At 39.3% G+C, this 115,343-nt stretch carries 110 protein-coding genes, 1 pseudogene and 2 riboswitches (2 of these 113 running past the window's edge); of the genes and pseudogenes, 78 read left to right on the forward strand and 33 right to left on the reverse strand.

Going from position 1 to position 115,343, the window contains the following annotated elements:
• The 10 genes from ilvB to J7E77_RS14395 form a co-directional block, all read right to left on the reverse strand.
• Positions 1-1,369 carry the 5' portion of a biosynthetic-type acetolactate synthase large subunit gene (ilvB, locus tag J7E77_RS14350; RefSeq protein ID WP_214715229.1) on the reverse strand. It extends 359 nt beyond the left edge of the window, so only the first 1,369 of its 1,728 coding nucleotides appear in the window; it begins with the start codon at positions 1,367-1,369; its stop codon lies beyond the left edge, outside the window.
• 573 nt (positions 1,370-1,942) lie between these two features.
• A complete protein-coding gene (ilvD, locus tag J7E77_RS14355) occupies positions 1,943-3,613 on the reverse strand; it encodes a dihydroxy-acid dehydratase (protein ID WP_214715231.1) in 1,671 nt (556 codons plus the stop codon).
• Between the two features lie 13 nt (positions 3,614-3,626).
• Entirely contained in the window at positions 3,627-4,535 is a 909-nt protein-coding gene (gene ilvE, locus J7E77_RS14360; protein ID WP_214715233.1) for a branched-chain-amino-acid transaminase, read from the reverse strand.
• Between the two features lie 410 nt (positions 4,536-4,945).
• The gene (locus J7E77_RS14365) at positions 4,946-5,677 is read right to left on the reverse strand and encodes an exonuclease domain-containing protein (protein ID WP_214715235.1); all 732 of its coding nucleotides are present in this window, start codon (positions 5,675-5,677) and stop codon (positions 4,946-4,948) included.
• Position 5,678: 1 nt separating this feature from the next.
• The gene (locus J7E77_RS14370; protein ID WP_214715236.1) at positions 5,679-6,635 is read right to left on the reverse strand and encodes a DUF294 nucleotidyltransferase-like domain-containing protein; all 957 of its coding nucleotides are present in this window, start codon (positions 6,633-6,635) and stop codon (positions 5,679-5,681) included.
• 75 nt (positions 6,636-6,710) lie between these two features.
• Positions 6,711-7,970, reverse strand: a complete 1,260-nt coding sequence (locus J7E77_RS14375; RefSeq protein ID WP_214715237.1) for an ammonium transporter — start codon at positions 7,968-7,970, stop codon at positions 6,711-6,713.
• Between the two features lie 236 nt (positions 7,971-8,206).
• Positions 8,207-8,533, reverse strand: a complete 327-nt coding sequence (locus J7E77_RS14380) for a MerR family transcriptional regulator (RefSeq protein ID WP_214715238.1) — start codon at positions 8,531-8,533, stop codon at positions 8,207-8,209.
• A 145-nt stretch (positions 8,534-8,678) separates the two neighbouring features.
• A complete protein-coding gene (locus J7E77_RS31740; RefSeq protein ID WP_214715239.1) occupies positions 8,679-8,843 on the reverse strand; it encodes a Fur-regulated basic protein FbpA in 165 nt (54 codons plus the stop codon).
• Between the two features lie 25 nt (positions 8,844-8,868).
• Positions 8,869-9,006 (reverse strand): hypothetical protein, encoded by a 138-nt coding sequence (locus J7E77_RS14390; RefSeq protein ID WP_166256179.1) that lies wholly within the window; start codon positions 9,004-9,006, stop codon positions 8,869-8,871.
• Between the two features lie 187 nt (positions 9,007-9,193).
• A complete protein-coding gene (locus tag J7E77_RS14395; RefSeq protein ID WP_214715240.1) occupies positions 9,194-9,577 on the reverse strand; it encodes a hypothetical protein in 384 nt (127 codons plus the stop codon).
• Between the two features lie 260 nt (positions 9,578-9,837).
• On the opposite strand from J7E77_RS14395, the gene J7E77_RS14400 reads away from it, so the two are divergent.
• The 3 genes from J7E77_RS14400 (at position 9,838) to J7E77_RS14410 (ending at position 12,138) form a co-directional block, all read left to right on the forward strand.
• Entirely contained in the window at positions 9,838-10,659 is an 822-nt protein-coding gene (locus J7E77_RS14400) for a basic amino acid ABC transporter substrate-binding protein (protein WP_214715242.1), read from the forward strand.
• 103 nt (positions 10,660-10,762) lie between these two features.
• Complete coding sequence (locus tag J7E77_RS14405) at positions 10,763-11,419, forward strand: amino acid ABC transporter permease (protein WP_214715244.1); 657 nt, start codon at positions 10,763-10,765, stop codon at positions 11,417-11,419.
• On the forward strand, positions 11,416-12,138 hold the full coding sequence (locus J7E77_RS14410; RefSeq protein ID WP_214715245.1) for an amino acid ABC transporter ATP-binding protein: 723 nt from the start codon (positions 11,416-11,418) through the stop codon (positions 12,136-12,138). The genes J7E77_RS14405 and J7E77_RS14410 overlap by 4 nt, the downstream gene beginning before the upstream one ends.
• Positions 12,139-12,169: 31 nt before the next feature.
• Here J7E77_RS14410 and J7E77_RS14415 read toward each other — a convergent pair whose 3' ends face one another.
• Complete coding sequence (locus J7E77_RS14415) at positions 12,170-12,436, reverse strand: zinc ribbon domain-containing protein (protein ID WP_214715246.1); 267 nt, start codon at positions 12,434-12,436, stop codon at positions 12,170-12,172.
• A gap of 17 nt (positions 12,437-12,453) precedes the next feature.
• Positions 12,454-12,960, reverse strand: coding sequence for a hypothetical protein (locus J7E77_RS14420; protein ID WP_214715247.1), 507 nt, complete (start codon positions 12,958-12,960; stop codon positions 12,454-12,456).
• Positions 12,961-13,117: 157 nt separating this feature from the next.
• On the opposite strand from J7E77_RS14420, the gene J7E77_RS14425 reads away from it, so the two are divergent.
• The 3 genes from J7E77_RS14425 (at position 13,118) to J7E77_RS14435 (ending at position 19,320) form a co-directional block, all read left to right on the forward strand.
• A complete protein-coding gene (locus J7E77_RS14425) occupies positions 13,118-14,797 on the forward strand; it encodes an acyl-CoA dehydrogenase family protein (protein WP_214715248.1) in 1,680 nt (559 codons plus the stop codon).
• 430 nt (positions 14,798-15,227) lie between these two features.
• Complete coding sequence (locus J7E77_RS14430; RefSeq protein ID WP_214715249.1) at positions 15,228-17,981, forward strand: dynamin family protein; 2,754 nt, start codon at positions 15,228-15,230, stop codon at positions 17,979-17,981.
• 112 nt (positions 17,982-18,093) lie between these two features.
• Positions 18,094-19,320 carry an RtcB family protein gene (locus J7E77_RS14435; RefSeq protein WP_214715251.1) on the forward strand — a complete coding sequence of 409 codons (1,227 nt, stop codon included), beginning with the start codon at positions 18,094-18,096 and terminating at the stop codon, positions 19,318-19,320.
• A gap of 72 nt (positions 19,321-19,392) precedes the next feature.
• Here the strand turns inward: J7E77_RS14435 and J7E77_RS14440 are convergent, their stop codons facing one another.
• A complete protein-coding gene (locus J7E77_RS14440) occupies positions 19,393-20,349 on the reverse strand; it encodes a D-2-hydroxyacid dehydrogenase (protein ID WP_214715252.1) in 957 nt (318 codons plus the stop codon).
• A 250-nt stretch (positions 20,350-20,599) separates the two neighbouring features.
• Between J7E77_RS14440 and J7E77_RS14445 the strand changes: the two genes are divergently transcribed.
• The 8 genes from J7E77_RS14445 to J7E77_RS14480 all read left to right on the forward strand — a co-directional run bounded on the left by J7E77_RS14445 (position 20,600) and on the right by J7E77_RS14480 (position 31,738).
• Positions 20,600-21,808 carry an MFS transporter gene (locus J7E77_RS14445; protein WP_251026937.1) on the forward strand — a complete coding sequence of 403 codons (1,209 nt, stop codon included), beginning with the start codon at positions 20,600-20,602 and terminating at the stop codon, positions 21,806-21,808.
• A gap of 223 nt (positions 21,809-22,031) precedes the next feature.
• Positions 22,032-22,799 carry a 3-hydroxyacyl-CoA dehydrogenase gene (locus J7E77_RS14450; protein ID WP_214715253.1) on the forward strand — a complete coding sequence of 256 codons (768 nt, stop codon included), beginning with the start codon at positions 22,032-22,034 and terminating at the stop codon, positions 22,797-22,799.
• A gap of 131 nt (positions 22,800-22,930) precedes the next feature.
• On the forward strand, positions 22,931-24,676 hold the full coding sequence (locus J7E77_RS14455) for a sigma-54-dependent Fis family transcriptional regulator (protein WP_214715254.1): 1,746 nt from the start codon (positions 22,931-22,933) through the stop codon (positions 24,674-24,676).
• 175 nt (positions 24,677-24,851) lie between these two features.
• On the forward strand, positions 24,852-26,387 hold the full coding sequence (locus J7E77_RS14460; protein WP_214715255.1) for a long-chain-fatty-acid--CoA ligase: 1,536 nt from the start codon (positions 24,852-24,854) through the stop codon (positions 26,385-26,387).
• Between the two features lie 210 nt (positions 26,388-26,597).
• Positions 26,598-27,743: an acyl-CoA dehydrogenase family protein gene (locus tag J7E77_RS14465; RefSeq protein ID WP_214715256.1), complete on the forward strand. Its 1,146-nt coding sequence runs from the start codon at positions 26,598-26,600 to the stop codon at positions 27,741-27,743.
• 14 nt (positions 27,744-27,757) lie between these two features.
• Positions 27,758-28,915, forward strand: coding sequence for a thiolase family protein (locus tag J7E77_RS14470; RefSeq protein ID WP_214715257.1), 1,158 nt, complete (start codon positions 27,758-27,760; stop codon positions 28,913-28,915).
• Positions 28,916-29,053: 138 nt separating this feature from the next.
• On the forward strand, positions 29,054-30,628 hold the full coding sequence (locus J7E77_RS14475; protein WP_214715259.1) for a fatty acid--CoA ligase: 1,575 nt from the start codon (positions 29,054-29,056) through the stop codon (positions 30,626-30,628).
• A gap of 15 nt (positions 30,629-30,643) precedes the next feature.
• Entirely contained in the window at positions 30,644-31,738 is a 1,095-nt protein-coding gene (locus J7E77_RS14480) for a CaiB/BaiF CoA transferase family protein (protein ID WP_214715261.1), read from the forward strand.
• Between the two features lie 177 nt (positions 31,739-31,915).
• Here the strand turns inward: J7E77_RS14480 and J7E77_RS14485 are convergent, their stop codons facing one another.
• Positions 31,916-32,560, reverse strand: coding sequence for an HAD family hydrolase (locus J7E77_RS14485; RefSeq protein ID WP_214715263.1), 645 nt, complete (start codon positions 32,558-32,560; stop codon positions 31,916-31,918).
• A 225-nt stretch (positions 32,561-32,785) separates the two neighbouring features.
• Between J7E77_RS14485 and recQ the strand changes: the two genes are divergently transcribed.
• Complete coding sequence (gene recQ / locus J7E77_RS14490) at positions 32,786-34,918, forward strand: DNA helicase RecQ (protein ID WP_214715264.1); 2,133 nt, start codon at positions 32,786-32,788, stop codon at positions 34,916-34,918.
• A 156-nt stretch (positions 34,919-35,074) separates the two neighbouring features.
• Here recQ and J7E77_RS14495 read toward each other — a convergent pair whose 3' ends face one another.
• The gene (locus J7E77_RS14495) at positions 35,075-35,875 is read right to left on the reverse strand and encodes a formate/nitrite transporter family protein (protein ID WP_214715265.1); all 801 of its coding nucleotides are present in this window, start codon (positions 35,873-35,875) and stop codon (positions 35,075-35,077) included.
• A gap of 216 nt (positions 35,876-36,091) precedes the next feature.
• On the opposite strand from J7E77_RS14495, the gene yfkAB reads away from it, so the two are divergent.
• Positions 36,092-37,210: a radical SAM/CxCxxxxC motif protein YfkAB gene (gene yfkAB, locus J7E77_RS14500; protein ID WP_214715266.1), complete on the forward strand. Its 1,119-nt coding sequence runs from the start codon at positions 36,092-36,094 to the stop codon at positions 37,208-37,210.
• A gap of 53 nt (positions 37,211-37,263) precedes the next feature.
• On the opposite strand, the gene J7E77_RS14505 is transcribed toward yfkAB, so the two are convergent.
• Positions 37,264-38,439, reverse strand: a complete 1,176-nt coding sequence (locus J7E77_RS14505) for an MFS transporter (protein WP_214715378.1) — start codon at positions 38,437-38,439, stop codon at positions 37,264-37,266.
• A gap of 276 nt (positions 38,440-38,715) precedes the next feature.
• A riboswitch (SAM riboswitch) is annotated at positions 38,716-38,823 on the forward strand.
• 129 nt (positions 38,824-38,952) lie between these two features.
• Between J7E77_RS14505 and J7E77_RS14510 the strand changes: the two genes are divergently transcribed.
• The 9 genes from J7E77_RS14510 to J7E77_RS14550 all read left to right on the forward strand — a co-directional run bounded on the left by J7E77_RS14510 (position 38,953) and on the right by J7E77_RS14550 (position 48,233).
• Entirely contained in the window at positions 38,953-40,068 is a 1,116-nt protein-coding gene (locus J7E77_RS14510) for a sugar ABC transporter substrate-binding protein (RefSeq protein ID WP_214715267.1), read from the forward strand.
• Positions 40,069-40,137: 69 nt separating this feature from the next.
• On the forward strand, positions 40,138-41,640 hold the full coding sequence (locus J7E77_RS14515) for a sugar ABC transporter ATP-binding protein (RefSeq protein ID WP_374102975.1): 1,503 nt from the start codon (positions 40,138-40,140) through the stop codon (positions 41,638-41,640).
• A gap of 1 nt (position 41,641) precedes the next feature.
• Positions 41,642-42,646, forward strand: a complete 1,005-nt coding sequence (locus tag J7E77_RS14520; RefSeq protein ID WP_214715269.1) for an ABC transporter permease — start codon at positions 41,642-41,644, stop codon at positions 42,644-42,646.
• A 120-nt stretch (positions 42,647-42,766) separates the two neighbouring features.
• Positions 42,767-42,997: a hypothetical protein gene (locus tag J7E77_RS14525; RefSeq protein WP_088085742.1), complete on the forward strand. Its 231-nt coding sequence runs from the start codon at positions 42,767-42,769 to the stop codon at positions 42,995-42,997.
• Between the two features lie 205 nt (positions 42,998-43,202).
• On the forward strand, positions 43,203-44,192 hold the full coding sequence (locus J7E77_RS14530; protein WP_214715270.1) for an SIS domain-containing protein: 990 nt from the start codon (positions 43,203-43,205) through the stop codon (positions 44,190-44,192).
• A 68-nt stretch (positions 44,193-44,260) separates the two neighbouring features.
• Positions 44,261-45,553 carry an ABC transporter substrate-binding protein gene (locus J7E77_RS14535; RefSeq protein ID WP_214715271.1) on the forward strand — a complete coding sequence of 431 codons (1,293 nt, stop codon included), beginning with the start codon at positions 44,261-44,263 and terminating at the stop codon, positions 45,551-45,553.
• Between the two features lie 74 nt (positions 45,554-45,627).
• A complete protein-coding gene (locus J7E77_RS14540; RefSeq protein WP_214715272.1) occupies positions 45,628-46,509 on the forward strand; it encodes a carbohydrate ABC transporter permease in 882 nt (293 codons plus the stop codon).
• Positions 46,502-47,395 carry a carbohydrate ABC transporter permease gene (locus J7E77_RS14545; RefSeq protein WP_374102976.1) on the forward strand — a complete coding sequence of 298 codons (894 nt, stop codon included), beginning with the start codon at positions 46,502-46,504 and terminating at the stop codon, positions 47,393-47,395. Before J7E77_RS14540 ends, J7E77_RS14545 begins: the two co-directional genes overlap by 8 nt.
• Positions 47,396-47,411: 16 nt before the next feature.
• On the forward strand, positions 47,412-48,233 hold the full coding sequence (locus J7E77_RS14550) for a PfkB family carbohydrate kinase (protein ID WP_214715273.1): 822 nt from the start codon (positions 47,412-47,414) through the stop codon (positions 48,231-48,233).
• A 43-nt stretch (positions 48,234-48,276) separates the two neighbouring features.
• On the opposite strand, the gene J7E77_RS14555 is transcribed toward J7E77_RS14550, so the two are convergent.
• Positions 48,277-49,005 (reverse strand): UTRA domain-containing protein, encoded by a 729-nt coding sequence (locus tag J7E77_RS14555; RefSeq protein WP_214715274.1) that lies wholly within the window; start codon positions 49,003-49,005, stop codon positions 48,277-48,279.
• A 221-nt stretch (positions 49,006-49,226) separates the two neighbouring features.
• On the opposite strand from J7E77_RS14555, the gene J7E77_RS14560 reads away from it, so the two are divergent.
• From J7E77_RS14560 to J7E77_RS14575, 4 genes are all read left to right on the forward strand, one after another.
• Positions 49,227-49,988 (forward strand): threonine/serine exporter family protein, encoded by a 762-nt coding sequence (locus J7E77_RS14560; RefSeq protein WP_214715275.1) that lies wholly within the window; start codon positions 49,227-49,229, stop codon positions 49,986-49,988.
• 17 nt (positions 49,989-50,005) lie between these two features.
• Positions 50,006-50,452, forward strand: coding sequence for a threonine/serine exporter family protein (locus J7E77_RS14565; RefSeq protein ID WP_168242171.1), 447 nt, complete (start codon positions 50,006-50,008; stop codon positions 50,450-50,452).
• 180 nt (positions 50,453-50,632) lie between these two features.
• Positions 50,633-51,382 (forward strand): C39 family peptidase, encoded by a 750-nt coding sequence (locus J7E77_RS14570; RefSeq protein WP_088085750.1) that lies wholly within the window; start codon positions 50,633-50,635, stop codon positions 51,380-51,382.
• A 558-nt stretch (positions 51,383-51,940) separates the two neighbouring features.
• Positions 51,941-52,969 carry a potassium channel family protein gene (locus tag J7E77_RS14575; protein ID WP_214715277.1) on the forward strand — a complete coding sequence of 343 codons (1,029 nt, stop codon included), beginning with the start codon at positions 51,941-51,943 and terminating at the stop codon, positions 52,967-52,969.
• A gap of 93 nt (positions 52,970-53,062) precedes the next feature.
• Here J7E77_RS14575 and J7E77_RS14580 read toward each other — a convergent pair whose 3' ends face one another.
• From J7E77_RS14580 to J7E77_RS14590, 3 genes are read right to left on the reverse strand one after another with little or no spacing between them, the layout of a single operon-like run.
• Positions 53,063-53,449: a DUF350 domain-containing protein gene (locus J7E77_RS14580; protein WP_088085752.1), complete on the reverse strand. Its 387-nt coding sequence runs from the start codon at positions 53,447-53,449 to the stop codon at positions 53,063-53,065.
• Positions 53,446-54,681, reverse strand: coding sequence for a glutathionylspermidine synthase family protein (locus tag J7E77_RS14585; protein WP_214715279.1), 1,236 nt, complete (start codon positions 54,679-54,681; stop codon positions 53,446-53,448). The genes J7E77_RS14580 and J7E77_RS14585 overlap by 4 nt, the downstream gene beginning before the upstream one ends.
• Before the next feature lie 2 nt (positions 54,682-54,683).
• A complete protein-coding gene (locus J7E77_RS14590; RefSeq protein WP_214715281.1) occupies positions 54,684-54,995 on the reverse strand; it encodes a hypothetical protein in 312 nt (103 codons plus the stop codon).
• Between the two features lie 97 nt (positions 54,996-55,092).
• On the opposite strand from J7E77_RS14590, the gene J7E77_RS14595 reads away from it, so the two are divergent.
• The 21 genes and pseudogenes from J7E77_RS14595 to J7E77_RS14695 all read left to right on the forward strand — a co-directional run bounded on the left by J7E77_RS14595 (position 55,093) and on the right by J7E77_RS14695 (position 75,530).
• Complete coding sequence (locus J7E77_RS14595; protein WP_214715283.1) at positions 55,093-55,545, forward strand: hypothetical protein; 453 nt, start codon at positions 55,093-55,095, stop codon at positions 55,543-55,545.
• A gap of 153 nt (positions 55,546-55,698) precedes the next feature.
• Positions 55,699-56,970, forward strand: coding sequence for an ATP-binding protein (locus J7E77_RS14600; RefSeq protein ID WP_214715284.1), 1,272 nt, complete (start codon positions 55,699-55,701; stop codon positions 56,968-56,970).
• A gap of 85 nt (positions 56,971-57,055) precedes the next feature.
• Entirely contained in the window at positions 57,056-58,834 is a 1,779-nt protein-coding gene (locus tag J7E77_RS14605; protein WP_214715285.1) for a sensor histidine kinase, read from the forward strand.
• Positions 58,809-59,555, forward strand: a complete 747-nt coding sequence (locus tag J7E77_RS14610; protein WP_214715381.1) for a LytR/AlgR family response regulator transcription factor — start codon at positions 58,809-58,811, stop codon at positions 59,553-59,555. The genes J7E77_RS14605 and J7E77_RS14610 overlap by 26 nt, the downstream gene beginning before the upstream one ends.
• A 141-nt stretch (positions 59,556-59,696) precedes the next feature.
• On the forward strand, positions 59,697-61,490 hold the full coding sequence (gene cstA, locus J7E77_RS14615) for a carbon starvation CstA family protein (RefSeq protein WP_214715286.1): 1,794 nt from the start codon (positions 59,697-59,699) through the stop codon (positions 61,488-61,490).
• A 323-nt stretch (positions 61,491-61,813) separates the two neighbouring features.
• Positions 61,814-63,229 (forward strand): branched-chain amino acid transporter BcaP, encoded by a 1,416-nt coding sequence (gene bcaP / locus J7E77_RS14620; RefSeq protein ID WP_214715287.1) that lies wholly within the window; start codon positions 61,814-61,816, stop codon positions 63,227-63,229.
• Between the two features lie 184 nt (positions 63,230-63,413).
• Positions 63,414-64,661 carry an ATP-binding protein gene (locus J7E77_RS14625; RefSeq protein ID WP_214715288.1) on the forward strand — a complete coding sequence of 416 codons (1,248 nt, stop codon included), beginning with the start codon at positions 63,414-63,416 and terminating at the stop codon, positions 64,659-64,661.
• Positions 64,662-64,857: 196 nt separating this feature from the next.
• Positions 64,858-66,021, forward strand: coding sequence for an HD-GYP domain-containing protein (locus J7E77_RS14630; protein ID WP_214715289.1), 1,164 nt, complete (start codon positions 64,858-64,860; stop codon positions 66,019-66,021).
• A 139-nt stretch (positions 66,022-66,160) separates the two neighbouring features.
• Positions 66,161-67,342: a hypothetical protein gene (locus J7E77_RS14635; RefSeq protein WP_214715291.1), complete on the forward strand. Its 1,182-nt coding sequence runs from the start codon at positions 66,161-66,163 to the stop codon at positions 67,340-67,342.
• Positions 67,343-67,443: 101 nt separating this feature from the next.
• Positions 67,444-67,491 (forward strand): annotated as a pseudogene (locus J7E77_RS31745) (hypothetical protein); the annotation flags it as partial.
• Between the two features lie 13 nt (positions 67,492-67,504).
• Positions 67,505-68,587, forward strand: coding sequence for a hypothetical protein (locus J7E77_RS14645; RefSeq protein ID WP_214715293.1), 1,083 nt, complete (start codon positions 67,505-67,507; stop codon positions 68,585-68,587).
• Positions 68,574-70,763, forward strand: coding sequence for a molybdopterin oxidoreductase family protein (locus tag J7E77_RS14650; RefSeq protein WP_214715295.1), 2,190 nt, complete (start codon positions 68,574-68,576; stop codon positions 70,761-70,763). The genes J7E77_RS14645 and J7E77_RS14650 overlap by 14 nt, the downstream gene beginning before the upstream one ends.
• Positions 70,764-71,324, forward strand: coding sequence for a 4Fe-4S dicluster domain-containing protein (locus tag J7E77_RS14655; RefSeq protein WP_075687583.1), 561 nt, complete (start codon positions 70,764-70,766; stop codon positions 71,322-71,324). It begins immediately after the preceding gene.
• Positions 71,325-71,335: 11 nt separating this feature from the next.
• On the forward strand, positions 71,336-71,860 hold the full coding sequence (locus J7E77_RS14660; RefSeq protein WP_168242184.1) for a QcrA and Rieske domain-containing protein: 525 nt from the start codon (positions 71,336-71,338) through the stop codon (positions 71,858-71,860).
• The gene (locus J7E77_RS14665; RefSeq protein ID WP_214715297.1) at positions 71,850-72,041 is read left to right on the forward strand and encodes a hypothetical protein; all 192 of its coding nucleotides are present in this window, start codon (positions 71,850-71,852) and stop codon (positions 72,039-72,041) included. The genes J7E77_RS14660 and J7E77_RS14665 overlap by 11 nt, the downstream gene beginning before the upstream one ends.
• Positions 72,034-72,345 carry a hypothetical protein gene (locus tag J7E77_RS14670; RefSeq protein ID WP_214715299.1) on the forward strand — a complete coding sequence of 104 codons (312 nt, stop codon included), beginning with the start codon at positions 72,034-72,036 and terminating at the stop codon, positions 72,343-72,345. The genes J7E77_RS14665 and J7E77_RS14670 overlap by 8 nt, the downstream gene beginning before the upstream one ends.
• Positions 72,332-72,613 (forward strand): hypothetical protein, encoded by a 282-nt coding sequence (locus tag J7E77_RS14675; protein ID WP_214715301.1) that lies wholly within the window; start codon positions 72,332-72,334, stop codon positions 72,611-72,613. The genes J7E77_RS14670 and J7E77_RS14675 overlap by 14 nt, the downstream gene beginning before the upstream one ends.
• A 38-nt stretch (positions 72,614-72,651) precedes the next feature.
• Positions 72,652-73,317, forward strand: a complete 666-nt coding sequence (locus J7E77_RS14680) for a sensor histidine kinase (RefSeq protein WP_214715303.1) — start codon at positions 72,652-72,654, stop codon at positions 73,315-73,317.
• Positions 73,318-73,330: 13 nt separating this feature from the next.
• Positions 73,331-73,984 (forward strand): response regulator, encoded by a 654-nt coding sequence (locus J7E77_RS14685; RefSeq protein WP_088085771.1) that lies wholly within the window; start codon positions 73,331-73,333, stop codon positions 73,982-73,984.
• 15 nt (positions 73,985-73,999) lie between these two features.
• Positions 74,000-74,449 carry a GAF domain-containing protein gene (locus J7E77_RS14690; RefSeq protein ID WP_214715305.1) on the forward strand — a complete coding sequence of 150 codons (450 nt, stop codon included), beginning with the start codon at positions 74,000-74,002 and terminating at the stop codon, positions 74,447-74,449.
• Positions 74,450-74,480: 31 nt separating this feature from the next.
• Positions 74,481-75,530, forward strand: a complete 1,050-nt coding sequence (locus J7E77_RS14695) for a PAS domain-containing sensor histidine kinase (RefSeq protein ID WP_214715382.1) — start codon at positions 74,481-74,483, stop codon at positions 75,528-75,530.
• A 40-nt stretch (positions 75,531-75,570) separates the two neighbouring features.
• On the opposite strand, the gene J7E77_RS14700 is transcribed toward J7E77_RS14695, so the two are convergent.
• Positions 75,571-77,226 (reverse strand): glutamine--tRNA ligase/YqeY domain fusion protein, encoded by a 1,656-nt coding sequence (locus J7E77_RS14700; RefSeq protein WP_214715306.1) that lies wholly within the window; start codon positions 77,224-77,226, stop codon positions 75,571-75,573.
• 204 nt (positions 77,227-77,430) lie between these two features.
• Between J7E77_RS14700 and J7E77_RS14705 the strand changes: the two genes are divergently transcribed.
• The 5 genes from J7E77_RS14705 (at position 77,431) to J7E77_RS14725 (ending at position 83,032) form a co-directional block, all read left to right on the forward strand.
• Positions 77,431-78,414 (forward strand): Gfo/Idh/MocA family protein, encoded by a 984-nt coding sequence (locus tag J7E77_RS14705; protein WP_214715383.1) that lies wholly within the window; start codon positions 77,431-77,433, stop codon positions 78,412-78,414.
• A 195-nt stretch (positions 78,415-78,609) separates the two neighbouring features.
• Positions 78,610-79,623, forward strand: a complete 1,014-nt coding sequence (locus tag J7E77_RS14710; protein ID WP_214715307.1) for a 4Fe-4S binding protein — start codon at positions 78,610-78,612, stop codon at positions 79,621-79,623.
• 85 nt (positions 79,624-79,708) lie between these two features.
• Entirely contained in the window at positions 79,709-81,688 is a 1,980-nt protein-coding gene (locus J7E77_RS14715) for a WG repeat-containing protein (protein WP_251026934.1), read from the forward strand.
• A gap of 102 nt (positions 81,689-81,790) precedes the next feature.
• Positions 81,791-82,411, forward strand: a complete 621-nt coding sequence (gene kynB / locus J7E77_RS14720; protein ID WP_214715308.1) for an arylformamidase — start codon at positions 81,791-81,793, stop codon at positions 82,409-82,411.
• Positions 82,412-82,780: 369 nt separating this feature from the next.
• Complete coding sequence (locus J7E77_RS14725; RefSeq protein WP_214715309.1) at positions 82,781-83,032, forward strand: amino acid decarboxylase; 252 nt, start codon at positions 82,781-82,783, stop codon at positions 83,030-83,032.
• Here the strand turns inward: J7E77_RS14725 and J7E77_RS30605 are convergent.
• Both J7E77_RS30605 and J7E77_RS30610 read right to left on the reverse strand, forming a co-directional pair.
• Positions 83,025-83,363, reverse strand: coding sequence for a Crp/Fnr family transcriptional regulator (locus J7E77_RS30605; RefSeq protein WP_251026933.1), 339 nt, complete (start codon positions 83,361-83,363; stop codon positions 83,025-83,027). The two genes, J7E77_RS14725 and J7E77_RS30605, sit on opposite strands and share 8 nt — an antisense overlap.
• A gap of 42 nt (positions 83,364-83,405) precedes the next feature.
• Positions 83,406-83,729, reverse strand: a complete 324-nt coding sequence (locus J7E77_RS30610) for a Crp/Fnr family transcriptional regulator (RefSeq protein WP_251026932.1) — start codon at positions 83,727-83,729, stop codon at positions 83,406-83,408.
• Between the two features lie 156 nt (positions 83,730-83,885).
• On the opposite strand from J7E77_RS30610, the gene J7E77_RS14735 reads away from it, so the two are divergent.
• The 5 genes from J7E77_RS14735 (at position 83,886) to J7E77_RS31180 (ending at position 87,134) form a co-directional block, all read left to right on the forward strand.
• A complete protein-coding gene (locus J7E77_RS14735; RefSeq protein ID WP_088085779.1) occupies positions 83,886-84,095 on the forward strand; it encodes a heavy-metal-associated domain-containing protein in 210 nt (69 codons plus the stop codon).
• A gap of 154 nt (positions 84,096-84,249) precedes the next feature.
• Positions 84,250-85,098 (forward strand): MBL fold metallo-hydrolase, encoded by an 849-nt coding sequence (locus tag J7E77_RS14740; RefSeq protein ID WP_251026931.1) that lies wholly within the window; start codon positions 84,250-84,252, stop codon positions 85,096-85,098.
• 157 nt (positions 85,099-85,255) lie between these two features.
• A complete protein-coding gene (locus tag J7E77_RS14745; protein ID WP_214715310.1) occupies positions 85,256-85,555 on the forward strand; it encodes a DUF5658 family protein in 300 nt (99 codons plus the stop codon).
• 107 nt (positions 85,556-85,662) lie between these two features.
• The gene (locus tag J7E77_RS14750) at positions 85,663-86,808 is read left to right on the forward strand and encodes a DEAD/DEAH box helicase (RefSeq protein WP_214715312.1); all 1,146 of its coding nucleotides are present in this window, start codon (positions 85,663-85,665) and stop codon (positions 86,806-86,808) included.
• Between the two features lie 191 nt (positions 86,809-86,999).
• Entirely contained in the window at positions 87,000-87,134 is a 135-nt protein-coding gene (locus tag J7E77_RS31180; protein ID WP_282599650.1) for a hypothetical protein, read from the forward strand.
• Positions 87,135-87,222: 88 nt separating this feature from the next.
• Here the strand turns inward: J7E77_RS31180 and J7E77_RS14755 are convergent, their stop codons facing one another.
• The 3 genes from J7E77_RS14755 to J7E77_RS14765 form a co-directional block, all read right to left on the reverse strand.
• Positions 87,223-88,758 (reverse strand): FAD-dependent oxidoreductase, encoded by a 1,536-nt coding sequence (locus J7E77_RS14755; RefSeq protein WP_214715313.1) that lies wholly within the window; start codon positions 88,756-88,758, stop codon positions 87,223-87,225.
• 246 nt (positions 88,759-89,004) lie between these two features.
• Positions 89,005-89,151 carry a hypothetical protein gene (locus tag J7E77_RS14760; RefSeq protein WP_214715314.1) on the reverse strand — a complete coding sequence of 49 codons (147 nt, stop codon included), beginning with the start codon at positions 89,149-89,151 and terminating at the stop codon, positions 89,005-89,007.
• Positions 89,152-89,265: 114 nt separating this feature from the next.
• Positions 89,266-89,640, reverse strand: a complete 375-nt coding sequence (locus tag J7E77_RS14765; protein WP_214715315.1) for a DUF1360 domain-containing protein — start codon at positions 89,638-89,640, stop codon at positions 89,266-89,268.
• A gap of 119 nt (positions 89,641-89,759) precedes the next feature.
• Between J7E77_RS14765 and safA the strand changes: the two genes are divergently transcribed.
• The 12 genes from safA to J7E77_RS14825 all read left to right on the forward strand — a co-directional run bounded on the left by safA (position 89,760) and on the right by J7E77_RS14825 (position 102,026).
• Positions 89,760-90,374, forward strand: a complete 615-nt coding sequence (gene safA, locus J7E77_RS14770) for a SafA/ExsA family spore coat assembly protein (RefSeq protein ID WP_214715316.1) — start codon at positions 89,760-89,762, stop codon at positions 90,372-90,374.
• A gap of 149 nt (positions 90,375-90,523) precedes the next feature.
• Positions 90,524-90,871, forward strand: coding sequence for a lmo0954 family membrane protein (locus J7E77_RS14775; protein ID WP_214715317.1), 348 nt, complete (start codon positions 90,524-90,526; stop codon positions 90,869-90,871).
• Between the two features lie 21 nt (positions 90,872-90,892).
• Positions 90,893-91,537, forward strand: coding sequence for a PspA/IM30 family protein (locus J7E77_RS14780; protein WP_088085787.1), 645 nt, complete (start codon positions 90,893-90,895; stop codon positions 91,535-91,537).
• Positions 91,538-91,692: 155 nt separating this feature from the next.
• Positions 91,693-92,427, forward strand: a complete 735-nt coding sequence (gene liaF / locus J7E77_RS14785; protein WP_214715318.1) for a cell wall-active antibiotics response protein LiaF — start codon at positions 91,693-91,695, stop codon at positions 92,425-92,427.
• Positions 92,424-93,482 carry a sensor histidine kinase gene (locus J7E77_RS14790; protein ID WP_214715319.1) on the forward strand — a complete coding sequence of 353 codons (1,059 nt, stop codon included), beginning with the start codon at positions 92,424-92,426 and terminating at the stop codon, positions 93,480-93,482. Before liaF ends, J7E77_RS14790 begins: the two co-directional genes overlap by 4 nt.
• A complete protein-coding gene (locus J7E77_RS14795; RefSeq protein WP_088085790.1) occupies positions 93,475-94,107 on the forward strand; it encodes a response regulator transcription factor in 633 nt (210 codons plus the stop codon). The genes J7E77_RS14790 and J7E77_RS14795 overlap by 8 nt, the downstream gene beginning before the upstream one ends.
• Positions 94,108-94,248: 141 nt before the next feature.
• Positions 94,249-95,100, forward strand: coding sequence for an iron uptake system protein EfeO (gene efeO, locus J7E77_RS14800; RefSeq protein WP_214715320.1), 852 nt, complete (start codon positions 94,249-94,251; stop codon positions 95,098-95,100).
• On the forward strand, positions 95,101-96,393 hold the full coding sequence (gene efeB / locus J7E77_RS14805; protein ID WP_214715321.1) for an iron uptake transporter deferrochelatase/peroxidase subunit: 1,293 nt from the start codon (positions 95,101-95,103) through the stop codon (positions 96,391-96,393).
• Between the two features lie 31 nt (positions 96,394-96,424).
• Positions 96,425-98,179 carry an FTR1 family iron permease gene (locus J7E77_RS14810; protein WP_214715322.1) on the forward strand — a complete coding sequence of 585 codons (1,755 nt, stop codon included), beginning with the start codon at positions 96,425-96,427 and terminating at the stop codon, positions 98,177-98,179.
• 105 nt (positions 98,180-98,284) lie between these two features.
• A complete protein-coding gene (locus tag J7E77_RS14815) occupies positions 98,285-99,619 on the forward strand; it encodes a polysaccharide biosynthesis protein (RefSeq protein WP_214715324.1) in 1,335 nt (444 codons plus the stop codon).
• A gap of 87 nt (positions 99,620-99,706) precedes the next feature.
• Positions 99,707-100,234: an RNA polymerase sigma factor gene (locus J7E77_RS14820; RefSeq protein WP_251026959.1), complete on the forward strand. Its 528-nt coding sequence runs from the start codon at positions 99,707-99,709 to the stop codon at positions 100,232-100,234.
• Between the two features lie 43 nt (positions 100,235-100,277).
• On the forward strand, positions 100,278-102,026 hold the full coding sequence (locus J7E77_RS14825) for an aromatic amino acid hydroxylase (protein ID WP_251026958.1): 1,749 nt from the start codon (positions 100,278-100,280) through the stop codon (positions 102,024-102,026).
• Positions 102,027-102,215: 189 nt separating this feature from the next.
• Here the strand turns inward: J7E77_RS14825 and J7E77_RS14830 are convergent, their stop codons facing one another.
• From J7E77_RS14830 to J7E77_RS14840, 3 genes are all read right to left on the reverse strand, one after another.
• Positions 102,216-102,851 carry a Bax inhibitor-1/YccA family protein gene (locus J7E77_RS14830; protein ID WP_214715326.1) on the reverse strand — a complete coding sequence of 212 codons (636 nt, stop codon included), beginning with the start codon at positions 102,849-102,851 and terminating at the stop codon, positions 102,216-102,218.
• A gap of 48 nt (positions 102,852-102,899) precedes the next feature.
• Positions 102,900-103,295, reverse strand: coding sequence for a large-conductance mechanosensitive channel protein MscL (mscL, locus tag J7E77_RS14835; protein WP_214715328.1), 396 nt, complete (start codon positions 103,293-103,295; stop codon positions 102,900-102,902).
• 72 nt (positions 103,296-103,367) lie between these two features.
• A complete protein-coding gene (locus tag J7E77_RS14840; RefSeq protein ID WP_214715330.1) occupies positions 103,368-104,870 on the reverse strand; it encodes a LuxR C-terminal-related transcriptional regulator in 1,503 nt (500 codons plus the stop codon).
• A gap of 201 nt (positions 104,871-105,071) precedes the next feature.
• Here J7E77_RS14840 and J7E77_RS14845 point away from each other — a divergent pair, with 201 nt between their 5' ends.
• Genes J7E77_RS14845 through J7E77_RS14855 form a run of 3 tightly spaced genes read left to right on the forward strand, consistent with a single transcriptional unit; the run spans position 105,072 to position 107,255 of the window.
• Positions 105,072-105,647 (forward strand): DUF6230 family protein, encoded by a 576-nt coding sequence (locus J7E77_RS14845; RefSeq protein WP_214715332.1) that lies wholly within the window; start codon positions 105,072-105,074, stop codon positions 105,645-105,647.
• A gap of 17 nt (positions 105,648-105,664) precedes the next feature.
• Positions 105,665-106,051, forward strand: a complete 387-nt coding sequence (locus J7E77_RS14850; RefSeq protein WP_214715334.1) for a DUF6114 domain-containing protein — start codon at positions 105,665-105,667, stop codon at positions 106,049-106,051.
• 13 nt (positions 106,052-106,064) lie between these two features.
• Positions 106,065-107,255 carry an exocyst complex component Sec6 family protein gene (locus J7E77_RS14855; RefSeq protein WP_214715336.1) on the forward strand — a complete coding sequence of 397 codons (1,191 nt, stop codon included), beginning with the start codon at positions 106,065-106,067 and terminating at the stop codon, positions 107,253-107,255.
• Between the two features lie 37 nt (positions 107,256-107,292).
• Here J7E77_RS14855 and J7E77_RS14860 read toward each other — a convergent pair whose 3' ends face one another.
• Positions 107,293-108,525: an aminopeptidase gene (locus J7E77_RS14860; protein WP_214715338.1), complete on the reverse strand. Its 1,233-nt coding sequence runs from the start codon at positions 108,523-108,525 to the stop codon at positions 107,293-107,295.
• Between the two features lie 536 nt (positions 108,526-109,061).
• Positions 109,062-111,152 (reverse strand): DNA topoisomerase III, encoded by a 2,091-nt coding sequence (locus J7E77_RS14865; protein ID WP_214715339.1) that lies wholly within the window; start codon positions 111,150-111,152, stop codon positions 109,062-109,064.
• A gap of 345 nt (positions 111,153-111,497) precedes the next feature.
• Between J7E77_RS14865 and hutH the strand changes: the two genes are divergently transcribed.
• Positions 111,498-113,024, forward strand: coding sequence for a histidine ammonia-lyase (gene hutH, locus J7E77_RS14870; RefSeq protein WP_214715340.1), 1,527 nt, complete (start codon positions 111,498-111,500; stop codon positions 113,022-113,024).
• 32 nt (positions 113,025-113,056) lie between these two features.
• Here hutH and J7E77_RS14875 read toward each other — a convergent pair whose 3' ends face one another.
• On the reverse strand, positions 113,057-113,260 hold the full coding sequence (locus J7E77_RS14875; RefSeq protein WP_088085800.1) for a hypothetical protein: 204 nt from the start codon (positions 113,258-113,260) through the stop codon (positions 113,057-113,059).
• 371 nt (positions 113,261-113,631) lie between these two features.
• Positions 113,632-113,721: riboswitch (cyclic di-GMP riboswitch) on the forward strand.
• A 30-nt stretch (positions 113,722-113,751) separates the two neighbouring features.
• On the opposite strand from J7E77_RS14875, the gene J7E77_RS14880 reads away from it, so the two are divergent.
• Positions 113,752-113,883: an anti-repressor SinI family protein gene (locus J7E77_RS14880; RefSeq protein ID WP_214715341.1), complete on the forward strand. Its 132-nt coding sequence runs from the start codon at positions 113,752-113,754 to the stop codon at positions 113,881-113,883.
• Between the two features lie 104 nt (positions 113,884-113,987).
• On the opposite strand, the gene J7E77_RS14885 is transcribed toward J7E77_RS14880, so the two are convergent.
• Positions 113,988-114,317 (reverse strand): helix-turn-helix domain-containing protein, encoded by a 330-nt coding sequence (locus J7E77_RS14885; RefSeq protein ID WP_214715342.1) that lies wholly within the window; start codon positions 114,315-114,317, stop codon positions 113,988-113,990.
• 279 nt (positions 114,318-114,596) lie between these two features.
• On the opposite strand from J7E77_RS14885, the gene map reads away from it, so the two are divergent.
• A protein-coding gene (gene map / locus J7E77_RS14890) for a type I methionyl aminopeptidase (protein WP_214715343.1) crosses the window boundary here: on the forward strand, positions 114,597-115,343 show its 5' portion. It continues 3 nt past the right edge of the window; 747 of the gene's 750 nt are visible here — the first part of the coding sequence; the start codon lies at positions 114,597-114,599; its stop codon lies off the right edge, out of view.

Here is a 115,343-nt window from a genome sequence, read left to right on the forward strand (position 1 = left end):
CGCCATCTCCAACAATTGCAACAACGGTACTATCCGGTGCGGCAATTTGTGCGCCAATCGCAGCAGGGAAGCCAAAGCCCATTGTTCCAAGTCCGCCAGAGGTAATCCAGCGGTGCGGCTCTTTAAAAGTGTAATACTGTGCTGCCCACATTTGGTGCTGCCCTACATCGGTTGCGACGATGGCGTCACCGTTAGTTACTTTATGGACTGCTTCAATGACCCATTGCGGACACATTCCGTTTGGATCATGCTTATACCAAAGCGGATATTCCTGCTTGTTTTGGCTCAGTTTTTCCAGCCACTCAGCAGAATTTGGTGATTCAATCGCTTGATCAAGCAGTTCAGTAAGTGCCTCTTTCGTATCAGAAACGATTGGGAGATTTGTTGGAATATTTTTACCAATTTCGGCTGGATCGATGTCAATATGGGCAACCTTCGCAAAAGGTGCGAAGTGTTTAAGATTACCTGTTAGTCTGTCATCGAAGCGGGCTCCAAAATTGATAAGCAGATCACATTCGTAAATGGCCATGTTAGCTGCATATGTTCCGTGCATTCCACCCATTCCTAACGAGAGGGGATGATCTGCCGGAAAAGTACCAAGTCCAAGTAAAGTTGTGACCACCGGGATCTGGTGTTTTTCCGCCAAAGCTGTTAGTTCAGCAGAGGCTTTCCCATGGAGAACACCTGCGCCTGAAAGAATTACAGGCTTGATCGCCTTTGAAATCGAATCGGCAAGCTTTTTAATTTGTAATGGATTTGGCTTTGTTGTTGGCTGGTATCCAGGTAAATTAATGCTCGCTTCTTCTGGTTCCTCAGTTAAAAATCCTGCGGAAATATCTTTAGGGACATCGACTAAGACGGGCCCTGGTCGTCCGGTAGAAGCGATATGAAAAGCTTCCTTGACGATGCGTGGTAAGTCCTCGATAGATTGTACCTGATAGTTATGTTTAGTGATTGGTGTTGTAATCGCCATAACATCAGCCTCTTGGAAGGCGTCAGTTCCAATGACACTTCGTGCAACCTGACCTGTGAATATAACAAGCGGCAGGGAATCCATCATCGCATCAGTTATTCCTGTCACAAGGTTGGTTGCCCCAGGTCCTGATGTGGCAAGAACGACTCCAGGTTTCCCTGTAACTCGGGCATACCCTTCAGCTGCATGGATCATTCCTTGTTCATGTCGGAAGAGAACATGCTTGATTGTACCCTGGGCGCGGTAAATGGCATCATAGATTGGAAGGACGGCACCCCCGGGATATCCAAACAGCGTTTCCACACCTTCTTTTTTCAGTAAGTCGATGAGAAGGTCTGCACCGGTTCTCGGCTCTGTTGTAGTTTGGACCTCAAGCTTTTTTGCTTCTACTTTCACGTCATAATCCCTCCTTAAGGGTAAAAATTGAATGTAGATGTCGGAAAATAGTGATTTGTCATTTTTGTATTATAATATAGAAATTTGTAAATAAACAGAAAATTTTGTTGGAAAAACGTCGGAATTTGACAATAAATCTTTATGCATAGTCAAAAAGGCCCATTCTCCACGAATTAACTGCAAAAACGAAAACATAAGCAGAATAATCGGGGAGAAAAGGCCTTTCATTTTCTCGGTACCACCCGGTTTTACAGTATCCTTACGAATACTGCCTTATGAAGCGATCCACTAAAACATAGAACGCTTCTTTTTGTAACAGGTGCTCTAAGATATGCACCCGACTGAGCCTACTAAAGTCAGGACCGTTCGGCTCAACACTCAGGGATGATGTCGGAATAAGTTGTATTACTGGGCTTCCAGCAACCCCAGCTCTCTGAAAATACTAAATCTTATTCCTTTATTCCCGTCATCGATTTATTCGCTATTTTTTTGTCAAAAGATCTTCATTTAACGCTTTTAGTACCTTAACTTCCTTAGGAAGGGGAGGGGTACTACGAATTCCCATTGGTATTTCTAAAATTTCATAATGCCGCCAGTATTGGCAGATGTAACGAGTTTTGCATATTTTGCAAGGTAACCTGTTTTGATTTTTGGTTCAGGTTTCACCCATGCCTTACGTCTTTCTTCTAAAACTTCGTCATCAACTAGTAGTTGGATGGAGCGTGCTTCTAGCTCGATTAAGATTTTGTCACCATTTTCAACAAGGGCGATCGGACCGCCTTCAGCTGCTTCTGGTGAAATATGACCGATGGAGATTCCGCGGCTGGCACCAGAGAAGCGGCCATCAGTAATCAGCGCAACTTCTTTACCTAATCCACGACCCATAATAGCGGAAGTTGGAGCAAGCATTTCAGGCATTCCAGGACCGCCTTTTGGACCTTCATAGCGAATAACGACAACGTGTCCCGCTTGGACAGTGCCATTATTTATATTTTCTTGTGCTTCTTCCTGGGATTCAAAAACAATTGCTTCACCCAAGAATGTTTTAATGGATGGATCAACAGCACCAACCTTGATAACTCCACCATCTGGAGCAATGTTTCCATAAAGGATGGAAAGTCCACCAACTGGGCTATATGGATAGTCTTTACTCCGGATGACCTGTTCATTCGTGATTATTGCATCCTTGACATTCTCCTCAAGTGTCTTTCCAGTAATAGTTAAGCAGTTCTTATGCAGCGCGCCTTCAACTTTGTAAAGCTCATTAATAATTGCGCTAATCCCGCCAGCGCGATGTACATCGTCCATCGAGTAATCGGATGCTGGCATTATTTTTGCTAAATAAGGTACTTTTTCTGCAATTTTGTTAACATTACGCAAATCATATTCAATCCCAGCCTCATGAGCGATAGCCAGTGTATGAAGAACCGTGTTGGTTGATCCGCCCATGGCCATGTCTAGAGCAAATGCGTTATCAATTGCATCTTTTGTAATGATGTCACGTGGACGAATATTTTGTTTCACTAATTCAATTAAATGCCTTGCAGCTTGGCGAATTAATTCATGCCTTTGTTCTGAAGTTGCGACAATTGTTCCGTTTCCAGGAACAGTCATCCCTAAAACTTCCATAAGACAATTCATAGAGTTCGCTGTAAACATACCAGAACAAGATCCACAAGTAGGGCAAGCATTTGTTTCAATATCAAGCAATTCCTGTTGGCTGATTGTACCGTTATGGTAAGCACCAACGCCCTCAAAAACAGAAGTGAGGGAAAGGTTCTTTCCTGTCGATGGGGAAACTCCCGCTTCCATTGGGCCACCTGACACAAATACAGATGGGACGTTGGTTCTGGCTGCTGCCATTAACATTCCGGGTGTGATTTTATCACAGTTTGGAATGTAGAAAACACCATCGAACCAATGAGCGTTAATGACTGTTTCGGCACTATCGGCGATTATCTCGCGACTTGGCAAGGAGTAACGCATACCAATATGGCCCATTGCAATGCCGTCATCAACACCAATCGTATTAAATTCGAAAGGAATACCGCCAGCTTCACGGATGGCCTCTTTTACAATCTCACCGAAATGATTAAGGTGTTTATGTCCTGGAATAATTTCAATAAACGAGTTACAGACGCCAATAAATGGCTTTTCGAGATCACTCGTTTTTACCCCTGTTGCATATAAAAGGCTGCGGTGGGGTGCCCGATCAATTCCCTTTTTAATCATATCGCTACGCATATTAATTTAGCTCCTAACTGACGATTGCATGGTTTGAACCTGTTGGGTTACAAGCCACTCCGTCTGTTGTTACAATTTTCCTAAATTCTTCTAATAGAACTTTAGTAACTTCACCAGGTTTTCCATCACTAATTTTACGGCCATCCACATCAATAACTGCAATTACTTCTACAGCTGTTCCGGTTAAGAACACCTCGTCAGCCACATAGACATCATGTCTTGTGAATGGTGATTCACGGACATCAAAGCCCTTGGCTCTTGCAATATCTAGGATAGCGTTGCGGGTAATTCCTTCTAACGCCCCCAAATAAACAGGCGGGGTATAGATGGTACCATTTTTTACAATAAAGATATTGTCAGCTGAGCCTTCAGTAACATAACCTTGATCATTAAGCATTAATGCTTCCTCAACACCAGCTTGATTGGCCTCTAATTTTACTAGAATATTGTTTAAATAATTAAGTGATTTAATCTGTGGGCTTAGTACATCTGGGCGATTCCTTCGACTCGCAACAGATGCAATTTTAATTCCACGTTCGTAATACTCTTTAGGGTACATGCTAAGTTCTTCAGCAATAATAATGACGCTTGGTTTCGAGCAGGAAGAAGGGTCTAGGCCGAGATTCCCTTTTCCACGGGAAACAACGACACGAATATAGGCGCTTTCTAGCTGATTTTTTCTAATTGTCTCGATGATTAATTGAGTCATTTCCTCCTGTGTGTATGGAATATTCAGCATAATGGATTGTGCTGATTCATACAGTCTTTTCAGGTGAGCATCGAGTCTAAAGACGTTTCCGCTATAAACGCGTATCCCTTCAAACACACCATCACCATATAAAAAACCATGATCGAAAACTGAAACTACAGCATCTTCTTTCTTGACGAACTCGCCGCCAAGGAAAATCCATTGACTCCCCAACCTAACCACTCCTCTTTTATAATAGAACGCTTTTAATGATTAAACAAATTTTTTAAAAAGAATTGCCATACCCATCTCCAAATGGTGAGGAGCTATGGCTGTTATTGAATAGATGATTATTTTCGATAATCATACAACCAATCGAAAACATGGTCAATATAAAAATCTGACAATTCAAATAAATCAAAAAAGTTGATAGCGTTTACATTATTGTCCTGATAAGGAAAACAGCGAAAAAAATTTTTTTGAAATTTTTTTATTTTAAGGTTATTTTGTCCGCGAAATGGATTAAAACTGGGGGAATATTCAGAGGTAAGTAAGATGGAGGTGTTGTAAAGTCGATTGTATTTCAAACTTTAAATTTTTAATTCTTAACAAAAGAACACTAGTTTAAAATAGTGTTCTTAAGCTCAAAGCTTTGCAAGATGTTCATACACTTCTCGTAAATTACTATATCCGTTTTTTTGAGCTATTTTTAAATAGCTAGCCCAAATTTGCGCTGTCATGATCGCATCGCCAAGTGCATGGTGGCGATCTTTTATGGTAATCCCACATTTATGGCAGACTTCTTCAAGTGGTAATGATTTCATAGAGGAGTCGGATAGGCGAATTAAGAAAGACGTATCGATGATTCGATGTTCAAATCGAGTCTTTAACAGATCCCATGTCATTTTTTGCATAAAGGACTTTTCGTGTTTAGAGTGGTGTGCAACAAGGATATGGCTTTGTGCATACTTAAAAAATTGAATTAAGACATCTCTGGCATCTGGTGCATCCCGCAATTGATCTTCATGAATATTTGTTAAAGTTGAAATTTCTGCGGAAAGAGGAAGGTTTGATTTTACAAGGGAATAAAAAGTATTATTGTCCTCGATATGCTGACCGATCATTTTTACTGCTCCAATTGATAGGACACGATCTCCCTTTTCTGGATAAAACCCAGTGGTTTCCAAATCAAATACAACGACTTCTAATTCGTTAAGCGGGGTATCTAAGTTGTTTTTTACTTTCATTTCTTTCTGCAGCTGCCGGATGAACGAGAGCTGTTGTGGATTACTTTGTCCCTGAATTCCAGCATAAATATTAGAACTAAGCTTGCCGGAAATTAGCCTAAAGTATTGTGCTAAATCATTCATTCTCATGTTATCCCTCCTTTTCTATTAATTTTCTTACTGATTGATGAAGAGTTACACCATTTTTAATGATATCTTTTATTTCATTTTTTTGCTCTTTTGTTAGGATGTCGACCGGTAAATAGTGACCAGAATCATAGTCTGCTTGACTGGCAAATAGAAGACGATAGTTTAACAGTTTTAAAAACATAGCTGTATATATATCCTTGTCATGTATCTGTAGTTTGCTGAGCCTTGATAGGGTAGAGGTCTCCTGTAGATTTTCTTTCACTGCCAATAGACGAGCGGCATTCACATATGGAAAGAGGGCAGTCTCCTTTATATTTAGAGATCCAGTATGTACCCCATGGGTCTCTACTAATAGCTGACCTAATACGCCAATTCCTTTTTTGAAATGAAGAGTATTGTTTGACATTCTTGACAGAAGATGTTCTTTTTGAACGGTTTGATAAACAAAGGTCTTTAGTTGTTCCAAGAGTTGATGCTTTCCATAAAAAGAACGTCCATCAATAAAAATGAGTAGATACCGTAACGATTCCCAAGATGCCTCTAGTGCCAAGTTTTTTATTTGTTTCTCCCATTCGGAATGTGATTTACACCAGAACGGATTGCCTGACATGACACCGCCATCGCAATAAGGATACCCAACTTGATAAAGACCTTTTGAAATTTCCTTACCTAATGACAAAAAATAAGCTTTTGCTTCAGCAGTAGGATCGAGATAAACAATTCCATGGTCTTGGTCACTCCATACAGATTGTTCGAAACGTCCGGCACTCCCCATCACAAAGAAAGAAAAGGGAGACGGCGGTGGGCCATATCGAGCAAGAACCTCTTTTAGTGATATCTCCAATACCTGTTTAATTATGTTGTCATGAAGTTCGTTTAATTTAAAGTGATCTCTTGTAGCACCCTTCATGTGAAGTTTTCTATAATCTGCAATTGCTGAGTAGGTATTATCATTCATATTTTTCACCTCCTCTTAAAAAATCTAGAAGAGTGCAACCCCTAAATAGGAGTTGCACACTTTCTAGATTAATATTTATAGAGCCTTTGTTTGTTCTGTCTTAAGCAATTCTGGATAACCATAGCTTCCGTGCTCGCTAATATCTAAGCCAATAATCTCTTCTTCTTCTGTGACACGCAAGCCATTCATTGCTTTTTTAATAATTGCGAGCAAGATAAAGGATGCGACCAAGGCGAAGGCACCAGAGGCGATAACGCCTAATGCTTGAACCCCGAGCTGATGGAAGCCGCCACCATAAAATAATCCAGGTTTTCCGACAGTGGCTAATTCTTTTGTTGCAAAGAAACCAGTCGATAACGTTCCCCAGACACCTGCTGTACCATGTACAGATAGTGCTGCGATTGGATCATCAATTCCTTTTTTCTCAAAGAAGCGAATACTATAAAATACAAGAATACCAGAGATAAAACCAATCAGGACAGCGGCCCAAGTATCAACAAATGCACAAGAAGCAGTAATAGCTACGAGGCCTGCTAATGCACCATTTAACATCATTGGAACATCTGCCTTACCCAATACGATCCAAGAGATAATCATTGCTGCCACAGTACCGGCAGCAGCACCAAGGTTTGTGTTTAGTGCGACGAATCCAAAGAAACCCTTGTCAACGGATAATGTACTGCCCGCGTTAAATCCGAACCAACCAACCCATAAGAGTAAAACACTTAATGCCGTAAATACTTGGTTATGACCAGCTAAATTATTGGCGGAACCATCTTTATTAAATTTTCCGATACGTGGTTTTAATAGAATCGTAGCAGCCAATGCAGCCATAGCACCAGTTAAGTGAACAACGGTTGAACCGGCAAAATCTTGTTGACCAATCTCTGCTAACCAGCCGCCGCCCCAAATCCAGTGAGCAATTGGAGGATAAACAATAACAGAAAATAATACCGCGAATACGAGATATACAGCTAATTTTGCTCGTTCAGCAAAACCGCCAAATGCAATCGTTAAGGAAATACCTGCAAAAGCTAATTGGAACAAAAAGAAAACAGAACCAGAAAGTGATAAACTATCGATATCATAGCCTGAGTATAAGAAGTCAGAAAAGCCTATAAGTGCATTTCCTTTTCCGAAAATTAATCCAAATCCAACTGCCCAAAATACAATCGAGCTAATACTAAATGTGAGAATGGTTTTACCAGCAATATGTCCTGCGTTTTTCATGCGGGTGGAACCTGTTTCTAACAGGATGAACCCGCCAATCATTAAAATGACAAGTATTGCACCTAGCATTACCCAGAGACTGTTCATTAAGAATAAAGTATCCATTTATTTTCCCCCTTATGATTGATGTTAATTTTCTTAACATTCGGTATGCTAGTATTCTTACATGATTCTGAATCATTTTCTATAAGTCTGGAAGATAATCTTACATGGTTTTTAAAAGTGGTTAATCATCCTATGTAGTTCGTTAACTGGAGCTAGGGAAAGTAAGAGGTTATAAGAGATAAAGGAATGAAAAAGCCCATTCCTTATAGAAGGAATGGGACTGAAGGGTGAACTCCTTACTTTTTCCGGATACCAAATTGGGCGTTTAATTGTCCTTGGATCATCTGTCTGCGTACATCTTCTTGGTTGTGTTTCTTTTGTTCACGAAGCATTTCTTTCCTAATATCATGTGTTTGAATGCCGTCTTCAATTTTATTGGCAATGTCCATCAGTAGTTCAACATCTGAAAATGAAAATTTGCGGCTTCCTCCAGCAGACCTTTCAGGAAAAATAAGCTTTCGTTCTTCATAATACCGTATTTGTCGTTCGGAGAGACCGGTGAGGTCCCGAACAATCCCGATTGTAATAACTTTTTTATCTTTATATGATATGTCTTTTCCCATTTTTGTTTCTCACCACACCCTATTGTTTACAATAATTAATCAATTTGTTAATTACATGATATTATATGTTAGATTTTCTTACATTGGACTGGGTATTCATACTATTTTGCTTGTTTACCAGAAGAAGTTCTATGGAGTACATTCGTCATGATTTTGTTGGGGAAAATATTTTTTTGTATAGGCTTTCCAGTTCATTGAAGGTAAGAGAGTAAAGCTCGTGGTCAGAAGAATCAGAAATGCCTGAGTCTAACAACTTCATAATATAAAACTGCCTAAGGCGTTCGAGTCCTTTACGCAAATGAGTGGCCAACTTTCATCACCCCTTCAAACTGAAATTAATAATTTTGGAGTCTTCTTAAAAGCTCATTCGCCTGAGATCCCATTGTTTTCATGAGTTCTTCATACAACTCATCTCTTAATTTATCTAATTGAAGGATTCTTTCAGCTAGTTTTATATCATTTCTTCGATACATTTGAAATCCTCCTTTCTTTCCTTGTTTATAATGAAAAGTTAACTGAATTTTTGGTTCTTGTCAGTGGTTTTGTTAGATAAACTGACAGGAATTTTAAATCGTCATCCAAGATTGGGTAAAAGAATCTGACTATGTATGCTTGGGGAATAAAAAGAACCGGGCGCATGCCCGGTCCTTAAAGTTTCTCTTAGTATTCTCCATCAAATGGTGTGAATGGGAAATTAAATCTTCTTTCAACTGCACGAAGGCGTTGATTAATGCGTTGGAGTCTTCGGTCGATTTGGGCTACTTGGCGTTGTAGTTGATTGATCTCTCTTTCTTGACGCTCATTCGCCCTCTCCAGTTGATTCAGTCTGCGCTCAACCTGCTGTGGCTGCCTTGCTGGGTCATATTGTTCAGGTTGAAGATAGGGATTAAATGGCTCTGCTGGAGCATAGGGATTCATTTGCTCTTGTTGATCATAGGAAATAAATTGTTCTGGTTGACCATAGTAATTCATTTGTTCTGGTTGTACATAGGCATTATAATCAACCGGCATTTGTGGCATTTGATAATAACCATACGGATTCATTGGGCATCTCTCCTTATGTGGTAAATACCCTATAGATTATGAAGGTGTAAAGGAGGTGTAACGGCGAATGCCCATTGCAGAGGAAAGTTATAAGTCATTATTCTACGATGCTAAACACTTCAGGTTATTACAGTATTAATATAGTAAAATATTTAAAATATTGAATATAAAGTCAAAACAGGTTATAATCATGTATATTCAAAATATTATCAATTCTCACAATAATTATTTTTATAAAAAAACATTGGAGGTCTGAACAAATGAAGAAATTTAAACTATTTTCAACTGTATTAATGGTAGCACTACTCTTAGTTCTTTCAGCTTGTGGAACGAGTAAGAGTACAAGCACAACAACTGGGGGAGACGGGGAAAAGAAGACATTGCGTGTGGTAACAGATGCCGCCTATGCACCGTTTGAATACCAGGATAAAGGGGAAGTTGTCGGTTTTGATATCGATTTTATCAATGTAGTGGCAAAAGAAGCTGGTTATAAAATTAAGGTGGAGCATGTTGGCTGGGATCCGATTTTCGTTGAATTAGATAAGAAAATCGCTGACATTGGACTTTCCGCTATCACCATCAACGATGAAAGAAAACAAACCTATGATTTTTCAGTACCTTACTTTTTATCAACCAATAAAATCTTAGTTCCAAAAGATAGTGATATTAAGAGTGCAGCAGATTTAAAGAATAATAAAACGGTAGCCGTTCAAAATGCAACAACTGGACAAGAAGCAGTTGAAGGTCTTTTAGGCAAAAATAGCGATAAAATCAAAAAGTTTGAAAATAATAACCTAGCAATCTTAGAACTAAAAAGCGGCGGAGCAGATGCTGTAGTTGCTGATAACACAGTTATCGAGCAATATGCAAAAAACAACCCGAAAGATAATTTTGTTGTCATTGAAGATTCAGCTGCTTTTGCTAAGGAATTTTACGGACTAATGTTTCCAAAGGGAAGCAAGATTAAAGCAGACTTTGATAAGGCTGTGAATGCGGTTATTGAAAACGGAACGTATGCAGAAGTATACAAGAAGTGGTTTAAAGTAGAACCCGATACACAAATCTTAAAAGATCAGCAGTAAACATCGCTGAATAAAATTGCGTAACTCTTAACCAAGCAGTTACGCAATTTTTGCTAGTTAGCTTCGAATAATTAGCTGGTAGTTTAATAGGGGGATTTAAAGTATGGATTTTCGTTGGGATATTTTAGTTGAATATGCTCCTTTTTTTCTTAAAGGAACATTACTAACCATTGGGCTTTCAATCGCTAGCATTTTGATTGGTACCATTCTTGGCTTATTCATCGGATTAGGGAAAATAATGAAAAATAAGCTCCTCGCCTGGCCTTTTACCATTTACATTACCTTTTTTCGAGGTACACCATTACTCGTTCAAATATTATTAATCCATTTTGCCGTCGTACCTCTTTTTCTTGGGAAAACAAGTCCCATTTTAGCTGCAATTCTTACTCTCTCATTAAACGCTGCGGCATATATCGCTGAAATCTTCCGCGCTGGAATTCAATCGATTGATCGGGGCCAGATGGAGGCAGCTCGCTCTTTAGGGATGAATCATGTACAAGCTATGCGGTATATCATCCTCCCGCAATCCTTTAAACGAATGATTCCACCGCTTGGAAATGAATTTATCGTCTTAATAAAAGAGTCATCGCTAGCGGCTCTTATTGCAACCCCTGAACTTATGTATTGGGGACGAGCCATGCAGGGACAGTATTTCCGAGTCTGGGAACCGTATCTTGCGGCCGCAGTTATTTATCTTGTGTTAACACTTTCCTTAAGCTTCCTGTTAAATCTTCTTGAAAGGAGGTTGGCAACCGAATGATTCAGGTAAAGAATTTAAAAAAATCCTTTGGCAAAAACGAGGTCCTCAAGGACATCAATGTTACAGTCAAGAATCAAGAAGTCGTCGTAGTAATTGGACCTTCGGGTTCTGGAAAATCGACGTTTCTTCGCTGTATTAATATGCTGGAAACCATTACAGGTGGTCATGTCTTAATTGAAGGAATCGATTTGACGGACAAAAAAACAGATATCAATAAAGTACGTACAGAAGTGGGAATGGTTTTTCAGCAATTCAATCTTTTTCCGCATAAAAAAGTGATTGAAAATATTATGCTTGCACCAATGAAAGTAAGAAATATTCCAAAGGAAAAAGCGAGAGCTAAGGGTTTGGAACTTTTACGGAAAGTTGGATTAGAGGATAAGGCAGATGCCTATCCCGATTCTTTATCCGGAGGGCAAAAGCAGCGGGTTGCGATTGCAAGGGCGCTAGCAATGGAGCCGAAAATCATGCTTTTTGATGAACCAACGTCTGCACTCGACCCTGAAATGGTTGGTGAGGTACTTGAGGTTATGAAGGACCTAGCTAAAGAAGGTATGACGATGGTGGTCGTGACACATGAAATGGGCTTTGCCAAAGAAGTTGGCGATCGGGTTATATTTATGGATGGCGGATTGATTGTCGAAGAAAATGTTCCGAACGAATTATTTGATCATCCGAAGGAAGAGCGAACAAAGGCGTTTTTAAGTAAGGTTTTATAAGAGAAAAGGGAGGCTCAAAGCCTCCTTTTTGTTAATTCCTCGAATGCCATCTTTCCAGCTTCGGAATGTTTCTTGTAAACATCCCCGCAATAAACTTCGGCATCCCAAATTCAACAATCTTTTGTTTTACTCTTTCTTTCATTTCGTCAACTCTAATATGAGGTAAAGTGAATTCTCCGTTCATATAGCAGTGGCTGCAGTACTTGGTGCTTTTCGTTCCGTCCTTTTCTGTCCCGCCCCCAAGCTCATCTTTTGCTAACGGCATTCCACAGCTTTGACAGTTTTTATAGCTGGTCATTTCTATCACCCCATTCTTTATTCAAAGTCAAAAACATCCACAATCCGGTCTGCTTTTAGCCGGTTTTGACACAGTTTAAATAATTGTTCCAAAAATACTTCGATATCAAGTAATGTAGAAGGCAGTTTGATTTGAACGGTTGTTGAACCAAACATTTGTTTAAAATAGGCCTTTCTTTGATCATTTTTTCCGTCTCGTTTAAAAGGTTTGTAAGCCCAGACAATATGGGGCACCCCATCAATTTCTTGGATTTGTCGTATCTCTGCGCAGGTTGTGGACCGATCATGTGCATAAATGACTAAATAATAGTTGTCATTACGATGCCAATCGATGAATAAAAAATAATAACCCGTATCGCTATCTGGCCTGGTTACCTCATATGCTGCTAACGTTGGTTTTCCATTAGTCCATTGATGAAACTTTTGGAGGCTTCCACCCGTAATTTCAAGTTTTTTAATCTCATAGGTCGATGAATTAGAGGACTCGATACAGTTAGCTAAAAATATAGCTTGTTCCTTTTCCAACTTAGATTTCCCCTTTATGTATTTGAACCAATTATACTTTGAAAGTGGATGAAAAAGAAAGAATGTCCAAATTTAACTTAAACATATTTTTAACTGAATTAGAAAGTGGTATACTTTATTTATTGATTATTCTGAAAATTAATAAGGAGGTTTTTTGATGAATTTTTACAAAGATGATATACATTTTCAATCACTGCTTAAAGAGCTACTCGATCAACCCTTTTTTGAATATGCAGACAAGGAGTTAACTGTCTTTGGTGAGAAATGTGCAACTGCTATCGATGATCGGGCAAGGTTTACGGACCGGGAAGGACAGCCGCGCTTAAACAGATATGATGCCTATGGTGAAGATATTTCTGAAGTATGGGTGAACGAGGGCTACAGAAGAACCGTTGAAGAAACTTACAATACTGGAATAGTTGGTTATGTTCATAAAGAAATTCCAGAACTCGGGGAAAAAGGAAATTACATATATTCTTATGCACAAGGGTATCTTCTCTCGCAAACAGAGCCTGGATTTTACTGTCCAGTCACATTGTCGATGGCTACTGCTTATTTACTTAACCAATATGCTTCTAAAGAAATGAAGGAGCAATTTTTGCCGCATGTCCTCTCAACAGGTGAAGTTCCACACTATGAGGGTGCTACATTTTTAACAGAGCGTCAAGGAGGCTCCGATGTCGGTGCGAATGAGACGAAAGCTGTTGAAGAAGGAGATCATTTCAAACTTTATGGAGAAAAGTACTTTGCCTCCAATGCCGGTATGTGCGGGGTCGCTATGGTTTTAGCGCGGAAAGAAGGTGCACCATCAGGAACGAAGGGACTGACTCTATTTGCAGTGCCATGGCGAAACCAGGACGGAACACTTAATGGGATTCGTATTCGCCGTTTAAAAGATAAACTTGGTGTCAGGGCAGTCCCTTCTGCTGAGGTGGAATTTGATGCCTCAGATGCCTTTGTAGTGGGCGATCCAGCGAAAGGTTTTTACTATATGATGGAAGCTCTAAATCTATCAAGAGTCTGCAATGCCGTTGCCTCATTAGGAATTATGAGAAGAGCCTATTATGAAGCAAAGGAATATTCTTTAAAAAGGGATGCGTTCGGAAGTAAGCTCGCAAACTATCCAATGATCAAGGACACGCTGACACGGCTTGCGGTAAAGCTGGAAATTGAAACCCGCACCGTTTTTAGCTATCTTCCTTTATTTGAGCGCGTTATGAATAATCAAGCAAGTCAAAAGGAGGCCATTCTCAATCGTCTCTACATCGCCCTTTTGAAAAAAGAAACGGCAGAACAAGCGATTCATTATGCACATGAAGCGATAGAAATGCACGGCGGAAATGGTTATATTGAAGACTTCGTCACCCCTAGACTATTGCGGGACGCTCAAGTCCTGACTGTCTGGGAAGGAACGGCCAATATTCTCGGGTTGGAGGTTCTGCGTTTAATCGAGAAGTATAAGGCAGAAGAGCTGTTTTTAGAAGAGATGAGTCAACGCTTACGGGGAGCTGCCCATTTGCCATCCGAATGGACTTATTTGGTTGAAAATAAATTAATTCAATTGCAGAACCTATCGAAATCATTACGTACGGCATCCGCAGATCATAAAACCTTTCACTCGAAAAAGGCGGCCGAACTTATGGTGAAAATTTTTGAGAGTATTGTCGCGCTTGAACAGGCAGCAAGCGGTGACCGCCGTGCCATCATAGTAATGGAGGTGTTTTTAGAGGAGACGTGGAAGTCTTCTTACTTGTTTAATGAAGAAATGAGGACAGTCGAATACTTTTCGGAAATTGTTTTGAATTCAAAGAGTGAGAAACCTTTATCAGTCAGATAAGTGAACTCTATGAAGCTTGCCATTTCATGGTGGGCTTATTTTTTTAGTTTGATTTGAAAATAAGAATTCATTTTACGTTTAATAATCAATCTATTTCCAATGATATCCAGCAAATGTCGTAAGTTTCGTAAAATATGTTGTAAGTGTCTGAAAATATGTAATAAAAGTCTGAAAATATGTAGTAAGTTTCGTAAAATATGTAATAAGAGTCTGAAAATATGTAATAAGTTTCGTAAAATATGTAGTAAGTGTCATTAATTATTTTTCTTTGTCTCCAAAATGAAATACAAATGACATCCTTTTAAAAAATTGCTCTGGTAGAATCGTATAATTAGGACTTATAATCAGAAAATCCGTCGAATAGTATATAGAATAATTAGGCCTCTTTTCCATATGAATGACAGAGAGTGGTGTAATTGGAGGGAAAGATATGACATTAGAGACGCAATTAAAACAGAAAACGTATTATGAAATGTTCATTAATGAACATGAAAATATTCATCCGATCCAGGTGCTTGGTGAACTGTTTCAGGAGGAAGCGCTAAAGGACCTGCCTGATTTATCGTCTATTCGCTTTGCGCAGGGGGAAGTGTACTTCCATCATAAAGATTATGAGGCTGCCATTTTTAAATGGGAGAATATAATCAATGAACTTGAACCCTGGGCAAAGAAAAATACTGCGGATGCATATTATGAGTTAGGTTTATTATCGACTGCTGAAGACCTTTATTGTGCAATTCAAACCAATAATCTCACCCTAAATACGGAAGTGGCCTTACAGTTATTTTCGTTGTATATAGAGCGAGATAAGCTCGACTTGGCCTTGTCGGTGATTAAAAAAACAATTGCTGCAAATCCAGATTATCCAAATGTAACGGAAATCGCCCGTACTTTTTTTGAAGAGCAGCAGGATTGGAATCATGCAATTGAACTAGCAGTAAACGAGGCAAAACGGACGGAATCATTAGACTGGTACGATATGATCATTACCTATGTGGAAAATGGTGTGGCTAGAAGTCATGCGCCGAGTTATTTTTCACAGGCTTTACTTGAAGTGTTTAGTCTGAATAAACAAAAATTTGAGATGCTTATTTCCGCCCTTTGGGACAGCTATAAGAATGAAGAATCGTATTTTACTTGGATAAGAGAAATGAACCATTTGTTATTAAACCTTGAAATCAGTCGGGATAGAAACTTATCTGTACTTTCAGGCCTCCATAAGGAAGCATTTTTCAACATAATTGATGGAAGGTATTTCATTAAAAGTCTGCAGGATTTTATTCCAGACTTCCTAACAAATTGGTTACGACTTGCCGATCGTAAAGATACCGTGCTTGCAGCAGCTGCCGTGCTCTCATGGAATGAGCTTTTTCCAGCAAGCATAAGTATGTCTATCGTTAGTGAGGCTGAAAAACTGATCAGCATTACGGAAACTGATATGGACGAATTAGAGGAGTGCCTGACACTATTTGATGCTATTACGAATTGGGCCCAATCAAATGAGATGGGCGAGAATAATCGAGTAAAATGGATTGTTGAGCAATTAGTCGATTTTGACAAACAACATCTATTAATTACCGGGTTAAGCGGAAGTGGAAAATCGACTTTTGTTAATTTGGTTCTTGGAGAGGATTTACAGGACAGCCCAACCTCTTCTGTGGTCATGTTTAAAGATTCTGCTGAAGAAGAAATCATAGAAATTACTGATCGAGAGAAGACTCGTTTATCTGGTTTTTCTGATTTTCAAGAACGAATGGACCGACGCCGTAATGCGTTGGAATCTATGATTGAATTTAGGCGTCCGAACGCCTTTTTGCAGGAAAATAAGGTTGCTCTAATTGATACCCCTGGCCTAAAAGGAAACTATAATGATTCCTATGAAGTATTGAAGAATCTGCAATTGGCAGATACCGTCCTCTTTGTGCTCGATGCAAATGCACCGTTTACGGATAAAGAAAGGTCAGTGCTTGCAAAGATTCAAGAGTTAGCTCCTGATATTCCAGTTCATTTTCTATTGAGTAAGACCGATACGCTTGTAAATGAGCAGGAAGCGATAAGAGTTTTCGATGAAACTAGGGCGAGGATTCAATCCTATTTACCGGATGCTTTCGTGTTTGCTTTTTCATCGCAATATGAAAGCAGTCAGCAGCTTAAGGACTTAAAAGAGTTTATCCAATCCATTAAAAATATGAGAAACATTGAAGATAAGCGGTTGGCAAAGCTGTTGTTCTATATTCGGACCACGATTGCCAGCCTTATGCAAAAACGGATTGATGTTGAAAATCAATTGGTAGAATCCGTACGTTGGAATGAAGAAATGCTGCAGAAGTTAACGGGGGCAGTAAATCAACTGAAGGATACGGAGACCCAAAAAACAAAAGCAGTGGTGCAGTCCTACGGTGCCATCAAAGCTTCAATTGAAAAGGATATATCAGAGTCTGTTCCAAAGATGCTTCAAGAGTGTTCCTCTTTCATTAAAGAAGACAGTAATTTTAGCAAGATTCACTTAGAACTTAATGATGAGATGAACAAAAGACTGGAAGTATACCTAGATCAGACGGTCATGCCAAAATATTACCACTTGCTCCAAGAATGGATTGAGGGATGCAAAGAGGAGTTCGTGCAAGGGCAGGAATTCTTGAATGAAATAGGTGAAGGCTTTAATCACATGTATGGGGAAGAACGCCTCAGCCTTGATTGCGATTTTAAAGTGCTCGATGATTGGCACCGTGATACTGACCGGATGACAAGTCGCTTTCAGTTGGAAACTGTCAATATTCTGCTGCGCAGAACCCCGTCTCAATTTTTATTAAAAAGCGCTGGTAAGCTGTTTGGTGCCATGACACAAAATAAAGCACCGCTTTTTAACATATACAAATCATTTGTAGAAAATGAGGAGTATATCGAAGCGATTTCTGCCGTCAAGCAACAGTTTTTCCAGCAATTTGAGCTGTTTGAAAAATCACTGGAGCGAGATGTTACCCTATTTTTCAAGAGTCCATTGAATCTGTTAAATCGTTCAGTGGAGGAAGCAAGATCAGGAATTCAATCAAACCAAGAAATGCTTACGAATATGAATACCAATCCAGAAATGTTCCGCGATCCGTTGACACTATTTGAAGTTAGATTGCGTCAGTTTGAGTGGATGACGGTGGCAGGAAAAGGCATGCAAACCGTCTATTAATATTTGAAAAGGGAAGGTGTCCGAGGCATCTTCCTTTTTTATGAAATTGCGTTGCCCAAATGTCAAAAAAATGGTAGCCTATGGGTAATCTGTTTTGAAGGAGGGAAAACGAGTGATTAAAGTAACGGGTGCACAAACAGAGGCTTGTGTTTTTTCGAACTATCCTCAGGAAACAGCCCTAGAGCAAATCCAAGAGCTATGTAATCAAGCTTTTTTAAAGGATACAAAGATTAGTATTATGCCAGACTATCACGCCGGAAAGGGTTGTGTGATTGGAACAACCATTCAGCTAAAGGATAAGGTCGTCCCAAATCTAGTGGGTGTAGATGTCGGCTGCGGCGTGTTAACCGTCAAACTTCAGGATCAAAAAATTGATTTTAATAAACTTGATCAAGTGATCCGTACGTATGTCCCAAGTGGGCAGGAGCTTCATACAGAGGAGACAGTCAGGTTTATTAATACTAGTTTTCCCGCCATTCAAGAATTTGAAGCAGATCACATATTGAGTGAAAATAGAAGCCTTTATAGCTTAGGTACATTAGGCGGAGGGAACCATTTTATTGAGGTCTCAGTTGATACCAATGGCTATCACTATTTAACCATCCACACTGGCAGCCGCTATGTTGGGGCGAAGATTGCCACCTACTACCAAAAGGTAGCTATCTCAAAACTTCGTCAGCAGGATTTAACTGATATCATTGACCAATTAAAGGCGGAAGGACGTCAAAAAGAAATCGAAGCAATGATTAAAAGCTATAAAGAAAAGAATCCCGTTATTCCGAATGATTTAGCGTATTTAGAAGGCGAGGATTTTCATAACTATATGCATGATATGAAGTTAGCTCAAGCATTTGCAAAAGCTAACCGCGAAGAAATTGCAAGAGCGATCACGGAAAATATGGGACTAGAGGAGCAGGACCGCTTCGATACGGTACACAATTATATCGACACGGAGAACCTGATTTTACGAAAAGGGGCCGTGTCCGCGCAAAAAGGCGAACGTCTTATTATTCCGATTAATATGAGAGACGGGTCGATTCTAGCAGTCGGTAAAGGGAACGATGAATGGAATTATTCTGCTCCGCATGGTGCGGGTCGCGTATTGAGCCGCACGAAAGCAATGAAAACTCTCAATATGGACGATTTTCATAAAACAATGGAGGGCGTGTGGACGACGTCTGTTTCGGAAGAAACCTTAGATGAAGCGCCAATGGCCTATAAGTCAATGAATGAAATTTTAGAAAAGGTAGAAGAAACTGTTGAGATTGCAGGTTTCATTAAACCGGTTTATAACTTTAAAGCCAGTGAAAAGTTCACACCTGGAAGATTTAAAAAATGATAGATTTGGGAGAGAGAGACTGTAAAAATAGTCTCTCTCTTTTCTTTTTTCAATAATTTCTGTACTCCTGTATTAATATCCTTTTGAAAAATTAACAAGATTAATCGATGGGATATTACTAGAAAGATATTCTTTTAAGTTAGGGATCAATATGTTTTCAATGACCCGCTGATTATAGTGATCGGTTGACCCAGAAGTGTGGGGGGTGATGATTACATTTTCCATCTCCCATAACGGACTTTCCGGACTCAACGGTTCTGTTTCAAACACATCGAGTCCTGCTCCCGCGATTGTTCCTTCCTTTAATGCCTGGATAAGGTCAGCTTCCACGACAATCTCCCCACGGCCGATATTCATAAAGAATGCGGACGTCTTCATTTGCTTAAATTGTTCTGCGCCAAACATTTGATTCGTTTCCTTTGTGAGCGGTAATGTAACCACAACATAATCACATTTTGGCAGCAGCTGATCTAATTGGTCTGGAGTATACATTTCATCCACATAGTCCTCTGGCTTTCCAGAGTGCCTGACTCCAAGGACGTGCATGCCAAATGCTTTAGCGATTTTCGCTGTTTCTTTCCCAATGGTACCGACGCCGATAATTCCAATGGTTTTTTCATGTATTTCTAGTCCCATATGGGCATGATGCCAAGTTTTCTTCTGTTGGTTTTTAACATAGGTATGGATTTTTCGTGTTAAGCCAAGCATTAATGCAAAAATAGTCTCAGAAATCGGATAGGCATGGACGCCATTAGCACTAGTCAAGTAAATGTTTCTAGAATCCATCTCTTCAAGCGGCAGGTAATCAACACCGGCACTCCATGATTGGAGCCACTTCAGCTTGGAATATGGAGCGAGGCAGTATTCTTCTATCCCATTATGCCAGCCAGCGATGATTTCCGCGTCCTTTAGATGCTCTTGCCAAATATTTTTATCCTTGCCTACAATCAATTCCCAATCAGGTATCATCGCATTGATTTGTGTTATGTAATCTTGATCAATATTACGGGTGATAACCATTTTTTTCATAAGTGGGGATTCCTCCAATTTAACAATGTTTTCTTTATTTAATGATAACGGAAATCAAAAAAATTGATAAGGTTTTTGTTTACTAGTCGGACACTAATCCGAAGAAACCAACAAATTTTATAAAACTATCTGATATCCAAATATTCTTTTTCCATCTTCTGTGCTATTATTTAGAAATACGAAGTAAATATAAGTAAGCGGATCTTCAGTGTGAAGATTCTTTTTTATTGGAGTGAAGGGAGGGGATTGTTTGAAAGAGCGTTTGTGGACGAAGTCGTTTATTATGCTCATGGTGGGAAATCTGTTTGTGTTTATGTCATTTCAAATGCTTATTCCCACACTGCCGCCATATATAAAATCCATTGGGGCCTCGGGGCTGGAGATCGGCCTAGTGACGGCATTGTTTTCGATTGGCGCTGTCATTAGCCGGCCGTTTATCGGCTTTATGCTTGAGTATAAGCCTAGAAAAGCACTAGTTTTAATAGGAGCAATTATGCTTTTAATGGTCACGATTCTTTATCCTGTTTCACAGGTTGTGGTGATTTTTCTATTATTCCGTTTTGTCCATGGTCTTGCCTGGGGCTGGTCAACAACTGTAAATGGCACAGCGGCGGTTGATGTGATTCCAAATTCACGGCTCGGTGAAGGGATGGGCTATTTCGGACTTTCGATGACAATTGCATACATTATTGCCCCTAGTGTAGGAATATTTGTTTACAATATTACTTCTTTCACGAATCTAATTTATTTTTCAGCGATATTAGGGGTTATCTCGATCATTTTACTTACTGCTGTAAAGTATCAAACTCCTAAAGCAGTGATAAATACTAGAAAAGAAGAATTGAAATTTTCCTATCTAGGTTCACTGGTTGAAAAATCAAGTTGGTTTCCAGCATTTATCACGATTATCATCAATTTAGGTTACGGATCGGTGGTCACATTTATTGTCATTTTTGGTGAAGAGCGTGGCATTGAGCAGATCTTTTTATTTTATATTTTTAATGCGGTGATGGCCACATTGGGCAGACCATTTGCAGGGAGATGGTTTGATGAGAAGGGCCCAATAGGACTTGTATTGTTCTGTACATTCGCTACATTTGTTGGCATATGGGTACTCTCTTTTGCACATTCCAGCTTATTTATTGCCATTTCAGGTGCATTATTCGGTATCGGATTCGGTTGCTTGATACCAACGCTGCAATCTTGGGCCTTACTCATGACACCTGCACATCGACGAGGTGTGGCCAACGGGATGATCTTTTCGTCGATTGATTTGGGGATTGGGCTAAGCGGTCTTATTTTTGGGGTGCTCGCCCAGTTTGTTGGGACGGCATCTATCTTTCGTATCGCTAGTCTTTTTCTCATAGCAGCTATTGTTTTAGTTGTAATAATGGAAAGAAGAAAACGAGCGTCGTTAAAAGACGAAGTAGCAAAGGAAAAGGTCAGGACATCATATTAAATGAGGTCCTGACCTTTTTTATGTTTTAATCCAGCCTGGGAGCAATTTCATTTACAACTTTATAAAACTGTTCAGTAAATGTTCACTTTTCTGGAAAAGATGTCCATACCTAAAACACATTCATTAAAGGTCAACAGTAAATGACTAGTATTCTAGAGTTTTTCTCTTTGGCATAATACTTGCATCATAGAATCATAGGAAATCCTAATAGGAGGTATAAACTATGCAAATTCAAACTTGTCGTGCGATTGTTACCGGCGGTGCCTCAGGGCTTGGAGAGGCAACCATCCGTAACATTGTTCAAAACGGAGGAAAAGCTGTTATTTTTGACCAATCGGAAGAAAATGGTTTACGTCTCCAAAACGAACTTGGTGAAGCCGTTTTATTTTTAAAAGCAGATGTCACTATAGATGAAGACATTCAGGAAGCAGTTAGTAAAGCTGCTGCGTTTATGGGTGGAGTGAATACCGTAGTGAACTGTGCAGGGATTGGGATTGCGGAGAAAGTGCTTGGCAGAAATGGCGTGCATAATCTTTCACTTTTTTCAAAAGTCATTCATGTGAATTTAATCGGTACTTTCAATGTGATACGGATCGCTGCTGAGAAGATGATCAGTAATAAAGTGAATGAACAGGGTGAAAGAGGTGTGATTATTAATACTGCTTCTGTTGCTGCTTATGACGGACAAATTGGCCAGGCCGCTTATAGTGCCTCGAAAGGTGGAATTGTCGGAATGACTCTGCCGATTGCAAGAGAGCTTGCTCGCTACGGAATTCGTGTGATGACCATTGCTCCTGGACTTTTCCATACACCGATGTTTGATACTCTTCCACAAGAGGCGAAAGATTCACTTGGAAAGATGGTGCCGTTCCCGTCAAGACTAGGATTCCCGAGTGAATACGCACAACTAGTTCAAAGCATCATTGAAAATCCAATGTTAAATGGAGAAACACTTAGGCTTGATGGGGCAATAAGAATGCAGCCGAAATAAAGGTGAAGTTGGGGAAGGCATAAGCCCTTCTCTTTTTCGTTCGTATGGAATGATCAGAAGTATTGTTAAAATATTCAAAAATATCCCTCTTTTTTGTTACAATAAAGATATGAATAAAAGGGGGTAACGAAATGCTCCAAATTAAAGAGCTTATTACGCCAGTCGATTGTATAGTTACCGAAAATACGACACTAGTTGAAGCCATCAGTCTGATGAACAAAAAGAAGTGGAACCTGCTTCCTGTATCGGATGTTGGTAGAAAACTAGTTGGCGTTTTTACCCGAAGCAGTTTGTTTCAAATGGTTTTGGACGAGAAACCCCTAACCACTCCTATCAAAAAATACATAAAAGCTCAGGTTAAAACACTGCCCATTAATACCCCATATGAAAAAATCGAATTGATTGTCAAAAACAGTCAGGTTGGCACCGGTGTGATCATCGATGAACATGACCAGGTCGTAGGAATCCTCACGAAAACAGATATGGTCATGTCACTGCTGCAAACCTCACAAGAGTTAAAAACAGTAAAAACCTTAAAAAGGACATTAGAAACAGCTTTAGACCATGCCTATGACGGGATTGTCATGACGGATGAAAAGAAAAACATCCTGATGGTCAGTCCTCCTCTACTCGAATTATTTAATCTTCAACTGGAAGCAGTTCTATACCATCCCGTTGCGAAAGTATTACCGGAATTACAATTAGACAATGTTTATCAATCAGAAACCGCTGAGGTTAGCGAATTTTTAGAAATCAATGGTATTAAATATATCGTCCACCGAATTCCCATTCAAGAGAATGGAAGAATCATTGGAGCTATTGGCAAGGTCGTGTTTAGACAATTAAATGAGGTCAGCGAGTTATTCAAAAAGTTACAGAAAGCGGAAAATAAGGCGAGTTTTTATCATCAGCAATTCCAGAAGTCAGAGTCAGCCAGGTTTACTTGGGATCACCTATTAACCGTTGATCCATATATGGAAAAGTTGAAAAAAAGTGCGGCCAAAGCGGCAAAAGGAAGGTCAACTATTCTTATCCGTGGTGAAAGTGGAACGGGTAAAGAATTGTTTGCTCAAGCAATTCATAATAGCAGTGCAAGAAATACAGGAAAGTTTATTGTGGTGAATTGTGCAGCGATACCAGAGGATTTGCTAGAATCAGAGTTTTTTGGCTATGACGAAGGGGCCTTTACGGGTGCGAGACAAAAAGGAAAACTTGGAAAGTTTGATTTGGCTAATGGTGGAACGCTCTTCCTTGATGAGGTAGGGGACATGTCACTCTCATTGCAGGCCAAGCTGCTGCGCGTGCTTCAGGAAAGAGAGTTCTACCGGGTTGGCGGTACGGTAAGAATTCAGGTTGATGTCAGAATCATTGCTGCCACCAATCGAAATCTTGAGGAAATGGTCCAAGAGGGTCTTTTTAGAGAGGATTTATATTATCGTCTCAATGTTATTTCATTAAATGTCCCGCCACTCCGCGATCGACTGTATGATACTGATCATTTGATTGGGCGGTTCATGATTGAATTGAATCAAATTTTAGGAACTAGCATTACTGGTATCGAAGATAGGGCAAGAGGAGCGATGTTAGATTATGCCTGGCCTGGAAATGTCCGTGAACTGCGAAATGTCATGGAACGGGCCATGACATTTGCGGAAAATGGGAAAATTAGATTGGAGGATCTTCCCGATTATTTAGTGAAGCAGGTTTCCGTTGTAGAGCCTTCTTTAAATGTGTCACTTGTCGAAAACGCAGAACTCGAAGCGATTAAAAAGGCATTAGTACAAGTACAAGGGAATAAAGTAAAAGCGGCTAGATTACTAGGAATCAGCCGATCCGGTTTATATGAAAAAATCAAAAAATACAAACTGCCGACCTAGGGTGAAGAGTGTCCAAAAAATGGACACCTTTTTGTATTTTGTGTTTGCTTGAAAAACATATCGTCATTTAAGGCTGCTGCTTTTCAGGCTGATGGCCTACGTATTGTTTTTTTGAATAACTGGCACAAAAATTGCATGAATATTGAGGGAAGTCTTTTTGAAGGAGGATTCTTATATGAATATCGGAAACCTTTTAGCGCAAAATGCCCGCAAATTTCCTGAAATACTAGCCATCGAATGTGAAGGACGAAGTTATACGTATCGCCAATTTAATGAAGAAGTAAATAGACTGGCAAACGGCTTATTGGTCCAGGGGGTAAATAAGGGTGACAAGCTGGCAATGATGATGAAGAATTCCGATTACTTTGTCTTTACGTTTTTTGCCGCTGCCAAAATTGGGGCCGTTGCCGTACCTGTTAACTTTCGTCTAACTGCATCAGAGGTTCACTATATTTTAGACCAATCCGATACGTCTTTCGTTATGTGTGATAAGGAGTTTGAACAAATAATCACAACTGCCAAACAAGGCACGGAAACCCGGTTGGTCATTACAGTTGGTGACGCAGAAATAACTGGATACCATTCGTATGAAAGGATTTTATCCAATAATCTAAATGAGCCGGATGTTGAGGTTTCCGAGCAGGATGATTTAGAAATTCTCTACACATCGGGGACAACCGGCCAGCCTAAAGGTGCTCTTTTTGATCATAGTCAAATTTTTAAAGTAGGGATTGCTGTTGTTATTAATATGGGGATTAGACAGCATGAACGAATTCTCCACCTCGCACCGCTGTTTCACTCAGCGCAGTTAAACTTGTTCCTTATTTCTGGGGTGGCACTTGGTGCTACTCATATTATTCATCGCGACTTTCATCCAGTTAAAACGCTCCAGGCGATTCAAGAACATAAAATTACCCATCTTTTTGCGGTTCCAGCTATGTATAACTTTCTACTCCAAGTTCCCAATGCAGCAGATTATAATTTATCTTCTATTAAAAGAGTCGGATACGGGGCTGCGCCAATGGCACCGGAACTGGTCAAAAAAAGTATTCAGCTCTTTAAAACCGATCAATTCTATAACCTTTGCGGCCTAACTGAAGCAGGGCCTGGAGGAATTCTCCTCGATCCAGAAGGACATAAACATCACCTTGGCAAGGGTGGGAAACCTATTTTCTTGACGGAAACAAGGGTTGTCAATGAAGAAGGTAATGATGTATTACCTGGAGTGATCGGTGAATTTATTGTTCGCAGTGACATGGTGATGAAGGAATATTATAAAAAGCCGGAAGAAACGAAGAGCACCTTGAAAAATGGCTGGCTCTATACCGGAGACTTAGCGACGATTGATGAAGAAGGTTATATCACGTTAGTTGATCGTAAAAAAGACATGATTATATCAGGCGGAGAAAATGTTTACTCCGTTGAGGTTGAAGGTATTCTTTTTGAACATCCGGACGTCCTCGATGCGGCTATTATTGGTTTGCCCGATGAGGTTTGGGGAGAAGCAGTCTGTGCGATTATTGTGCCAAGGGAAGGTGCAGTGATAGATGAGAGGGAATTGAAGAACTTCTGTCGTCAAAAACTAGCAGGCTATAAAGTTCCAAGGCAAATTTTTATAGAAGAGCAGCTGCCGAGGAACGCTTCTGGGAAAGTATTGAAGTACCAGCTTCGTCAGAAGATGAGAGAGGTGGGAAGCGGTAAATTGAACTAAGAAAACAATAGTTGGAAATTAATTTCCAATAAATGTCGTAAAGATCGTGAAATTGGTAGTAAGTGCCCAATAATATGTAGTAAGTATCTGAAAATATGTCATAAGTGCCCAATAATATGTAGTGAGTATCAGAAAATATGTAGTAAGCTGAGGAATTATAAAAAAAACACAGATAGAAAGCGCTTCCAATTGAAAGTGAGGTAATTTAACATGAAACATCCATACTTAAATGAAGATCATGAAATTTTTCGCAAGTCATTGAGAAAGTTTTTGGACAAAGAAGCATATCCCTTTTATGAGCAGTGGGAGGAGGACCGGATGATTCCGCGTTCCTTCTGGAAGAAGATGGGGGAGCAGGGGTTTCTTTGCCCTGATATTGATGAAAAATATGGCGGCAGTGAGGTCGATTGGGGATTTGCGGTCGTCATTAATGAAGAGTTGGAACGAGTGGGCTCAGGCTTAATTGGGATTGGCCTCCACAATGACATTGTCGTCCCCTACATCACCGCCTATGGGACAGAAGAGCAAAAGCAGCGCTGGCTGCCGAAATGTGTTACCGGTGAAATTATTACAGCGATTGCAATGACAGAACCGGGCACAGGATCTGACCTGGCCAACATCAAAACAACGGCAAAATTGGATGGAGACCACTATATTGTTAATGGACAAAAGACATTCATTACCAATGGAATTCAATCGGACATCATCGTTGTTGCTGTTAAAACGGACCTAAATGCGGTACCAAAGCATAAAGGTGTTAGCCTCCTCGTCATCGAGAGAGATGCCCCTGGTTTTTCACGTGGAAGAAAGTTAAACAAAGTCGGTCTCCATTGCCAGGATACAGCGGAATTAATCTTTGAAGATTGCCGTGTACCGAAAGAAAACCTGCTGGGGGAGGAAGGTAATGGTTTCCTTTATTTAATGGAAAAACTCCAACAAGAACGGCTTCTTGTCGCAATTGGGGCGCAAACTGCCTCAGAAGTCATGCTCAAAATGACGATGGACTATGTAAAAAGCAGAGAAGCGTTCGGAAAACCAGTCAGCCAGTTTCAAAACACCCAATTTAAAATAGTCGAAATGGCAACCGATATTGAAATGGGTAGAGCCTTTTTGGATCAATTAATTGCCGAGCATATTGAAGGGAAAAACGTAGTAACGAAGGTCTCGATGGCGAAATTTAAGCTGACCGATATCGCCAAGAAGATTGCCGCAGAGTGTATGCAGCTCCATGGCGGCTATGGATATATGGAAGAATATGAGATTGCGAGACGATTCCGTGATATTCCTGTTTCCAGCATCTACGCAGGTACCAATGAAATTATGAAAACGATTATTGCGAAAAATCTAGGATTATAGAGAGGAAGATGACTATGCGTGAAGTAGTAATTGTTGAAGGAGTACGTACACCAGTAGGAAGAAGAAATGGCGTGTTAAAAGATATCCGTCCGGATGACTTATCAGCCCTGACATTAAAGGAACTAGTCAATCGAGCAGGGATCGACCCAGCGCTTGTGGAGGACGTTATTTGGGGTTGTGTTACCCAAGCCGGCGAGCAAGCAGGCGATATTGCAAGAGTTGCTGCGTTAATTGCCGGCTTCCCAATCGAAGTCCCGGGGACAACAATAGACCGCCAATGCGGCTCAAGTCAACAAGCTGTGCATTTCGCTGCTCAAGCGATCCTTGCCGGTGATATGGACATTGTGATCGCCGGCGGTGTTGAAAGCATGTCCCGTGTTCCGATGGGTTCAAACTACAAAGGGGCTGAGGAACCTTTTAGTCCAAATTTAAGGTCAAAGTACGAAATGATTCATCAAGGATTGTCGGCCGAGCGGATTGCGGAAAACTATGGCTTTACCCGTGAAGCGCTGGATCAATTTTCCCTTGAAAGTCATCAAAAAGCACTTAAGGCACAGGAGGAAGGTTATTTTTCAAGAGAAATCTTCCCAATCGATGTAAAGCTTCCTGACGGTACAACAACTGTCATCAAGGATGATTCTGGTCCGAGAAAAGGAACCTCTATAGAAGCATTGGCAGGTCTCCGCACTTCCTTTAAAGAGGATGGAGTGATTCATGCCGGAAACTCCAGCCAAATAAGTGACGGGGCAGCTGCCTTATTACTCATGTCGCGCGAAAAAGCAGAAGAGCTTGGTCTAAAACCGCGCTTCCGTGTTCACACACGCGTGGTGGTTGGCTCGGATCCAACTTTGATGCTGACAGGACCAATTCCGGCTACACAAAAGGCACTAGAAAAGTCTGGCTTATCAATCGATGATATTGATGTGTTTGAAGTCAATGAAGCCTTCGCCTCTGTTCCGCTGGCTTGGCTGAAGGAGATTGGTGCAGACCCAGCAAAACTAAATCCAACTGGCGGAGCGATTGCCCTTGGTCATCCGCTTGGCGGCAGTGGGGCGCGTTTAATGGTGACAATGATGCACGAACTTGAGCGGACCGGCGGGCGCTACGGATTGCAAACCATGTGCGAAGGCCACGGAATGGCAAATGCGACGATTATTGAGCGGTTAAACTAAGAGTTATTTAGATTCGCTGGTTGACCATCAATATTCGCTGATTGGCCACAGGAATTCGCTGATGAACTATAAAGATACGCTGATAAACTAGCAAAACATACGAAAGACCATAAAAAGTTCAGTAATGGAGGCGATTCAATGACGACGACAATCGGGAAAATCTTTGATTTGACGGTGAAAAAGTATCCGAACAAACAAGCCATTTACGATGTCAGAAAAAATGTCCGGTTTACTTATAAGGAATGGAGCGAACAAGTAAACCGGCTCGCCAATGCCCTCTTAAAAGAAGGCGTTCAAAAAGGCGATCGTGTTTCCACCTTCATGTTTAATACCGAAGAATTAGGGACAGCATTTTTCGCCTGTGCGAAAATTGGTGCGATTTTCAATCCGATTAATTTTCGCTTGATGCAAGAAGAAGTTGCCTATATTCTTTCTGATGCCACCCCAAAGGTTGTTCTTTTTGAAAAAGTATTGGAACCTGTTATGTCAGCGATCGCCAATCGCTTCGACAAGACCTCCTTCTGGTTTATTGATGACGAGGCCCCAGCGTATGCTGCTTGTTATCAGGAAAAACTGGCCGCTTCATCAACCGAGGGCGTTCAGGCGGACGTAAAGGAAACCGATCTATATGCGTTTATCTATACCAGCGGGACAACGGGAAGACCGAAAGGAGTTATGCACACCCACCGCAATATGGTAGACCAAAGTGTATTCTGTATTGCCTCATGCAAACTTAGAGTGGAAGACGTTGGTCTCGTAACTGCACCAATGTTTCATTGCGCTGAACTCCATTGTGCGTTCCTGCCAAGGATTCATGCAGGAGCAAGTAATGTCATATTGCATCAATTCAATCCAAAGGCGATCCTCCAATTGATCGAACAAGAAAAAATCACGAAATTCTTTGCAGCGCCAACCATGTGGAACATGCTCCTACAAGAGGACCTAAGCAAATATGATCTATCCAGTCTGAAGCTTGGTTTATATGGTGCGGCGCCAATGGCTCCATCACTCGTTCATGCACTCCATGACAGCCTAGGAATCTCATTAATTCAAGCCTATGGAATGACCGAAATGGGCCCAGCCATTACTTTTCTATCAGAAACGGACCAACTGAGGAAAGCAGGTTCGGCAGGGCAAGCAGCCTTGAGTCATGATATTCGGGTTGTTCGCACTAGAGAAGACGGCCCCTCGGATCCAGATGATGTCGTTCCAGTAGGTGAAACCGGAGAGATAATTGTTCAAGGACCATGTATGATGGCCGGTTATTTCAAACGAGCAGAAGCGACAGAAAAAGCATTGTATAAGGGTTGGTACCATTCCGGAGACATTGGCTATCTCGATAATGATGGTTACCTTTATGTTAATGACCGTGTCGATGACATGATTATCAGTGGCGGCGAAAATATCTATCCAAGGGAAGTCGAAGACCTCTTGCATGCCCACCCAGGTGTCCTTGACGTGGCAGTAGTTGGCCAGCCAAATGATCGGTGGGGCGAGACTGTAACTGCCTTCGTGGTAAAAAAGGATCTGAAGGTAACTGACGAAGAACTGGATATACACTGCAAAAACAGCAATCAGCTTGCCAATTACAAACGCCCGAGGAAATACATTTTCTGTGAAGCGCTGCCTCGAAATGCCAGTGGGAAAATCATGAAATTTGTCTTGAGAAAACAACTGGAGGAGCTATTTACCCCAGGTACTACAAATTCGTAAAAGAGGGTACTTACTATGTTAAAAGGTATAAAAGTCATTGATTTCACGAACTACTTGCCGGGTCCCTTCGCAACCTTACGATTGGCCGAATTGGGTGCGGAGATTATTAAGGTGGAGCCTCCTGAAGGAGATCCTGCCAGGCATACGGGGATTTCTAAGCAGGGAAGCGGGCTTGTTTTTCTCGCTAACAATCGTCAGAAAAAAAGTATCACCCTTAACTTGAAGGAGCATGAAGGAATCGACACAGCGCGGAAATTAATTGCAAACGCGGATGTGGTTCTCGAAAGCTTTAGACCAGGTGTCATGGAGAAGCTCGGGTTAGGATATGAGGCGGTTCAAAAGGTAAAGCCTGATATTGTCTACTGCTCTATTTCGGGTTACGGGCAGAAAGGTCTGTTAAGTAAGCTAGGGAACCATGACCTTAATTATATGGCATTAAGTGGGGTTTTAGCCCAATTCAAGGATAAAGCCGGCAAACCTGTCCATCCGTCGATTACGCTTGCCGATTATATAGGCGGTTTTGCGGCTAATGAACGGATATTGGCCGGGCTCGTTTCGAAAGCGTTAACAGGAAAAGGAAGCTATCATTCTATTTCGATTACTGACCACCTGGTGTCATTATTGGGGAATCATGTCATGGTTGAGAAAGAAACCGGGGCGGGAACTGGCATTAATGTTCTTAATGGAAGCATCATTTCCTACGCCTTATATGAAACGATGGATGGACGTTACATGAGCATTGGTGCACTCGAACCAAAGTTTTGGAATAATTTTTGCAGGGCTCATGGTCGTGAAGAGTGGACTCAGGAACATTTTTCTCAAACGAATGATTCTAATTCTGTTTTTCTAGAGGTCATTGCGCTTTTTAAAAGCAAAACCTTCTTTGAGTGGATTGAATTCGCCCAAAAGGTAGACTGCTGTATGGCTCCTGTCCTTGAGATAGGGGAATTAAACGAGAACCCTTACTTTCAAGAGAAGGAGCTCATCTTTGCCTCTTCTTGGGGAGACTATCAAGTTAAAATGCACAGTGACTTAGATCAGGAATCCATCACCCCTCCGCCTCAAAAAAACGAGCATAAAGACGAGATATTGAATAATATTTTGATATAAAAGGAGAATTTAGACTGCCCTAGGATAATTTGGCAGTCTATTCTTTGTATAGATTGTAATAGCACCTTACAATATGAAAACATTAATGTATAATAATGGTATAATCGCTCTCCGTGTTTCCTTTATCTCAGTTGGAGCGCTCCAGTCCATACGCCGCTAAACGGGCGCCTCCGCTTTTTAATTGATTTGTTTTAAGCTAAAGTCAACAAAGGACTCTGAACGAATGGTTTTTTCGTGAAAGGTTAAAAATGATGTAACCTGATTCGGGATAACGATGCATCTCATCCCTGCTTCGATTGCAGCCAAGGCTCCATTAAGTGAATCTTCAATTGCTAGTGCCTCTTGCGGCTCAACCTGAAACTCCTCTAAAGCCTTTAGATAAAGGGCAGGGTCAGGTTTAACTTTAACTACATCTTCTCGTGTTTTAATGACAGAGAAATAATTCCAAAGCTTAAACTGTCTAAGGAATCCTTCGACCCATTCTCTCGATGAACTCGAGGCAAGCCCAATCATAAGCCTGAGCTCCCTAGCTTCCTCTAATTTCTCCACAACTCCCTCACGCACTTCTAAGATTCCCTTTTTTTCTAAGAAGCGCTCATGGGCCAATTTATTTATTTTTTTCGAATCAACCATCATTCCAGTTTGTGCCTCTATGTACTGAAATAATCCTTCATCTGTAGTGCCAATACATTTAGCAAATTCCTCTAGCGGCAATTCAATATTGAACTTCTCTTTTAACAATTCCTCAAATACTTGATACCAAATCGTCTCGGTATCAATAATGGTTCCATCAAAATCAAAAATAACAGCTTTAATTGCCATAGTCTCCTCCATTCTAGTGTACCAATATCACTTCAAGGTAGTTTCATTATAAATTGAATCCCTGCTTCTGTCGCAAAATTAACTAAAAGAATAGAAACAATTTACCAAAGGTTTACTTATTATTATTGATAAATGCTTTTTGAAAATCCAATTACTAGCAGTATAATAGAGTAAGAATATTATTAACTTAATAGGTTCATCTATGTATTGAAAGGAGGAAAAATGTTGTTTGAAAAAGCATTGCCATTACTAGAATCGCACTTCGGTTATAGCTCCTTCAGGACAGGACAAGAGCAGGCAATCCGTTCCGTTTTATCCGGCGAAAACACAATTACTGTTATGCCTACGGGTGGCGGGAAATCCATCTGTTATCAAATTCCTGCACTTGTCTTACCCGGTACCACAATTGTCATTTCCCCACTGATTTCTTTAATGAAGGACCAGGTTGATGCCCTCATTCAAGTCGGTATTCCAGCAACATTTATCAATAGTTCGTTAAGTTTTGGTGAAGCAAATAAGCGAATGCATGAAGCGGCCACAGGAAAATACAAGCTATTATATATTGCACCGGAACGTTTGGAATCACGAGATTTTCTTGAAGACCTATACAGCATGGAAATTCCATTAGTAGCAGTAGACGAGGCCCACTGTATATCACAATGGGGACATGATTTTCGGCCAAGCTATCGCCATATTCAACAACTAATTAATAGCCTGCCGCAAAGGCCAATTGTATTAGCACTTACTGCTACAGCAACACCAAAAGTACGTGAGGATATTTGCAATTTATTGAACATTGATGAAGAGAATACGATTATTACTGGATTTGAGCGGGAAAACCTATCCTTTACCGTTATCAAGGGTCAGGATCGGGATAAGTTTATCAGAGACTATTTAAAAAAGAATGATAAAGAAGCAGGCATAATCTATGCAGCAACTCGAAAGAACGTCGACCAACTTTATGAAAAACTGCTGAAAGCAAACATAAAGGCGGCCCGCTATCATGCAGGGATGGGTGATGTGGAGCGAAACCGTGAACAGGAACGATTCTTAGCAGATAATGCCACTGTGATGGTGGCGACCTCTGCCTTCGGGATGGGTATAGACAAAAGCAATATCCGATATGTCATTCACTATCAGCAGCCCAAAAATATGGAGAGTTATTATCAGGAAGCGGGCCGTGCGGGCAGGGATGGTCTTAAGAGTGAATGTATCATGCTTCATTCCTCACAGGATGTGCAAATTCAGCGTTTTTTAATTGATCAATCCAGTGATCGAAGCCGAATCACACAAGAATTAGCTAAACTCCAGCAAATGGTCGATTATTGCCATACCGAAAACTGTCTGCAGGAATTTATCTTAAAATATTTTGGTGAAACTGAAACAGAGCCTTGTGGTAGATGCGGCAACTGCTTGGATACGAGGACAAGCATCGATGTAACGAAGGAAGCCCAAATGGTGATGTCTTGCGTCATTCGGATGGGGCAGCGCTTTGGTAAAACGATTACAGCCCAAGTGTTAACAGGATCGAAAAATAAAAAAGTAACAGAAATGGGTTTTGACAGACTTCCAACCTATGGAATCATGAAGGATAGGAGTTCGAAGGATGTCAGCGACTTTATTGAATTCTTGATATCACAAGAATTAATCGCGATCGAGCAAGGGCAATTTCCAACCCTATTCGTTTCACCAAAAGGAAAAGATATTCTGTTAGGTAAAGAACAGGTCCATCGCCGTGAAACTGTACAGGTGAAACAAGTGGCCAAGGATGATCCGTTGTTTGAAGTGTTAAGAGAAGTGCGGAAGCAGATTGCCGAATTAGAAAAAGTACCACCATTTGTCATTTTTTCTGATGCTGCCTTAAAAGATATGTGTGCGAAACTGCCGAAGTCTACGGAAGATTTTTTACAAGTAAGTGGAGTAGGGGAACTGAAACTTAAAAAATATGGGCTTGAATTTATTCAAGCTATCCGTACCTTCTGCGAAACAAATGTAGACTATCAAAGTGAGTTGGTACCTGTAGAGAAAGCTCCAAAGAAGCCTGCCAAAAAAGCTGGGGTAACCGATACGCATTTGGAAACCTTAAAATTACACCAGGGTGATTTTTCGATAGCAGAAATTGCTGAACAGAGGGATTTGGCTGTCAGCACGGTGGAAACCCACTTGCTTCAATGTGCGCAACAAGGTTTAGAAGTTGATTTTTCAAAACATATTCCTGATGAATACATTCCGCTTCTGGAAAAAGCCTTGGCAGAAGCTGGCCGTGAGCGCCTCAAACCAATCAAGGAATTGCTTCCTGAGGAAGTAAGCTATTTTATGATCAAAGCCTATGTTTATTTTATTAGCAAAAAGAAATAGTTTGGCAAAAAGAGGGCACACATCAGAGAAATATTAAAATTATCAATATTTTTAGAATATTCCTAATAGTTGTCGATATCCCTGTTATCTTGTTGATATTTCCCCGGGAATTTGTCGATATCACGCCTAATAAAAAGAACAGGGCAGCAATCTAACTTAGCTGCCCTGTTCTTTATCATATTCATCTAAAAATGGCTTATTAGCATAATAGTACATCATCGCCATGAAAACAGCGCCGCCAATCAGGTTGCCAATCGTTACCGGCACTAGATTGTGAATCACTCCACCCCACGAAATCGTCCCTGGATGGTTTAAAACTAAGGCAATGGCAAACGTACACATATTAGCGATGCTATGTTCATACCCGGAAATAAAGAAACAAAAGACAAACAGCATCATCGCAAACATTTTCGGTCCGTCTCCTTTTAACCCCATTGGAAGAAAAAAGGCCATGCAGACAAGCCAATTACAAAGGATTGCTCGGAAAAATAACTCAGTTATTGGAACTTGCATCTTTATTTCCACAACATGAAGTAAAAAGCCGTTAACCTCGGAACTTTCATAAAGTCCCGTTGTAAAAATAATAAAGGCAAAAACCGCCGCACCGAGAATGTTTCCCGCGTAACTACAAATCCATAGTTTTACGACGTCTATCCAGGTCATTTTCTTGCGCAGTGCGGCATAGGTGTAATAAAACGTATTTCCAGTAAACAAATCACCACCGCCATAGGCAATTAAAATGATGGCAGCCCCGAAGGTAAGTGCCGCCATCGGATAGGCGAACGGGTTATCTTTAACATAAAAGAAATTCCCCGTTTTAAAAGCTACAATGACCCCGAATCCAATAAACATACTGGCAAGCGCTGCCCGTAAAATATAACGGAGGATGCTTTGCCGAAAGATTTTCATCTTTTTTAGGGCGAGTTTCTCGGCTTCTCCTAAAGGCTGCATTTCCATGTTTGTCATAACCACCATTCACGAATAGATATTATCCGTTTATTTTTAATCGAAAAGGGCTTAGTTATGTATTAGTGGGTAAATTTTTCATTAAACAAGCTTAGTATAATTACATTTTTTAAAACATAAACTTTTGTAATGGTTAAAAATAGCAATAACATCCGTAATTCAGTTATAATAGAGAAGTTTTTTGAAGACTGATTTTAAGGAGTCATTATGTCAAAATTGAAAAAAATTACCCCTTCGTATGATCCATGGGAAGCCTATTTAGATATTGAGCAATATGGAAAGCCTCAATTAACCAATATTGAATTCACCACGACGACCCTTTGTAATATGCGTTGTGAGCATTGTGCGGTAGGCTATACACTCCAAACAAAGGATCCGCAGGCGCTTCCTCTTGATTTGCTCATACAAAGATTAGAAGAAATCCCGACGCTTCGATCACTTAGCATTACCGGAGGAGAACCGATGTTATCCTTATCCTCGGTAAAAAATTATGTTGTACCGATTTTAAAATATGCCCATGAGCGCGGAGTACGGACGCAGATTAATTCTAATTTAACCCTTGAATTAGATCGTTATGATCTAATCGTGCCTTACTTAGATGTTTTACATATTTCTCATAACTGGGGGACGGTCGATGATTTTGTCGAGGGCGGCTTTGCAAGAATGGACCGTAAGCCAGAATATGAACAACGGGAAAAATATTTTAAAAGAATGATAGACAATAGTCGTGAGTTGGTTAAAGCAGGGGTGACGGTTTCCGCCGAAACAATGATAAACAAACGTACACTTCCGCATCTGGAAAAGATTCACCGTCAAATCGTCGATGAAATGCTTTGTCAACGTCATGAAGTTCATCCAATGTATCCTAGTGACTTCGCTAGCAATCTTGAAACCTTATCACTACATGAAATTCGTGAAGCGATTCATCATTTACTGGATATAAGAGATGAAAAGGTGTGGATGTTATTTGGTACACTCCCATTTTATGCATGCAGCAGTGAACAGGAGGATTTAGCTCTCTTACAGCGTTTATATAAAAGTAATAATGTAACAGTCAGGAACGATCCTGATGGCCGTTCACGACTGAATGTTAATATTTTTAATGGAGATATAATTGTGACTGACTTCGGCGATACACCGCCACTAGGAAACATTCAAACTACAAATCTTTTAAATGCTTATGAAACCTGGCAGAATTCATCCATTGCAAAGGAATTAAGTTGTCATTGCCCTGAGGTCAAATGTCTTGGTCCAAATATTTTAGTGAAAAATAGCTATTATCAAGATTTAGACTTCATCAAACAACATAATCAAATAAAAATATAAACAAAACAAAAGGTCCAACAGAAGGGCCTTTTGCTTTGCAGATCGTTAGGATTTTAAACCGTATGTTTCACCAGTTTTGGATGGCGTTGCATGGAAACATACAATATGATCCCACTTAGTATCAATAACGCACTGGTGCAGATAAACACAGCAGAGAATCCAAAGTAACCAGATATAAATCCGCCCAACATTGGACCGATAATATTTCCAAGAAACCTTAAACTCGTATTGTAGCCAAGAACTTCGCCTTGCATTGTAATCGGTGCTTCCTGACGAATGTATGCCACCCGAACAGGAATTATCCCGCCAATCGTGACACCCAGAGCAATACGGATGATAACCAGCTGCCAAAAGTTCGAAACAGCTGCACCTGGCAGGTAGACAATTCCTGCTAAGAAAAGAAGAATAATAAGAATTTTAAAATAGCCGTACTTATCAGCAATTTTCCCCCAATTTCGTGACATCAGTAAATTTCCAAGTCCAGCTGCAGAAAAGGCAATCCCGGAATAAAAGGCAACATTGGTTGGTCCATGCAAGTCGCTAACGAATAGAGACAAAATTGGCTGGATGCTGAAATGGGCGATCTGGACAAGGGCAGAGATGAGTAAAACAGTTAATAGTACCGGATTGCGGATAATATGTTTAGCCACTTCTCGGCTTGAATAGTGGGCTTTAGTTCCTTTTATCGCTTCAATCATAAATTCCTTTGTGGTGATGACGAGAAGAGCAGAGATGAAAATGGAAATCGATGTCCACTTAAAGGTAGTGGAGTAGCCAAGCGAATCTGCAAGTATTCCACCTAACATAGGTCCTAATAAAGAACCTGTAATACTGCCTGTTTGCAATGTTCCAAGTACGCGTCCCGCAATCTCCTTTGGCGTTTGCGTAGAGATAAAGGCTTGTGACATCGGGATAAAACCTGAAAAGAATCCCATAAAAAACCTGAGGAGTAATAACTGCCAAACGGAATGGACAAAGCTCATGAGAAAAATGGATATGCCCATCCCTAATCCGGAAATGATGAGGATTTTTTTTCTTCCATAGCGGTCGCCAATTTTACCCCAAATCGGGGAAAAGAGGAAGGCAGAAACAAACGTAATCCCAAACGTGAACCCTGACCAATGTTGGACATATTTTTCCGAGAAATCTCCAAATGTCTCAATGTACAACGAGATGAACGGCATAACCATCGTCATACTTCCGGCGACAAAGAAATTCGCAAACCACATGATGATTAAATTACGTTTTGCTCGTTCCTGTTGAATCACTATAAATAACACTTCTTTCTAGAGTGTATTTCGGTTCTCTAAATATTATCATACCGAAATTTCTGACAATTTTAAAGAGATATCCCCTTTATATAAAATTGGGAAATACAATTACTTATATTCAAAGGGCTTGACAGATTGGGAATAATAACTATATTAGAAATATTCAAAACACTATTGACAACTTGTTAATAGGAGACTAAAATCTAATTTATTACTTTAAATGAATAATACGTTCTCTTATCAAGAGTGGCAGAGGGACTGGCCCGATGACGCCCAGCAACCGTTCCGTTTGGAATTGGTGCTAAATCCTGCAAAACAATTTATTGTTTTGAAAGATAAGAGAGGAGTAGTCCCTTAATTTGTGATGAAACCTCTCTTTTCTGGAGGGGTTTTTTATTTTTATATAAAAACAAACCTTTCCAATCGGAGTAATGGAGTATTGATAAGAATCTAAAAGGGGGAGCTTTAATCATGAAAAGAAATATCTTTAAATGTACACTCGTATCAGCATTAGCAGCAACACTCTTACTCACAGGCTGTGCTTCTGAGGGAGAAAAAAAACAAGAAAGCGCTCATAAAAAGGTTTCACTTGAAGGTGTATCTGAAAAGTTTACAAGTGGTGATCCGTTAAAAATCAAGGTTATCCGTAAAATTGGCGGTGATGATCATACTGCCCAATTCTTAGCAGGTGCAAAAGAAGAGGGAGAAGCCCTAGGTTTTCAAGTGGACGTGTTTACCGCAAATGGTGACACAGCTAAGTTCCATGATGCTATTAATCAGGCATTAGACCAGGATTATGATGGATTTATCATTTCTCATGGTGACGATGATGCGACTGTTAATGATGTAAAAAAGATAGTTGAAAAAGGAAAAAGTGTAGTTACATTTGACTCCAATCCAAATATTGCGAAGCTTGATGGAGTAACGCTTACTTCACAGGATGATGAAGCCTTAGCAACTTTAGCCCTTGATCAACTCGTAAAGAATACAAAGGGTAAAGCAAATATTGCCTACCTATGGGTCGACGGTTTCCCTGCAATGGTTAGACGTAATAAGGTTTATCAAGAAGTCCTTTCAAAAAATCCTGAAATTAAAGAAGTGGAACGCTTTGGTGTGGCTGCGGCAGATACAAGTGTACAAACACAAAACGCAGTTGCAGCCATGTTAAATAAATATCCAAAAGGCAAACTGGATGCCATATTTGCTACTTGGGATGCATTTGCAATCGGTGCAGCACGAGCTTTGAAAGAAGCGGGACGTGAAGAAGTGAAGATTTATGGAATCGATGTTTCCAATGCGGATCTGCAAGAAATTCAAAGAAAAGGCAGCGCTTGGAAATACACAGCAGCTGTCGATCCGAAACTTATCGGCGCTGTTGATATGAGAATACTCGCGAAAAAGCTTGCAGGTGAAGAAACACCACAGACCTTTGATTTAGATGCTTCACTTGTTTCACAAGAAAATCTTCTCAAAGCAAAAGAGCCTGTAAACATGGTTAATCTGGCAAAAATTATCCCAGGCTGGGGTCAATCGACTGCATTTGAGGAAGAGTGGATAAAGACGTTAAAGAAGCATTATAAAGAATAGTCAGCATATAACTAGACACTCTCTTTTTCAATAGATGAAGAGAGTGTTTGCTTACGGGGGATGATTTTGATGAGATCAACTTTGGAGATGAAAAACATCTCAATAGAGTTTCCTGGTGTGAAGGCATTGAATCAGGTCGACTTTTCGATGGAAACGGGAGAAATCCAAGCTTTGATTGGGGCAAATGGGGCAGGGAAATCAACGTTAATGAAGGTTCTCGCGGGTGCTTATGACCACTATACCGGTGAAATAAGGTTAGATGGGAAAAAACTGAAGATTCGTTCTCCGAAAAATGCCCAGGACACAGGAATACAAATCGTTTATCAAGAAGTAGATACGGCTCTCATTCCATATTTAACTGTCGCCGAAAATATTATGCTCCTTGATACAGTCCATAACATGGGGAAAAAGCAATGGATGAAATGGAAGGACCTTCATCAAAAGGCGGATGAAATACTAGCAAGTATGAACATTATGCTTCCGACGAAGAAGCTTGTAAGTGAGTTAACGTTAGCGGAAAAACAAATGATCTTAATCGCTAGGGCTGTTTCAAATCAATGTAAGTTTCTTATTTTAGACGAGCCGACAGCACCATTGAGTCATACTGAAACGACGGAACTATTCCGGATTGTCCGTGATTTAAAAAAGCAAAATGTAGGTGTTATCTTTATTTCCCATCGCTTGCCAGAAATTTTTGAAGTCTGTGATGAAGTTACTGTGATGAGAAACGGTGAATTTGTTGCAAAAGAGCGAGTTACTGATACGACTATCAACAAAGTGGTGGAGCATATGCTGGGTCAAAAATTAGAGGAACAGTTCCCAGAGAAGAATACGTCTATTGGAAAAACGATCCTTGAAGTAAAAGGACTTTCAGATAGAGAGAAAATTAAAGATTTACATATTCATGTTAAAGCAGGGGAAATCATTGGAATTGCCGGTCTTGTCGGTGCTGGAAAAACAGAATTGTGTAAGGCGTTATTTGGCTCTGAGAAATTAACGGGGGGAGACATCTTTCTTCATGGCAATAATTTAAAATTAAAGAGTCCCTATCATGCGGTTAAAAAGGGAATTGCTCTAGTTCCAGAAGAACGGAGAAAGGAAGGAATCCTAGTTCTTGAATCAGTAGAAACCAATTTAACAGCTGCTAATTTAGGTGAATTTTCAAAGAGATTAAGCTTTTTAGATCGAAAAAAAGAAAAAGAAACGGCAAAGCAGTTGATCCGTCGCCTCGGAATTAAGACACCTTCCGAAGAAACCAAGGTACAGAATCTTTCCGGAGGGAATCAGCAAAAGGTCGCAATCGGAAAGTGGCTCGTAGCTGAAGCAGATGTATATATTTTTGACGAACCAACCAAAGGCGTCGATGTTGGCGCAAAGAAGGATATCTTTGAGTTAATCGCAGAACTAGCGAACCGGGGTAAAGCAATTATTTATGCTTCTTCAGAGCTTTCGGAGATTATTGGGATTACTGATCGGGTCTATGTTTTATACGACGGTAGGTCCGTAAAGGAAATTGAAACGAGAGAAACGAACGAAGAAGAACTATTATTTTATTCAACAGGGGGCAGGTAAAATGGAGGCAAATATTGAAGCAAAGAATCAAGTAGCCCCGGCAAAAAGAGTCTTTGAGTTATTTCGATTTTTATATAAATATGGGACGATTATTACGATTCTTGCACTTATTATTATTTTTTCAGTGGCTAATCCTACTTTTATTCAGGGCAGTAATATCATCAATATCTTACGTTCGATCTCCATTGTAACGATTATCGCTATCGGTATTACGATTTCATTGTCTGTCGATGGTTTTGATTTATCGGTGGGATCGGTCGCTTCCTTATCAAACGCCATTGTCATTTCGATGTTTGTTTGGTTTTCACAAAACACATTGGTAGCGGTCATTTCTGCGATTTGTGCTTCCTTAGTAGTAGGAGCAATAAACTCATTCATGATTGTGAAATTAAGAATTCCAGATATGCTGATGACACTCGCTACGATGTTTATTATTCAAGGGACAGCATTGACGTATACAAAAGGGGCCACTGTTTCACAAAACATGGTTATGCCTGATGGCTCGATGGCATCGGGTCTGATCAGTCCTTTTTTTGCAAAAATCGGAGAAGTGCCGTGGATTATTATCATTATGGCTGCGACTGTGATCCTCGTGCATATCTTTTTGAACTATACAAAGCATGGTCGATATATGTATGTGATCGGTGGTAACAAAGAAGCGGCGAGACTATCAGGTATCCCAGTTAATAAATATAAAGTGGCAGCGTATTTGCTTTCGGCTCTGTTTGCCTCCATTGGCGGGATTGTGCTCGCTTCAAGGGTTTTGACATCAGAAATTAACTCGGGTGCTCCCTATTTAATGGATTCAGTTGCCGCTGCCTATATTGGATTTTCAGTACTTGGGGCTGGAAAGGCCAACGCGTTTGGAACATTTGTTGGAGCCGTCCTGATCGGGATTCTCCAAAACGGACTCGTGATGATGTCCGTCCCATATTATGCGATGGATATTGTTAAAGGAACCGTCTTGGCCTTTGCATTAGCAATTACGTATTATAAACAAAAATAATTGAACTATGATCAACCTATCCATTTTGCGGATAGGTTTATTTTTTTTGAAAAACCAGAGTAAAATCTACAAATATAAGTAAGTTTTGAGGAACAATATTTAGAGATAGGAGGGATCTTAATGGAACATTATGAAGCATTTCTGAGAAGTAAGAATTGGGTAGATACCGATTTAGATTCAAGGTATATAAATGTTAATCATCCCTATGCTATCTTAATTTCTGAGGATGAAGGACAAATTACCTTAAGAGGTAACACTGGGTTTGACAATGGGCAAAATGGCGAGGAGATTTTTACGTTTAACTCATTGAAAGAGCTCCAAGAGTGGTTTGAAAACAATATAGGGGAGTAACGAGAAAAAGAAGCCAGGGAAGAACCCTGGCTATTTTGCTTTTTGTCGAGAAATGTCGTTTCATTTTTCTGAAAATTCAATTGACTAGAGTTTAAAAGTATAGTAATTTATATATAACAACATATAACGTTATATAAAGTTGTATGTTGTTTAAAGAGTTTACTAGTGTTCATTCACTAAAATATTTTATCAGGGAGGCAACAAAATGACGACTGAATTAGTAATTGACGTGAAAAATCAAGTGCAACAAGCATTAGCAGAGGTAGAAAAAAGAAATATTTCCAATGTTTTCTTTGTAGCATGTGGAGGATCTTCTGCCATTATGTATCCAAGCAAGTATGTAATTGACCGCGAAGCAAAAGTTCTTGATGCCCATCTTTTTAGTGCAAATGAATTTATCCATCGCAATCATGCAAAACTTGGAAGTAATTCCCTGGTTATTTTGTGCTCGCACTCAGGAACAACACCTGAAACAGTGGAGGCAGCAAAATTTGCTAGAGCAAAAGGGGCATTGGCGGTTTCTTTAACCAATGAGGAAGGATCACCATTGGCACAAGCTTCTGATGTTGTATTGAAGTATCAATGGGGCGAAAAAGCAAGCGCTTTCACAACCAATTATTCAGTACTATATCAACTAGTGTTTGGTGTACTAAAAGTTGTTGAAAATAACGAAAAAGCTAGTTTAGTAGAAGAAAGTCTTGAGAACTTACAAAATGTTTACGAAAAAGCTGCTGCACTCTACCAAACAAAGGCAGAGGCTTTTGGACAACAGTATAAAGATGAAAAAATTATTTATACAATGGCAAGCGGAGCAAATTATGGTGTTGCCTACTCTTATGCAATTTGTATCCTCATGGAAATGCAATGGGTTCACTCACACGCCATTCACGCCGGAGAATACTTCCACGGACCATTTGAAATTATTGATGAAGAAACACCTTTTATTATCCTGCTAGGCTTGGACGAAACAAGACATTTAGAAGAAAGAGCATTAGAATTCTCTAAGCGTTATGGCAAGAAGTTGGTTGTCCTTGATGCAAAAGACTTCGATTTCACTGGGGTTGCAGAGGAAGTACAAGGATACATTGCCCCATTAGTTTTAAATTACGTATTAAGAAAATATGCGGATCAGTTAGCAGAAGCACGAAATCATCCGCTATCAAAAAGAAGATATATGTGGACAGTTGAATACTAAACCAAGATGAAATAACCAATATACTGCAATAATCATAGATATGTATTCCTTTCTGGAGGGGAAGCTTAATGAAGAAGTTATTAATTTTAAGTATTATTTCTATCCTTTTTCTATCGTTTTTTGCTGGCTGTTCTAAGAGTTCTAGTTCAACGAATGGAAAAGATGTGGTTGAACTTAAATTCTTCCACCGCTGGCCGAATCAACCTAAAAAGCAATATTTTGAAAAGGCAGTAAAAGAGTTTGAGAAGGCCCATCCCAATATTAAAATTAAAACGGAAGCCGTCTTGAACGACTCATATAAAGAAAAGATTCGAGTTGTCTTAGGTTCAAGCACCCCTCCAGATGTTTTCTTTTCTTGGAGCGGAGAATTTGCTTATAACTTTGCACGTCAGGGACAATCGCTAGATCTATCGAAGTATGTTGCAGAGGATAAGGCTTGGTCGGACCAAATCATTGCTTCCCAGTTTAACGCCTTCACATTAGATAGTAAAATTTACGGTATTCCGTGGTCGACTGACGGGAAGGCATTCTTTTACAATAAGAAAATTTTCAAAGATTTAAATCTTGAAGTTCCGACCACTTGGTCCCAACTAATTGACGTCTCTAAAAAGGTAAAGGCCGCAGGACTTACTCCAATTACATTTGGAAGTAAAGCACCATGGACGATTTCCCATTATATTGGAACATTGAATCAATTGATGGTGCCACAGGATGTTCTTGATAAAGATTATGATCCCAAAAATCCTGAAGGTGATTACTCGCATCCAGGTTATGTTAAAGCATTAGAGAAATTCATGGAACTGAAGCCGTACTTTAATAAAGGAGTTAACTCTGTAGACCATGAATATTCACGTGAGTTATTTAACAGTGGAAAAGCAGCGATCGGCTTCTTCCAGCTTGCAGAAATCGGGCTTATTGAACCATCTTTAAAAGAGGATTTAGGTGTGTTTAATGTACCAGGTGTGGAAGGTGGAGAAGGAAATGCCAACTCCATCACAGCAGCACCTGAAGGAATCATGATTTCTTCGAAAACAAAACATCCGAAGGAAGCAATGGAATTTGTCAAATTCTTAACTTCGAAGGAAAAAGGTACAGAGCAGTTAAAAGAAGTAAGTGAGTACAGTGCGGTTAAAGGAACAACAACCGATGAAAATGCATCCAAGCTTCAACAGGATGCCATCAATTTAATTGTTAATGCTGAACAAACGTACTTATGGTTTGATACAGCTGTTGATATTAAAATAGTTGATGCTTATTTAAATGGAACACAGCTAATGTTGGACGGCAAGAAAAGTCCAGAAGATGTAATGAAGGATGTCAGAGCAGCAGCAAAAGAAGTTAAGGCGTCTGCAAAAAAATAGGAACCCAGAAAAGGTGGTTGCAAGTTGACCACCTTTTTTCCAAAGATACGCCTGTTAAAAAAAGGGGAGTTATTATGCAAAATACAAACAAGTGGTTACCATACCTATATATTGCACCTTGCTTAATCTTTATGGCCCTTTTTGTTTACTATCCAATTGTTGAAAACTTTTTTTATAGTTTCTATGATTTCTCTGCTTTTTCAGTAGAAAAAACATTTGTTGGCTTTGAAAATTTTCTTAATCTTTTTAAAGATGAAGTTTTTTATATAGCTTTAAAAAATAATCTCTGGTATGCAGTGATCTCGATTATTTTTCAGGTATTTGGCGGACTTATTCTAGCGGCTATACTTGAAGATCCGCTAACACGATTCATTAGTGGATTGTTCCGTACCGTATTTTTCCTTCCAGTTGTCATCTCGATGACTGTCATCGCTTTACTGTTTACATTTGTTTATAACCCGGATATCGGAATTTTAAATGGGCTATTAAATATGTTAGGACTTGAAAATTTAACTAGGGCTTGGCTGGGAGAATCTGAAACCGCTATCTTCGCTGTTATTGCTGTGTCACAGTGGCAAAGTATTGGTTACATTATGATGTTATTTATTGTCGCGATTCAAAATATCCCCCAAGAATTGTATGAGGCAGCAGAGATTGATGGGGCAGGGAAAATTCGTAAATTCTTTTCAATCACCGTTCCACAAGTAAAAGAGATGTTCTTCGTTACGACACTTATTACCTTAACCGGTGCATTTACCGTCTTTAATGAACCGTATATTTTGACAGGCGGCGGACCTGGTAATTCCAGTGAAGTTTTAGGAACGTTACTCTACCATTCAGCTTTCGGTAAAGACCAAATGGGTTATGCTTCGGCAGTTGCCACTGTGATTTTAATCATTACCTTAATTGTTTCCTTGGTTCAGCTGAAGCTATTTAAAACAGGAAAGGATGTTTAGAGTGGAGACAAGCAAAGTAATGGACTACCATCATTCGATCCCAATCACAAAGAAAAATAGGAAGCAAAAGAATGTTGTTAAAAGTCTGCCAATTTTTACAATCCTGATCTTGTATTTTGTAGTGATTGCTTATCCGCTTTTTTGGATGGTAATTAACTCATTTAAGTCCACTCCAGAGATTTTCTCCAGCAGCTGGGCTTTACCAAAAGAATGGCTGTTTTCCAATTATACTGAGGCATGGAACACAGGGATTTCTGGATATTTTGTTAATAGTTTAATTGTTACAGCGACTACCTGCTTCCTAACAGTATTAATAAGTGCACTCGGAGCCTACAGTTTATCTAGGTTTGAATTTAAAGGGAAGAACATCCTATTAGTTTTCTGTATGGGAGGAATGATGCTCTCCCCACAAGTTAGTTTAGTCCCGCTATACAAGCTCATTCAATTATTAGGAATTCATGATACGTATTTTGCAATGATCTTTCCCTATGTTGCTTATCGAATTCCAATCACCATCCTACTGATCAGAGCTGCTTTTCTAGAGGTACCGAAGGAATTAGAGGAGTCTGCCTTTTTGGACGGCTGTAATACGTGGACCATTTTTACAAAAATCTTTGTTCCGTTAAATAAACCGATTTTACTAACTGGTGTTGTGTTAACTGCTTATTATACTTGGAATGAGTTTATGTTTGCGTTAATCTTTGTTGATTCTGATGCATTAAAAACCATTCCTGCCGGATTGATGCAATTTCGGGATGCCCTTCAAACCAATTGGGGAGTTCTGATGGCAGGCTTAATGATTTCAGCTCTGCCGATTATTCTCTTATTTATGTTCATGCAGAAGTATTTTATTAGAGGTTTATCATCAGGAAGTGTAAAAGGATAAGAAGGAGTGGGGAAATATGAATATTATTGGAATAGGCGATAATGTTGTTGACATCTACCAGGATCGTAATGAAATGTTTCCAGGTGGAAATGCTTTAAATGTTGCTGTTTTAGCTAAACAAAGTGGAGCGGAGTCCGCGGCATTTATAGGTATTGTTGGAACGGATGTTGAAGGGGATCATATCTTAGATTCTTTAAACAAGAACTTAATAGATACTAGTCACGTTCGAAGAGCGGTTGGGGAAAGTGGAAAGGCTTATGTTGATCTAAATGTGGAAGGGGACCGAATCTTTATTAAATCAAATAAAGGCGGTGTTCAGGCTAAACTAAAGCTAAATCTATCAGTAGATGACTATGAATACATTAAAACGTTTGATGTGATACATACCAGTATATATAGTCATTTAGAGGAAGAATTGCCATTGCTTAAACAACAATTACCCGTTTCCTATGATTTCTCTAATCATTTTACATCTGAACTATTAGAAAAGGTTTGCCCTCATATCCAGTATGCGTTTATTTCAGGAAGTGATTTTACAGAAATTGAACTAGAAGAGATCTTCCTTAAGATACATGGTTTTGGAACACCGTTTATCATTATCACTAGAGGTTCAAAGGGCGTAATTATGTCTCATGATAACAAACGATACGAACAGGGAATTGAAGAAGCAAATGTGATTGATACTTTAGGTGCAGGGGATTCTTTCATTGCTGGTTTTTTAACCAACCACTTTAATGGGGTTACCCTTGAAGAATCATTGAAGGCTGCGGCAAAAATTGCAGCAAGAACATGTGAAGTGAATGGTGCATTTGGTTATGGTAAACAATTAACTTTCTAAGATAAAAAGGAATGAAAGGGATACCCATTCATTCCTTTTATTTTTAAGTTGTTATGGTAAGGGCAATCAATTGGGTTTGTGTTTTGAAATTTGAAATATGAATTGGAACACCTGTTTCATCGTAAACGGTTTTATCAATATTAAAAAGTGTTTCACCAATTTCGCAGTCCAAATGTTCCGCTTCAAATTTTGAAGCAGGAGTAACTGTAATTATTTTTTTGCTTTTTCCAGAATTGATATTGATGTGGTAAATATTTTTCAAAACTTCATAGGTTGATGCATGTTCTGTGAATCGTGCAGTCAAATCGGGAAAGCGTTCTAACGAGTAATGGGCGATATCTAGTGTAAAAGGCTGTTGATCGATTGACATGATCCGGACCAACTTTAAGACAGGTAAATCAATGGCAATTTGAAGTGCTTCGGCAATTTCCGGAGTAGCTTTCATTTCTTCACAGGCAAGAATACGCTTAGAAGGATTTTTGCCAATTTGTTTACTAAAATCTGAGAATCCATCTATAGAAACCAATTCTCGGGCAATTTTGGTTCGCGTTACAAAAGTTCCCTTCCCTTGCTTTCGCTCTAAAAAACCCTCATCTGCTAAATCCTGAATCGCCCGTCTTACGGTTATTCGGCTAACGCCATATAACTCACATAATTCCGTTTCATTCGGAAGTCTTTCCCCTGATTTATAAACTCCTTGATCAATGGACTCCTTCAGTATTTGTTTTAATTGGTCATATAAAGGTGTTGAAATTGAATTGTTTAATTTCATCGACAAAATTCCTTTCGATACAATAGATCATTATATAATATTATATAACAAGTTTACATATGTTGTATAGAAATAATTGATAACATTTATCATATTTATAAAATATTGGATTTTTTCCTATTCCGTTAAAAGGAAATCATGCAAACTACAAGTCAACTTTGATTAAACGTTTGTTTTAATTTAAACTAAGTAAAAATGGAGAATTGTGTGTGGTGAAATAAATGGAAAAACAAGTGGAACAAACATATGAAGTTATGGAGGTCTGCTTATTAGCGGGGAAAATCATGCTTCAAAGCGGCGGGGAGACCTATCGGGTAGAAGATACGATGATGCGTATTGCCGCGGCCTTTGGTATAGAAAGTACTCATAGCTACGTAACTCCAACCGGAATTATTTTTTCAGCAGAAGGAACAGAGCCAACGAAGACCAAGCTTATTAGAATATCGGAGCGGTCAACAGACTTGAAAAAAGTCTCTATGGTGAATAGCATTTCAAGGAAAATTACAGGTGGAGAAGTCAATCTAAAAGAAGCTATGGAAGATCTAAAGGAAATCGACTCCCTTAATTTAACGTTTCCCTTTAGGTTCCAAGTGGCCGCTGCGTCACTCGCCAGCGGTTGTTTTATGATTATGTTTGAGGGAGGCTGGAATGATTTTATTCCAGCGATGATTTCAGGCGGAATGGGTTATCTAAGCTTTGTATATTTTCATCGCTTTGTCCCAATCAAGTTTTTCTCGGAGTTTTTAGCATCGTTCGTAATTGGATTGCTTTCATTTTTATTTGTGAAAATTGGAGTCGGTCAGCAATTAGATAAAATTATTATTGGCTCGGTGATGACATTAGTTCCTGGACTCTTAGTGACCAATGCGATTAGAGATTTAATGGCGGGACACTTAGTATCGGGGTTATCAAAGGGTGCGGAAGCTTTTCTAACCGCCTTTGCGATTGGGACAGGGATTGCGGTCGTATTATCTTTTATGTGAAGTGAGGTGTATTTATTGTGGCTGTTCTTGCTCAGGCACTAACAAGCTTAATTGCAACAGGTGCCTTTGGAATTCTATTTAATGCACCGAAAGAATCCTTAGTGAAGTGCGGACTGATAGGAATGGGTGGCTGGTTAATTTATTTCCTGCTAGAAGACTACTCAAATAACGCCATTTTAGCAACATTAGCTGCGACCATTTTTATTGCTGTCATCAGTCAACAATTAGCAAAGTTCTATAAAACGCCAGTGATTATTTTTAGTGTAGCTGGAATTATTCCGCTTGTGCCTGGAGGTCTGGCCTATGATGCGATGCGGAATTTTGTTGAGAACGATTATAATTCAGCGATAGCATTGGCGGCAAAAGTCCTCATGCTGGCAGGATCCATCGCCTTTGGCTTAGTTTTTTCAGAAGTAATCAATCAAGTAATTCGAAAAATTAACCATAATAAGGTACGAATTTAACCTATTCCCTTTAGTGCAAACCACTAAAGGGAATTTTTTAAGGAAAACTTAAGCTTTAAAGATTATCATTAATTGGAAAATTCTTTCCTTTATTGTTTTTTAGTAAGGTAATATAGTAGTATATTACTATTACCAATTGTCATTCAGCAAAGTCTATTACAAGGAATGGTATATTCATATATGAAAAAAATACTAATTGCAATTCTAGTTGTCTTACTACTATTTATTAGTGCTAAAACGATTTTAGCTGTAAAGTTTGATCGTCAAGAAGCGATACAAGTCACCGAAGCCGCTCCATTAAAAACCCGGATAGTGGCACTTCTCGCAAAAGAGGCACCGAGTATTCCAGATAGTATCATCCTAGATGTACCATTAATAAATCAAATGGATCAACCCATACTTTACAACGGCTGTGAGGTAACAAGCCTTGCGATGATTCTTAATTATCACGGTGTAAAAGTGACTAAAAATGAGTTAGCAGAAAAGATTAAAACAGTTCCGTTAAACTATAGTAACGGTAAAAAGGGTAATCCGAATGCCGGATTTGTCGGCGATATGGCACATGGACCAGGACTAGGAGTTTATAACGGTCCCGTATTAGAACTCGCCCAAAAATATGTCGGTGATAAAGCAGTTAATTTAACAAATCATTCGTTTGATGATGTATTAGAAAAAGTAGGTCAAGGACTTCCTGTTTGGGTCATTACCACGTCCAGCTTTGCTCCAGTTTCTGTTTTTCAAACGTGGAACACCCCGCAAGGACAAATCAAAATTACCTTTAGTGAACATAGTGTAGCGATTACAGGATACGATGAAAATTATATTTATATTAACAATCCTTACGGTGAAAAGAATCAGAAATTAAATCGCGCCAGTTTTATTAAAGCTTGGGAGCAGATGGGTAAACAAGCGATTGTTATCGAAAAATAAAATGAAAAAGGCCTGATACCGATTCAGGCCTTTTGTTTTGGACTTTTTGGAAGTAAAATTAGTAAATATGTTCTAAAATGGGCGAAGGCAGAGGAATGAAATATCCCTCTGCCTTCTTAGTTTTATTCATTTAATGAATACGTATCGTAACTTGTGATTGGTTGTACTTCTTGTTAGCAATCGCAAGGTAAAAACTTATATAATAATCATTGTTTATAAAAACAAGTTTGCCGCGGTTATTTTTCCACCTGTAGGTTTTATACCTAAACGACGTAAGCCCTACCTCTCTTACATCCTAACGGCTCCGAAGCCGATCCAGTGTGAATAAGTTTTAATTTTAAAACATAAGCAGAATGCCAGAAAAATTCTTACTTTGCGTTATCTTATCTTTTACAAGTTACAATTAAATGTGAAGCACAAATATTAATATTACAGGACTGGTGCCTATTTGTCAACAATAATAATAAAACTATTTTCTTTAGAGGAATAACCAAAGATATAGCAGAAATATTATTCTATAAACTCTTATAACGGGAGTGAGAGAATGGAGGTTTATCCATGATACTTTTTCGAAGGTTGTTTCTTACAGCAGCTAAGTATCGGTATCGTACGGTGCTGTTATTTACGACATTTTATATTTTTATAAACGCTGAGGTTATGAGAATACTAGAGCCTGAAACATTTGGAAATACTTTCCACGCTATTTGGTGGATTCTTACCACGATGACCACGGTTGGCTACGGAGATGTGTATCCGACGACAATGTTGGGGAGAGTTTGGGCGATGGTAATCGTCTATACTGCTGGCATCGGGCTTTTTGGTACGGTTATAGGGATGATCGTCGATGCTGTGTCACGCTACAAACGGATGAAGGAGGAAGGAAGAATGTCTTTTAAAGGAGAAAATCATTACGTTATTATCGGCTGGACTGCCAAAAGCAAAAACACGATAAAAGAGCTGTTTATTGGAGATGAAAAAACAGAAATCGTACTAATTGATGAATTAGAGAAGACACCATATGAACATGAGCGGTTTTTATATATCCAGGGGAGCCCCACAGATGAAGAAACATTGAAAAGAGCAAAAATTGAAAGATCAAAAGCAGTCTTGCTCTTTGCCCCAGATGGGATCGACAACCCAGATTTAGCAGATGGTAAAACGCTATTAACCGCTTCCTCCATCGAGCGCTATGATGAAGGTACGGAAAAAAATATTTATACGATTGCAGAAATTCTAAATGAAAAGCATGTCGGCAATTTTAAACATGTCAAAATTGATGAATTTATCCTTTCTCATGAATCGGTGTCCAACCTGATGGCAAAATCGGCGCAGACAAAAGGGGCAAGTCATCTTTTTACTCAGTTATTAAGCCGAAAGGATGGAGACGGGGGCAGTGATTTATGGGAAGTTGAAGTTAAATCCGACTGGAAAACATACGGAGATGCTTACGAGCACTTAAAGAAAAAAGGGGCCCAGCTCATTGCGGACCGGAGTGATCTAAATATATTGAAAAAGTGGAATGAACCTCTATCGAAAGAGGCTCGATTGTTTGTGATATGCGATAAAAATACATATAAATCATTATAAAAAAACGCATCTCGAGATGCGTTTTTTTCAATCTAGCTCCAGCGCCTAGGGGCTCGGGGTCATAAGCCCCTGTGCAAGGCGCTTGCGCTTTTTTTAATATGTTAAACACCCAGCAATGACGATACCGATGGAAACCGACAGCAGCATTAGAAAAAGGCCGACTGCCTGGTTATCTTCCTCGATGCTTTGACTGACGTTAAAACGAGGTGTAAGCCATTCAGCCAGGTAAAAAACCACAATTTGAGCCACAATTCCGATTGCACCCCATATGGCCATATCCGTAAGAGAAATAGAATTGGCAGCAGTAGAATACAAAACAATGGCAAGACCTAGAAGCCTTCCCCCAAGGACATAGCTTGCTGCCTTATTTCCTTTTGCCATTAAGGAAAACTCTTTGACCTTTGTTGTTACTTCCATAAGAAACAGTCCTACGAATAAAAGACCAAGTGAAACTGCTAAATATAATAAGAAATTCGTCATTTCCATTCCCCCTTGTTTTTTATACCCACTGGTAAGAAATAAGAATCGTTGCCAGTGATTTTTCCACCTGCCCGAATGCCGATACCTCCGGCCTTTCCGGCAATGAGAAAAGATCCGAATACTAATGAAAGTACCTCGATTCCCTTTTCTGTTTCCAATGAAACAGTAGGGAGAGGGACGTACTGTTGAAAGACCGAAACTTCCTCTTTATAGGTTTGAAAGGAATTTTGAGCGGTAATATTGGAGTGTTGATCCCAAATTGTCACCGTATCTCCTTCTCTGCCGAAGGATGGTTTTTGAACATAGTCAAGCTGTCCCTTAAATGCATCTGCTTCAAGATAGGTAGGCAGCATATATTTCATAATCCACCCTTGCTCTTCTTTTGTATAAAATGCTCCCTGTTCTGCTAATCCCCAAATTAAACATTGAATGGATTTCGGCTGCAACAAAAAGGCTGAGACAGGATTTAAAATAGAGAGTTGGCCTTCTTTGACTAGTTGCAATAATTCGATTCCAACCGGGTCACCTGTTATAGGATCCTGATCGTCAACCAAATGTTCAAGAGGATAGGTTTGGCGGTACAACACATCAATAGGTATACCCTCATCGTCGACAAGAGTACCGTCTATAATCCGAAGAGTGGACAATGGAACGATCCGATTTTGAACCTGACATAACTTGCTTAAATATTTAATGGTATTCCAGTCTTCGATATGATCAGAGTGGGCTGTGAACACAATGTTAGCCTTCCTTTTTCCTTTTGATGCTTCGATTACTGCGCGTGTAATACCGGAAGAAAGCAGGAGTTCCCCTCCTTCATTTGGATCCAAGTAACCAAACTCAGAACAAACCATTCCGTTCATATGAAAACATTCCACAATAAAAGTCGGTGTATCACTATTGAATTCAATTAATTTGAATCCATCCGCGGTCAACACAAAATCGAACCGAGCGATAATGGTTTCAGGGGAGAAGTTTTTCAACCTTAAAAATGGAAGACTTACAGGTGGATACCCAAGTTCAAGGAGTTGTTCATCAGTAAGACTCCGTAACAGGCGGGCGGTTTTGAAAAAAATGTGACCCATGCGTTCTGTTGCTTCTTTTAAAAGGCAGGATGTATGTTCCGTTATCGAATAAACTTGGTAAAGACTATATTCGTTCTCGTATAAATCTGACCAAAAGGTTGGGAATTGCGAATAAAACACCTTTCGATTCGTTGAATAATTCGACATTTCTAACCTCCAAATCCACCCTTTGAACCACTGCCGAATCCTCCTTTAAAGCTTGAAGAGGATTTGTATGACTTGTAAGAGGAGGATTTCAAGAGTGATGATTTATTTCCATAATAGCTTCCCCCGTAAAAAAAATGACCATAATGAGACGAGTGGGTATCATCACATTGCCATACCCCTTGGTCATCATCCCAGTCCCAGTCTCGGCACCTGCTGTCATCGGGCTTTGGGGGGCGGTCGTCTGAACAGGCAGAAAGTGTTCCGGCTATGAGGGAAGTGATAACACCAGTCACTAACCATTGGGTTTTCTTCACCGTTTCACGCTCCTTATTGAATTTATATTTTAATTATAAAAGTAAACCTAAGGAAAACAATGGTAAAATGAAAGAAAAAATGAAAGAGGGATGAAATTTGAGGTTGGAATATCGATTGGATGATAAATATCAAAGGTTTCCTGCCCTTTGGAGCTATTTAGATTTAACAGTTAGTGAGGCAGTAGCAAGAATGACATGTGAATACTTCGTCAAAGAATCCGAAACGTATGTGGTAACGGCCACAGCCAAAGATCCAGACGGGACGGCTGTCCTTTACGTGAAAAAGGAAAAGTCATCCTATGACGACATAACTGAAGAACAGTATTCCCATATTGGTTTTGAAGTTAGAGAGCTTCAGAGAAACAGGTCCGTCCTGATCGAGAAAAAAGATGTTTGGAATCATGAAGAAGTTTTGGTTGTCCTTCACTCCGATATTATTTACATTCAGAAAGACGGAAGGTTCCTAGAATTCGCCCTTGATTCAAGGGAAATTGACGAAGACCGAAAATGTTATGTTTATTATGGGAGTTTCACGGGGAAAACTCGATAGATGTGAATAGCACACAATAACGTGTGCTATTTTACAAATAGGGTACGGAAGGAATGTACACTAAAAAAGAAAAAACCTGTGATTTTTTAAAGGAAAAAGACGATTTTTGTCGTATTTTTAGGGATATAGATGTATTGTCCTGGAGGAATAACGATGCTTGCAGAAAAACTTCTTTTGAATGTATTAATTTCATTAGCACCTGTCCTACTTTTAAGCATACTAATTGAAAATAAGCGCAAAATTAATTATCCAATCTTATGTGGTTTGCTTCAAAGCATTGCTGCACTTACTTGTATGATTTTTTCGTATTCGAACTATGGATTTGATTGGGACCTCCGCTATGTTCCTCTTATACTAGCCTTTCTTTACGCAGGTCCAGTTGCGGGAGGGATGGTTGTAACGACCCTACTTGGCGCACGCATCTTAATGGGGGGCGAAACGGTTATTTTTGGCCTAGTAAATACTCTTTTAACGGCTCTTGTCCCGTTCCTCTTAAACAAAAGGTTTTTTGGTTATTCCCCAAATAAAAGGTTAGTTCTCACAACTTTATTATGTGGATGGTCCCTGCTCCTTTGTTATATTTCGCTTATCACGTTTCGCTATTTTGAGGGGAATTTCTTAAAACTAGATTTTAATATTCCTGACCTCCTCCTTGTTGCCCTCATTCAAACAGTGGCAATTGCCCTGGAGGCAAAGCTTGTTGAGGGGATTATCGAACGAAGTCGAATGAAGAAAGAGATTCAGCGGGCTGAAAAGCTAAATACGCTAGGGGAAATTGCGGCATCCATTGCTCATGAGGTTCGAAATCCATTAACAGTGGTGAAGGGATTCCTTCAATTAATGCAGCAGGAAGAAAAGGGGAAAAATTATCAATATCTTTCACTTGTTTTGAGCGAATTAGGTAGGGCAGAGTCGATTATTAATGACTATTTAAATTTTGCAAAGCCGAAATTTGAAAAAGTAGAAGAGTTTCCGTTAAAAGAAGTCTTAGCAGAAGTTGTCATGCTTTTGGAGCCACTGGCTGCCAAACAAGGAGTGCGGCTTGAAAGCGAACTTGACTCAACCGGGTTCACACTCGTCACTGATCGAAACCAATTAAAACAGGCGCTGGTTAACCTAATTAAAAATGCAATTGAAGCAACCCCTGATGGTGGGAAAGTAACAATACATAACAAATCCGATAATAATAAAGCGTCTATATTAATTATGGATACTGGTAAGGGAATGACACCAGAGCAATTAGCACGGATTGGAACCTTGTTTTATACAACTAAAGATAAGGGAACAGGGCTAGGTACATCCGTTTCCTTAAGAATTATTGAAACAATGAACGGAAAAGTCTTTTACAAGAGCAAGCCGGGAGTTGGGACGGAGGTAAGAATGGTCCTTCCTGGCAGCCAAAAAACAGCATTGGTAAATTTTTAATAATCAAGGCTAACCGATTGTTAGGATGGTTAGTTATTTTTTTGATATAGTAGTAGGGAAAAGTAAAGACGAAAGGTGAGATACCATGCTCGAATTATTGCCTCTCATGCTTGAACGTGTAGGTATTCTTATCATTGTAGCGTTTCTTCTCTCGAGGATGAAATCATTCCGTCAAATAATTCATAATGAACATGGCATTAGAGCTAAGGTAGCTATGATTGCAATTTTCGGGGCTTTCGGGGTCATCAGCAATTATACTGGTGTAGAGATTGGACATGGAACAATTACCTCCCAGGACTGGTTGACAAATATGGACAGTGAAAGTGCGATCGCTAATACTAGAATTATGGGTGTAACGATAGGTGGTTTACTTGGCGGACCCATTGTTGGAATTGGGGTCGGTTTAATTGCCGGTATACACCGATTGACCCTAGGTGGTTTTACAGCTTCTGCTTGTGCCCTGTCAACGATTATGGCTGGAGTTGTCACAGGAATCTTAAGTAAGCGCTTTAAGATTCAAGAGGGGAATTCGCCTTGGAAGGCTGTTGTCATGGGGATATTAATGGAATGTGCCCAGATGGGGATTATTCTTTTACAAGCCAGACCATTTAATGAGGCTCTGCATCTTGTAGAGGTAATTGCTTTCCCGATGATTGCGATTAATGGGTTTGGGACACTTCTTTTTGTATTGATAATTCAGGAAATTCTGCAAGAACAAGAGCGGATGAGAGCACTTCAAACACATAAAGCCTTATACATCGCCAACCAGACTCTCCCTTTTTTTCGCCAAGGTTTAAATGTGGAATCTTGTACAAAAGCAGCGGAGATTATTCTCCATTGGACCAATGCGGATGCCATTTCGATTACAGATCAATCCCATGTTCTTGCCCATGTAGGTACAGGTTCAGACCATCATATTCCGTCAGGAAACATGGCGACGGAATTAACGAAAAAGGTGCTGGAACAAGGGAAGATCACAATTGCAAAATCGGTTCATGAAATTCAATGTTTTAACCCAAACTGCCCTCTGAAAGCAGCCATTGTATTACCTTTACAGGTCCATGCAAAAACAGTGGGGACACTGAAGCTGTATTTCACTGATACTAGTAAACTAGACAGGGTTGAACAAGAGTTGGCAGAAGGTTTAAGCAACTTATTTTCGGTCCAATTAGAAATGGCGGAGCTGGAAATGCAAAGAAGATTATTAAAAGATGCGGAGATTAAGGCTTTGCAAGCCCAAGTCCATCCACATTTCTTATTCAATGCTATTAACACGATTTCAAGTCTTATTCGAACAGATGCCGATAAAGCTAGGAGTCTATTAATCAAACTAAGTACCTTCTTCCGAAGTAATCTACAGGGAGCAAGGCAAATGTTAATACCGCTTGAAAAAGAACTCGAACATATTGAGGCTTACCTAACCATTGAGCAAGCACGCTTTCCAAACCGTTATCATGTGGAATTGGATATTTCACCACCGCTAGAAAGGGTACTAGTTCCGCCTTTTACATTGCAGCCGCTTGTTGAAAATGCAATTCGTTATGCTTTTCCAAAGGCGAAACATGGAACCGTAAAAGTCTGTGCCTTCCAGGAAGGGGAGAAAATGGTCCTTTTAACTGAAGATGATGGAAAGGGTATCTCAGCGGAGCTGCTTGGAACACTGGGAAACCAAACAGTGGATTCATCTGGAGGGACAGGAACAGCGCTCTGGAATATCAAAAAAAGGATTGAAGAAATTTATGGTCAAAATGCTTCTTTTCAAATTGAAAGTAGCCTTAATAAAGGAACGAAAGTATCGATTACACTACCGTTAACACAACAAAAGTGGGGTGAGGATGTTGTTAAAGGCTTTTATTGTGGATGATGAGCCGTTAGCCAGAGATGAGCTGACCTATCTTCTTAAACGAAGCAAACAGATTGAAATAGTGGGGGAATCTGATAGTGTGGAAAGCTCATTTGAAAAAATAAGCAGGCTAGAACTTGATGTTGTTTTTTTAGATATCCAGCTCGCTGATGAAAGTGGAATCGAAATTGCAGCTCTTGTTAATAAACTTGATCATCCTCCATTAATTGTATTTGCGACAGCGTTTGATGAATATGCCCTTAAGGCTTTTGAATTAAATGCCGTTGATTACATCTTAAAACCTTTTGACGAAAAAAGAGTCTTACAAACAATTGAGAAGCTTTATAAACTTATCGAATATAAAAAACAAGCTATTCCTTTTTCAATTCAGAAAAATAATTTTGTTAACGAGAGGTCTGAAAAGCTTGCGATAACAATCGATGAAAAAATTGTTATCGTAAACATAAGTGACATACTCTATATCGGTACAAATGAAGGGAAAACAGTCATTGCGACAGGGAACTCAAAGTACTCTGTCAGTGATACGCTAATCACTTTCGAAAGGAAGCTGCATCATTCGTCGATCATTCGTGTCCACCGCGCTTATTTAGTTAATGTCGATGCCATTGTTGAGATAGAGCCTTGGTTTAATTCTACCTACAACTTAATTATGAAGGATGGAGAAAAGGTTCCAGTAAGCAGAACCTATACAAAAGAGCTAAAACAGCTTCTTGGTTTTTAAGAAGCTGTTTTTTGCATTTCATTCTATTATTCTTGTTATTCATCGTCTAATCCTTGCATTTTAGCTTGAAAACCCAATGTTGGCGTTTTCTTCCGCTAAGATAGAGACAAGTGAAGTATGAATATAGGAGGTTAGAATAATATGAATGCGGTTTCAATTGTAATTGGTTCGATCTGTATTTTAATGATTGCTTATCGTTTATATGGAACATTCATGGCAGCAAAGGTTTTAAAATTAGATGATTCAAAGCAGACACCGGCACATGAATTTAACGATGGAAAGGACTATGTACCAACAAATAAATGGGTTACATTCGGTCACCACTTTGCAGCAATCGCTGCAGCAGGCCCGCTTGTGGGTCCAATCCTTGCAGCACAATTTGGTTACTTGCCAGGTCTGCTCTGGCTGTTAATTGGGGCTGTTATTGGTGGGGCAGTTCATGATGCGGTGGTACTATTTGCATCGATGAGAAAAAAAGGAAAGTCCTTATCAGAAGTAGCGAAAGATGAACTAGGACCTGTTGCTGGTTTTTGTACGGGACTTGCCATGTTGTTCATTATTACCATCACAATGGCAGGTCTTTCAATGGTTGTTCTTCATGCACTTGAACACAATCCATGGGGAACCTTTTCAGTGGGAATTACGATTCCAATCGCGATGCTTGTTGGAATCGCTTATAAGAAAACCGGCAATTTAAAATTAACATCGACTATAGGTTTTATTCTCGTTATGGTCGGAGTGTTTGTTGGTCCGTCCATTCAAAATACGGTATTAGGTGATTGGCTGACATTAGATACAAAAACATTAGCTATTATACTACCAATTTACGCTTTCTTTGCAGCAGCGTTGCCAGTATGGCTTTTACTTGCACCACGTGATTACTTGAGCAGCTTTATGAAAATTGGCGTATTTATTGCACTTATCATCGGAGTATTCATTATCAATCCTGCAATTGAGATGCCTGCTTTCACAAAATTCACATCTGGTGGTGGACCGGTATTAGGTGGTCCTGTATGGCCATTTATCTCAATTACGATTGCCTGTGGAGCGATCTCCGGTTTCCATGCTTTCGTAGGTTCAGGTACGACTCCTAAAATGCTTGATCGTTGGTCTGATATAAAAGTGGTTGGTTTTGGCGCCATGCTTGTAGAATGTGTGGTTGGAATCATGGCATTGATTGCGGCAACAGCCCTTCAGCCTGCAGACTATTTTGCGATTAACTCAACACCTGAAGTCTTTAAAACACTTGGCATGCAAGTGCAGGAGCTACCGAAACTTGCCAATGAAATTGGCATTAATCTTGAAGGTAGAACCGGTGGTGCGGTGACATTAGCAGTAGGTATGACCTATGTCTTCACAGCCATTCCATGGTTTGCGAAATTATCATCTTACTTCTTCCAGTTTGTTATTATGTTCGAAGCTGTATTTATTTTAACAGCCATTGATTCTGGAACACGTGTTGCTCGCTATTTAATCCAAGACTTTTTCGGTGAATTCTATAAGCCATTGAAGAAAACAGATTGGCTTCCTGGTTCTATTTTTGCTAGTGCATTAGCATGTTTTATGTGGGGTTACCTACTCTTCTCGGGTGATATTGGCTCCGTCTGGGCGCTGTTTGGTGTTTCCAATCAACTAATGGCTTCCATCGGTCTAATTATCGGTGCAACAGTAATACTAAGCATTGCTGATAAACGTCGATATATGCTTACATGCTTGGTACCGCTCGCTTATCTCTTTGTAACTGTAAACTATGCGGGCTACTGGATGGTGAAAAATGTTTATCTAAATTCCGAAGCAGCAGGCTATAGTGTCTTAAATGGGGTTTTATCCATCATTATGTTAGCGCTTTGTATGATTATTATGGTGACTGCTATTAGAAAATGGATCACTATGTGGAATTCACCGCGGATTAAGCTTGAAAGAAATGTAGCTTAAAAAAACGAAACAGATTACTTCGGAAGGCAATTTCTTCGAGGAATCTGTTTTTTTTGTTATATAGGAAATAAATATTCATTAAAAATGGAAATTATATTAATTATATTAGGAAAGTATTAACCCTTGAGAAAAGCTTAATACTAATTAATAAAAGATTAAGGTGGAGCATTTCCATCACTTGAATTTCCATGGAATAATCTTCAAATAGTTTTATTTTTCAAAAAATATTGCTTTTTCCCTAAAATGATTATATTATTTCGATATACATTTTTAGCGAACTGTTTTTTCAGAACATTCCGCCATCATTTCGTGGAGGTAAACCAATGAATTTATTTAGAAAAAAATCAATAAAGGATCTTATACAAGAAGCTGGGCAAAAAGATGTAATTTTAAAGAAAGATTTAGGTGCCTTTGATTTATCCATGCTTGGAATTGGAGCTATTATAGGTACTGGAATATTTGTATTAACTGGTGTTGCAGCAGCAGAACATGCAGGACCTGCACTTATTTTATCTTTTGTTTTATCTGGATTAGCGTGCGTATTTGCTGCCCTATGTTATGCGGAATTTGCATCCACTGTACCGGTTTCAGGGAGTGCGTATACGTATAGCTACGCTACCTTTGGTGAAATAATTGCTTGGATTTTGGGCTGGGATTTAATCCTTGAATATGGGTTCGCATCATCTGCTGTTGCTAGTGGTTGGTCAGGGTATTTACAAGGGCTTCTAGCTGGCTTTGGTATTCATTTTCCTAAAGCAATCACAAGTGCATATGATCCAGCAAACGGCACATTTATCGATGTTCCGGCAATTCTTATCATAGTAATCATCACGTTGCTATTAACACAAGGTGTTAAGAAATCTGCTCGATTTAACACGATTATGGTAATTATAAAGTTAGTCGTTGTTTTGTTATTTATCGGTGTGGGCGCTTGGTATGTAAAGCCCTCAAACTGGACGCCATTTATGCCGTTTGGATTTTCAGGTATTACAGCTGGAGCTGCAACTGTGTTCTTTGCTTATATTGGCTTTGATGCCGTATCAACTGCAGCTGAAGAAGTGAAAAATCCTCAAAAGAATATGCCAATTGGTATTATCGCATCTTTACTAGTATGTACGGTGTTATATATTATTGTCTCTGCCATTCTTACTGGAATCGTTCCTTACCAAGAGTTAGGCGTGAAAAACCCAGTTGCATTTGCTCTTAATTATATCCATCAGGATTGGGTAGCTGGTTTTATTTCGCTTGGTGCGATTGCAGGTATCACAACAGTATTATTGGTTTTACTTTATGGACAATCTCGTTTATTTTATGCGATTAGCCGTGATGGCCTATTGCCAAAAGTATTTTCAAAAGTAGATAAGAACAAGCAGACACCAATGGTGAATTCATGGATTATTTGTTTGCTAGTATCGATTTTTGCAGGTTTAGTTCCATTAAACAAACTTGCAGAACTAACAAATATCGGAACTCTCTTTGCCTTTATGACGGTTTCAGTGGGGATTTTATATCTTCGAAAAAATAAACAAGCACCTAAAACAGGCTTCCGGGTTCCATTTGTACCTTATATTCCAATTCTTGCTTTTGTGTTCTGCGGGTATTTAATTATTCAGTTACCAAAAACAACTTGGATTAGCTTCGGAGTTTGGCTTGTGATCGGACTATTCGTTTATTTCGGGTATGGACGTAAACATTCAACCTTGAATAAAACAGTGGATCAGTTAAATAAAGTTAGCTAATTGGATCAAACAAAGAAGGGGCTTACTCTAGGTAAGTCCTTTTTTTTGTTTGGTTTTATCGAAAAATGTCGAAATTCATCGCTTTTACAAAAATAATGTAATTTAAACATAAGAAAGATGATAAAATAGGAGCAGGTTTTTTATCTAATTTAATACAAGATGATCAGATTGAGGAGAAACTAGCATGAAAGAAGGCGTCAACAATCCGAAGCTTTTATTTGAAGAGAGAAAGGCAATAACACTGTTTTTATGGTTATTTTACTTTATGTTTTATTCGTTTGATATTTTCTATAATTATATTAGACCTTACTTAAATGACCAGGAAAGTCAATTTGATACAGAGAGAGTTGGTCTGGGAATTTGGTTATATATATTAATCCTTGCTTTGTTGCCGATTGCTATTTACTTTATTAAAAAGGGAAATCCTTACATTGTTAAATATATCTACATCATTAGCTATATTGGTATTGATATTTTGGACACCCTTTTAGAAATTTTAGGAACGACAGCTTCTTATGCTGCAGGAAATATCGTGGAAGTATTATTTGTTCTATTTAGTCCTATTTTTGTAAATAAAAAATACTTCTGGGTTGTTTCGTTGGGGATGATAGGGAAGGAATTATTGTTAGGAATAATTTTACAAGATTTAAACGTATTAATTCCAACAGTTATCTATGTCATCTTATCAGTGATAGCCTATATTTTAGTGATACGCTTTAATTCCTATATTCAAACCTTGACAACCGTTTACGAAGAACTACGACAAAAAGAAAAGCTGGCTGTTATTGGTCAAATGGCTGCGGCAATCGGCCATGAAATACGTAATCCCCTTTCATCATTAAAGGGCTTTACACAAGTGCAGCAGGAACGGTACCCAAACACAAACGATTATTATCCAATTATGATTCAGGAAATCGATCGGATTAATTCCATTGTTAATGATTTGATGTACATTGGCAAACCAAGAGTAATCAAATTTGAAAAGGCAAGTATCGAAGAAATAATTGCTTATACATTATCCATTACGCAACAACAAGCCGAAAGACAAGGAGTAATTGTTGAAACAATAATGGCTGGCCCCTTACCACCTCTTGATTGTGATGATAAACAATTAAAACAAGTATTTATTAATTTGATAAAAAATGCGATCGAAGCAATGCCTGAGGGCGGTAGGATAGAAATACGTGTTAAAGTATTAGAAAAACACAAACTGTCCGTTTCAATTCAAGATGAGGGGTGTGGAATTGCTGATGAGAATATCCTAAATCTTGGAGAACCATTTTTTACAACGAAAACGGATGGAACAGGCTTAGGCTTAATGGTTACAAATCAATTAATTAAGGATCACAGGGGTGCGATGAAAATAAAAAGTATTATTGATAAAGGAACACGAGTAATTGTAACTTTACCGATACTACAAATAGATAAATAGTTCTACAATTATACAAAATTCATCAAAATAAAGTGTTTCAAGGGTATTATCAATGATATATAATGTAGAGGAATACTGAACATTAATAGATTTTGTAATTTTCTATTATAGATTGAAAAAAGTAAAAATATTTTATATTAGCATTTCTATGAGGATTTTATGGAAAGTACAATGGGATAGATACATGGAGGAGTTTATGTTACCTAATGAAGAAATAAGAACTGTTAAATGGTTTCTTTTATTTTTTTATATAATTCTTGTAGGTTATGATTTTTTTTATTACTATCTTTTCCCAGCCTTCATTGAACATGAAGAAGTGGGCCCGCCTAGTAAATTTTTTTATTTAACCTATATCCTTTTAATAATATTAATTCCAATAGCATATTATTTAAATAAGCGGAATAAGCAAGCTTCAATAAAATACGTATTTTTTATAAGCTATCTATTGGTTACTTTTATTGTGGATATCTTATCCTTCTATGGAAGGGGAGCGTCTTACAAAAGTGGGAATTTAATAGAAGTGTTTTTACTTTTATCACTACCTCTTTTCCTTAGTAGAAGATATTTTTGGCTAGTAAGTTTAGGTGTTACGGCAAGATATTTATTCGTTGGTATTATATTAAAGACTTCTTATGTAATAATCCCAATTATTTTAATAGCTGTACTGTCTATCATGGCATTTTTTTTATTAGTTCGTTTTCAGGGATACGTAAAAGCGATAAGTACTTCATACGACAAACAATTAGAAGGAATTGTAAAAGGTGTTATTGCTACTCTGGAGTTAAAGGATCCTTATACTAAGGGACATAGTGAAAGAGTAGCCAGTTATGCTTTGTTGTTAGCAAAGGAAATAGGTAAGCTTTCCAAAGATGAGCAAAAATCTTTTTATTATGCATGTTTATTACATGATATAGGAAAAGTTCATATCCCTGACCGAATTCTAATGAAACCAGGGAAGTTGACAAACGATGAATTTGAGATAATAAAATCACATCCAGTTGTTGGTGCTGAAGCAGTTGATAATGTCGAGGGGATTAAAGGTAGTCTTTCTGTCATTCGTTCGCATCATGAACGTTGGGATGGTAAAGGGTATCCTGATCAATTAAAAGAAGAAGAAATCCCCTTCCTTGCTAGAGTGGCTGCAGTTGCAGATGCTTTTGATGCAATGACATCTTCTCGATCTTATCGAGCAGCAATGCCAGTTGAAATAGCCTATCAACGCATCATTGACGGAAAAGGTTCCCAATTTGATCCTATGTTAGTGGAAGAATTCAAAAAGGTATATCCAGCATGGATTAAATTTCATGAAAAATATCCGTGGTTAAAAGAATGGGAATTTCCTAAGGAGGTGGATTTATGAAAATCCGAAAGCTGAAAAAGGTAAAAACAACTTGCTGGTGGTGTCAATTTGTTCCTGGTTGGAAAGGTTAAAAAAAGGATGCTAGCGAAAAGCTAAGCATCCTTTCTTAATGATAATATATGAGATAAAGGGTGTTAATATGAACCTAACACTTCATTCACGTCTTTTGTTGGTCCCAGTCAATATTCGCAAGGATAAAAAACATTATATCGTTGAAGATATTGCATTAGGCGAGTTTTATGAGATGCCGAGGGTTTGTATTGATGCAATCCATTTAATCAACAATGGTGGGTCGATAGAGGAAATTGAACGGGTGCTTAAAGATAAATATCCTAATGATGAAGTAGATATGCTCGATTTTGCCGAACAATTACTAATTATGGGCTTGATAGGTGAAGTTGATGGTGTAAAAGTTGAATTGAAGGAAAAGAAAAAGAAAGACCTAGGCCTTTTATGGATTTCACCAAAGATCGGGGAGTTTTTCTTTAATAAGGCTGCATACCTTGTTTATTTCACTTTATTGCTAGTTAATGTGTTTATCCTTCTATCCCATCCAAGTTTATTTCCGCACTATAAGGATTTGTTTGTTTTTGATTTAATGATTTTGAATATCCCGACTTGGATGGGAATTACGATTATCCTTGTCTTTATTCATGAGTTTGGCCACATATTAGCGATGAGGGCTCAAAATCTTCCGACTAAGCTGGAGGTCGGGCATCGATTAATACTTGTTGTCCTTGAGACTGATATGTTATCGGTTTGGAAACTACCTTCTAATAAGCGGAATGTTTTATTTCTGGCGGGCCTTTGCTTTGATACACTTATTCTTTCATGCGCATTAATTAGCCATCTAATTTTTACAAATGGGTCAGAGATTTTCCTGGGTGTTATGAATGTAGTAGTCTTGGATACATTTATTCGAATGGTTTACCAAGGCTTCATTTATATGAAAACCGATTTATATTACGTGATTGAAAATGTATCGGGCTGCTATAACTTAATGGAAAATGCTCAGCAAGCGATAAGGAAGAAGCTTTCATTTCTCAACTCACCATCAATACAAGAGGTTGTTTTTGAGGGAGAAAAAAAGGTAGTTTTTTTATATTCAATCTTTTATTTTGTCGGAGTCATACTGACAGTTAGCATATATACATTTTTTTATGTCCCCCAATTATTATTTGCATGGAAAAGAATTCTTCCTGGTTTTTCTCAAGGACCGTCCTCGCTTCCATTCTGGGATGCAATACTTTTTACCTTGCAAATACTAATTGGTTTATTACTTCTTCTATATTCCTGGCGAAAAAAGTACACTCAAAGATAGATCTTAATACTAGATGTGACAAACATTTGTCTAAAATAATATTTCTAAGGGTTTTTCCCTTCCATGATAGGGGAACTCCCTGATATTTATAACACCACCGTTTTTCTTACAATAAGAGTAAGAAAAACGGTGGTGTTATTTTTTTTTAGGAGGGACTAGAGGATGCAATCAAATATTGCTACAAATAAAAAAACAGGAAGCTCGGTCAATGATGCCTTTGCTTCACATTTTGCTAAATCAATGTTTTTAACTATTGCCGGACTGGCCATTTTAATGTTTATTGGCACAAGAATGTTCACGCACGTTGACTTGAATCTTTATGGATATATGGTCGGAACAATCGTCTTTATCGGCGGATTTTTCTACCGCTTTATTGCTTGGGGCGAGAGACCACCGACCAAGATTTTTATTAAAAAAGGCTTAAATCTTTTATTTCGAAAAAGTACTCCGAAAACGGCTGTTAATCATTTAGCCATTTACGATTTTATCCGAAATCGCGGGATTTACCGATGGGTACAGCATATTTTAATCGGTTGGGGCTGTGTCCTTGCGTGCTTGGTGACCTTTCCGCTCGTATTCAGCTGGATGTATTTTACGATGGAAGACAATGGCTACTATACGATCGTGTTATTTGGAATGAACGTCATGCAGGTTAAAGCCGAAGGAATTATTGCATGGTTCTCCTATAATGCACTGAATATTGCAGCTATCATGGTGACTGCAGGTGTGTGCATGGCGCTTTACCGTCGCTTAGGTAACATGCAGGCGAGAGCAGAACAAAAATTCATGTATGATTTTTTACCTCTTTATCTATTGTTATTTATATCTGTAACCGGGCTTTTACTAACCTTTCAAAACATTGTCATGCATGGCTGGATGCAGCCGCAAATGTCACTGATTCACCAATTTTCCGTAATCGTCACGTTAATTTATCTACCGTTTGGGAAGTTAGCGCATATTCCATTCCGTCCAATGAGTGTATTCGCAAGAAATTACCGTGAACATTATGCTGAGCAGCAAATGAAGATATGTAAAGTGTGCAGCGATCATTTTGTATCAGTGGAACAATCTCGTGATGTTATTCAAGTATTAGGCGCTAACGAGATCGACTTCAATATGCAAGATGGCTTTAATCTAGCTGAACTATGTCTGCCATGTCGTAGAAAATATAGAATTTCAAGATTCTCAGGCTTCGCAACTCATCAAGTAAAGGTCAAGGAGGCAAACCAGAATGCAAAAGGATAATTTTCGGAACCCAAGAGATAAATTTTTTAAAGAAGTCGAAAATGTTCGTCATCCGAATGAAACGTTTGTAAAAACTCATTGCAGTTATTGCGGGATGCAATGCGGGATGAATTTACGGGTAAATACAAAAACAAATAAAATAATTGGGGTGGAGCCTCGATATGACTGGCCAGTAACGGTCGGAAAAATGTGTCCCAAAGGGGTTACTGCTTACCAGCAAACCAACCATGATGATCGTATTTTAAAACCACTAATTCGTGATGATGCATCACTAAAGGGAACAAAAGATGGCTTTCGTGAGGCAACCTGGGATGAAGCCTATGATTTAATCGTGAAAAATTTTCAAGAGCTTCAAAAAAATTATGGTATGGATTCGCTTAGTGTCTATAGCGGTGTATCGATGACAAACGAAAAATGTTATTTATCAGGAAAGTTTGCCCGTGTCGGCTTACAGACTCGTTACATTGATTACAACGGCCGATTCTGTATGGCAAGTGCCGCAGGTGGCTTTCTGAGATCCTTTGGAGTCGACCGAGGATCAACCCTGCCCTGGACAGATCTTCATGAAACGGATTGCTTGTTTATTGCAGGAAGCAATACAGCAGAATGTCACCCAACTTCGATGTTCCGAGTGTGGGCAGTCCAGGAAAGAGGAGGCTACTTAATTGTAGCAGACCCGCGTGAGACACCCATTGCCAGGAGAGCAGATGTTCACTTAGATTTAAGACCTGGAACAGACTTAGCCCTTGCCAATGGAATTCTAAACTTACTTATTCAAAATGGCTATGCGGACGAAGAATTCGTAAATAACCATACAAATGGCTTTGAAGAAACAAAAGAATTGGTAAAAGAATTTACACCTGAATATACGAGTGAGCTTACTGGGGTTGCACCAGAAAAAATCATACGTGCAGCAGAAATCTACGGTAAAGCACCAAATGCCATTGTCATGTTTGCCCGTGGAATTGAGCAACAGCATAAAGGTGTTGATAACGTATCAGCATACACAAACATGGCCTTAGTCACAGGGAAAATTGGCCGCCCTAAAGCAGGAGTTGCTACATTTACTGGTCAAGGGAACGGTCAAGGCGGCCGTGAACACGGTCAGAAATCAGATTTACTTCCAGGCTATCGTAAGCTTACGAACCCAAAACATGTTGAGGAAGTTTGTAAAGTGTGGGGGATTACTCCTGAAGAAATGCCGGAACCAGGTGTTTCTGCTTATGAAATGTTCGAATTAATGGAGCAAAAAACAATTAGAGGTTTGTACCTGCTTTGCTCCAATCCAGCCGTATCGGCTCCAAATCTAAATTATGTACGTGAACAAATGAAAAATCTGGACTTTATGGTGTGTGCAGACTTTTACTTATCGGAATCAGCTGAGTTTGCGGATGTCATTCTTCCAACCACAACTTGGTCTGAAGACGAAGGAACAGTAACCAACCTTGAAGGACGTTGTATTAAAATTAACAAGGCACAAGAACCGCTGGGAGAATCGAAACCAGATTGGCAAATCCAAGTGGAATTATGTGAGCGTCTAGGCAGAGGAAAATACTTCTCACATTTAAAAACAGCAAGCGATGTTGGGGATGAATTCCGTTTAGCTTCTAAAGGCGGCTATGCCGACTACTATGGTATCACATGGGATAAAATCGAAAAGCAAGATGGTGTCTTTTGGCCATGTAAAGATGAAAATGATCCAGGAACACCCCACATGTTCTTAGATAAAAAGTTCTATCATCCAGATGGAAAGGCAAAAATCTGTGCCCTGCCCTATCGTCCACCGGCTGTAGAGCCTGATGAAGTATATCCATTACGCTTAACCACAGGACGTGTCGTCTACCATTATCTATCTGGAAACCAAACCCGCCGGATCCAATTTTTGCGCGATATGTGCCCAGAGCCGTATGTAGAAGTACATCCAGAAACAGCTGCTAAATATAACATTGAACACGAAGAATTTGTTCGCCTCTTTACTCGTAGAGGTGAAGCGGAATATAAAGTGAAAATCACTGAAGCCATTCGAAAAGATACCGTATTTGTTCCCTACCATTTTGGTCACGATAAATCTATTAATCTATTAACGATTGCAGCGCTTGATCCTATGTCACGGATGCCGGAATTCAAAGCGTGTGCCGCTCAGATTGAAAAACTAGAAATGAAGAAGGTGCAGTAAATGAAAAAGAGGCTATATCTCGAACTTGAAAACTGTATAGGGTGCCGCTCGTGTTTGGCGGCTTGTACGCAGTGCGGAGGGCATGAGGAACGTAACCGTAACTATGTTTACGATGTGAATCCGCTTGTTAACCGTCAAACGATGCCTCTGATGTGCCTTCACTGTGTGAATCCAGCTTGTGCAAGAAGCTGTCCAGCGCAGGCGATCCAAATCCATGAAACAGGAGCCGTTCTTTCGGCTCTAGTGGAAAAGTGCATTGGCTGCCAAAACTGTACAATTGCTTGCCCGTATGGAATACCGAAGTTTGATACAGAGCAAAATTTAATGTACAAGTGCGATCTTTGTATCGACCGTACAAAGGATGGCATCCCGCCAATGTGTGCAAGTGTTTGCCCGTCTAATACATTACAATGGCTGTCAGATGAAGAAATTGAAGCGAAACAAAAGCAATTTAACTTAGATAATGGTAAATGGGTAACAAGTATGCCCTATTTAGAAGGCGAAACAAATGTAAAAGTGAATCTTCCTGGTATTCTGCAGGGCGTCACTAAATTGTTTTAGGAGGGATTCGCATGACAGATAAAAATAATAAAATCCCGTTCAAAGAAGATAATTATACACATAATATAAACCGCAATAATGAAAGAAAGCTCGACCGACGCGGATTTATGAAAACACTAGTTGGTGCGGCAGGTGTTTTCGCTGTTTCTTCACTTCCTTGGGGAGCCTTGGCTGCAAAAGAATTAACAGGATTGGGCGATAAAAAATATCCAAAGCAAAAAATTACCGATGTTAAATCTCTGCCTATCGGAGATGCAGTAGACTTTGCTTTTCCTGGTGAACATGATAGTGCTATTTTAATTAGACTCTCCGAAAATAAATATGTAGCCTACCAAAATGCGTGCACCCACTTAAGATGCCCTGTGTTTTGGAAAAAGGATGAGGGAGAAATGCTTTGCCCTTGCCATCATGGGAAATTTGATGTCGAAACAGGTGCGCCGATTGCGGGTCCACCGAGACGTCCACTTCCTGAAATTTATGTAAAAGTAGAAAACGGAGTGGTTTATGCCGTGGGGGTGAAGCGTTATGAAGCGTAGCTATTTGCCAGTTGCCCTACTACTTGCGGTGTTGATGTTAAACATTATCTTTACACAATATATGGTTCATCAATACTTCTATGAAAACTATACTAATACAATAATTGCCGCAGTCATTAACGTTATTTTATTTCCAGTCGCATTCCTTATTTATAAAAAAGGTGTGAATATCAATGACTAGTGAAACCTATATTGATTTTTGTTTTGTCCGGCCAGAAGCAGGCGGCTTTAGCCATGAAATTGATGAGTTATTGAAGAACACTTTTTCGAAAAAACGCCTAAATTGGTATCTTGAAGAAAAAACACTCGATGGGGCAGAGATGGTTATTGCTGAAATAAAAGGAATGAGTGACTGGGGTTCTGAAGAAGAAACGATTCAATTCATCGAGAAAAATGCCGATGAGAAGTTTTGGGAGTATTTGCAGGGCTTTAAGATGTTCATCTATCCTGTGAAGAGAGGATGTAACAGCTGTGGAACTCATTAAATTAGATGATTTGAACATATTTGTGGGTGTGCCGGTAACAATTGCGATTCAAGATGCGGATGGTGGAGATCAGGCGCCAGCTGTGAAGAAAACCATAAAAAAGGTGCAGTTCTGTCCTGATGGAACCCATATCCGCTTTTATTTTGATGATTTTTATTTTCTTGCGGTACCGATTTCTTGTCGAGTAAGTCAGATGGATGGACAATGGTCAGCTTCTGATTCGGAGAGCGGCTTAACGTATACTGTAAAAAAGGTACAGGTCTTTTAAAAAAGAACCTGCCTTTTTTTTATAACCGGAGGTGCGGGATGGATGTATTAAATTCAAAACAGCAGATTAGCTCTTATATTATTCATTCCCAAGAGGAAGAAATAAAACGGATTGCCTTAGAGCTGCACGAAGGTGTTGGACAAAATCTATATAGTATTTTAACAGGCTTGCAGTTTATTGAATCAGGTGCAAAAGAGCCGCATATGAAAAGTTATGTCCGCGAAATGTCGCAGTTGATTGAAAAGACCATTCAAGAAATTAGGCTTCTTTCGGTTGAATTGCATCCGCCTACCCTAACTACTCTTGGTTTACTACCAGCCATGAAGAGCTATATTAAGTTATATACATCCACGTTTGGGATCCTAGTGGATTTAGATTCAACGGGTGAAGAAAAGTGGATATCTGAAAAAAATAGGATCACGGTATTTCGTGTATGCCAGGAGGCACTTGCCAATATTGCCAAGTATGCAGATACATCCAATGTAAAAATGAATTTTATTTGGTCAGAGCAAGAGCTGAAAATTTCCATTTATGATTTCGGCAGAGGGTTTCAACAGGACGAAAACGATTTCATTAATCCTTCATCAGGTATTGCGGCCATGAAAGAACGAATGCTTCTGACTGGCGGACAGTGTACCATTTCTTCTAAAATAGGAGAAGGAACATCCATAGTGCTAGCCCTTCCGTTAGTAAATAGGGATTAAAGGGGAGTTAAGAGTGATAAAGATTCTGTTGGTTGATGATCATGCCGTAGTTAGAATGGGTTTAAAAATGCTTTTGAACACAAATCCTGAAATGGAAGTAATTGGTGAAGCATCAGAAGGCAATGAAGGAATCAAAAAAGCCTTGAAGTTAAAACCGGATGTCGTAGTCATGGATTTAAGTATGCCACATGGAAAAGACGGCTTGTCGGCAACGACCGAATTAAAAAAGCTAAAGCCGGAAATAAATATTTTGATCCTCACGATGCATGATGATGAAGAATACCTTTTTCGAGCAATTCAAGGGGGAGCTTCAGGCTGTATTTTAAAAAGCGCCCCACATGATGAACTAATGTCAGCAATCGAATCAGTTGCAGTCGGGGATGCCTATTTACATCCATCTGCACAGAAGCGATTGATGGAAGAATATTTGAGCAGCGTAAAACAAGATGGGAATGATACATATAATCTTTTATCCGAGCGGGAGAAAGAAGTTCTAACACTTATTGCTAAAGGGTATTCCAATAAGGAAATTGCTGAACAGCTGGTAATCAGTGTAAAAACGGTCGAAACCCATAAAGGTAACTTGATGGAGAAACTTCAGATGAAAACCAGACCTGAGTTAGTGGAATACGCAGTTAGGAAAGGTTTATTAGGTTATGGTATTTAAGGAGAGTTACTTGGGATGAAAGAGATTATGGAACTGCAAGAGGTTATCAAGGTTTGCGACAGTCTTATGGCTGTGGTAGGCTGCGAATTTGTAGCCTTGGCGTTGCAAAATGAAGTGGGCCCGGATGTTAGGTGGCATTATGCATCCGCCAATTTAAATGATAAATACAAAAGAATAACCGTCCGTTTCGGTAAAGGGATCGCGGGAAAAATAATCTCAAGCGGCAGTCCGATGATGATAACAGATTTTCCGAATGGAGTTATCGGAAAAGTAACAGATTATCCAATTATGCTTGCTGAAAAACTTGTTTCCTCCTTTGCCGTCCCTTTATTTTTTAATGCTGTACCAAAAGGAGTTTTGCTCATTGGTAATAGGAGAGCCTCAACGTTTACTGAACAAGATCAGCAGTATGTAAGAGAATCCGCTCAAGCCTTGGAACAGATATTAAAGGAGCAGATACTATGAAAGATGCAGGGGGATGTTAATGAACAAGAAAATGGACCAGCCTGCAAATAATCTCGCAGACCTTGAGATAGAATTAAAAAGATCGATGCAAGAATTGGTAGATATAAAATTTGCGCTCGATGAATCTTCTATTGTTGCCATCACAGATTCTCGGGGGATGATTACATATGTAAATGATCAATTTTGTCATATCTCGAAATATTCCAGAGAAGAACTGCTGGGTCAAGATCATCGAATTGTGAATTCCAGGTACCATTCAAAAGAATTTTTTAAAAAAATGTGGAAAACAATTGGTTCCGGTGAAGTCTGGAAAGGTGAAATTTGTAACAGGGCAAAAGATGGTACAAATTATTGGATGGATACCACGATTGTCCCTTTTTTAAATGAAAAAGGAAAGCCTTATCAATACTTAGCGATTCGTTATGAGATCACTGAGCGAAAGCGAGTCGAACGAGAACTTCAAAACATGATGACAACCATCATCAATGTTCAAGAAGAAGAACGTAAGCGTTTGTCGCGAAATTTACACGATGGCATAGGTCAAAATCTTTATAGTCATTTAATAACGATAAATCGACTCCTTGCTGAAATGGATCATCCGCTTCTTTCGCAGATGCAAACAGAAGCAACCCAGTTAATCGAAGAAATCCGCGAAATCTCATGGGAGCTGCGGCCGTCGGTATTAGATGACCTAGGTTTAGTACCAGCCATTCGCTCATTTCTATCACGTTACTCTGACCATTATAGTATTGATGTTTATTTTGAATGCGTGCTAAATCGCCGCCTGAACATCAGCATTGAACTTACGATTTACCGGATTATTCAGGAGGCGCTAACAAATATCCGAAAATATGCAGAAGTTACCGAAGCAACAGTTACTGTTAGAGAGCTGGATGATATCGTCCGGGTTATGGTTGAGGATAAAGGAAAGGGTTTTGAGATTAAAAATCAATCCGTGGGTGTAGGTTTGTTTAGTATGGATGAGCGTGCTCGCTCTGTCGGAGGAGAACTATTTATTAGTTCTTCCCCTGGGATGGGAACCAAAATTATCTTAGAAGTACCCATCACTATTATAGAATAGAAAAAGAACCAGGCAATGTTTTGCGCCTGGTTCTTTACTGTTATATTTTAAAAGAACTTTTTAAGGAAACAATCCTGTTAAATACTAACTTATCGACTGTCGTTTCTTTGGGATCGACGTTGAAGTAACCGTGTCTAAAGAATTGGAATTTTTCCTGCGGTCTGCTTTCCTTCATGTTTGGTTCTACAAAACCTTGTAACACCTCAAGTGAATGTGGATTAACGTTATCAAGGAAGGATTTTTCAGCCCCGTCAGCTTCATCAGCTGTATCCAAAATAAGCGGCTCATAAAGTCGGAATTCAGCAGGAACTGCATGGGCTGCTTCCACCCAATGAATGGTTCCTTTTACTTTTCTGCCTGTAAAACCTGTACCACTTTTTGTTTCAGGGTCATAGGTACAGCGCAGTTCGACGACCTTACCATTTGGATCTTTGACAACTTCTTCACATTTAATGAAATAAGCGTTTTTAAGGCGGACCTCATTGCCAGGGAATAGACGGAAATACTTCTTAGGTGGTTCCTCCATGAAGTCGTCTTGTTCAATATAGATTTCACGAGAGAATGGAATTTTCCTTGATCCCATCTCAGGATTTTCTGAATTGACTTCGGCATCAAGCAATTCAATTTGTCCTTCTGGATAATTCGTGATGACTACCTTTAATGGGTTGATTACACCCATGGTACGAGGTGCTTTTAATTTCAAATCTTCACGGACAAAATGTTCAAGCATTTGTGAATCAACTGCACCTGAACCCTTATGAACGCCAGTTTCACTGACAAAAGCACGAATCGATTCTGGTGTAAATCCTTTTCTTCTCATCCCGGAAATCGTCGGCATACGAGGATCATCCCAGCCATCAACAAATCCCTCGTCAACCAATTGCTTCAACTTTCGTTTACTCATCACAGTATTGGTTACATTTAAGCGGCCAAATTCAATTTGTTGTGGGATGCTTTCCATTTCACAGTTTTCAACAATCCAATTATAAAGGGGGCGTTGGTCCTCAAATTCAATCGTACAGATCGAATGAGTTACCCCTTCAATCGCATCTTCGAGTGGATGAGCAAATGCGTACATTGGATAAATGCACCATTTATCACCCGTGTTGTGGTGCGTCGCATGTGCAATTCGGTAAATAACTGGATCACGTAAATTAATATTTGGTGATGACATATCAATCTTTGCCCGCAGGACCTTTTGACCGTTGTCGTACATACCATTTCGCATATTTTCAAATAATTCAAGGTTTTCTTCTATGGAGCGATCGCGATAGGGGCTATTTTTGCCGGGCGCGGTAAGTGTTCCACGGTATTCACGAATTTCATCCGCTGACAGGTCATCAACATAGGCTAATCCTTTTTTAATTAAAAGAACCGCTCTCCTAAACATTTCTTCAAAATAATTCGATGCAAATAATAAGTTATCCCATTCAAAGCCTAACCATTTTACATCTTCTTTGATCGAATTTACATATTCGATATCTTCTTTTAACGGATTCGTATCGTCAAAGCGTAAATTGGTAAGCCCGTTAAATTCATCTGCCAAGCCGAAGTTGATTACAATCGATTTTGCATGTCCGATATGTAAATAACCGTTTGGCTCTGGCGGGAACCGAGTGACGATTTTGTTGTGCTTTCCGGACTCCAAATCTTTTATCATAATATCTTTAATAAAATTTGATGTATGATTTTCCACCCTTTTCAACCTCTTTCATTCTTAACTACTACTTTATAAATAACATAAATACTGATATTTTTCCATTGTTCCCTACAATTCATGTGAAAAACACACATAAAATGGAATGTTTGCTCATTTTTTTGAAATTCGGAATTGGCAAGTGAGGTTGAAAAAGACTACAATGGTTTCTTGAAGATATATAAAGGAAGGGGAAGTACAATGATTAACTTTGGTACAGTCGGAACAGGGTGGATTACTGAATCATTTATCCAAGCAGCACAACTTAGCGGTCAATGGCAATTAACTAGTGTCTATTCCAGAACAGAGGATAAAGCGAAACAATTTGCAGATACATATAACATTCCTAATTTTTATACAGATCTAGAGGAGATGGCGTCAAGTTCTGAAATAGAAGCTGTATACATAGCATCGCCAAATTCAGTCCATTTTGACCAGACACTAATGTTTTTGAAAAATAAGAAACACGTGATCTGCGAAAAACCGATATTTTCAAATAGTGCAGAGTTGGCGAAGGCATACCAGACAGCGGCGGAAAATGGGGTTTATTTATTTGAAGCAATTCGAAATGTGCATACCCCTAATTTCAAAATATTAAAGGACAAGCTCCCTATGGTCGGGGAGTTGCGAAGTACCATGTTACCATACATGAAATATTCCTCCCGTTATGATTTATTTTTACAAGGGGAGGAACCAAATATTTTTTCTGCTACCTATTCTGGTGGCGCGCTTGTTGATTTAGGTGTTTATCCACTCTATTTAGCCGTCGGGTTGTTTGGTGAGCCCAAGCAGGTAACCTATCACCCGGTCCTCCTCCGCAGCGGTGTGGATGGAAGTGGAACACTTGTGTTAACGTATGACGATTTTGTTTGTACAATCCTATGTTCGAAAATATCTCATTCGGAATTACCTTGTGAAATACATGGTGAAAAGGGAACCTTTGTCCTCGAAGATGCGGCCCCGATTTCAAAAATAACCTTCGTTGACAACCGTGGATTAGAGAGCGAGACCTTGAGTGTCGATCTAGATGAACAAAATATGGTTTATGAATGTAAGAATATTGCCAGGATTATTGAAACCGAAAATGATCAAGAATATCAGCAATTAAAAAGTTGGAGCGAAATTGTCCTTCGAATCACAGAAGAAGCACGGAAACAGAATAATATTTTATTTGCTTCAGAAAAATAGAAACAAAAACAGGCCAGGGGATACATCCTCTGGCCTTGTCTTATGGGGTTTTCTTCAATGGTAATGAACTTAATTGACGTTTTAAAGAATGGTTATGTGAACTCTTTATGAATTCAATATTCTCAATGACTTTTATCACATTCCATGCATTGTATGTTCTTTATAGTTGATGTAACAGGATTGGAGGAAACCCTTATGAAGTCAAAAGCGTGGTATAAGAAACAGCTGAAACGTAAGCCTGTGCAAATTACAAGATATACTGTTCAGGGCTTGTTTCTGCTGTTTTTACTATATGTTGGTCTGCAGTTTTATCAATTTTATCTGCATTTTGAAACCCTCGGAAAAACTCCTTTCGTTGAACGGCCATCTGCGGTCGAAGGGTTTTTGCCAATCAGCGGCTTGGTCGCCTTAAAGGTATGGCTGACGAGTGGAGAGTTTGATGTGATTCATCCTGCGGGTCTGGTTTTACTAGCATTTTTTGTGGGTGCAGGAATTATTCTTCGTAAGTCGTTCTGCAGCTGGATATGTCCTGTTGGAACATTTAGTGAAATGATTGGCTGGTTTGGCAGAAAGATGTTTAAAAGAAATTTTGAAATTCCACGATGGGTAACTTGGCTTTTAGCACCTATTAAATACTTATTGATGCTCTTTTTTGTCCTAATGGTTGTTCAAATGCCTGCTTTTACTGCTAAAAGCTTTCTCGAGGAGCCGTATAATAAGGTCTCTGATGTGAAAATGCTTCTTTTATTCACCAATCTTGGCGGCTTTGCCTTGAAGTTTATTATTGTGATCTTCATCTTGTCATTATTCTTTAGAAACTTTTGGTGCTGCTTCCTCTGTCCGTACGGTGCATTAATTGGTCTTGGAAGTATCTTTAGGATTACAAAAATTGAGCGGAATGAAGATACTTGTACAAACTGCGAAATGTGTACAAAGGTTTGTCCGCAACGATTAAAGGTACACAAGGTGGAGACTGTAAATTCTCTTAATTGTTCAGCATGTATGTCCTGTGTAGAGGCATGCCCCGTAAAAGACACACTCAACATGACGGTTGCGCGTAAAAAGGTGAATAAATGGTTTGTACCAGTTACCTTCTTCGTGCTGTTTTTCGTTATTATTACTTTTGCAAAAATAACAGGTCACTGGGATTCAATCATCTCCTATGAAGAATGGAAACAACTAATCCCAGAAGCCAAAAACATAAAATAATTAGCGGTGTTTTCCCGTATGAGTGTTAAACACATAGCCCACATTTCATCATATAAATATAGAAAACTAAAATGGGTGAGTTATGATGTTTGGATCTAACAGAGAATTAATAACTTGGATAGTGCCATACCTCCCAGCTGGAGCAGAATTGGAATATCGAGATTCACAAGCGATGCTCAAATATATGGATATAGATGGGGATGGCCTATGTGAAATATTTGGGGTGTATCGTCTTAACCGAAAGCCCTATTTATTTGTTCTGAAAAATTACTTTGGTCATTTTATATATTATTATCCCATGCCTCCTGAGGTAGAGAAAAAGGCGGTCCGAGTGCTTTCAATTTTTCGAGATACAAGAGCCGTCTACCTTTTCCCAGTGGTGAAGAAAGAAATTGGCGGAAAGAAGTGGGGCTATATCGATGCGAAAGGGAAACAGATTCTTCCTAACAGCTATGAACATGCCGAGGATTTTCAGGAGAATGGTTTAGCTATTGTTGGTTTAATGGACAAATCAGGAATTATTAATGCCCAAGGGTATTTTATTGTGCAGCCCAAATACGATACAATTAATCCTTTTTCAGAAGGCCGGGCCGTTGTCAACGACCCTCAAGGATTCAAGGTGATTGATGAAAGTGGCAAAGAAATCACGGATCGGCCTTATTCGATTATTGTCGGAGAGTATAAAGAGGGGCGCGTACGTGCTGTAGAAATAGATGAGCATGGGCAGTATTTATACGGTTATTTGAATAAACGAGGGAAAGTGGTTATTCCGATAACCTTTGAAACCGCAAGTGATTTTGATCAGGGGAAAGCAATTGTAAAAACAAAAGATGGCAGTTTTCAATTAATCGACCTTACCGGAAAGACATTACAATCGTACCCTTATGCTTATGTCAGTAATTATGGCCAAGGTTTGCTTGCATTTAAGGAAAACAACGATGGGAAGATTGGATATATCGATGAACAGGGGAAAATCGTCATAGAGCCTAAATTTTCATCTGCAGATTCATTTATAGACGGGCGTGCCATTGTTAGTTTGTCAGATAATAATAGGGAACAGTATGGCGTTATTGATCGAACTGGCCATTATGTGATTAAGCCAAACTATAACCAAATCTTATATCTAGATGAGGGACGCTTTGCCATCGGGAAAGAGATGGATCCGAAACTACCCTGTAGGAGGTTTATTTACGCCTTAGCAGATTCGGGTGGTCATATCCTTACAGGATTTATCTTTAATGGAATCACCAAATTTCAGGACGGCCTTGCCTCTGTCTCCGATGCTCAGCATACCTACTTTATTGACAAACTTGGAAAGAGAATCGAACAGCTGCCAATGGTAAGGGGCAGCGGCTCGCTTAGTTTTGAGAAAACGTTAATCAAAGGTGATGTTGACGAGCGCCTGCACTATTTTAATCGAAATGGTGAGTTACTCTGGAAGCAAGCCACGATTGTTCCGCTAAATAATAACTACTCAATTGTCGAGCAAAAATATAAGCCGAATAAGGATTATTTAGTCTATTTCCCGCAGATTGAAGGTATGAAAATTCATCATGAAAATGTAAATCATGCTTTAAAGGAGCTAGCGGGGGTAAAACCCATGCCGGCACACACACAATTGGAATCGAATTATACGGGGGATTTTGAGGTTACCCTTTACGAGAAAAATTTACTGGTCATTAAGATAACAGGGTATGACTACCCGTTTTGTGCCGCTCACGGTATGCCAGTGGAAAAATATACTCATATTAACCTAAAAACAGGCTCGATCTATCAATTAAAAGACCTCTTTAAGTCTGGCAGCCCGTATGTGAAAGTTATCAGTGATTTGATTGGTGATCAAATAAAAAGTAATGAAAAATATTCATCTTACTTATTTCCTGATGAGTACCATGGAATCCAAGCTGATCAGCCATTTTTTATTAGTGAGGCGGGCTTGAATATCTACTTTAATCCATATGAAATCGCCGCTTTTGCAGCTGGTTTTCCTACCTTTACCATCCCTTTTGAGGACCTAAAGAATATCATTAATGCTAACAGCGAATTTTGGAAATCGTTTCATTAATAAAGGCAGGAATCAAACCTGTCTTTTTTTCATGGATTCTAATGAAAAAGAATGAAATAATGGTGATACAGTCAAGAATAGTGTCTAGGGGAGTGTATTGGAATGAAGATTTTTGATGTTTCTAGAAAGCTAATAAACGGGATGCCAGTTTGGCCGGGTGATACCGCCTTTAAATACGAGGTCTCATGGCCAATGGAGGAAAGCGGCTCTGTTAATGTTGGCAGACTCGAATTAAGTACCCACACGGGAACACATGTGGATGCTCCGTTTCATTTTGATAACGCGGGAAAAAAAATCATTGAGTTGGACCTTAATCTATACATCGGTCCAGCGAAAGTTATTGATATGATTGGAAAGGAAAGCATTGGTGCAGCTGATTTAAGAGAGATGGATCTTGATGGGTGCAAACGGGTGTTGTTCAGAACCCTTGCGTGGGAAAATCCCAATCAATTCCCTGAAAAGATCCCACATATTGAGCCAAACTTAGCTCCTTTCTTAGGAAGGAAAGGGATTCAGCTTATCGGCTTGGATATTCCATCTGTTGATCCAATCGACAGTAAAGAGCTGCCTGCCCATCATAGTTTGAATGAACATGGCATTCACATCCTAGAGTCACTAATGCTCGATGAAATCGAACCAGGAGATTACGAACTCATTGCCCTGCCGCTCCCATTAGTCGAAGGAGACGGGAGTCCAGTTCGCGCAGTCCTGCGTCAGAAATGAAATGGTGTCAGGCACCATTATGGATAAAAAAGAAGCGTGAATCTCAACTGGATTCACGCTTCTTCTGTTAAAGGCCACAATCAGATTTGTTTGGTTTAAGAAATAACACATCAATCTAAAAGGAAAAACCTCCAAAGTCTCTTCGTCCTAAGTATGTTTTCTACGAAATACTAGCCAGTAACTCCCCAGTCCGAAGATAAAAAATAAACCGACCAAAACAGGAATAACATAATAGGAATACACAGTGTATTGAGCCGTATTTATCGTACTTATTCCAAACTCAAACTTGATATAAATCAATTTCATTAAAGAAGAATGGTGATAAACTGAAGCATAAACTTAAACTCTTAACAAAGGGGAGCGAGAACTATGTTTGAAATAGTTGATAAAAAAGCAGTCATGGATATCCGCGAGCGCATTGCAAAGGGGGAACATCCGCGACGAGAAATAATAAATTTTGTGAAAGCTGCACCTGTAGGAACCTTATTTGAAATTCATTTGCCACATCGTGGTGAACCGCTTATTGGCAGTTTACAATCATTAGGTATGAATGTAATTGTCAACGAAATTGAACCCATGCATTTTAGACTAATGGCAATAAAGTTAGATGAAATTAACTAATACCTGCGATCTGCTTAAGCCGGTGCAACTCTAGAATCTGTATTTGGCGGCGTCCGACCATGCTAATCAGCTTTTGCGACATGAACGACAACAACTTTCTGCTTACCGATTCTGGAGTTGTTCCAATATAACTAGCTAAATCCTTTTTTGTGATTGGCAAGGAAAAGGTCCCGTTCTTAGCAATCATTTTATCATGAAAGAGAATAAGTGCTCTTGCAAGCCGTTGTTCAACCTCTAGTAAACTTAGGAAACCAACCGACTCATCTGCTTCAAATAGCCTGTCGTTTACGGCCAGTAAGAATTGGTAAGACAACTCCGCGTTATTTTCCATTGTTTTAAGAAAGTCCTTTTTTTCGATATAACAAATAACCGTTTAAGATCCCACGGCTTCTGCATTCATATAGTGTTTTTCATTTTTTAATAATGAAAATAACCCAAAGAAGTCCCCAGGGAACAGCAATCTAACAATTTGTTCTTTCCCTTCTGGGGACATTTTTGTTAACTTGATCAGTCCTTCATTGACAACGAATAATGTTTCAGAATGTTCTCCTTCTCGAAAAATAAATTCTCCTTTCACAAAGCTTCTGCTTCTTGTTACCTTTTGCAGCTGTTGACGATCCGCTTCCTTCATTCCTTTAAAAACAGGTACGGATGTAATGCACGATGATTCCTGAGAGCAGCAATGGTTACAACACATTCTTAAGTCACTCCTCCACATTTCTATTAACTTGATAGTATCTGTTTTGATCAATCCTTGTAGTGATTTACATCAATTCTGCTTTTCTTGATATAGATCAATGTTAATGAGAACGATTCGCATTACAATAAAAAAAACAAGAGGTGATTGATTCGAATGAGTATCATGGAATTGGCATTGAATGAGGTCGCATGCTCAGGATGTATCGGGAAGATTAAAAGAGAGATGCAAAGAACCAATGGGATTGAAAAAGTAAAGATCATGTCCGGTAGTGGAAAAATCAAAATAAGCTTCAATGAAAATATTATTCATTCGGAGGAAATTAATCGTAATCTGTATAAAATGACTTTGCGAACATTTGATTAAAGGCTGCTCCTTGTGGGCAGTTTTTTTTTGAAAATAAAAACTATATTAAGAACGGAAAATTCGTTATAATATTAACGTTAAAGAACCAAGGATAAGAGGTTGTAATAATTTTCCCTTACAGATAAATAATAAACAAAAAGGGAGGGATTTTTTTTTGGAGCGCAATCAGGATAGTAAATTTGAAGAAACCTTTCTTCCAGTGACCTCAATCGGCAGTGGAGTTGGAATGGCAATTTTGCCTGATATTTATTGTTACACCGACAAAATCGTGAACCTAGTAGTTGTAGGCAACCCGAATGAGTCGGAGGATTTTGTTTTAATTGACACGGGCATGCCAAAGTCAGCAAATGAAATAATGGAAATGGTTGAAGAACGTTTTGGTGAGGGTGTCCTTCCTAAAGCAATCGTATTAACGCATGGACATTTTGACCATGTTGGATCTGTGGCTGAATTGTTGGAGGAATGGGAGATTCCGGTTTATGCACATGAGCTGGAAATTCCTTATTTGACTGGAAAGTTAGATTATCCGCCGGGTGACCCTAATGTTGATTGTGGACTTGTTGCAAAAATGTCGCCGATGTTCCCCAACCATGGAATTGATATTAGTGCGCATGTTCATATGCTTCCTGCAGATGGAACCGTTCCAAATATGCCTAATTGGAAGTGGGTACATACACCCGGGCATACGCCGGGACATATCTCCTTATTCCGTGAACAAGACCGGACACTGATTGCCGGAGATGCATTTGTGACGGTAAAACAAGAATCCCTTTATAAGGTAATGACGCAAACACAAGAGATTAGCGGTCCCCCAAAATATTATACAACTGACTGGGATGCTGCTTTTGAATCTGTAAAAAAGTTAGAGGCACTCAAGCCGCAAGTAGCAGTGACTGGTCATGGACTTCCGATGAGTGGGGAGGACCTAGCAGAAAATCTAAATTATTTAGTGGAGCATTTTGCTGAAATTGGCCGGCCTGACAGTGGGAAATATGTGAATTAGTAATTTCTGAAGAAACTAGGGCTGTTGACTCATGCAGCTCTTTCATATCACTTTCTCGTTCGTTTTTAAGAACAAAAGAAAAACTCTTTAGGTATCAGCATAAATATCATTAGAAATAATGGAGACTACTTGAACTAATTCATTTGAGGTGGAAATAATGAGACTCTGTTTCTTTTTACTAGTTGCTGGACTGTTGGATGCTGTTCTAACCCATTTTGGAATTGTTTCAGGTATTGTTGAAGAGGGAAATCCAATGATGAAGCTTGTAATTGAAAAAAGCTGGTCCTATTTTTACATCATAAAAATCTTTCTGCCCCTCTTGTTGCTTGGTTTGTTCTACTTGCGACCACTAAAAGGGTGGATTCGGACTCTTTTGGTTTCCACCTGTGTTCTTTATCTCTCCGTCTTGGTTTATCATATGGTGTGGATTGTCCTCTACTTTAATACTGCATCATGACTTTTCCTCTATTCCCAACTAGACACTCCAAGGTTATTCAGTTAGTATCAATACGATATGGAAAGACAAATAATAAGAAAAATGATTTTTATATAAAGGAGTTCAATATGTTAAATACCCTAAAACCATACTTGCAGGAAGCCTGGGAAAAGTCAGGATTTCAACAACCGACTTCCATTCAAGTTGCCGCTATTCCAATGATTCTTGAAGGCAAGAATTTAATTGCCGAGTCACCGACAGGTACTGGAAAAACGCTAGCATATTTGCTGCCATTGTTAGATAAAATGGACCCAAGTTTACAATCTCTCCAAGCGGTTGTGTTAGCTTCTTCGCAGGAGCTGGTGATGCAGGTCTATCAAGAATTTCAAAAATGGTCGGAAGGCAGCGGAATAAGGGGCACTTCAATTATCGGCGGAGCCAATATGAAACGCCAGCTTGAAAAATTAAAGAAACGCCCGCATGTTATTTTTGCAACACCTGGTCGTCTATTTGAACTGATCAAACAGAAAAAGGTGAAAATGCATGAAGTAAAATTGGTTGTTCTCGATGAGGGTGATCAATTACTTATTCACGAGCATCTTAATACAGTCCAAAACATTGTGAAATCAACCATGAGTGACCGCCAAGTTGTTTTGTTTTCTGCTACAATGAAACCGGCAACAGAGAAATTGGCAAAAGAAATGACGAAGGACCCGGAAGTTCTTCGCATCGAAAAGGATGAACTTGCTTCGTCTGGAGAAGTCGAGCATATTTATTTTTCATGTGATCCAAGAGATAAAATCAAGCTCCTCGAAAAAATCACGCGCTTAGAAAATAGTAGATCGCTTGCGTTTATTAATGATATTGGTGAAATTGAAGTATTTAAGGAAAAATTACATTTTAAAGATTTATCGATCGGAATCTTGCATAGCGACATGAAAAAGCTCGAAAGGCAGGCTGCATTAAAGTCTTTCCGTGATGGCAAAATGAACATGCTAATTGCTACAGATGTGGCGGCGAGAGGACTTGATATCCAAGGGGTTACCCATGTGGTCAATATTGATTCTCCGAAGGATATATCGCAATATGTGCACAGAGCTGGAAGAACAGGAAGAATGGGTGCAAATGGGATTGTAATCTCGCTTGTTACCGAAAGGGAAGAAAGAGAATTGAAACAGTATTGCCGTGAGTTAAACGTTCCGTTGCATAAAAGAGTGTTTTACAAAGGTCTGATTTCTGAAGAAGGACAAAGAGACCAGAAAATACGGAGATAATGTATGGTGGCTTGAAGAAGCTGCCATCATCGAGATTCAGGAAAAGTTTGGAAATGGCGAACTTACATCCAAAGAACTAGTATTATGAGCAAATGACTAAATTTAGAAAAAGCTCCAGTCCTCAAAAAAGAATAAGACTAATTATTTTCACTCATACTATCAATGTATTTCTCGAAAAAGGAGATGGTAGTGTGGGAAGACAGAAGCTTGGTAATCAAAATGCTCAGCGTAATAATAATCGCAAAAAACCAATGAGAGATAGTGAAGAACTGGTTGAATTTACAACTGGAGAAGCACTAAAACATAACCGTCCAAATAGTAAATAACAAAATGCGCCTCCTTCTTGAATAGGGAGGCGCATTTTTTTATGGGAAATCATCACATTTATAGATATCTTGTTAAACACGACGAAAATCACTCTTCTGCAAGTAATTTAAGTGCTTTTTTAGCGGGGCCCTCAATAACATCGCCTGAATAAGCATAACGTGAACCGTGGCACGGGCAATCCCAAGATTTTTCAGCATGATTCCATTCACACTCACAGCCAAGATGGGTGCAGGTGGTGTCGACAACATATAGTTTACCGTTTTCATCCTTATAACCGCCGGCCCTTTTTCCGTTATACATGACAACGGAGCCTTCACCCACCTGTAAATCATCTGCGGACTTATCCGTATACTCAAGTTTGCCTTTAATTAGATGTTTAGCCACATCTGCATTGGTTGTGATGACACTCTTTAAGTCGGGATCAGCTTGGAATCGGGACGGTGAATAGAGCTTCATATATGGGTTGTCCCTTTCCATAACATAATCGGTCAACAAGTGACCCGCGAGAATCCCTGTTGTCATCCCCCATTTTTTATAACCCGTGGCCACTAAAACATTCTCACGGCCTTCAGTATAATGTCCAATATATGGAAGTTTGTCTAGTGTAACCATATCCTGGGCAGACCAGCGATAATCGTACTCCTTAATCCCAAAAACCTCTTCAGCAAACGTTTCGAGTGCTTCATAATGCTTCAGCGTGTCCATTCCTTGCCCCGTTTTATGATTTTCACCACCGATGATCAATAACTTTTCCTTTTCCCCATTAAGCGGTGTATAACGAATCGATCGAGGTGGGTTATCGGCGCTGATATACATGCCACCAGGGTAGTCCTTATCTGTTTTTATCCCGATTGCGTAAGACCTGCTCGCATACATTCTCGCAAAGTAAAGCCCTGGTTTATCATAAAAAGGGAAATGGGAGGCAATAATCACATGCTTGCATGATACTCTTTGTCCAGACTTAGTAACAACTTTTGGTTCCGTATCATCGTCCTCAATGTCTGAAGCGACTGTATTCTCATAAACAGAACAGCCCGCCTTAACCGCATCATCTAATAGTGCTTTTAGAAATTTAAGCGGATGATATTGCGCTTGATTGCGCATCATGAGAGCGCCTTTTGCAGGAATATTAAAGGGGATCGTATCCTTTAAAGCCCCATCGATTTCTAGACTTTTATACGCTTCCCATTCCGTTTTAAGCTTGTCGACATACTCATCCGTCGTTGCATAAACATAGGCGTCTTGCTTACTGAAATCACAATCAATTCCTTTTTCCTCCACGCAGCTTTCGACAAATCGAATGGCATTCATATGTGATTCATAATAAAGCCTTGCTTTTTCTATTCCAAAATGATTTATTAATTCATCATAAATAATGCTATGCTGTGCCGTTAATTTTGCAGTTGTGTGGCCAGTAGTCCCATTCAAGACACCACCTGCTTCTAAGAGGGCCACCTTTAAGCCTTCCTTTGACAGCAAATAGGCAGCGGTAATTCCAGATATCCCGGCACCAACAATCGCAACATCCACAGAAAGATCTTGTTCTAATGAATTAAAAGGAGGTAATTCTATTTCACGCCAATACGTTTTTGGGAATTTTGGGATTTTTTCAGAAGAACTCATATATACTCCTCCAGCCTAAAAAAATGACATCAAATTTAATTTTTCCAAAAGTGATAAAATTAATGTAGGTATGGAAATATTTCCTTAGTCGCAAAAAAAGAACCTTGCTTTATGCATGGTTCTTCCCGTTATATATTAAGAGGTTTAATAATGACGATCCCGTGGTCTACAGAATCTGAATTAACTTAGCAAGATGCCGACGCATATGACAAACCTTAAACTTGGCTTTGACTGAATAAGAAAGAATCATTCCTCTTTATCAATTTTTAATGGATCAATACGGGTAGAGTCTTCAGTATTTAAGGCGCTTCTGACGAAATGGAAAAATGTTCCTCCAATACAGCCGAGAAATAAGACAAAACCAATCGTTGTGACCCACCAAATAGCAGACATTGTATTCCCCCTTTGTCTAGCTTAAGTATTAACTTCTTAAGCTTTACTAAAAATATATGCATAAGGGGGGAGGATTTTTCCAATGAATCACAGAGGGAAATATACTATTTTGTTTTAGTCTTTTTTCTTAAGTGCGGCATAGTAGTCAACTTTTTTGATATTGACGCCGACAAAGGTTTCGATAATCGACTGACCGCCGGCAATCGAGAGAATTAAAATAACCACAAAGGTAATACGCGGAAAGAGCAAATAGGCTCCCCCAAGTAAAACAGCGCTCCAAACACCAGCACACCAATAACATTTCAATAAATAACCAAACATCGATGTTGGAACTTCCTTGGTTTCCACTCCATCGGCCGTTTCTACTTTTATTTTCTTAACAAAAGGTTTACGGATAAATTCAGTAATTTTATCAAAGACAATTAAATGAGTTAAACGGTAGCTAGCTAGAATTAACATGATATAGGTCATCCATGATATATCTTCCACGTCTTCAATCCTCCAAAATCCACTTGGTCTCTCCCTAATGGACAGCTCCATTTTATTTTTCATTTCCCTGTATATTTTGAGCCTGAAATCAAAATTATATATTCGGAGGAGGCGAAAAAATGAAAAAATCTTTTTGGTTTAGTTTTCTGTTTTTATTATCACTATTCTGTATTCCAAGTGTGTCTTTTGCCCAGCAAATTTACACCGTTCAGCCGGGGGACACACTTTGGAAAATCGCAGTTAGGTATCAAGTTGGAATTTCCGAAATTATTTCGGCAAACCGGCAATTTTCGAATCCAAATTTGATTTATCCTGGTCAAAAGGTAACCATCCCGAGTTTCGATGCTGTAAAAAGTACTGAAAGCCAGGTAATCCAGTTAACCAATCAGGAGCGTGCAAAAAATGGTTTGAAGGCATTAACACCTGATTGGGAGCTCTCAAGGGTCGCTCGTTATAAAGCCAATGACATGAGAGATAAAAACTATTTCAGTCATACCAGTCCGACCTATGGCAGTCCGTTTGCTATGATGAAAAGCTTTGGGATTTCCTACCGTTCAGCTGCTGAAAACATTGCTGCAGGGCAAACGACGCCGGCTTCAGTCGTTCAAGCTTGGATGAATAGCTCCGGTCACAGGGCAAATATTTTAAGCACGAGATCTACCTATATTGGGGTTGGCTACGCACAGGGTGGCTCACAAAGACACTATTGGGTACAGATGTTTATTTCTAAGTAAGACAAAAGGGTCAGTTTCTTAAGCATTTCGCTTAGGGGCTGACCCTTTCTACGTCTTAGGACCGATATGAAAATCAAGCTCAAGCGCAATTATGATAAACAATGAAAAGAGGTAAGATGAAATCAAGATAAAGAAAGGAGCAAAACAAAATGAAAAAATTTGGTTTACTGTTATCAGGTGGAATTGCAGCGATGATCTTGCTTTCCACAATTGGTCCAATGGTGGGGTTACTCGTCAGCTTAGCACTCCTATACTTCATATTCAAACAGTTCTTAAAAGCTGAATCGACAGGAGGAAAAATTGGGCTTGGGATCATTGGATTCATTGTCCTCATCGCATCGATTCATAACGCTCCAGCAATTATAGGGGTTGCAGCAGCTTATGTGTTATACCTTGTTTATAAAAAATGGAATGAGAAAAAGCACACAACCGTGAAGGAAGAAAATGACCCATTTGTTAATTTTGAAAAACAGTGGAATGAATTGAAAAATTATTAAGAAATAAAGGAGAGAATGAACATGACAAACTTATTCACAAGAATTAAAAACACGATTACAGCAGATTTACACCAGGCACTTGATCAAAAAGATAAACAAAATCCAATTGCTTTATTAAATCAATACCTACGCCAGTGTGAGCAAGAAACAGAGAAAGTTAGAAAGCTATTAGAACGTCAATACACACTGAAAGATGAATTTACAAGAGAATATCAGCAAGCTTCCCAGTTAGCTGAAAAAAGAAAGTATCAAGCTGAAATTGCTTCTAAAGCAGGCGAATCAGAACTTTATCAGTTTGCTTCAGCAGAGCATCAGCAATATGCAGACCGTGCAAGCCGCTTGAGTGCATCACTTGAACAAGTAAAGAGTCAACTAGTAGAATTAGAAAGAAAGTATGAAGAAATGAAGCACAAGCTAAAAGATATGCACCTAAGACGGATGGAATTAATGGGCCGTGAAAATGTAACACGAGCGAACCTCCAAATCAACCAGGTGCTTGATTCTAATACGTATTCAGATAAATCCTACTCGAAGTTTAAAGATATTGAAAACTATCTTGACCGCTTAGAGCATCAAGTGAATAGCTCATACTACCGTAATACAATCGATGCTCGTGTCGCACAACTAGAAAAAGAAATGAAATTGGAAGAAAGCAAGTCCATTTAAATACAAAACATGATATGCTAAATAAAAAAGCGGAAGCGCCCCTAGGCGCTGGAGCTAGACACTAAAGGCGTAGGATTTCTGCGCCTTTTGGCCATAAACAATAATAATACAAACTATAAAAGAGTTATCCAGATGGTTATAAGGGAGGGTGGACCATGTTTAAAAATACTAAAAATGATTATATAGGCTGGCTGGTCATTATCGGTGCGATCATTTTAGTCATGGAAATACTATTTTTTAACAGTGGGCTAATTTTCTCTCTTTTTATCTCTGGAGGCATGATTTACCTCGGCCGCAAACGAGCGGGGAAAAAGAAGGGGAAAATACTTTTTATCGGCGGGATTATTTTCTTAGTCCTTAGTCTCTTAAATATGATGACGTTTAAGTTTTTACTAGTCGCGATATTACTGCACTTTTTTATTCAATTTTTAAATGCCAAAAAGAAACCTAAGAAAATCTCACCTGAAATCACGGAAATCGAACCAACCTCCCATGAAGAAACAGTCATAAAGTCAGAACCTTTGTTTGAAAATATCGTCCTTGGCCAGCAAAAAACCCCCCCGGGTGCCTACGAATGGAATGATGTAAATATCCAGGCAGGGATCGGTGATACCATTATTGATCTGAGCTTTACGATGCTGCCTAAAGGGGAAACGGTTATCTTTATTCGCAATCTGATTGGGAATATTCAAATCCTTGTTCCTTATGATATTGATGTTAGTGTCCAGCATTCATGCATCATGGGTTCAACGACTGTTTTCGAGCACCACGACTCTAAACTTTTCAATCGAGTATTACACCTAAAAACAGCAGGATATGAGACAGCTGAACACAAAGTGAAAATTTTCACCTCGCTCATGGTTGGAAATTTAGAGGTGAGCCGGATATGAGCACAACCCAGCGAAAAATTTTCTGGAGTGTTGGCTTTTCCTTTTTCCTTGCGATTATTGTCAGTGCCATTTTTATCTTCGTTTTCCCACTAAGCAGTTGGGCGGAATTGTGGAGTAAACATTTCATGAATGTTCCGTTTGTAATCTTTATCCCTGCCTTTAGCATTGCCGTTGGGATTCTCTTAGGTGCCGTCTCTGGGGTGTTTTGGAGAAGGCAGTTTCTATCCATTGAACACTCCTTGCATCTATTAGAGGAAGGAAAACAAATAGAAGTAGTTAAGGAGAAACCTGCTATCTCAGAAATGCAGCTCATTGCAAACCGAATTGAGAAAATCGGCAAACAAATGTCCGAACAAGCGAAGCTTTCGCAGCGATTAGCCACTGAAAAAGTGGAAGACCTAGAAGGAAGAATCCAAGAAATTATTGAACAGGAACGGAACCGTTTGGCCCGTGAACTGCATGATTCTGTCAGTCAGCAATTATTTGCTGCTTCGATGATGATGTCAGCAATCAACGAAACTAAACAGCAATCACCAGTAGAAAATGACCGCGAAGCGAAACAATTGAAATTAGTCGAAGAAATGATTCACCAATCACAGTTGGAAATGCGTGCCCTGCTTTTACATTTACGGCCCGTTGCCTTAAAAAATAAAACACTTCAAGAAGGAATTGAAGAGCTATTAATCGAATTATCACAAAAGGTTGAGATGAATATTAAATGGAAGACAGAGGTTTTTCCGTTAGATAAAGGAGTAGAGGATCATCTTTTCCGTATACTCCAAGAGTCGATCTCAAATACGTTAAGACATTCGAAAGCCAATAAACTCGAAGTTCTGATGGTAAAACGGGATGATCTAGTCATCTTAAGGATTATTGATGACGGAATAGGTTTTGATGTAAACGAGATGAAAGCAGGTTCCTATGGAATGCAAAATATGCATGAGCGTGCAGTAGAAGTAGGCGGCACGTTAAAAGTGGTTAGTGTAAAAAATCAAGGAACAAGGCTGGAAGTGAAGGTTCCGGTGATGATTAATGGAGATGGTGCCAATGATTAGAGTCGTATTTGTTGATGATCATGAAATGGTTAGAATCGGAGTTTCTTCTTATTTATCAGCGCAGCCAGACATTGAGGTAGTTGGAGAAGCTGACGATGGAAAAAAAGGTGTGGAGCTTGCCCTCGAACTTCGCCCTGATATCATTCTAATGGATTTAGTAATGAAGGAAATGGACGGGATTGAAGCCACAAAGCAAATCATTGAACAGTGGCCGGAAGCAAAGGTCATTATCGTGACAAGCTTTTTGGACGATGAAAAAGTTTATCCTGCACTTGAAGCAGGGGCAACCAGCTACATGCTGAAGACCTCTAAAGCGGGTGAAATTGCGAATGCAGTCCGTGCTACATACCATGGACAATCAGTCCTTGAACCGGAAGTAACCGGAAAAATGATGGTAAAAATGCGCCAAAAAAATACACATATGCCACACGAAGACCTTACCACCCGTGAAATTGAAATATTATTATTAATGGCAGAAGGCAAAACCAATCAAGACATTGCTGATGAGTTATTTATTGCCCTCAAAACCGTCAAAACCCATGTCAGTAATATTTTGAGTAAGTTGAACGTCCAAGATAGAACGCAAGCGGTCATTTATGCATTTAAGCATTCATTAATTAAATAAATCTCTAAGACTTTCCTAAAAAGGAAGGTTTTTTTCTTTTTTTATAAAATTTTAAAAATATAATTGAAAACATTTCTCATTTGCTGTTATTATATAAATGAAAATGATTATCATTATTATAGATACTGGAGGATTACATAAATGAAACTATTAAAAGTGTCAGGCACTCTAATTATATCTAGCAGTCTACTATTTGGATGTTCAAATAATACGGAGAAAACAGCAACTATAGAAAAGGTAAAAGACAAAGTAGTTACAAGTCAGGCTTCACTTACTGGGGTCACAGATGATTACAGGGCATATGCCTTAGGAGAAATTGAAGAATTTGTTAAGGCAACAGATGCCTTTACAACCGCTGTTGAAAATGGAGATATAGAAGAGGCTAAAGCTCTTTATGGGCCCGCACGGATGCACTATGAGCGCGCCGAACCAATTGCGGAAGTGTTCGGCGACCTTGACCCGAAGATTGATGCACGAGAAGGAGATGTCCCGGAAGCGGAATGGGGCGGCTACCACCGGATAGAAAAGGGCCTATGGATCGACAAAACGACCAAAGGATATGAACAATATGCTGAGCAGTTAATGAAAGATGTCAATCTTTTACGTGCAAAGGTAGATACCGTAGAAGTGACACCTGAATTATTAATAACTGGAGCAGTTGATCTATTAAATGAGGTTTCTACTTCCAAGGTAACAGGCGAAGAGGATCGTTATTCCCATACAGATTTATATGATTTTGCTGCTAATGTGGAGGGAGCAGAAAAGATTTACCAACTCCTAAATCCGGAATTAAAGAAAAAAGATGAGGACGTTTCAAAAGAAATAGAAGCGCGTTTCAATGATGTTTATAATCTACTAAACCAGCATAAAAAAGGCGAAGGCTATAAGCTCTATACTGATTTAACGGAAGCACAGGTTAAAGAACTAAGCCAGGCGATTGACGCACTAGCTGAACCACTCTCACAAATAGGACTTGTTACGGAGGCGTCTTAATTGGCAAAGAATAAAAACATCATCGATGAATCTACATCAATCGGAAATAAGATTTCGAGAAGAGATATCCTAAAAACGGCCGGTGTTGGCGGTGTCGGAGTAATTCTGGGCGCTTCAGGACTAAGCGGTTTGCTTTCGATTTCTGAAAGCAAAGCTACCACCAAAGATGACCATGAGATCGTGCCCTTCTATGGAAAACATCAAAGTGGCATCACGACGAAAACACAAAACCATGTTTATTTTGTTTCCTTGGATGTAACTACCTCGAAAAAGGAAGATTTGGTTCAATTATTCAAGGATTGGACAAAAGCCGCAGCCTTGTTATCTGAAGGAAAAGCAGTGGGGGATTTATCGAGTAATGAGTTCCTCCCGCCAAAAGATACGGGAGAGGCCGCTGGGTTATCTGCTTCTAATTTAACTATTACATTTGGGGTTGGTCCTAGTCTGTTCGTTAAAGATAATCAAGACAGGTTTGGTCTTAAAGCCAAGCAGCCGAAAGAATTAGTTGACCTTCCTAAATTTCCGCTAGATGCGCTGGAAGAAGAATGGACCGGAGGCGACCTTTGTATTCAAGCCTGCGCCGATGATTTGCAAGTAGCCTTTCACGCGGTTCGAAATCTGATTCGAATTGCAAGAGGGAAGGCAATTTTACGCTGGGCACAAACAGGGTTTCAACGCACGAAACAAGCAGACCCCAAAAGTGAAACGCCAAGGAATTTGTTTGGCTTTAAAGATGGGACAGCTAATCCTGATGTAAACAATGAATCACAAATGAACAAGCAGGTTTGGGTTCAGCCTGGGGATGGCCCTAATTGGCTGGTGAATGGAAGTTACCTTGTTGTCCGTCGAATTCAAATGTTTATTGAAGTGTGGGACCGTACAACATTAAAAGATCAAGAAAATACCTTTGGCCGTTATCGTGAAAATGGTGCACCAATTGGGCAAAAAAATGAATTTGAAAAACTTGATTTGAAGCAAAAAAATGAAAAAGGCGAATATAGCATCCCTGCCGATTCGCATACACGCTTATCCCATGGGGACGGTTCCCAGCAGATTCTGCGCAGGGCCTATTCCTATTCGGATGGAATGGATCTGAAAACCGGCAGCTTTGATGCGGGTCTATTTTTCTTATGTTTCCAGCGTGCTCCTAGTAAACAATTTATTCCGATACAAAATAGATTGGCCAAGATGGATAAATTAAATGAATATATATCCCATAGAGGAAGTGCCATCTTTGCTTGTTTACCAGGAACGAAATCAGGTGGTTTTATAGGAGAAACACTTTTTAACTAAGGTTTTTCCTTTTATTAGAGGAGAGAGACGCATGCGACGATTTAAGACAAAAAGTAATACTATATTATTATTAATGATGTTTTTCATTCTTTTTCAAACAGTCCAGCCAGTGAAAGCGGCTGTGAATCATGATGAGCTTTTCGTTCTAATCGGCGATAGCTTAATGAAAGCCAAAGATGGCGACCATTCAGCAGTTATGAGAAATATGGAGCTGTTTGCTAACGAATGGGCATCGATTAAGAAAGAAGATAGTAAACAGGCTGAAAAGGTTGAACAAGAACTTCATGAGGTTCAAAGTTTACTAGCCAAAGAGAATGTGGAAAAAGAGGTTTTTTCAAAGAGTCTTTCCTCTTTATCAAGTGCATTGGTTCTCTATGACCAAGAACAAAATCCACAGGATAAAGAAAAAGGAAAAGAGCAAGTAAAGCAGCTGAAACCGCTCATCGCCACCTTGAAACAATCGATTGAAGATGGGAATCAGTCTGTTTTGAAAGCCCAATATCAAAGGCTGCTAAATAAATGGAATGCCTCTGAAAAAACGGTTCATGATGAAAGTATTGTCGCCTACGGTAACATTGAAAAATACTTGGCATTGATCCGAATTGCGATTACACAGGCTCCTGCTGATTTAGAGAAAGCTGAAACAAATGTAGAGAAACTAGACAAAGAAGTGGTGAATTTCTTGGCTGGTAAGGTTTCTACTCAGGTTAAAGGGGATTATTCACTATCCGATCTAACTACATTATTGAGTAATGCAGAAACACAGATTGCAAAAGAAAACTATAAGAGTGCTTCTGACCAGTTAACTGAAATACTAAACATTTGGCCAATGATTGAAGGGGATGTTCAGACAAGAGACAGTAAGTTGTATAGTGATGTTGAAACAAAAATACCTACAGCTATTAGTCTTATAAACTCTGCAAATGTTGATGGTCCAAAAGCAGAGGAGATCGTAAAGGAATTAAATTCCCGTCTAGCGCCGTTAATTAGTAAAACTGATTATTCTTTATGGGATGCCGCATTAATTTTGTTGCGTGAAGGGTTAGAAGGGTTATTAATCGTGGCCACATTGCTTGCCTTTCTGAAGAAAATGGGTCAGGGCGCGAAACAGAAATGGATTTGGGCCGGTGTTGGAGCAGGTATGCTTGCCAGTGCTGTTCTAGCCATTATTATCAATATTGTATTCTCACGAATAGTTGCTGCTTCTAGCCGAGAATATATTGAGGGAATCACTGGGGTTGTCGCTGTCATTATGATGTTAACCGTTGGGGCATGGCTCCATAATAAATCCAGTATCGGGAACTGGAATAAATATATTAATCAACAAATGGAGCAAGCGATCGCTAGAGGAAGTCTTTTTTCATTTGCACTGATTAGTTTTCTGTCAGTTTTCCGTGAAGGGGCAGAGACGATCATATTCTATACAGGAATCACGCCCTATATAAGCTTGCAGCAACTGGTTTTGGGTGTAATCCTTGCAGTAGGAATCCTAGTGATTGTGGGTTTTGCAATTATCTACTACAGTGTAAAAATTCCGATTCGTTTTTTCTTTAAGGCTGCTACCATTCTTATCTATTTCTTAGCCTTTAAAATTCTTGGTATTAGTATCCATGCTTTGCAAATTTCGAATGTGCTGCCGACTAGCACCGTACATCAGTTTCCGTTTATCGATTGGATCGGATTATATCCAACCTGGGAAACGACGATTACACAGTTATTATTAGTCACGGTTATTGTTTTATTAACATGGATGATCAGAAAAAAAACAGTAATGGTGAACGTTTAAAGGGCTGCGAGCCCTTTTTTTTGTTCTCCTAAAAATTTTTCTCTAATAATCAAAGAACTTGTCTCATAAGTTTATAAAAGTGAGATGAGTATGGAGGAGAAAAAATTGGCTATTTATTATAAGGGGATATTCTTTTTAGCTGTAGCTGCTTTTTTGGGGGAAGGTATTGAAATTTTAGTAAATATGATTCTTGCTCGAGAGTTAGGACCACATGGGCTAGGTCTGTATATGTCCATTTTGCCATCGATCTTCTTAATTGTGTTACTATCCAGCTTTGAGTTGCCTGTATCGATTTCAAAATTTATTGCAGAAAGGGAAGATCGTTATCACCGAAATATCCTTCATCATGCGATTACGATTACGATTGTGTTCTCGGCTGCCCTTTTTTTAGCAGCTACTGTAATCATTCCGTTTATTCCTGTGTTTGACAAATATCACCCATACGTAAGATGGCTTGTTTTGATCTTAATACCCATCATTTCCTTCACCTCCGTCGCAAGGGGATATTTTATGGGCAAGCAGCAAATGGGGAAAATAGCAGTCTCAAATTTTTTAAGGAAAACGATTCAACTCGCAGGACTGTTCCTCCTTTTCCGTTTCTTTGCTTTCGACACAGCTGAGTCAGTGTTAATCGCGATTGGTACGTTTATAGGAAGCGAGATAGTTGTGTTCCTTTATTTAATATACATGTTTATTATCCAATTTCAGCAATTGAAGCGACAGCCATTTTCTAATATGAAACGCAAGGTAGTTCAGAAAAATCTAATGGCAGTTTCGATTCCAACAACAGGTCTTCGCTTGTTTTCAGCTTTTACTGGTGCCATACAGCCCTTTATCATTAAGGCAGCATTGGTTCGTTCTGGCTTGAGCGATACATTAGCGACAGAGCAATTTGGAATGCTGATGGGGGTGGCCATTTCGATAGGCTTTTTTCCGGGTTTTATTGCTCACTCGTTAATGGTCGTTCTAATCCCAGCTGTGTCCAAGACATACGCAGAGGGTGATTACCAAAGGCTCCAAAAAATGCTTCTACAGGTGATGAAGCTAACCTTTGTATATGGGGTCATATCCGTAGCTATTTTCTACTTCTTTGCACCCGAGTTAACGTCGCTATTTTTTAAATCAGAAACACCTGCCCTATTTTTACAATTACTCTGGCCATTTTTCTTATTTCACTTTTTTATCATGCCGATGCAGGCCTTTTTGTTTGGACTTAATCTACTTAAAGAGACCTTCATTCATATTATTTGGTCGACGATCATCTCTTTTTCGCTCATTCTTTTGCTTGCAGCCATGCCGGAATGGAGAATGAATGGCGTTATTATTGGGATGAATACAGGCGCTGTTTTGTTGGCCCTCATGCATTATCTAACGATCTGCAAGAAAATTGGCGTCAGTATTTTTATGAAAGGCTTCATTCAAAATACTACTGAGCGATAAACTCCTGAGAAATTTTCTTTATAACTGTAGGGGTGAATGCTGTCAATTCCGTCTAATAGAACGTAGATCATTTTAAAGATGGAAAGGATGGAGAACATGCTTGCTGGAATTGTCCCATCATTTGAAGAAGTGGTTATGGAACATGGAAGATCCATTTATAAATATATTTTGTCTTTAGTGAAGCATAAAGAACTTGCAGAGGACATCTATCAAGAGGTATTACTCTCAGCTTATTTAGCATATCCTTCAATTAAAGAGCAATCTAAATACAAAGGCTGGTTTTTTACGATTGCAATCAATAAATGCCGTGATTATTGGCGGAAGGAAAATAAATCTAAGCAATTTTGGAAGGAAGGAGTTTATTCCTATTCAGCCTCATTCGAACCAAGCGTCATTCCAGAAGAGGAAGTCTTACATAAATTTTCTGCTGAACAGATGGCTGAAAAGGTAAACCTATTACCGGAAATTTACCGTTATCCTATTTATCTTTATTACTATCAAAATTTCTCACTCATTGAAATCGCGAAGAAAAGTAATCTGCCAATGTCGACAGTAAAAACAAGAATGAAAAGAGCGAAGGAGAGACTTCGCCCAAAAATGCAATCACTCGCATAATTGCTTCATCAAAGAATATTCTTTGCAAAGGAGAATGTTGAGGATGACAGGAAATGAAACAAAAAGGTCTCCGGTACAGTTACTTCCGTATATTTCAAAGCAATATTACAACCGTTATACGCCTATCGATCATGCGGTATGGCGTTTTGTCATGAAACAAAATCATTACTTTTTAAAAGATATCGCCCATCCTGCATATGTGAATGGCCTAAACGATTCAGGAATTAAAACTGAATCGATTCCAAAAGTAGATGACATGAATACCAGTCTAGCAAAAGTGGGTTGGGGGGCCGTCACGATTGCTGGGTTAATTCCTGGCACAGCGTTTTATGGCTTTCTGGCAAATTGTATTTTACCAATTGCAACGGAAATAAGAAAAATACAAAACATTGCCTATACCCCTGCACCGGATATGATCCATGAGGCAGCTGGACACGCGCCCATTTTATTAGATAAATCATATCGGGAATTTGTTAGGAAAATCGGCGAAATGGGAGCAAAAGCACTCTCAAGTAAAGAAAAGCTAGAGGTATTTAAAGCAGTTCGTCATTTAACAATTGTTGCCGAAGATCCAAATTCTACACCAGAGCAGGTTAAAGAGGCAGAAAGACTGGTAGCAGAAGCTAGAAAGAAGGTCAAAGGTCTATCAGAGGCCGATCAAGTTTCAAGGCTTTTTTGGTGGACGGTAGAATATGGATTAGTTGGTGACCTAAAGAATCCGAAAATTTATGGAGCTGGCCTACTATCATCAGTAGGTGAGAGTCAAAGTTGTCTAGCTGATGATGTCAAAAAGATCCCATTCTCAGTAGAAGAATGTATTAAGACACCATATGATGTCACAAAGCCGCAGCCGCAACTATTTGTTTGTAAGAACTTTGATGAACTAGCAGCGGCTATTGATCAATTTGCTTCTACCATGGCATTTCAAAAAGGTGGAACGGAAAGCCTAGAAAAAGCTTTGCAATCTGATAATCTCGCAACTGTTGTCTTCTCTTCAGGGTTGCAAGTGACCGGCACACTAACAACGATTTTGAAGGATGATAAAGGGGAAGCTGTTTATATCAGAACGAAGGGACCTACAGCACTATCGCTTGATCAGAAACAATTAGTGGACCATGGCAGAGAGACACATCATAAAGGCTTTGGGACACCAATAGGCAAACTTGAAGGAAAGATTGTAATTGAGAATAGCTCGCTTGATCACTTAAAGGATTTAGGCATTATTGAAGGAAACGAAGCAGTATTGAAATTTGAAAGCGGTGTCAATGTAAAAGGGATCGTGAAGACTATTTTGTTGTCTGCAGGTAAGCCGATCTTAATCTCATTTAAGGATTGCCAAGTAAAATTCAAGGGTCAAGTCCTTTTTGAACCATCTTGGGGGACCTATGATATGGCGGTGGGAGCAGAAATTACCTCTGTTTTTGCAGGCGCGGCTGACCCAGACGGTTACTTTGACTGGCCAGCAATAGAGGAAAGAAATGTTGTAGAGGAAACAGTAGTGCAGCAGAATTGGAATCAACTAGAAAAGCTATATGAGGAAATCCGCAGTTTACGTGAGAGTCCGGTGTGGAATGAACAGAGTTGGTCCAGCTTGGAAAAAGTAATATCAACCTTGGATCAGCAGTACCCCAATGAGTGGTTATTGAGGCTTGAAATACTAGAACTCTATAAGAAGCACAATGGCAGCCATCCCAACGTTAAGCGTATAACTGAAATGTTACTGAAAAAAAACTGGGAAAAATCAATAAAGCAGGTGATTCAGCGCGGATTCACGTTAATATATAATAGCTAAAAGCAAAAGGAGCTTGGATACCCAAGCTCCTTTCTCATGCTGTCTAGCTCCAGCGCCCAGCGGCTAGTGGACTTCGCTCTCCGCCCTACGATAAGTCAACATCGGTTCGCTCCGCTCACCGTGTATTCTTTATCTCAGTTGGAGCGCTCCAGTCGATACGCCGCTAAACGGGCGCTTCCGCTTTCCTAGTTAATCCTTGCTCGAAAGAATCCCCAAAATACGAAGGATGCTGACGAAAAGGTTAATAAAATCCAAATATAAGTTCAATGCCATCAATGGTACTTCTTCCGGTCTTACACCGTAATGCTTCATTCGGCTGAAATCAAAAAGAACATAACCGCTAAACACTATCACTCCAATAATTGAGAAAGCAAGCATCCCTGTGGAGCCTAATGGAAAGAAGATATTAAAAATGGAAATGGCCACTAATGCAAGCAAGGCAGCAAGCAGGAATCCTCCTAAAAAGGAAAAGTTTTGTTTTGATTTAGTCGCATAAATAGCAACACCTGTAAAAACAACCGTTGTACTGGCGAATGCCATAACAACCACGTTAGCACCTGCTGTAGCTAAGTAATAAGCTACGATTGGATAAAGGGTTATTCCAGATATAAATGTAAAAATGTATAAGAATGAATAAGAAATCGCCTTTTTGCGTCTGAAAAAAAAGGCAACCATGAGCATGACAAATTCTAAAATGGCTAATGGCATAAATAGGCTAGATGGAACAAATACTCCTGCCATTGTACCCAAGAAAGCAATCGCAAGCGAAAGGGCAAATGTTCGTAAAACAGATGGCAAAAATTCAGTAGATGTTTGAGTATACAAATTTTTCACCTCAAAAATTATTTATTACTAACATATACGATGATATGGTCAAGATGTTTCATTTTTTCTTAAAAAATCTTTATCTTCTTTTAATAAATCGCGAATTTCTGCTAAAAGCTCTTCCGTTCGGTCCACTTTCGCAACAACCGCTGCTGGTTGCTCTTTCTTATTAAATCGGTTAAGAAACTTCACAAAGAGGAAAATGGAAAAAGAAATGATTAAGAAATCAACGACTGTTTGGATGAATTTACCATATGTTAATTTACCATAGGCAAGATCAGAAAAATCAAAATCAACGCCTCCAATGATTACCCCAACTAAGGGCATAATTATATCGGCGACAAGAGAAGACACTATTTTTCCAAATGCTGCACCGATAATAACCCCGACGGCTAAATCGATGACATTGCCCTTCATGGCAAATTGTTTAAATTCACTCCACATAAAAAACATCCTCCAAGCTTTTTTCTTAATTGTACATTGTAACCTTCATCACATATAATAGCAAACCATGTATTATGAAATTAAGTTCATCTTAATCGCCTTTACAGCTGCATCAATCCGGTTTTTTGCAGCTAATTTTTGGATGATTATAGAAACATAATCACGAACCGTATAGCTGCTTAGATGAAGAATCGATGCAGCCTCGTTGATAGATGCACCCTCGGCGATCAATTTTAAAACCTCTTTCTCACGTTGTGTTAAGACGCCATTTGAGTTCCCAAATTGTTGAAGTGTCTCATCTCCAATAGAGTAAAGTAATTCCCCAGCATAATGACCAAATTTTATTAATGTGGCCAAGGTTTGAATAGAAACTTCAAATTGAGACTCTTCCCCTTTGTCCAAAAGGGCAATACCGATCAGTTTGTTTTTTGTTGGAACAAATATTGGTAATACCACTAGTGACTTTAATTTATATTCCTGGACATATTTGTTCGGTAACACTTCAGCAGCATCAGCAAAATAAAGGGGCTGAGAATGATTTAATAAATGTAAATATTTCTTTAGTAAGGGGATCTTAATTAATTCTTCCCTAATCTGCTGAATAGTGGGATTGCTTACATTATATCCAGAAACTCCGACTCCTTTGTCCTCGTAGTGATTATACATAAATAGGGCACAGCGATTAAAGGGCATATATTCGACTAAACCCTTAGTTATCGCCTTAACCGCCTCATCCGCACCTCGGGTTCGTAACAAGTGCTGTAAGAAGAGTAGTGATGCATCTTTCCATTCCATCTTACTTTCAAGATGATGTAGTTTTAGCTGGCGTAAATACATCCCTCTAATAAAGTCAATTTCATGATTGCTGACTGGAAAGTCTTCACGTTGCAGCCCGATTAACAGGGTGTCATTCAAACAAGGGATTTGTACAATGGAAGCCCCGTCGCTTCCTGTTCCTAATAGTCTAGCAATTGCGGTTGATAAGTGGTCTATTTGATTAGCCTTTAAACCTTTGGACATTTCAATTAAAGGGCTAGCTACTTGAGTTAGTTCAGAACAGACCACACTATCCACCTGATAATCATCCTGTCCCTTATTAATGACAGCTATCCAATCCATTGGAATGACGTTAGTAGCGATAATTGTTTTTACCCATTTCTCATTCCGATCTTCTATGTCTTGTGTTAACAATGTCTGGTCAAGTATTCTCGAAAAAAAAGATTGGACTGCCTGATGATCGAGAAATGTGGAAGCTTTATTTTCAGATAATAGCCTGTGAAATATATTTTCAATCGTTGTTAACAAAAATATCGTCTCGTTTTCATCATATTTGGTGGCGAAACGATTTTTCCATTCAGAAAGCAGGGAAAGGATGAAGGAGTCTACACTAGGGATTTTATCGTTAAATACTTGTTCGAAGGCAATCTGGATGATGACAGTAAATTCATCAACTAAACTGTCCTTTCTGTATTTTAATGTGGATAGAACTTCCTTCCATTCTTTCATGAATGGTTCACTAAGCCCGATAAGAATAGATAGTCCCTTTTGTATAAGCTGCTCCACCTTGTGCTCCATGTTGGTACCACCTCCACCAATATCCGTTTTTATATTCTTCGGTGGAATATTTTTCAATATGTCCGTAGTAGTAATCCGTACCCGACATTTGACGGGGTACAAGTTTTAATACGATATATTTCGTGATTGTGGTGGTGAAATAACCGTAGTAAGGTATTAAAAAGAATATTATTATAAAATTCAGAAAGTAGGAGGGTGTTTATGGAAAGTTCAATTCAGCTTGTTGAGGGGATGACAAGTAAAAGAGTTTTCTGGTCAGCTTTAGGGTCGGGAATTCTGGTATTAGCGCTGTTATTAGTCTCATTTGGAATCTCGGGGGTAGCATACGCTGTCCCAATTGCTGGTGTGGGTGACTTTTATGTAGAGTTTGATAAATTGGAGGGGAATGGCTACACCTTTTTTCCAAAAATGGGTGAAACAAGCAGCGAAGATTCGGCTCCACAAGGCACAAATTTAATAGAAAATTTGACAATTGATAATTTGCAATTATACAAGGATTTCAAGGTTGGCGGGCAATGGATTCGAGTCAAGATTACGGCCTCCAAACCTGTACAGATTACCGGATTACAACACGATGCAGGTCTTATTGAAGCGGATGCAAAATTCCAAAACTTAGCGCTAAAAGAAAATCATAGCGATGATTGGCAAAAACAATTCCAACAAACCTCATCGAAAATTACCTTAGAGCATGCAAAGCTGAAAACACACTATCTGTTTCAGAGAACGATTAATATGAACGGGATGAGACTGACAGTTGAAAAGATTAATAAGAAATAAGAAATGGAGGAAAATAGATGAGATTTACTAAATGGCGAAAAAGCCGGCCGCTGTGGGGTGCTTTGATCACAATAATCAGCGGAGTCATGATTTTATGGGTGCCATTAAACCTGTATTTAAGTACATTCCTTCCAGGGTCGATAGCTATCATAGGCTTACTTTTTGGCGGACTACTTACATTGATTGGAATTGTGGCCTTATTCTTTCCTAATGCTTCTAAAATTCTAGGAATCTTTACTATTTTTCTATCCATACTTTCTGTTATTGGAGCATTAGGTGGGTTCCTTATTGGCACGCTAATTGGAATTATCGGCGGGGCATCGCTGATGGCATGGCGGCTTGGACCAGTGAAAGTAAAAGAATCACCCCCAACTGATCTAGAAAAAACGGCCCAGACTTTCTAAAGGAGATCAAAATATGTGGTTAAGCAAGCTGATCTTATTAAGCTTATGTCTCCCGTTGATAATTTTAACAATTTTCACTAATGGTGGAGCAGTAAAAGCGGAAGAACAAACTACAGATGGTTTTGTAATTGAGGCAGACCGAGTCGTTGGTTCGGGTATGACTGCAAACATTATTAAACAAGATACCTCTACAAATAGTGGTAAACTAATGCTGCGGTTTCATTATAAATCCGCAATCATTTATGGAATGAAATTAACCAAGCAGGTAAATTCCCCAAAGGGTCCTGTAAGTATTAGTTTAAAAGCAAATGGACCTGTTAGTGTAAGGAATATGACGGTTGATACATCGGCTATTGTGTTTAAAGGGGCTTGTGTAAAGGCATCAGAAACTGTTCCAGAGCTTGGGATGGAGCAGGTGGTCATGGTGGCTCATTTTATGGAATCCGAGAATATTATTATTAAGCAGTTAGTTCTTAATACGGTTTCCGGTCAATCATCTGCACCCAAGCCAGGAAGGTTGAAAATTATTCAAGATTTAAGCTCTCTTCCACTTCATCAATTGGATAAAGAGCTTGATAAAATTTCTAGTGGACATATGCCTCTCACGTGTGAAGAGGGTTCCAAAATAGTGGAGTCATCTGATGCGATTGGAAAAATCACTGAACCGGTTGAAGATGTGATTGAAGTCATGACCAATCCATTGAAAACGGTTCCAAAACCATTGGAACCGATAGTAGACCCATTCAAGCCAATAGTGAAGCCTTTAGAACTAGTAACAGAACCACTTGAGCCAGTTTTGAAACCGCTCGAGTCTGTAACAAAAAAGCTTGAGACGGTTTTGAACCCACTTGAGCCTGTAACAAAGTCGCTTGACCCAATTGTCAGCGGAACTACGGAAAAGGTGGAACAGATTGTAAAATCCGTTTGTGAACAAATGGAGGATGCAAAGGGAGTAATCAATAAGGAACTGGCCTTGTCTCTAATTGATGAAGCCATTGAAAAGAAAATATTATTGAGTAGTGTCTGCCGAGGTGACACATCACTGACAAAAAAACTTCAAAGCTGGGAAGAGGGTTTATTAAAATCACTCGGTCTTATTGATTTAATAGGAAAAGTCGTACCTGAGGATCCAATTGAACAGTTGAATAAAATGCGTGAAAAAGTTGCAAAGGAAAAGGAGGGAGCCATTATTTTTTCACCATAGAAAAAAGAGCAGGGAGCCTGCTCTTTTTGTGCATAGATTAGAAAGCCCAGTTTCCGCCTCGGAATACGGGTTCTGTTTTTCCATCAGCAGTAATTCCATCGATGTCCATCTCCGTGGAACCAATCATGAAATCGACATGGGTAATACTTTCGTTCAGACCGTTCTCTTTCAATTCTTCGGAAGACATTTTCTTGCCGCCTTCAATACAAAAAGCATAGGCACTGCCGATCGCTAAATGGTTTGAGGCGTTTTCATCAAACAATGTATTGAAGAAAAGGACATTTGATTGGGAAATTGGTGAGTTATATGGTACAAGTGCGACCTCACCAAGATAATGTGAGCCTTCGTCTGTATCGACAAGACGCTTAAGGATTTCTTCGCCTTCTTCTGCTTTTACCCCAACAATTTTTCCATTTTCAAACGTAATCGAAAAGCGGTCAATAATATTTCCACCATAGCTTAAAGGCTTGGTGCTAGCAACTGTACCATTGACACCTGTTCTATACGGAACAGTGAACACTTCTTCGGTCGGCATGTTTGCCATAAACTCGAAGCCTTTTTCATTCTTACTGCCTGCGCCCACCCAGATGTGTTTTTCCGGAAGTTCAATCGTTAAATCTGTACCAGGAGCAGTGTAATGAAGCTTTTGGTATTTTTTTTCATTTAAATAATGAACTTTTTCATGAAGGGTTTCATCATGTTTTTTCCAAGCTTCTACTGGATTTTCAACGTCTGCACGCACGGCTTTGAAAATCGCATCCCAAAGTTTGTTTACTTGGTTTTCAGCAGGCTCATCTGGGAAAACTTTAGCTGCCCATGCCGGTGAAGCAGCTGCGATAACAGTCCAACTTACCTTGTCTGATTGTGCAGCCTTTCGATATTTCGCCAGTGCTTTTCCTGCAGCTTTATTGAAGTTGGCAATCCGTTCTGGATTCACGCCTTTTAGCAAATCAGGGCTAGTGGAAATAACCGACATAAAGGCAGCACCTTGATCTGCTAGATCTTCCATTTCTTTGGCACGCCAAACAGGGTACTCAAGGAAAGCCTCATCGGGAGCTAAGTCATATTTTGTTCTCGTAACGGTATCGTCGTGCCAGTTAACGATGACATTTTGTGCACCAGTTTCGTATGCCTTTTTAACAATCAGACGAACAAAATCGGCCGCATCTAAGGTGGCGTTAACGACTAAGGTTTGACCTTCCTGAACATTTACGCCAACCTTAACGGCTAGTTCAGCATATTTTTCAAGTTTTTTTTGAAATTCACTCATATGTACGTCTCCTTTTTCCGAATCTTCCTATATTGTAGCGTTATTAATTGGAAAAAGAAACTAATAGCTATGAAGCAAGAGCCCGTCTTATAAAAACAAAAAAGCAGTAAAGATTCTCATCTTTACTGCATCTTGCTGCCGTACACTTTTATATTAAAATAAACACCTGCGGAAAATAGGACTAAAAATGTAATAATTCCTGACAATGAAGTTGGAGCCATGAACTGGGATAATTCCATTGTTTCCACCGCCCTAATAATATTAACTTTTGTAAGTTAATTATAATACAAATTAGGCAAATGTGAACATTTTAGTACAATTTTATATGAATTATTGACCCTTTTTTACATCTATGTTCCTATTTTTTGCTTTTCAAACGAATAAAACATTACCCAATACATCCCAGCACTTGAAAGAGCAAGAATCGCTATGACGGAAAATGTCCAACCATAGTTTTTGATCATACCATCATATTATCTAACTGGAAGAACATACAACAAAAATGGTAAGCACATGGATTGTGCTTACCATTATGGTTAGTCTTGATTTTTTAAGGCTTGTTTCAGTAAATCACCTAAGCTTGTTCCAAAATCCTCCTTTTGCGTATATTTCTGGACAAGTTTTTGTGCTTCTTTCTTATTGACAGCTTTTTTCTTGTCTTCTGCTTTTTCAACCACATTGCAACGGCGGCATTGGAAGTAGGCGCCTGCCTTCCCATCATGAATCTCCATTTTTTTATGGCACTGTGGACAGCGGCGATTGGAAAGCTTCGGGTCCTTTCTTTTCCGGTAAGAACACTCAGGACTTGAGCAAACAAGAATTTTCCCATCCTTTGTATTTCTTTCCTTTAAGAATTCATTGCATTCCGGACATCTAGAACCAGTTAAATTGTGGGCACGATAGGATTTTTCACTTTTTTTAATTTCGGAAACAAGTTGCTCTGTTTGACGGCGAATTTTTTGTAAAAAGGCTTTTGGGTCTGCCTTTCCTTTTGAGATTCGTTCCAGTTCCTGCTCCCATTTGGCCGTCAGTTCTGGTGACTTTAATTCATCATTGACAAGGTCAATTAGTTGTTTGCCTTTTTTCGTTGGATGAAAGCGTCCATTTTGCCGTTCAACGACTTCTGTTTCCACAAGTCTTTCAATAATTTCAGCTCTGGTTGCTGGGGTTCCTAAACCAAATTTCTCCATTTGAGCTAGAACATCCGCTTCAGAATAACGCTGCGGTGGTTCGGTCCATTTTTGGTTGATGGAGCTATTTTTTACCGTAAAGGACTGACCTTGGGCTATTCTTTGCAGGCCTGTTACAGCATGTTCGGTATCTTCTTTTCCTAAGACTTTCTTAAAGCCCAAATCGATAACATTCGTCTCTTTTGCTGTAAATGTCTCACCTTCGACCTTGAAGGTAGCCTGAATGGTTTCATATTCATAAGCAGGTAAAAACAAGGCTAAGAAACGTCTGGCAATGATATCGTATAGTTTTCTTTCGTCTGAATCGAGCTCACTAAGATTCAGACGTTGTTCCGTAGGAATAATGGCATGGTGATCCGTTACCTTTTCATTGTTAAAAACGCGTTTGGCAAGCACAATACCCCTATTTGCAAGAAGAGGGCGGACTTCATCTCTATATCCAGAAGCCATTCCTTGCAGGCGGTCTGTCATTGTGTTCATCATATCTGTTGTTAAATAGCGTGAATCGGTTCTTGGATAAGTAACCAATTTGTATTGCTCGTAAAGACGCTGTAAGACGGTTGAAGTCTTTTTTGCAGAAAAACCAAATCGCTTATTGGCATCACGCTGTAGCTCTGTTAAATCATAGGGTAGAGGCTGCGGCTCTGATTTTTTCTTTCGCTCAATTTTTTCAAGTGCAGCTTTTTTCCCATTGATATTCGATTGGATCGCTTCCGCTTTTACTTTATCGAAAATGCGCTTTTCATTGTCTCGTTCCCAATCAGTTGAAAGCGGGCCGATTTCTGACCGAATAGTCCAATATTCCTTTGGTACAAAGGATTGAATCTGCTGCTCACGCTCAAGAACAAGTGCAAGCGTAGGGGTTTGAACCCGACCTGCAGATAGAGGATCCTTGTATTTGGTGGTCAATGCTCTTGTCACATTTAGACCAATTAACCAATCCGCCTCTGCTCGGCAAACTGCTGAATGGTAGAGGTCCTCAAACTGTTTGCCTGGTTTTAATTGTTTGAACCCATCCTTTATAGCCTTATCTGTTTGTGAAGAAATCCATAATCTTTTTAAAGGTTTGTTCCAGTGGAGCTTTTCAAGAATCCAGCGGGCAACCAGTTCGCCTTCACGACCTGCATCCGTTGCAATGATGCATTCGTTAATATCTTTCCGTTTGGATAACGCTTCAATGGCACGGAATTGATGGTTTGTTTGCTTCATGACCATCAAGCCCATTTTTTGTGGAATGATCGGTAAATCTTCCAAATTCCATGTTTTATATTTCGTGTCATAATGCTCGGGCATTTTTAATTCGATTAAGTGTCCAAGGGCCCATGTGACAATATATTGATTGCCTTCCATATAGCTTTTATGTTTTTGATTGCAGCCAAGGACACGAGCAAGTTCACGAGCCACACTTGGCTTTTCTGCAAGTACGAGAGATTTCATAATTACTCCTTTCGGGTAAATCCAATTTGACCTTTTTATAGTATAACGGAACTTTCCTTTATTTTAAATCGTTGTAGCTCATACGCCGCTAAACCGGCGATTCCGCTTTTCATTATTATCGTACTAAAGTGTTATCGTGCTAAAATTCAGAAAATTAAATTGACAGATAAGCTTTTCATCACATACAATAATTAGCAATAAGATAGTTAAAGAATGGAATGATCCCATGTGGCATCTAATAATATTCGATCAATTAATCATAAAAGAGGCTGGACTCCAAATCAAATAGATTCGGAATCCAGCCTCTTTCTTTATTATACTACAGTGGTAGAGGAGAGGGACAAAATGATCACACTTACAGGTGGAAGCTTAACATTAGAGCAGATGAAAGATGTATTATATGGCAAGCAAAAGGTTAATGCTTCAGACAAGAGTATGGAAGCCGTCAAGAAGAGCCGTGAAGCAGTAGAAAGAATTGTTTCAGAATCAAAGGTAGTTTATGGAATTACGACTGGATTTGGAAAATTCAGCGATGTACTTATCGATAAGAGTCATGTTCAAGACCTGCAGCTTAATTTAATTCGTTCCCATGCGTGCGGGGTAGGTGAACCTTTTCCGGAAATTGTTTCTAAAGCCATGGTCCTTCTTCGGGCTAACGCACTACTAAAGGGCTTTTCTGGAGTCAGACCTATTGTCATTGAAAAGTTATTAGAGTTAGTGAATAAAGATATCATTCCTGTCATCCCACAGCAAGGTTCCCTTGGTGCGAGCGGTGATTTAGCCCCGCTTTCTCACCTTGCCTTAGTTCTAATTGGGGAAGGAGAGGTATTTTACAAAGGTAAGCAAATCGATGCTTTTGATGCGCTCCAGTTAGAAGGAATTCTACCCGTAACATTGGAAGCAAAAGAAGGTCTAGCTCTAATTAATGGTACTCAAGCGATGACAGCAATGGGTGTTATTGGTTACTTGGAGGCAGAACAGTTAGCACATGAAAGTGAGCTGATTGCTGCAATGACAATGGAAGGGTTAAACGGAATTATCGATGCATTTGCAGAAGAAGTTCATGTCGCAAGGGGATACAAACAGCAGATTGACACAGCAGCGAGAATTCGTCGTTATTTAGGCGATAGTTTATTGACAACACAGCAGGGCGAGTTACGGGTTCAAGATGCTTATTCTCTCCGCTGCATTCCACAAGTTCACGGGGCATCTTGGCAGGCCTTGGATTATGTGAAAGAAAAATTAGAGATCGAAATGAATGCAGCAACGGATAATCCATTAATTTTTGATGATGGAGAAAAGGTGATTTCTGGGGGGAACTTCCACGGACAGCCCATAGCTTTTGCGATGGATTTTATGAAGATTGCCGTAGCGGAACTAGCAAATATCTCGGAAAGACGAATTGAAAGATTAGTTAATCCACAGCTAAATGATTTACCGGCTTTCCTAAGTCCTGAACCTGGTTTGCAATCGGGTGCAATGATTATGCAATATGCGGCAGCAGCGCTTGTTTCAGAAAATAAAACACTCGCACATCCTGCCAGTGTCGACTCGATTCCCTCTTCCGCAAATCAAGAGGATCATGTAAGTATGGGAACAATTGCTTCTAGGCATGCTTATCAAATTATCCAGAACGCACGCAGAGTTATCGCAATTGAACTAATTTGTGCCATGCAGGCGGTTGAAATTCGCGGGATCGAAAAAATGGCATCTTATACCAGGGGGTTTTATGATAAAGGCCGCGAACAGGTAGCTTCGATTAAACAAGACAGGGTGTTTTCCAAGGACATCGAAAAAGCAGCTAATTGGCTTAAAGCAGTTGAATTTTCACATTTTATTAGAAATTTAAGTGTGGAAAAAGGCGAATTCTAGGGATATAAAAAGGCGTGAAGTGCTCACGCCTTTTATTCTGTCTGGTCATTTAGTAAACGAGCAGTATCTCCTCGATATTCATCCTCATCTTCCACTCGATTTTTAAAGGCTTCCCTTACCACTAAAAATTCTTCGTCCCCAATTGCTTGTTTCGCATGCTTTTCTGTTAAACTGTCTTTTGGAAAATTACCTGGGTGGTTTTTCTTTTTATGTTCAAAATGTTCTCCACGTGCCAAATTCAACACTCCTTTCGTCATCAAAAGTAGCATTCCCTGATTGGAGTGAAAATAATTACTATTAAAAAAGAAAAAGCTGTCTGAAAGTGGAATCTATAAATAGATTCACTCTTCACCAGCTTTATCTTTCGGGGGATCTGGTTTACACATGCGGTCTAAGACATACCCAGCAGGGGTTAAGCTGTAATTGGGATATTTTTGTAGATGTTTGGCATAATTTGTTAGAAAGAAATGTGTGAAAATTAAAATAATACGACAAATTACAACACCCTACTAAAATAGCACTAGATATAATATCAATGAGGATTAAGTAAATCGACCTATCACATAAGAACGATAAGCTAATACAGTCATACTTAAGTTGTATTAGTATCAGAAAAAGGCAAACCTGTTGAAAAGCAGGGACGCAAAGCCGAGGATCTAAGGCAAGTATGACTTGTTACGATGGCCGGGCTACCTGGAATACACAATGTATTTTAGGAGTGAGAAAAATGGTTATTACAAAAAGTGAAGTAGAAGTAATCGATCAAGAATGGATGGAACTCATATTAGAAGCAAAAGACTTGGGATTATCCATAAAAGCAGTTCGTGACTTCCTTAGCCAACAAGAGGTTATGAGTTAATCACGGAACGACAGTGTACATAAATAAAAAAAGCATTCTACAAATGGGAGTATTTGTAGAATGCTTTTCTTTGTTCAAATTGAAAAAGACCTTTTCACAGGTTATTATTTATCGTCGTTTTGATTAATACGCCACTTGTTAAATTCAAGAAAATCACGAAATTGTTCTTTGGAAACACCAGAATTCATTGCATCTTTGACAAGATTCATCCAATCAATGTCTAATTCCGCTTTATTGACTTCTTCATGTATTAAATGATCAATAGGTATATTTAAGACAACTGCAATTTTTTCAAGAAACTTTATAGAAGGATTCTCTTGTTTGTTATTTTCAAGGTTACTTAAATAAGATTTTGCCACGCCTGCTTGAGCAGCAAGTTCGGAAAGTGACATTTTCTTTTCTAAGCGGAATTTTTTTACGCGATCACCGATCATAATTCTCACACACCTAATTATTATTCACTTTACATTAATTCTATCAAAAAGAATAGAAAAGTACCATATTAAGAACAAAGGAATATGACAAAAATATGAACTTCGAGAAAAAGTTTCACCAATAAAGTATTTTTGAAAAATTAACAGGATAGGGTTAATATTAATATTGTTGCCAATAGTGGTCAATTGTATAATTCACTAAAAGGATGGCTTTTAGACGAATAACAATTTTGAATATTATACATAAAAATAAACAAAAAGGAAGGGGACCCTCCTAAAATGATTGTCCTTAAATCACAACGTGAAATTGAAGCAATGAAAAAGGCAGGAGAAATACTTGCAGCTTGTCATAAAGAAATTGGAAAATTAATCAAACCAGGTATAACCACTTGGGAAATCGATGAATTTGTTGAAGGATTTCTTAAGAAAAATGGAGCGACACCAGAACAAAAGGGTTATAAGGGTTATGAATATGCAACCTGTGCAAGCATAAATGACGAAATATGCCATGGCTTCCCAAGGAAGGAGTCTTTAAAAGATGGGGACATTGTGACAGTGGATATGGTTGTCAATTACAATGGTGCCTTGGCTGATTCCGCTTGGTCCTACGCAGTAGGAAAGGTATCTGAGGAAACCGAACGTTTATTAAATGTTACAAAGGAAGCACTCTATAAAGGGATAGAACAGGCGATTGTCGGCAATCGAATCGGGGATATCGGGCACGCAATTCAAACCTATGTTGAAAGCGAAGGTTTTTCTGTTGTTCGAGACTTTATTGGTCATGGGATTGGAGCAGTGATACACGAGAAGCCGGATGTTCCGCACTACGGACTGCCAGGAAAAGGCGCAAGAATTAAAGAAGGTATGGTCTTTACAATTGAACCCATGGTTAATGTAGGTAGATACCAAACGAAGATGGATAACAATGGCTGGACGGCAAGGACCATTGATGGGAAATATTCAGCACAATACGAACATACACTTGCGATTACAAAGGATGGACCTGTCATCTTAACTGAACAGGAA

Source organism: Bacillus sp. ISL-77 (assembly GCF_018613105.1).

What these genes read in the sequence shown, in the direction of transcription:
- ilvD (WP_214715231.1), bottom strand. Translation starts at nt 3,613, where the DNA reads ATGCGTAGCGATATGATTAAAAAGGGAATTGATCGGGCACCCCACCGC.
- J7E77_RS14365 (WP_214715235.1), bottom strand. Translation starts at nt 5,677, where the DNA reads ATGAGAATGAATGATTTAGCACAATACTTTAGGCTAATTTCCGGCAAG.
- J7E77_RS14370 (WP_214715236.1), bottom strand. Translation starts at nt 6,635, where the DNA reads ATGAATGATAATACCTACTCAGCAATTGCAGATTATAGAAAACTTCAC.
- J7E77_RS14375 (WP_214715237.1), bottom strand. Translation starts at nt 7,970, where the DNA reads ATGGATACTTTATTCTTAATGAACAGTCTCTGGGTAATGCTAGGTGCA.
- J7E77_RS14380 (WP_214715238.1), bottom strand. Translation starts at nt 8,533, where the DNA reads ATGGGAAAAGACATATCATATAAAGATAAAAAAGTTATTACAATCGGG.
- J7E77_RS14390 (WP_166256179.1), bottom strand. Translation starts at nt 9,006, where the DNA reads ATGTATCGAAGAAATGATATAAAACTAGCTGAAAGAATCCTTCAATTA.
- J7E77_RS14395 (WP_214715240.1), bottom strand. Translation starts at nt 9,577, where the DNA reads ATGAATCCGTATGGTTATTATCAAATGCCACAAATGCCGGTTGATTAT.
- J7E77_RS14400 (WP_214715242.1), top strand. Translation starts at nt 9,838, where the DNA reads ATGAAGAAATTTAAACTATTTTCAACTGTATTAATGGTAGCACTACTC.
- J7E77_RS14405 (WP_214715244.1), top strand. Translation starts at nt 10,763, where the DNA reads ATGGATTTTCGTTGGGATATTTTAGTTGAATATGCTCCTTTTTTTCTT.
- J7E77_RS14410 (WP_214715245.1), top strand. Translation starts at nt 11,416, where the DNA reads ATGATTCAGGTAAAGAATTTAAAAAAATCCTTTGGCAAAAACGAGGTC.
- J7E77_RS14415 (WP_214715246.1), bottom strand. Translation starts at nt 12,436, where the DNA reads ATGACCAGCTATAAAAACTGTCAAAGCTGTGGAATGCCGTTAGCAAAA.
- J7E77_RS14425 (WP_214715248.1), top strand. Translation starts at nt 13,118, where the DNA reads ATGAATTTTTACAAAGATGATATACATTTTCAATCACTGCTTAAAGAG.
- J7E77_RS14430 (WP_214715249.1), top strand. Translation starts at nt 15,228, where the DNA reads ATGACATTAGAGACGCAATTAAAACAGAAAACGTATTATGAAATGTTC.
- J7E77_RS14440 (WP_214715252.1), bottom strand. Translation starts at nt 20,349, where the DNA reads ATGAAAAAAATGGTTATCACCCGTAATATTGATCAAGATTACATAACA.
- J7E77_RS14450 (WP_214715253.1), top strand. Translation starts at nt 22,032, where the DNA reads ATGCAAATTCAAACTTGTCGTGCGATTGTTACCGGCGGTGCCTCAGGG.
- J7E77_RS14455 (WP_214715254.1), top strand. Translation starts at nt 22,931, where the DNA reads ATGCTCCAAATTAAAGAGCTTATTACGCCAGTCGATTGTATAGTTACC.
- J7E77_RS14460 (WP_214715255.1), top strand. Translation starts at nt 24,852, where the DNA reads ATGAATATCGGAAACCTTTTAGCGCAAAATGCCCGCAAATTTCCTGAA.
- J7E77_RS14465 (WP_214715256.1), top strand. Translation starts at nt 26,598, where the DNA reads ATGAAACATCCATACTTAAATGAAGATCATGAAATTTTTCGCAAGTCA.
- J7E77_RS14470 (WP_214715257.1), top strand. Translation starts at nt 27,758, where the DNA reads ATGCGTGAAGTAGTAATTGTTGAAGGAGTACGTACACCAGTAGGAAGA.
- J7E77_RS14475 (WP_214715259.1), top strand. Translation starts at nt 29,054, where the DNA reads ATGACGACGACAATCGGGAAAATCTTTGATTTGACGGTGAAAAAGTAT.
- J7E77_RS14480 (WP_214715261.1), top strand. Translation starts at nt 30,644, where the DNA reads ATGTTAAAAGGTATAAAAGTCATTGATTTCACGAACTACTTGCCGGGT.
- J7E77_RS14485 (WP_214715263.1), bottom strand. Translation starts at nt 32,560, where the DNA reads ATGGCAATTAAAGCTGTTATTTTTGATTTTGATGGAACCATTATTGAT.
- J7E77_RS14495 (WP_214715265.1), bottom strand. Translation starts at nt 35,875, where the DNA reads ATGGAAATGCAGCCTTTAGGAGAAGCCGAGAAACTCGCCCTAAAAAAG.
- yfkAB (WP_214715266.1), top strand. Translation starts at nt 36,092, where the DNA reads ATGTCAAAATTGAAAAAAATTACCCCTTCGTATGATCCATGGGAAGCC.
- J7E77_RS14505 (WP_214715378.1), bottom strand. Translation starts at nt 38,439, where the DNA reads ATGTGGTTTGCGAATTTCTTTGTCGCCGGAAGTATGACGATGGTTATG.
- J7E77_RS14510 (WP_214715267.1), top strand. Translation starts at nt 38,953, where the DNA reads ATGAAAAGAAATATCTTTAAATGTACACTCGTATCAGCATTAGCAGCA.
- J7E77_RS14515 (WP_374102975.1), top strand. Translation starts at nt 40,138, where the DNA reads ATGAGATCAACTTTGGAGATGAAAAACATCTCAATAGAGTTTCCTGGT.
- J7E77_RS14520 (WP_214715269.1), top strand. Translation starts at nt 41,642, where the DNA reads ATGGAGGCAAATATTGAAGCAAAGAATCAAGTAGCCCCGGCAAAAAGA.
- J7E77_RS14525 (WP_088085742.1), top strand. Translation starts at nt 42,767, where the DNA reads ATGGAACATTATGAAGCATTTCTGAGAAGTAAGAATTGGGTAGATACC.
- J7E77_RS14530 (WP_214715270.1), top strand. Translation starts at nt 43,203, where the DNA reads ATGACGACTGAATTAGTAATTGACGTGAAAAATCAAGTGCAACAAGCA.
- J7E77_RS14535 (WP_214715271.1), top strand. Translation starts at nt 44,261, where the DNA reads ATGAAGAAGTTATTAATTTTAAGTATTATTTCTATCCTTTTTCTATCG.
- J7E77_RS14540 (WP_214715272.1), top strand. Translation starts at nt 45,628, where the DNA reads ATGCAAAATACAAACAAGTGGTTACCATACCTATATATTGCACCTTGC.
- J7E77_RS14545 (WP_374102976.1), top strand. Translation starts at nt 46,502, where the DNA reads ATGTTTAGAGTGGAGACAAGCAAAGTAATGGACTACCATCATTCGATC.
- J7E77_RS14550 (WP_214715273.1), top strand. Translation starts at nt 47,412, where the DNA reads ATGAATATTATTGGAATAGGCGATAATGTTGTTGACATCTACCAGGAT.
- J7E77_RS14555 (WP_214715274.1), bottom strand. Translation starts at nt 49,005, where the DNA reads ATGAAATTAAACAATTCAATTTCAACACCTTTATATGACCAATTAAAA.
- J7E77_RS14560 (WP_214715275.1), top strand. Translation starts at nt 49,227, where the DNA reads ATGGAAAAACAAGTGGAACAAACATATGAAGTTATGGAGGTCTGCTTA.
- J7E77_RS14570 (WP_088085750.1), top strand. Translation starts at nt 50,633, where the DNA reads ATGAAAAAAATACTAATTGCAATTCTAGTTGTCTTACTACTATTTATT.
- J7E77_RS14575 (WP_214715277.1), top strand. Translation starts at nt 51,941, where the DNA reads ATGATACTTTTTCGAAGGTTGTTTCTTACAGCAGCTAAGTATCGGTAT.
- J7E77_RS14580 (WP_088085752.1), bottom strand. Translation starts at nt 53,449, where the DNA reads ATGACGAATTTCTTATTATATTTAGCAGTTTCACTTGGTCTTTTATTC.
- J7E77_RS14585 (WP_214715279.1), bottom strand. Translation starts at nt 54,681, where the DNA reads ATGTCGAATTATTCAACGAATCGAAAGGTGTTTTATTCGCAATTCCCA.
- J7E77_RS14600 (WP_214715284.1), top strand. Translation starts at nt 55,699, where the DNA reads ATGCTTGCAGAAAAACTTCTTTTGAATGTATTAATTTCATTAGCACCT.
- J7E77_RS14605 (WP_214715285.1), top strand. Translation starts at nt 57,056, where the DNA reads ATGCTCGAATTATTGCCTCTCATGCTTGAACGTGTAGGTATTCTTATC.
- cstA (WP_214715286.1), top strand. Translation starts at nt 59,697, where the DNA reads ATGAATGCGGTTTCAATTGTAATTGGTTCGATCTGTATTTTAATGATT.
- bcaP (WP_214715287.1), top strand. Translation starts at nt 61,814, where the DNA reads ATGAATTTATTTAGAAAAAAATCAATAAAGGATCTTATACAAGAAGCT.
- J7E77_RS14625 (WP_214715288.1), top strand. Translation starts at nt 63,414, where the DNA reads ATGAAAGAAGGCGTCAACAATCCGAAGCTTTTATTTGAAGAGAGAAAG.
- J7E77_RS14630 (WP_214715289.1), top strand. Translation starts at nt 64,858, where the DNA reads ATGTTACCTAATGAAGAAATAAGAACTGTTAAATGGTTTCTTTTATTT.
- J7E77_RS14635 (WP_214715291.1), top strand. Translation starts at nt 66,161, where the DNA reads ATGAACCTAACACTTCATTCACGTCTTTTGTTGGTCCCAGTCAATATT.
- J7E77_RS14645 (WP_214715293.1), top strand. Translation starts at nt 67,505, where the DNA reads ATGCAATCAAATATTGCTACAAATAAAAAAACAGGAAGCTCGGTCAAT.
- J7E77_RS14650 (WP_214715295.1), top strand. Translation starts at nt 68,574, where the DNA reads ATGCAAAAGGATAATTTTCGGAACCCAAGAGATAAATTTTTTAAAGAA.
- J7E77_RS14655 (WP_075687583.1), top strand. Translation starts at nt 70,764, where the DNA reads ATGAAAAAGAGGCTATATCTCGAACTTGAAAACTGTATAGGGTGCCGC.
- J7E77_RS14660 (WP_168242184.1), top strand. Translation starts at nt 71,336, where the DNA reads ATGACAGATAAAAATAATAAAATCCCGTTCAAAGAAGATAATTATACA.
- J7E77_RS14665 (WP_214715297.1), top strand. Translation starts at nt 71,850, where the DNA reads ATGAAGCGTAGCTATTTGCCAGTTGCCCTACTACTTGCGGTGTTGATG.
- J7E77_RS14670 (WP_214715299.1), top strand. Translation starts at nt 72,034, where the DNA reads ATGACTAGTGAAACCTATATTGATTTTTGTTTTGTCCGGCCAGAAGCA.
- J7E77_RS14680 (WP_214715303.1), top strand. Translation starts at nt 72,652, where the DNA reads ATGGATGTATTAAATTCAAAACAGCAGATTAGCTCTTATATTATTCAT.
- J7E77_RS14690 (WP_214715305.1), top strand. Translation starts at nt 74,000, where the DNA reads ATGAAAGAGATTATGGAACTGCAAGAGGTTATCAAGGTTTGCGACAGT.
- J7E77_RS14695 (WP_214715382.1), top strand. Translation starts at nt 74,481, where the DNA reads ATGGACCAGCCTGCAAATAATCTCGCAGACCTTGAGATAGAATTAAAA.
- J7E77_RS14710 (WP_214715307.1), top strand. Translation starts at nt 78,610, where the DNA reads ATGAAGTCAAAAGCGTGGTATAAGAAACAGCTGAAACGTAAGCCTGTG.
- J7E77_RS14715 (WP_251026934.1), top strand. Translation starts at nt 79,709, where the DNA reads ATGTTTGGATCTAACAGAGAATTAATAACTTGGATAGTGCCATACCTC.
- kynB (WP_214715308.1), top strand. Translation starts at nt 81,791, where the DNA reads ATGAAGATTTTTGATGTTTCTAGAAAGCTAATAAACGGGATGCCAGTT.
- J7E77_RS14725 (WP_214715309.1), top strand. Translation starts at nt 82,781, where the DNA reads ATGTTTGAAATAGTTGATAAAAAAGCAGTCATGGATATCCGCGAGCGC.
- J7E77_RS30605 (WP_251026933.1), bottom strand. Translation starts at nt 83,363, where the DNA reads ATGGAAAATAACGCGGAGTTGTCTTACCAATTCTTACTGGCCGTAAAC.
- J7E77_RS30610 (WP_251026932.1), bottom strand. Translation starts at nt 83,729, where the DNA reads ATGTGTTGTAACCATTGCTGCTCTCAGGAATCATCGTGCATTACATCC.
- J7E77_RS14735 (WP_088085779.1), top strand. Translation starts at nt 83,886, where the DNA reads ATGAGTATCATGGAATTGGCATTGAATGAGGTCGCATGCTCAGGATGT.
- J7E77_RS14745 (WP_214715310.1), top strand. Translation starts at nt 85,256, where the DNA reads ATGAGACTCTGTTTCTTTTTACTAGTTGCTGGACTGTTGGATGCTGTT.
- J7E77_RS14750 (WP_214715312.1), top strand. Translation starts at nt 85,663, where the DNA reads ATGTTAAATACCCTAAAACCATACTTGCAGGAAGCCTGGGAAAAGTCA.
- J7E77_RS14755 (WP_214715313.1), bottom strand. Translation starts at nt 88,758, where the DNA reads ATGAGTTCTTCTGAAAAAATCCCAAAATTCCCAAAAACGTATTGGCGT.
- J7E77_RS14760 (WP_214715314.1), bottom strand. Translation starts at nt 89,151, where the DNA reads ATGTCTGCTATTTGGTGGGTCACAACGATTGGTTTTGTCTTATTTCTC.
- safA (WP_214715316.1), top strand. Translation starts at nt 89,760, where the DNA reads ATGAAAAAATCTTTTTGGTTTAGTTTTCTGTTTTTATTATCACTATTC.
- J7E77_RS14775 (WP_214715317.1), top strand. Translation starts at nt 90,524, where the DNA reads ATGAAAAAATTTGGTTTACTGTTATCAGGTGGAATTGCAGCGATGATC.
- J7E77_RS14780 (WP_088085787.1), top strand. Translation starts at nt 90,893, where the DNA reads ATGACAAACTTATTCACAAGAATTAAAAACACGATTACAGCAGATTTA.
- liaF (WP_214715318.1), top strand. Translation starts at nt 91,693, where the DNA reads ATGTTTAAAAATACTAAAAATGATTATATAGGCTGGCTGGTCATTATC.
- J7E77_RS14790 (WP_214715319.1), top strand. Translation starts at nt 92,424, where the DNA reads ATGAGCACAACCCAGCGAAAAATTTTCTGGAGTGTTGGCTTTTCCTTT.
- J7E77_RS14795 (WP_088085790.1), top strand. Translation starts at nt 93,475, where the DNA reads ATGATTAGAGTCGTATTTGTTGATGATCATGAAATGGTTAGAATCGGA.
- efeO (WP_214715320.1), top strand. Translation starts at nt 94,249, where the DNA reads ATGAAACTATTAAAAGTGTCAGGCACTCTAATTATATCTAGCAGTCTA.
- J7E77_RS14810 (WP_214715322.1), top strand. Translation starts at nt 96,425, where the DNA reads ATGCGACGATTTAAGACAAAAAGTAATACTATATTATTATTAATGATG.
- J7E77_RS14820 (WP_251026959.1), top strand. Translation starts at nt 99,707, where the DNA reads ATGGAGAACATGCTTGCTGGAATTGTCCCATCATTTGAAGAAGTGGTT.
- J7E77_RS14825 (WP_251026958.1), top strand. Translation starts at nt 100,278, where the DNA reads ATGACAGGAAATGAAACAAAAAGGTCTCCGGTACAGTTACTTCCGTAT.
- mscL (WP_214715328.1), bottom strand. Translation starts at nt 103,295, where the DNA reads ATGTGGAGTGAATTTAAACAATTTGCCATGAAGGGCAATGTCATCGAT.
- J7E77_RS14840 (WP_214715330.1), bottom strand. Translation starts at nt 104,870, where the DNA reads ATGGAGCACAAGGTGGAGCAGCTTATACAAAAGGGACTATCTATTCTT.
- J7E77_RS14845 (WP_214715332.1), top strand. Translation starts at nt 105,072, where the DNA reads ATGGAAAGTTCAATTCAGCTTGTTGAGGGGATGACAAGTAAAAGAGTT.
- J7E77_RS14850 (WP_214715334.1), top strand. Translation starts at nt 105,665, where the DNA reads ATGAGATTTACTAAATGGCGAAAAAGCCGGCCGCTGTGGGGTGCTTTG.
- J7E77_RS14855 (WP_214715336.1), top strand. Translation starts at nt 106,065, where the DNA reads ATGTGGTTAAGCAAGCTGATCTTATTAAGCTTATGTCTCCCGTTGATA.
- J7E77_RS14860 (WP_214715338.1), bottom strand. Translation starts at nt 108,525, where the DNA reads ATGAGTGAATTTCAAAAAAAACTTGAAAAATATGCTGAACTAGCCGTT.
- J7E77_RS14865 (WP_214715339.1), bottom strand. Translation starts at nt 111,152, where the DNA reads ATGAAATCTCTCGTACTTGCAGAAAAGCCAAGTGTGGCTCGTGAACTT.
- hutH (WP_214715340.1), top strand. Translation starts at nt 111,498, where the DNA reads ATGATCACACTTACAGGTGGAAGCTTAACATTAGAGCAGATGAAAGAT.
- J7E77_RS14880 (WP_214715341.1), top strand. Translation starts at nt 113,752, where the DNA reads ATGGTTATTACAAAAAGTGAAGTAGAAGTAATCGATCAAGAATGGATG.
- J7E77_RS14885 (WP_214715342.1), bottom strand. Translation starts at nt 114,317, where the DNA reads ATGATCGGTGATCGCGTAAAAAAATTCCGCTTAGAAAAGAAAATGTCA.